The sequence below is a fragment of the Streptomyces sp. NPDC102259 genome (assembly GCF_044766465.1).
Lineage (GTDB): Bacteria > Actinomycetota > Actinomycetes > Streptomycetales > Streptomycetaceae > Streptomyces.
This window is the reverse complement of sequence record NZ_JBIWMA010000001.1, coordinates 476,675-590,364: the sequence shown is the minus strand read 5'-3', so window position 1 is coordinate 590,364 and position 113,690 is coordinate 476,675. Positions and strand designations below refer to the sequence as shown.

General features: G+C 71.5%; 100 protein-coding genes (1 of these 100 cut by a window edge). 40 read left to right on the top strand and 60 right to left on the bottom strand.

The annotated features are described in order from the left end of the window. The 4 genes from dnaG to ACIRPU_RS02665 all read right to left on the bottom strand — a co-directional run. A protein-coding gene (gene dnaG, locus ACIRPU_RS02680) for a DNA primase (protein ID WP_403860665.1) crosses the window boundary here: on the bottom strand, positions 1–1,584 show its 5' portion. Its footprint begins 315 nt before the window's first position; 1,584 of the gene's 1,899 nt are visible here — the first part of the coding sequence; its start codon is at positions 1,582–1,584; its stop codon lies beyond the left edge, outside the window. A 158-nt stretch (positions 1,585–1,742) separates the two neighbouring features. Continuing rightward, positions 1,743–3,008, bottom strand: a complete 1,266-nt coding sequence (locus ACIRPU_RS02675; RefSeq protein ID WP_384114555.1) for an NAD(P)/FAD-dependent oxidoreductase — start codon at positions 3,006–3,008, stop codon at positions 1,743–1,745. Between the two features lie 167 nt (positions 3,009–3,175). Continuing rightward, positions 3,176–4,492, bottom strand: a complete 1,317-nt coding sequence (locus ACIRPU_RS02670) for a deoxyguanosinetriphosphate triphosphohydrolase (RefSeq protein WP_403860662.1) — start codon at positions 4,490–4,492, stop codon at positions 3,176–3,178. Between the two features lie 99 nt (positions 4,493–4,591). Beyond that, positions 4,592–5,470 (bottom strand): sirohydrochlorin chelatase, encoded by an 879-nt coding sequence (locus ACIRPU_RS02665; RefSeq protein WP_403860660.1) that lies wholly within the window; start codon positions 5,468–5,470, stop codon positions 4,592–4,594. 190 nt (positions 5,471–5,660) lie between these two features. Here ACIRPU_RS02665 and ACIRPU_RS02660 point away from each other — a divergent pair, with 190 nt between their 5' ends. Continuing rightward, a complete protein-coding gene (locus tag ACIRPU_RS02660; RefSeq protein WP_403860658.1) occupies positions 5,661–6,338 on the top strand; it encodes a vancomycin high temperature exclusion protein in 678 nt (225 codons plus the stop codon). A gap of 153 nt (positions 6,339–6,491) precedes the next feature. Next, on the top strand, positions 6,492–8,798 hold the full coding sequence (locus ACIRPU_RS02655; RefSeq protein ID WP_403860656.1) for a molybdopterin oxidoreductase family protein: 2,307 nt from the start codon (positions 6,492–6,494) through the stop codon (positions 8,796–8,798). Positions 8,799–8,814: 16 nt separating this feature from the next. Here ACIRPU_RS02655 and ACIRPU_RS02650 read toward each other — a convergent pair whose 3' ends face one another. After that, on the bottom strand, positions 8,815–9,549 hold the full coding sequence (locus ACIRPU_RS02650; protein ID WP_403860653.1) for a TetR/AcrR family transcriptional regulator C-terminal domain-containing protein: 735 nt from the start codon (positions 9,547–9,549) through the stop codon (positions 8,815–8,817). A gap of 206 nt (positions 9,550–9,755) precedes the next feature. Between ACIRPU_RS02650 and ACIRPU_RS02645 the strand changes: the two genes are divergently transcribed. Beyond that, positions 9,756–11,285 carry an MFS transporter gene (locus ACIRPU_RS02645; protein WP_403860650.1) on the top strand — a complete coding sequence of 510 codons (1,530 nt, stop codon included), beginning with the start codon at positions 9,756–9,758 and terminating at the stop codon, positions 11,283–11,285. Between the two features lie 120 nt (positions 11,286–11,405). On the opposite strand, the gene ACIRPU_RS02640 is transcribed toward ACIRPU_RS02645, so the two are convergent. The 3 genes from ACIRPU_RS02640 to ACIRPU_RS02630 form a co-directional block, all read right to left on the bottom strand. Then, positions 11,406–12,122 (bottom strand): DUF6215 domain-containing protein, encoded by a 717-nt coding sequence (locus ACIRPU_RS02640; RefSeq protein WP_403860647.1) that lies wholly within the window; start codon positions 12,120–12,122, stop codon positions 11,406–11,408. Positions 12,123–12,220: 98 nt separating this feature from the next. Then, on the bottom strand, positions 12,221–12,865 hold the full coding sequence (locus ACIRPU_RS02635; protein ID WP_403860644.1) for a hypothetical protein: 645 nt from the start codon (positions 12,863–12,865) through the stop codon (positions 12,221–12,223). Positions 12,866–13,031: 166 nt separating this feature from the next. Beyond that, positions 13,032–14,678, bottom strand: a complete 1,647-nt coding sequence (locus ACIRPU_RS02630; RefSeq protein ID WP_403860641.1) for a M4 family metallopeptidase — start codon at positions 14,676–14,678, stop codon at positions 13,032–13,034. A gap of 177 nt (positions 14,679–14,855) precedes the next feature. On the opposite strand from ACIRPU_RS02630, the gene ACIRPU_RS02625 reads away from it, so the two are divergent. The 7 genes from ACIRPU_RS02625 (at position 14,856) to nirD (ending at position 24,674) form a co-directional block, all read left to right on the top strand. After that, positions 14,856–15,401, top strand: coding sequence for a gamma-glutamylcyclotransferase family protein (locus ACIRPU_RS02625; protein ID WP_403860638.1), 546 nt, complete (start codon positions 14,856–14,858; stop codon positions 15,399–15,401). A 309-nt stretch (positions 15,402–15,710) separates the two neighbouring features. Next, the gene (locus ACIRPU_RS02620) at positions 15,711–16,283 is read left to right on the top strand and encodes a hypothetical protein (RefSeq protein WP_403860635.1); all 573 of its coding nucleotides are present in this window, start codon (positions 15,711–15,713) and stop codon (positions 16,281–16,283) included. 152 nt (positions 16,284–16,435) lie between these two features. After that, positions 16,436–17,062 carry a class F sortase gene (locus ACIRPU_RS02615; protein WP_403860632.1) on the top strand — a complete coding sequence of 209 codons (627 nt, stop codon included), beginning with the start codon at positions 16,436–16,438 and terminating at the stop codon, positions 17,060–17,062. Positions 17,063–17,256: 194 nt separating this feature from the next. Continuing rightward, on the top strand, positions 17,257–20,343 hold the full coding sequence (locus ACIRPU_RS02610) for a DUF4157 domain-containing protein (RefSeq protein WP_403860629.1): 3,087 nt from the start codon (positions 17,257–17,259) through the stop codon (positions 20,341–20,343). A gap of 163 nt (positions 20,344–20,506) precedes the next feature. Then, positions 20,507–21,721 (top strand): FAD-dependent oxidoreductase, encoded by a 1,215-nt coding sequence (locus ACIRPU_RS02605; RefSeq protein ID WP_355705760.1) that lies wholly within the window; start codon positions 20,507–20,509, stop codon positions 21,719–21,721. After that, the gene (gene nirB / locus ACIRPU_RS02600; RefSeq protein ID WP_403860626.1) at positions 21,721–24,327 is read left to right on the top strand and encodes a nitrite reductase large subunit NirB; all 2,607 of its coding nucleotides are present in this window, start codon (positions 21,721–21,723) and stop codon (positions 24,325–24,327) included. The genes ACIRPU_RS02605 and nirB overlap by 1 nt, the downstream gene beginning before the upstream one ends. Further along, positions 24,324–24,674, top strand: a complete 351-nt coding sequence (nirD, locus tag ACIRPU_RS02595; RefSeq protein ID WP_403860623.1) for a nitrite reductase small subunit NirD — start codon at positions 24,324–24,326, stop codon at positions 24,672–24,674. Before nirB ends, nirD begins: the two co-directional genes overlap by 4 nt. 189 nt (positions 24,675–24,863) lie before the next feature. On the opposite strand, the gene ACIRPU_RS02590 is transcribed toward nirD, so the two are convergent. Then, the gene (locus ACIRPU_RS02590; RefSeq protein ID WP_403860620.1) at positions 24,864–25,802 is read right to left on the bottom strand and encodes an oxidoreductase; all 939 of its coding nucleotides are present in this window, start codon (positions 25,800–25,802) and stop codon (positions 24,864–24,866) included. A 196-nt stretch (positions 25,803–25,998) separates the two neighbouring features. Here ACIRPU_RS02590 and ACIRPU_RS02585 point away from each other — a divergent pair, with 196 nt between their 5' ends. Both ACIRPU_RS02585 and ACIRPU_RS02580 read left to right on the top strand, forming a co-directional pair. Next, a complete protein-coding gene (locus tag ACIRPU_RS02585) occupies positions 25,999–27,156 on the top strand; it encodes an alkaline phosphatase PhoX (RefSeq protein ID WP_403860617.1) in 1,158 nt (385 codons plus the stop codon). Between the two features lie 255 nt (positions 27,157–27,411). After that, on the top strand, positions 27,412–28,392 hold the full coding sequence (locus tag ACIRPU_RS02580) for an SMP-30/gluconolactonase/LRE family protein (protein ID WP_403860614.1): 981 nt from the start codon (positions 27,412–27,414) through the stop codon (positions 28,390–28,392). A 117-nt stretch (positions 28,393–28,509) separates the two neighbouring features. Here ACIRPU_RS02580 and ACIRPU_RS02575 read toward each other — a convergent pair whose 3' ends face one another. The 5 genes from ACIRPU_RS02575 to ACIRPU_RS02555 all read right to left on the bottom strand — a co-directional run bounded on the left by ACIRPU_RS02575 (position 28,510) and on the right by ACIRPU_RS02555 (position 36,772). Then, on the bottom strand, positions 28,510–30,804 hold the full coding sequence (locus ACIRPU_RS02575) for an FtsX-like permease family protein (RefSeq protein ID WP_403860611.1): 2,295 nt from the start codon (positions 30,802–30,804) through the stop codon (positions 28,510–28,512). Beyond that, the gene (locus tag ACIRPU_RS02570; RefSeq protein ID WP_403861577.1) at positions 30,801–31,487 is read right to left on the bottom strand and encodes an ABC transporter ATP-binding protein; all 687 of its coding nucleotides are present in this window, start codon (positions 31,485–31,487) and stop codon (positions 30,801–30,803) included. The genes ACIRPU_RS02575 and ACIRPU_RS02570 overlap by 4 nt, the downstream gene beginning before the upstream one ends. A gap of 64 nt (positions 31,488–31,551) precedes the next feature. After that, positions 31,552–31,968: a hypothetical protein gene (locus ACIRPU_RS02565; RefSeq protein WP_403860608.1), complete on the bottom strand. Its 417-nt coding sequence runs from the start codon at positions 31,966–31,968 to the stop codon at positions 31,552–31,554. Positions 31,969–32,228: 260 nt separating this feature from the next. After that, a complete protein-coding gene (ppdK, locus tag ACIRPU_RS02560) occupies positions 32,229–34,976 on the bottom strand; it encodes a pyruvate, phosphate dikinase (RefSeq protein WP_384114600.1) in 2,748 nt (915 codons plus the stop codon). A gap of 566 nt (positions 34,977–35,542) precedes the next feature. Then, entirely contained in the window at positions 35,543–36,772 is a 1,230-nt protein-coding gene (locus tag ACIRPU_RS02555; RefSeq protein WP_403860606.1) for an ROK family protein, read from the bottom strand. 120 nt (positions 36,773–36,892) lie between these two features. Here ACIRPU_RS02555 and ACIRPU_RS02550 point away from each other — a divergent pair, with 120 nt between their 5' ends. The 3 genes from ACIRPU_RS02550 to ACIRPU_RS02540 all read left to right on the top strand — a co-directional run bounded on the left by ACIRPU_RS02550 (position 36,893) and on the right by ACIRPU_RS02540 (position 42,892). Continuing rightward, positions 36,893–38,680, top strand: coding sequence for an MGH1-like glycoside hydrolase domain-containing protein (locus ACIRPU_RS02550; RefSeq protein WP_403860604.1), 1,788 nt, complete (start codon positions 36,893–36,895; stop codon positions 38,678–38,680). After that, positions 38,677–40,626, top strand: coding sequence for a glycogen debranching N-terminal domain-containing protein (locus ACIRPU_RS02545; RefSeq protein ID WP_403860602.1), 1,950 nt, complete (start codon positions 38,677–38,679; stop codon positions 40,624–40,626). The genes ACIRPU_RS02550 and ACIRPU_RS02545 overlap by 4 nt, the downstream gene beginning before the upstream one ends. A gap of 175 nt (positions 40,627–40,801) precedes the next feature. Further along, a complete protein-coding gene (locus tag ACIRPU_RS02540) occupies positions 40,802–42,892 on the top strand; it encodes a CDP-alcohol phosphatidyltransferase (RefSeq protein WP_403860599.1) in 2,091 nt (696 codons plus the stop codon). 109 nt (positions 42,893–43,001) lie between these two features. Here ACIRPU_RS02540 and dusB read toward each other — a convergent pair whose 3' ends face one another. Beyond that, positions 43,002–44,168: a tRNA dihydrouridine synthase DusB gene (gene dusB, locus ACIRPU_RS02535; protein WP_403860596.1), complete on the bottom strand. Its 1,167-nt coding sequence runs from the start codon at positions 44,166–44,168 to the stop codon at positions 43,002–43,004. Positions 44,169–44,282: 114 nt separating this feature from the next. Between dusB and ACIRPU_RS02530 the strand changes: the two genes are divergently transcribed. Next, complete coding sequence (locus ACIRPU_RS02530) at positions 44,283–45,728, top strand: MFS transporter (protein ID WP_403860592.1); 1,446 nt, start codon at positions 44,283–44,285, stop codon at positions 45,726–45,728. Here ACIRPU_RS02530 and ACIRPU_RS02525 read toward each other — a convergent pair. Beyond that, positions 45,718–46,788: a helix-turn-helix transcriptional regulator gene (locus ACIRPU_RS02525; protein WP_403860589.1), complete on the bottom strand. Its 1,071-nt coding sequence runs from the start codon at positions 46,786–46,788 to the stop codon at positions 45,718–45,720. The genes ACIRPU_RS02530 and ACIRPU_RS02525 overlap by 11 nt on opposite strands. 101 nt (positions 46,789–46,889) lie before the next feature. On the opposite strand from ACIRPU_RS02525, the gene ACIRPU_RS02520 reads away from it, so the two are divergent. Then, complete coding sequence (locus ACIRPU_RS02520) at positions 46,890–48,320, top strand: MFS transporter (protein WP_403860586.1); 1,431 nt, start codon at positions 46,890–46,892, stop codon at positions 48,318–48,320. Between the two features lie 114 nt (positions 48,321–48,434). Continuing rightward, complete coding sequence (locus tag ACIRPU_RS02515) at positions 48,435–48,653, top strand: hypothetical protein (protein WP_171397133.1); 219 nt, start codon at positions 48,435–48,437, stop codon at positions 48,651–48,653. Between the two features lie 103 nt (positions 48,654–48,756). On the opposite strand, the gene ACIRPU_RS02510 is transcribed toward ACIRPU_RS02515, so the two are convergent. Further along, positions 48,757–50,223, bottom strand: coding sequence for an MFS transporter (locus ACIRPU_RS02510; protein WP_403860582.1), 1,467 nt, complete (start codon positions 50,221–50,223; stop codon positions 48,757–48,759). Between the two features lie 170 nt (positions 50,224–50,393). On the opposite strand from ACIRPU_RS02510, the gene ACIRPU_RS02505 reads away from it, so the two are divergent. Continuing rightward, complete coding sequence (locus ACIRPU_RS02505) at positions 50,394–51,329, top strand: LysR family transcriptional regulator (protein ID WP_403860579.1); 936 nt, start codon at positions 50,394–50,396, stop codon at positions 51,327–51,329. A gap of 4 nt (positions 51,330–51,333) precedes the next feature. Here the strand turns inward: ACIRPU_RS02505 and ACIRPU_RS02500 are convergent, their stop codons facing one another. The 4 genes from ACIRPU_RS02500 to ACIRPU_RS02485 form a co-directional block, all read right to left on the bottom strand. Beyond that, a complete protein-coding gene (locus tag ACIRPU_RS02500) occupies positions 51,334–52,254 on the bottom strand; it encodes a UTP--glucose-1-phosphate uridylyltransferase (protein ID WP_403860576.1) in 921 nt (306 codons plus the stop codon). Then, positions 52,254–52,850 (bottom strand): TetR family transcriptional regulator, encoded by a 597-nt coding sequence (locus ACIRPU_RS02495; RefSeq protein WP_403860573.1) that lies wholly within the window; start codon positions 52,848–52,850, stop codon positions 52,254–52,256. The genes ACIRPU_RS02500 and ACIRPU_RS02495 overlap by 1 nt, the downstream gene beginning before the upstream one ends. 25 nt (positions 52,851–52,875) lie before the next feature. Beyond that, positions 52,876–53,886, bottom strand: a complete 1,011-nt coding sequence (locus ACIRPU_RS02490; protein WP_403860570.1) for an aldo/keto reductase — start codon at positions 53,884–53,886, stop codon at positions 52,876–52,878. Between the two features lie 74 nt (positions 53,887–53,960). Next, positions 53,961–54,569, bottom strand: coding sequence for a TetR/AcrR family transcriptional regulator (locus tag ACIRPU_RS02485; protein ID WP_403861574.1), 609 nt, complete (start codon positions 54,567–54,569; stop codon positions 53,961–53,963). A 118-nt stretch (positions 54,570–54,687) separates the two neighbouring features. Here ACIRPU_RS02485 and ACIRPU_RS02480 point away from each other — a divergent pair, with 118 nt between their 5' ends. The 3 genes from ACIRPU_RS02480 (at position 54,688) to ACIRPU_RS02470 (ending at position 57,308) form a co-directional block, all read left to right on the top strand. After that, on the top strand, positions 54,688–55,119 hold the full coding sequence (locus tag ACIRPU_RS02480; RefSeq protein WP_403860567.1) for a nuclear transport factor 2 family protein: 432 nt from the start codon (positions 54,688–54,690) through the stop codon (positions 55,117–55,119). Further along, complete coding sequence (locus ACIRPU_RS02475; protein ID WP_403860564.1) at positions 55,119–55,979, top strand: NAD(P)H-binding protein; 861 nt, start codon at positions 55,119–55,121, stop codon at positions 55,977–55,979. The genes ACIRPU_RS02480 and ACIRPU_RS02475 overlap by 1 nt, the downstream gene beginning before the upstream one ends. 216 nt (positions 55,980–56,195) lie before the next feature. Further along, a complete protein-coding gene (locus ACIRPU_RS02470) occupies positions 56,196–57,308 on the top strand; it encodes an endonuclease/exonuclease/phosphatase family protein (protein WP_403860561.1) in 1,113 nt (370 codons plus the stop codon). Here the strand turns inward: ACIRPU_RS02470 and ACIRPU_RS02465 are convergent. Continuing rightward, entirely contained in the window at positions 57,287–57,568 is a 282-nt protein-coding gene (locus ACIRPU_RS02465) for a DUF397 domain-containing protein (protein WP_403860558.1), read from the bottom strand. The two genes, ACIRPU_RS02470 and ACIRPU_RS02465, sit on opposite strands and share 22 nt — an antisense overlap. Next, positions 57,550–58,392, bottom strand: coding sequence for a helix-turn-helix domain-containing protein (locus tag ACIRPU_RS02460; protein WP_403860555.1), 843 nt, complete (start codon positions 58,390–58,392; stop codon positions 57,550–57,552). The genes ACIRPU_RS02465 and ACIRPU_RS02460 overlap by 19 nt, the downstream gene beginning before the upstream one ends. 164 nt (positions 58,393–58,556) lie before the next feature. Here ACIRPU_RS02460 and ACIRPU_RS02455 point away from each other — a divergent pair, with 164 nt between their 5' ends. Then, positions 58,557–59,006 (top strand): hypothetical protein, encoded by a 450-nt coding sequence (locus ACIRPU_RS02455; protein WP_403860551.1) that lies wholly within the window; start codon positions 58,557–58,559, stop codon positions 59,004–59,006. Between the two features lie 2 nt (positions 59,007–59,008). Here ACIRPU_RS02455 and ACIRPU_RS02450 read toward each other — a convergent pair whose 3' ends face one another. Then, complete coding sequence (locus ACIRPU_RS02450) at positions 59,009–60,391, bottom strand: glycine--tRNA ligase (protein WP_403860548.1); 1,383 nt, start codon at positions 60,389–60,391, stop codon at positions 59,009–59,011. 173 nt (positions 60,392–60,564) lie between these two features. On the opposite strand from ACIRPU_RS02450, the gene ACIRPU_RS02445 reads away from it, so the two are divergent. The 4 genes from ACIRPU_RS02445 to ACIRPU_RS02430 are packed head-to-tail and all read left to right on the top strand — an operon-like array spanning position 60,565 to position 63,731. Then, positions 60,565–61,524 carry a metal ABC transporter substrate-binding protein gene (locus ACIRPU_RS02445; protein ID WP_403860545.1) on the top strand — a complete coding sequence of 320 codons (960 nt, stop codon included), beginning with the start codon at positions 60,565–60,567 and terminating at the stop codon, positions 61,522–61,524. 28 nt (positions 61,525–61,552) lie between these two features. Beyond that, the gene (locus ACIRPU_RS02440; RefSeq protein ID WP_403860542.1) at positions 61,553–62,359 is read left to right on the top strand and encodes a metal ABC transporter ATP-binding protein; all 807 of its coding nucleotides are present in this window, start codon (positions 61,553–61,555) and stop codon (positions 62,357–62,359) included. Continuing rightward, positions 62,359–63,261 (top strand): metal ABC transporter permease, encoded by a 903-nt coding sequence (locus ACIRPU_RS02435; protein ID WP_403860539.1) that lies wholly within the window; start codon positions 62,359–62,361, stop codon positions 63,259–63,261. The genes ACIRPU_RS02440 and ACIRPU_RS02435 overlap by 1 nt, the downstream gene beginning before the upstream one ends. A gap of 59 nt (positions 63,262–63,320) precedes the next feature. Further along, complete coding sequence (locus ACIRPU_RS02430; protein WP_327314940.1) at positions 63,321–63,731, top strand: transcriptional repressor; 411 nt, start codon at positions 63,321–63,323, stop codon at positions 63,729–63,731. Between the two features lie 37 nt (positions 63,732–63,768). Here ACIRPU_RS02430 and ACIRPU_RS02425 read toward each other — a convergent pair whose 3' ends face one another. Next, a complete protein-coding gene (locus tag ACIRPU_RS02425) occupies positions 63,769–64,620 on the bottom strand; it encodes an isoprenyl transferase (RefSeq protein WP_351753745.1) in 852 nt (283 codons plus the stop codon). A gap of 53 nt (positions 64,621–64,673) precedes the next feature. Next, positions 64,674–65,423: a DNA repair protein RecO gene (gene recO / locus ACIRPU_RS02420; protein WP_062649449.1), complete on the bottom strand. Its 750-nt coding sequence runs from the start codon at positions 65,421–65,423 to the stop codon at positions 64,674–64,676. Positions 65,424–65,702: 279 nt separating this feature from the next. Between recO and bla the strand changes: the two genes are divergently transcribed. Next, the gene (gene bla / locus ACIRPU_RS02415) at positions 65,703–66,605 is read left to right on the top strand and encodes a class A beta-lactamase (RefSeq protein WP_403861571.1); all 903 of its coding nucleotides are present in this window, start codon (positions 65,703–65,705) and stop codon (positions 66,603–66,605) included. Here bla and ACIRPU_RS02410 read toward each other — a convergent pair. Genes ACIRPU_RS02410 through ACIRPU_RS02385 form a run of 6 tightly spaced genes read right to left on the bottom strand, consistent with a single transcriptional unit; the run spans position 66,602 to position 73,201 of the window. Next, complete coding sequence (locus ACIRPU_RS02410) at positions 66,602–67,570, bottom strand: hypothetical protein (RefSeq protein WP_403860534.1); 969 nt, start codon at positions 67,568–67,570, stop codon at positions 66,602–66,604. The genes bla and ACIRPU_RS02410 overlap by 4 nt on opposite strands. Before the next feature lie 50 nt (positions 67,571–67,620). Further along, the gene (locus tag ACIRPU_RS02405) at positions 67,621–68,586 is read right to left on the bottom strand and encodes an SCO2521 family protein (protein WP_403860531.1); all 966 of its coding nucleotides are present in this window, start codon (positions 68,584–68,586) and stop codon (positions 67,621–67,623) included. Between the two features lies 1 nt (position 68,587). After that, on the bottom strand, positions 68,588–69,586 hold the full coding sequence (locus ACIRPU_RS02400; RefSeq protein ID WP_403860528.1) for an SCO2522 family protein: 999 nt from the start codon (positions 69,584–69,586) through the stop codon (positions 68,588–68,590). Next, positions 69,583–70,503 (bottom strand): SCO2523 family variant P-loop protein, encoded by a 921-nt coding sequence (locus ACIRPU_RS02395; protein WP_403861568.1) that lies wholly within the window; start codon positions 70,501–70,503, stop codon positions 69,583–69,585. Before ACIRPU_RS02395 ends, ACIRPU_RS02400 begins: the two co-directional genes overlap by 4 nt. A 2-nt stretch (positions 70,504–70,505) precedes the next feature. Then, the gene (locus ACIRPU_RS02390; protein ID WP_403860525.1) at positions 70,506–72,365 is read right to left on the bottom strand and encodes an SCO2524 family protein; all 1,860 of its coding nucleotides are present in this window, start codon (positions 72,363–72,365) and stop codon (positions 70,506–70,508) included. Between the two features lie 50 nt (positions 72,366–72,415). Continuing rightward, positions 72,416–73,201, bottom strand: coding sequence for an SCO2525 family SAM-dependent methyltransferase (locus ACIRPU_RS02385; protein WP_403860522.1), 786 nt, complete (start codon positions 73,199–73,201; stop codon positions 72,416–72,418). A gap of 177 nt (positions 73,202–73,378) precedes the next feature. On the opposite strand from ACIRPU_RS02385, the gene ACIRPU_RS02380 reads away from it, so the two are divergent. Then, positions 73,379–73,840: a GNAT family N-acetyltransferase gene (locus ACIRPU_RS02380; RefSeq protein ID WP_403860519.1), complete on the top strand. Its 462-nt coding sequence runs from the start codon at positions 73,379–73,381 to the stop codon at positions 73,838–73,840. Here the strand turns inward: ACIRPU_RS02380 and ACIRPU_RS02375 are convergent. After that, complete coding sequence (locus ACIRPU_RS02375) at positions 73,830–74,282, bottom strand: protein phosphatase (RefSeq protein WP_403860516.1); 453 nt, start codon at positions 74,280–74,282, stop codon at positions 73,830–73,832. The genes ACIRPU_RS02380 and ACIRPU_RS02375 overlap by 11 nt on opposite strands. Before the next feature lie 80 nt (positions 74,283–74,362). Here ACIRPU_RS02375 and ACIRPU_RS02370 point away from each other — a divergent pair, with 80 nt between their 5' ends. Beyond that, positions 74,363–74,965, top strand: a complete 603-nt coding sequence (locus ACIRPU_RS02370; protein WP_403860513.1) for a SigE family RNA polymerase sigma factor — start codon at positions 74,363–74,365, stop codon at positions 74,963–74,965. 17 nt (positions 74,966–74,982) lie between these two features. After that, positions 74,983–75,954 (top strand): hypothetical protein, encoded by a 972-nt coding sequence (locus ACIRPU_RS02365; protein ID WP_403860510.1) that lies wholly within the window; start codon positions 74,983–74,985, stop codon positions 75,952–75,954. 43 nt (positions 75,955–75,997) lie between these two features. Here ACIRPU_RS02365 and ACIRPU_RS02360 read toward each other — a convergent pair whose 3' ends face one another. The 4 genes from ACIRPU_RS02360 to leuA form a co-directional block, all read right to left on the bottom strand. Further along, positions 75,998–76,672, bottom strand: coding sequence for a response regulator (locus tag ACIRPU_RS02360; RefSeq protein ID WP_403860507.1), 675 nt, complete (start codon positions 76,670–76,672; stop codon positions 75,998–76,000). After that, a complete protein-coding gene (locus ACIRPU_RS02355; RefSeq protein WP_403860504.1) occupies positions 76,669–76,854 on the bottom strand; it encodes a hypothetical protein in 186 nt (61 codons plus the stop codon). Before ACIRPU_RS02355 ends, ACIRPU_RS02360 begins: the two co-directional genes overlap by 4 nt. A 339-nt stretch (positions 76,855–77,193) precedes the next feature. Continuing rightward, positions 77,194–77,889: a TerB family tellurite resistance protein gene (locus ACIRPU_RS02350; RefSeq protein ID WP_403860501.1), complete on the bottom strand. Its 696-nt coding sequence runs from the start codon at positions 77,887–77,889 to the stop codon at positions 77,194–77,196. Between the two features lie 186 nt (positions 77,890–78,075). Continuing rightward, positions 78,076–79,797 (bottom strand): 2-isopropylmalate synthase, encoded by a 1,722-nt coding sequence (leuA, locus tag ACIRPU_RS02345; RefSeq protein WP_355701255.1) that lies wholly within the window; start codon positions 79,795–79,797, stop codon positions 78,076–78,078. 366 nt (positions 79,798–80,163) lie between these two features. On the opposite strand from leuA, the gene ACIRPU_RS02340 reads away from it, so the two are divergent. From ACIRPU_RS02340 to ACIRPU_RS02325, 4 genes are all read left to right on the top strand, one after another. Beyond that, positions 80,164–81,234: a M4 family metallopeptidase gene (locus tag ACIRPU_RS02340; protein ID WP_384114684.1), complete on the top strand. Its 1,071-nt coding sequence runs from the start codon at positions 80,164–80,166 to the stop codon at positions 81,232–81,234. Between the two features lie 21 nt (positions 81,235–81,255). After that, complete coding sequence (locus ACIRPU_RS02335; protein WP_403860496.1) at positions 81,256–81,522, top strand: protealysin inhibitor emfourin; 267 nt, start codon at positions 81,256–81,258, stop codon at positions 81,520–81,522. A gap of 92 nt (positions 81,523–81,614) precedes the next feature. Then, a complete protein-coding gene (locus ACIRPU_RS02330; RefSeq protein WP_403860493.1) occupies positions 81,615–82,937 on the top strand; it encodes a GH1 family beta-glucosidase in 1,323 nt (440 codons plus the stop codon). After that, complete coding sequence (locus ACIRPU_RS02325) at positions 82,934–84,211, top strand: MFS transporter (RefSeq protein WP_403860490.1); 1,278 nt, start codon at positions 82,934–82,936, stop codon at positions 84,209–84,211. The genes ACIRPU_RS02330 and ACIRPU_RS02325 overlap by 4 nt, the downstream gene beginning before the upstream one ends. A 28-nt stretch (positions 84,212–84,239) precedes the next feature. Here ACIRPU_RS02325 and ACIRPU_RS02320 read toward each other — a convergent pair whose 3' ends face one another. Then, positions 84,240–85,097, bottom strand: coding sequence for an NAD-dependent epimerase/dehydratase family protein (locus tag ACIRPU_RS02320; RefSeq protein WP_384119436.1), 858 nt, complete (start codon positions 85,095–85,097; stop codon positions 84,240–84,242). Positions 85,098–85,222: 125 nt separating this feature from the next. On the opposite strand from ACIRPU_RS02320, the gene ACIRPU_RS02315 reads away from it, so the two are divergent. Then, positions 85,223–86,089, top strand: a complete 867-nt coding sequence (locus ACIRPU_RS02315) for a helix-turn-helix transcriptional regulator (RefSeq protein ID WP_403860487.1) — start codon at positions 85,223–85,225, stop codon at positions 86,087–86,089. A 12-nt stretch (positions 86,090–86,101) separates the two neighbouring features. Here ACIRPU_RS02315 and era read toward each other — a convergent pair whose 3' ends face one another. Then, positions 86,102–87,055: a GTPase Era gene (era, locus tag ACIRPU_RS02310; protein ID WP_403860484.1), complete on the bottom strand. Its 954-nt coding sequence runs from the start codon at positions 87,053–87,055 to the stop codon at positions 86,102–86,104. Between the two features lie 174 nt (positions 87,056–87,229). Between era and ACIRPU_RS02305 the strand changes: the two genes are divergently transcribed. After that, positions 87,230–88,540: an ammonium transporter gene (locus ACIRPU_RS02305; RefSeq protein ID WP_403860481.1), complete on the top strand. Its 1,311-nt coding sequence runs from the start codon at positions 87,230–87,232 to the stop codon at positions 88,538–88,540. Further along, on the top strand, positions 88,537–88,875 hold the full coding sequence (locus ACIRPU_RS02300) for a P-II family nitrogen regulator (RefSeq protein ID WP_385564613.1): 339 nt from the start codon (positions 88,537–88,539) through the stop codon (positions 88,873–88,875). Before ACIRPU_RS02305 ends, ACIRPU_RS02300 begins: the two co-directional genes overlap by 4 nt. A gap of 2 nt (positions 88,876–88,877) precedes the next feature. Here ACIRPU_RS02300 and ACIRPU_RS02295 read toward each other — a convergent pair whose 3' ends face one another. The 11 genes from ACIRPU_RS02295 to ACIRPU_RS02245 form a co-directional block, all read right to left on the bottom strand. After that, complete coding sequence (locus tag ACIRPU_RS02295; RefSeq protein ID WP_403860477.1) at positions 88,878–89,918, bottom strand: WxL protein peptidoglycan domain-containing protein; 1,041 nt, start codon at positions 89,916–89,918, stop codon at positions 88,878–88,880. Positions 89,919–90,090: 172 nt separating this feature from the next. Continuing rightward, a complete protein-coding gene (locus ACIRPU_RS02290; RefSeq protein ID WP_403860474.1) occupies positions 90,091–91,431 on the bottom strand; it encodes a beta-xylosidase in 1,341 nt (446 codons plus the stop codon). 171 nt (positions 91,432–91,602) lie between these two features. After that, the gene (locus tag ACIRPU_RS02285) at positions 91,603–92,079 is read right to left on the bottom strand and encodes a hypothetical protein (protein WP_355701266.1); all 477 of its coding nucleotides are present in this window, start codon (positions 92,077–92,079) and stop codon (positions 91,603–91,605) included. Positions 92,080–92,359: 280 nt separating this feature from the next. After that, positions 92,360–92,713 carry a cytidine deaminase gene (locus tag ACIRPU_RS02280; protein ID WP_355701267.1) on the bottom strand — a complete coding sequence of 118 codons (354 nt, stop codon included), beginning with the start codon at positions 92,711–92,713 and terminating at the stop codon, positions 92,360–92,362. 142 nt (positions 92,714–92,855) lie between these two features. Beyond that, complete coding sequence (locus ACIRPU_RS02275; protein ID WP_403860470.1) at positions 92,856–93,215, bottom strand: MmcQ/YjbR family DNA-binding protein; 360 nt, start codon at positions 93,213–93,215, stop codon at positions 92,856–92,858. Between the two features lie 108 nt (positions 93,216–93,323). Beyond that, positions 93,324–94,631, bottom strand: a complete 1,308-nt coding sequence (locus tag ACIRPU_RS02270; RefSeq protein ID WP_355701269.1) for a hemolysin family protein — start codon at positions 94,629–94,631, stop codon at positions 93,324–93,326. Next, on the bottom strand, positions 94,628–95,125 hold the full coding sequence (gene ybeY / locus ACIRPU_RS02265) for an rRNA maturation RNase YbeY (RefSeq protein WP_355701270.1): 498 nt from the start codon (positions 95,123–95,125) through the stop codon (positions 94,628–94,630). The genes ACIRPU_RS02270 and ybeY overlap by 4 nt, the downstream gene beginning before the upstream one ends. Positions 95,126–95,138: 13 nt before the next feature. Beyond that, positions 95,139–96,197 (bottom strand): PhoH family protein, encoded by a 1,059-nt coding sequence (locus ACIRPU_RS02260; RefSeq protein ID WP_403860465.1) that lies wholly within the window; start codon positions 96,195–96,197, stop codon positions 95,139–95,141. A 145-nt stretch (positions 96,198–96,342) separates the two neighbouring features. Next, the gene (locus ACIRPU_RS02255) at positions 96,343–97,503 is read right to left on the bottom strand and encodes a carbohydrate kinase family protein (RefSeq protein ID WP_403861565.1); all 1,161 of its coding nucleotides are present in this window, start codon (positions 97,501–97,503) and stop codon (positions 96,343–96,345) included. A 248-nt stretch (positions 97,504–97,751) separates the two neighbouring features. Then, on the bottom strand, positions 97,752–99,041 hold the full coding sequence (locus tag ACIRPU_RS02250; protein WP_403860462.1) for a glucarate dehydratase family protein: 1,290 nt from the start codon (positions 99,039–99,041) through the stop codon (positions 97,752–97,754). Continuing rightward, positions 99,038–99,997, bottom strand: a complete 960-nt coding sequence (locus ACIRPU_RS02245) for a 5-dehydro-4-deoxyglucarate dehydratase (RefSeq protein WP_403861562.1) — start codon at positions 99,995–99,997, stop codon at positions 99,038–99,040. Before ACIRPU_RS02245 ends, ACIRPU_RS02250 begins: the two co-directional genes overlap by 4 nt. Before the next feature lie 205 nt (positions 99,998–100,202). Here ACIRPU_RS02245 and ACIRPU_RS02240 point away from each other — a divergent pair, with 205 nt between their 5' ends. Both ACIRPU_RS02240 and ACIRPU_RS02235 read left to right on the top strand, forming a co-directional pair. Further along, the gene (locus ACIRPU_RS02240; RefSeq protein WP_403860459.1) at positions 100,203–100,985 is read left to right on the top strand and encodes an IclR family transcriptional regulator; all 783 of its coding nucleotides are present in this window, start codon (positions 100,203–100,205) and stop codon (positions 100,983–100,985) included. A gap of 224 nt (positions 100,986–101,209) precedes the next feature. Further along, complete coding sequence (locus ACIRPU_RS02235; RefSeq protein ID WP_403860456.1) at positions 101,210–102,490, top strand: MFS transporter; 1,281 nt, start codon at positions 101,210–101,212, stop codon at positions 102,488–102,490. Between the two features lie 219 nt (positions 102,491–102,709). Here the strand turns inward: ACIRPU_RS02235 and ACIRPU_RS02230 are convergent, their stop codons facing one another. The 10 genes from ACIRPU_RS02230 to hrcA all read right to left on the bottom strand — a co-directional run bounded on the left by ACIRPU_RS02230 (position 102,710) and on the right by hrcA (position 113,662). Beyond that, positions 102,710–103,699 (bottom strand): adenosine deaminase, encoded by a 990-nt coding sequence (locus ACIRPU_RS02230; RefSeq protein WP_384119400.1) that lies wholly within the window; start codon positions 103,697–103,699, stop codon positions 102,710–102,712. A gap of 20 nt (positions 103,700–103,719) precedes the next feature. After that, the gene (locus ACIRPU_RS02225; RefSeq protein ID WP_403860453.1) at positions 103,720–104,625 is read right to left on the bottom strand and encodes a ribonuclease Z; all 906 of its coding nucleotides are present in this window, start codon (positions 104,623–104,625) and stop codon (positions 103,720–103,722) included. Positions 104,626–104,631: 6 nt separating this feature from the next. Continuing rightward, positions 104,632–104,985, bottom strand: a complete 354-nt coding sequence (locus tag ACIRPU_RS02220) for a histidine triad nucleotide-binding protein (protein WP_355701277.1) — start codon at positions 104,983–104,985, stop codon at positions 104,632–104,634. Between the two features lie 162 nt (positions 104,986–105,147). Beyond that, the gene (locus ACIRPU_RS02215; RefSeq protein ID WP_403860449.1) at positions 105,148–108,384 is read right to left on the bottom strand and encodes a S41 family peptidase; all 3,237 of its coding nucleotides are present in this window, start codon (positions 108,382–108,384) and stop codon (positions 105,148–105,150) included. 45 nt (positions 108,385–108,429) lie between these two features. Further along, positions 108,430–108,927: a hypothetical protein gene (locus ACIRPU_RS02210; RefSeq protein WP_403860446.1), complete on the bottom strand. Its 498-nt coding sequence runs from the start codon at positions 108,925–108,927 to the stop codon at positions 108,430–108,432. A 118-nt stretch (positions 108,928–109,045) separates the two neighbouring features. Then, complete coding sequence (locus ACIRPU_RS02205) at positions 109,046–109,438, bottom strand: VOC family protein (protein ID WP_384119393.1); 393 nt, start codon at positions 109,436–109,438, stop codon at positions 109,046–109,048. Between the two features lie 25 nt (positions 109,439–109,463). Beyond that, the gene (locus ACIRPU_RS02200; protein WP_403860443.1) at positions 109,464–110,210 is read right to left on the bottom strand and encodes a 16S rRNA (uracil(1498)-N(3))-methyltransferase; all 747 of its coding nucleotides are present in this window, start codon (positions 110,208–110,210) and stop codon (positions 109,464–109,466) included. Then, positions 110,207–111,295, bottom strand: a complete 1,089-nt coding sequence (locus ACIRPU_RS02195) for a nitronate monooxygenase (protein ID WP_384119389.1) — start codon at positions 111,293–111,295, stop codon at positions 110,207–110,209. Before ACIRPU_RS02195 ends, ACIRPU_RS02200 begins: the two co-directional genes overlap by 4 nt. Positions 111,296–111,508: 213 nt before the next feature. After that, positions 111,509–112,645, bottom strand: a complete 1,137-nt coding sequence (gene dnaJ, locus ACIRPU_RS02190; RefSeq protein WP_355701283.1) for a molecular chaperone DnaJ — start codon at positions 112,643–112,645, stop codon at positions 111,509–111,511. Beyond that, a complete protein-coding gene (gene hrcA / locus ACIRPU_RS02185; protein ID WP_355701284.1) occupies positions 112,646–113,662 on the bottom strand; it encodes a heat-inducible transcriptional repressor HrcA in 1,017 nt (338 codons plus the stop codon). Positions 113,663–113,690: the final 28 nt, after the last annotated feature.

Below are 113,690 nucleotides of genomic sequence, written 5' to 3'. Positions count from 1 at the left end.
GGCGCCGCCCGCGTCCTGGATCGCCTGGCGTACGGCGGCGTAGGGGGCGGCGGTGAACTCGTCGATCCCGTACGCGTCGAAGGCCGGGGAGACCAGTTCGGGGCGTTGGAGGGCGAGCTTCAGCAACTCGCGCTCGGTGGCGTAGACGGCGTTGCGGAGATTGAGGGCGGGGCCGCCCGCGGTGGGCCGGGCGGCGGACTCGTACGGCTGGGGGCCACGGCCGGCCGGCGCCGGGCCCTTGCCGCCCCGGTCGCGGGCCCAACGGGCCAGCTGGGCGACCCTCTTGACGACGAACTGGGTGTCCAGGATGCCGAGCATGCCGGCCAGCTGGACGGCGACCTCGTGCTGGGCGCCGCTGTTCTTGATACGGGCGACGATGGGCGCGGCCTCGTCGAGGGCGGCGGCGCGGCCCGCCGGGGTGTCGAGGTCGTAGCGGACGACGATCTGGCGGAGCGCGAACTCGAAGAGCGGCGTGCGTGGTTCGACCAGGTCGGCGACCGCCTCGTCGCCCTTCGCGAGGCGCAGGTCGCAGGGGTCCATGTTGTCCGGCGCGATGGCGATGTACGTCTCGGCGGCGAACTTCTGGTCGTCCTCGAAGGCGCGCAGGGCCGCCTTCTGGCCGGCCGCGTCGCCGTCGAAGGTGAAGATGACACGGGCGCTGCCGTTGTCCATGAGGAGCCGGCGGAGGATCTTGATGTGGTCGCCGCCGAAGGCCGTGCCGCAGGTCGCGATGGCGGTGGTGACGCCGGCCAGGTGACAGGCCATGACGTCGGTGTACCCCTCGACGACGACCGCGCGGCTGGACTTGGCGATGTCCTTCTTCGCGAGGTCGATGCCGTAGAGGACCTGGGACTTCTTGTAGATCGCCGTGTCGGGCGTGTTGAGGTACTTGGGCCCGTTGTCCGCCTCGTAGAGCTTGCGTGCGCCGAAGCCGACGACCTCTCCGCCGATGTCGCGGATGGGCCACATCAGGCGGCCCCGGAAGCGGTCGATGGGCCCGCGGCGCCCCTCCTGGGCAAGCCCGGAGAGAAGCAGCTCCTTGTCGGTGAAGCCCTTGCCGCGCAGGTAGCGGGTGAGGTGGTCCCAGCCCTGGGGGCTGTAGCCGACGCCGAAGTGGACGGCCGCGGCCTGGTCGAAGCCGCGCTCGGCGAGGAAGATCCGGCCGGTGTCGGCCTCGGGCCCGGTGGCGAGCTGCTCCGCGTACCACTCGGCGGCGACCTTGTGCGCCTCGACCAGCCGGATGCGTTCGCCGCGCTGGTGGGCGGGGTTGTAGCCGCCCTCCTCGTAACGCAGGGTGATGCCGGCCTGGGCGGCGAGCCGCTCGACCACCTCGGAGAAGGTGAGGTGGTCGACCTTCATCACGAACGTGATGGTGTCGCCGCCCTCCTGGCAGCCGAAGCAGTGGAACAGCCCCTTGCTCGGGCTGACCTGGAAGGACGGCGACTTCTCGTCGTGGAACGGGCAGAGGCCCTTGAGGTTGCCGCCGCCCGCGTTGCGCAGCTGGAGGTACTCGGACACCACGGCGTCGATCGGGACCGCGTCCCGTACCGCCTTCACGTCCTCGTCGTTGATCCGTCCTGCCACGAGGTGATTCTACGGGGGCGCGGTGACATCTCCGGCGGCCCGCGGTGCCCTTGGGGTGCGCGGGGCTGTGTCGGGTGCGGCTCGCCCGCGGGGGCGCGGCCGGCCGCACCCGACCCTCGTCCGTCGGTCCACAGCCCCGCGGGCGACCGGAACCCGGCCTAGGCGCCGAGATCCTCCAGCGGCACCCGGGGGTCCGCCAGCGCCTCCGTGTCGATCCGCTCGCGCGAGCGGATCAGCTTCTGGATCGGCTCTGTGACGTCCCACACGTTCACATTCATCCCGGCGAGGAGGCGGCCCTCCTTCAGCCAGAACGCGACGAACTCCCGCTTGCCCGCGTCGCCGCGGATCACCACCTCGTCGTACGTCCCCGGCGGGGCCCAGCCGCTGTACTCCATGCCCAGGTCGTACTGGTCGGAGAAGAAGTAGGGCACGCGGTCGTAGGAGACGTCCTGGCCGAGCATCGCGCGGGCGGCCGCCGGGCCGCCGTTCAGGGCGTTGGCCCAGTGCTCGACGCGCAGCCGGGTGTCGAAGAGGCCGTGCGGGAAGGACGCGACGTCGCCGGCCGCGTGGATGTCGGGGTCGGAGGTGCGCAGCCGGGCGTCGACCGCGATCCCGCCGCCGTGCGCGCGGTCGGCGAGGGTGAGGCCCGCCGTCTCCGCGAGGCCCGTGCGGGGGGCCGCGCCGATCGCCGCGAGGACGTCGTGCGCCGGGTGTTCCTCGCCGTCGTCGGTGCGGACGGCGAGCACCATGCCGTCCTGGCCGACGATCTCGGTGAGACGGACGCCGAAGTGGAAGCGGACGCCGTGCTCGCGGTGCAGATCGGCGAAGACGCTCCCGAGCTCCGGGCCGAGGACGCCGTGCAGCGGGGTGGGCTCCGGTTCGACGACGGTGACCTCGGCGCCGTACTCCCGGGCCGCCGCCGCGATCTCCAGCCCGATCCAGCCGCCGCCCGCGATCACGATGTGGCCGTTGTCCCGGCCGAGGGCGGCCAGCACGCCCTTGAGGCGCTCGGCGTGCGAGAGCCGGCGCAGATGGTGCACGCCCGCGAGGTCGGTGCCGGGGATGTCCAGCCGGCGGGGCTCCGCGCCGGTGGCGAGGAGCAGCTTGTCGTAGTGGGCGAGCGTGCCGTCGTCTCCGAAGCGGACCGTCTTCGCGGTGCGGTCGATCGCGTCGACGGTCTGGCCGAGGTGGAGCTCGATGTCGTTCTGCGCGTACCAGGCGGGCTCGTGCACGAAGACGCTCTCCCGCGCCTCCTTGCCGAGCAGGAAGCCCTTCGAGAGCGGCGGCCGCTCGTAGGGGTGGTCGCGTTCGTCGCAGATCAGTATCACGCGGCCGGTGAAGCCCTCCGCCCTCAGCGTCTCGGCCGCCTTGGCGCCGGCCAGGCCTCCTCCGACGATGACAAATGTCTGATCCGCGTCGACCACGTGATGCCTCCTACCGGGGGGTCCGGGGGTTGTCCCCCAGATCACACTGTGCGTGCCGCCACATGCGAGCGTCCCGCACGCAGCGTGATGGGGGAAGGGGGACGTGCCCGATCAGGGCACGCTGGGTCACGTTCCGGGCCCGTTCGGGCGCACCCGGTCCGCACTTGTCAGGATCTCGTCCGCCCCGCGTGTCGGCTGTGGAGCGAGCGGGCCGAGGCGTCGGTGAGGGAGGCGATCTGGTCGACGACGACCCGCTTGCGGGCGCGGTCGTCGGGCGCCTGGTCGAACAGGGCGCGGAACTGGGGGTCGAGACCGTCGGGGGCGCGGGCGGTGAGCGCCTCGGCGAGCTCGGTGATGACCACGCGCTGATCGGCGCGCAGGATCTCCTGTTCGGCGCGCTGCATGACGTACCGGTCGGCGACCGCCTTGAGGACCGCGCACTCCAGGCGCGCCTCCTCGGGTACGACGAGCTCGGCGCCGTAACGGGTGAGGCTCCCGGTTCCTCCCCCAGTGCCTGGACGGCCTGGGTGGTACCCCCATCGCTCGCGGGTGGCGCCCTCGGCGGCCAGGCAGAAGCGGCCGATGAGCTGACTGGTGGCGTCCTTCAGGCGGGCCTGGGCGGCCGCCGTGCCGTCGTAGCCGTGCGGCCACCAGTCCTGGTCCTGGAGTCGGTCGAGGGCGGCGGCGAGCGCGGCCGGATCGGTGCCGGCGGGGACGTAGCGGCCGACGGCGACCCGGAAGATCTCCTGGCGCTCCGGTTCGGCGTGCAGGCAGTCGGGGTCGATGTGCCCCGCGTGCAGGCCGTCCTCCACGTCGTGCACCGAGTACGCCACGTCGTCGGCCCAGTCCATGACCTGCGCCTCGAAGCAGGTACGCGTGCCGGGGGACGCTTCACGGACCCAGTCGAAGACGGGCCGGTCGTCGTCGTAGACGCCGAACTTGGGGGACGCCGGGTCAACGGGGTGGCCGCCCCTGGGCCAGGGGTACTTGGTGGCGGCGTCGAGGGTGGCCCGGGTGAGGTTGAGGCCCACGGAGCCCTCGGCGGTGAAGCGTTTGGGCTCGATGCGGGTGAGGAGCCGCAGCGACTGGGCATTGCCCTCGAAGCCGCCGCAGTCCCGCGCGAACTCGTTCAGCGCCTGTTCGCCGTTGTGCCCGAACGGGGGATGCCCGAGGTCGTGGGAGAGGCAGGCCGCCTCGACCAGGTCGGGGTCGCAGCCGAGCGCGGCGCCGAGCTCGCGGCCCACCTGGGCGCACTCCAGGGAGTGGGTGAGACGGGTGCGGGGAGTGGCGTCCCAGGCGTCGGTGCGGGTGCCCGGCGTGACCACCTGGGTCTTGCCGGAGAGCCTTCTCAGCGCGGAGGAGTGCAGAACGCGGGCGCGGTCTCGTTGGAAGGCGGTCCGGCCGGGGCGTTTGTCCGGCTCGTGGGCCCAGCGGGCGACTGACGTCAGGTCATAGGCGGTGTCGAGGTGTGCGGTGCCTTCCATGTCTCGACAGTAAGCGGCGGGGGTGACAATCGGGTGGTACCGGGCGCCCGCCCGGCTGTCGGGTCCCGCGCGTCGGCGGGTCCGGGCCGATCGGGGCTCTCAGGCCGACGCCAGTTCGGGGGCCGTGCTCGCCGGGGTCGCCCGCGCCTGGTCGTAGCGGTGCAGGAGCAGGCTCGCCATCGCCGGATGGGTGCCCAGCGGGGCGGACGCGATCCAGGGGGCCGCCCGCGCGGACTCGGTCGCGAAGCGGCCGGGGGCCGTGAAGTAGGAGGCGACCGCCACCCGGTCGCGGCCTCGCGCGGCCAGGGCGCGCAGCGCCGTCGGGACGGTCGGGGTCGCCGTGGAGGCGTACGCGGGAACCACCGGAACGCCCAGACGGCGCGCCAGGAGACGGGCCGTACGGCGGGTGTCGACGGCCGAGTCGGGGTCGCGGGAGCCCGCCGCCGCCAGGACGACCGCGCTCGTCCGGCGCTCCTCCTGCGTCATGTCCGGGCGCCAGCCCGCCTCGACCAGGCGGGTGTACAGGGTCTCCACGAGGAACGGGTGCGGGCCGAGCGGTGCGGCCACGCGCGTGTGCACCCGTGCCTTCGCGGCCATCTCGGGGATGTCCCGCTTGACGTGGTAGCCGCGGGCCAGGAGGAGCGGGACCAGGACGGCGTCCTGCGTGCCATGGGCGTCGAGGTCGGCGAGGGTGTCCGTCAACAGCGGCTCGTTGAGCTCGATGTGGCCGAGGCGCACCGGCAGGCCGGGGCGCTGCTCGCGGACGCGGTCCAGCAGCGTGCGGACGGTGTTCAGCGCGCGCGGGTCGCGGCTGCCGTGGGCGACGACGACCAGCGCGGGCGGGCCGGGACGCCGGCGGCCGTCGAGCTGGACGAGGTTGAGCTGGCTGGCGAGCTGGGAGCTGATCCGGTTCATGATGTGCGCCGTACTGTCGAGGTGGACTTCGGACTCGTCGTACTGAGCGGGCGACGCCTTCATGAACAGATCCTGACGGCTCGAGGTTGCACCCCCGTTGCCTGACCGTCACGAGTGTTTTCGGGTCGTTCACGTCGAGCCCGGGGGCGGTGTGAGATGTGGCTCGCGGCGCGGGGGCGAACCGGATCACCGTCGGCTGCGTCTTCCCTGGCCGAAGGGGCTTTCGAGCTGTTCGACCTGGGGGGAACACCGTATGGACGTCCGTCGACCGCGACTGCCGCGCACTCGTGCCGGCCGGCGGCGGCTGGTGCAGGCGGTGATGGCCGGGTGCGTGCTCGCGCTGCTGCCGGCCACCTGGCTGTACGTGTCCACGGCCGGCCGGCTCGGTACGACCGCCGACGCGCCGCGCACCGAGGTCGCCGTCGTGTTCGGCGCCGGCCTGTGGGACGGCGAGCCCTCGCCGTATCTCGCGCACCGGCTGGACGCGGCGGCGAAGCTGTACCGGGAGGGCCGTATCGAGGTCGTGCTCGTGACGGGGGACAACAGCCGCGAGGACTACGACGAGCCCGATGCCATGCGCACCTATCTGACCGGGCACGGGGTGCCCGACGCGCGGATCGTCAGCGACTACGCCGGTTTCGACACCTGGGACTCCTGCGTCCGCGCCAAGAAGATCTTCGGCGTCGACCGGGCCGTGCTGATCAGCCAGGACTTCCACATCCGGCGGGCCGTCGCCCTGTGCGAGGCGGCGGGGGTGGACTCGTACGGCGTCGGGGTCGCCGCCAAGCACGACGTGACCTGGTACTACGGGGGCGCCCGGGAGATCCTCGCGGCCGGCAAGGCGGCCCTGGACGTGGTGTTCGAGCCGGACCCCAGGTTCCTCGGACCGAAGGAAGCGGGAGTGACGAGGGCCCTCGCCGACGACCGGTGAGGCGGGGGACGCGGCGGCGGGACGGCGGCGGATGCGGCGGTCCCGCCCCGGCGGGCGCCTCACGGCGGGCCCGGTCCGGTGAGGAGGGCACCACCACACCGCCGTAACAGGAGACCGCACGGCGCGTAACACGGCCGAAGCACGCTGGAGCGTATGCCGACCACTTCGACGCCCACCCACTGCCCGTACTGCGCCCTGCAGTGCGGGATGGCCCTGTCGCCCCTGCCCACGGGGGGCGTCGAGGTGGTCGAGCGCCCGGACTTCCCGGTGAACCGGGGCGCGCTGTGCGGCAAGGGCCGTACGGCGCCCGCCGTGCTCTCCTCCCGGGTGCGGCTGACCTCCCCGTTGGTGCGGTCCGGCGGCTCGCTCGTGCCGGCCACCTGGGAGGAGGCGCTCGACCGGATCGCCGGGGAGTTCCGCAGGGTGCGCACCGAGCACGGGGCCGACGCGCTCGGCGTGTTCGGCGGCGGCGGGCTGACGAACGAGAAGGCGTACACGCTCGGCAAGTTCGCGCGGGTCGTGCTCGGCACCTCGCAGATCGACTACAACGGCCGTTTCTGCATGTCGTCCGCGGCGGCGGCCGGCATCAAGGCCTTCGGGCTCGACCGGGGGCTTCCCTTCCCGCTGGAGGACATCCCGAGGACGGGATGCGTGATCCTGGTCGGCTCCAACCTCGCGGAGACCATGCCGCCCGCGCTGCGGTTCTTCAACGAGCTGCGGGAGAACGGCGGCACGCTGATCGTGATCGACCCGCGCCGCACGAAGACCGCCGAGCAGGCCGACCTGCACCTCGCGCCCCGGCCCGGGACGGATCTCGCGCTGGCGCTGGGTCTGCTGCACCTGATCGTCGCCGAGGGGCGGGTCGACGAGGAGTACGTGCGGGAACGGACCACCGGCTGGGAGGACGCGCGGGCGGCCGCCATGGCGCACTGGCCGGAGTACGTGGAGCGGATCACGGGGGTGTCCGTTCCACAACTCCGGGAGACCGTAAGGCTGTTCTGCGAGCCCGAGGCCGCGATGGTGCTCACCGCGCGCGGACCCGAGCAGCAGTCCAAGGGCACCGACACGGTCGGCGCGTGGATCAACCTCTGCCTGGCGACCGGGCGGGCCGGGCGGCCGCTCAGCGGCTACGGCTGTCTGACCGGGCAGGGCAACGGACAGGGCGGCCGCGAGCACGGCCAGAAGGCCGACCAGCTGCCCGGCTACCGCAAGCTGGACGACCCGGCGGCCCGGCGGCACGTCGCCGAGGTCTGGGGCGTGGACCCCGACTCGCTGCCCGGGCCCGGGCGCAGCGCGTACGAACTGCTCGACGCGCTGGGGTCCGACATCCGGTCGCTGCTCCTGATGGGGTCGAACCCGGTGGTGTCGGCGCCGCACGCCGCGCACATCGAGGAGCGCATCAAGTCCCTCGAGTTCCTCGCCGTCTGCGATGTCGTCCTGTCGGAGACGGCTGCCCTCGCGGACGTCGTCCTGCCGGTCACCCAGTGGGCGGAGGAGACGGGGACGACGACCAACCTGGAGGGACGGGTCCTGCTGCGACGCCAGGCGATCACCGCCCCGGAAGGGGTACGCAGCGACCTGGAGGTAATGCACGAGCTGGCCGCACGCCTGGGCGTCGAGAAGGGCTTCCCGACCGACCCCGAGGAGGTCTTCGAGGAACTCCGACGAGCCAGCGCGGGCGGCGTCGCGGACTACTCCGGCATCACCTACGCGCGCCTGACGGAGGACGCCGGCGCCGGGCTGTTCTGGCCCTGCCCGGCGGAGCGGGAGGGCGAGGCGGGGGCCGGGAGCGGTGGGGCGTCCGGGGGGAGTGCGGCGACCGGAGGCGATGCCGAGGTCGCGCGTGACGCGAAGGGCGACCGGCCGGGCGGCGCGGGGGCCGGGAGCGGTGCGGGGGCCCAAGATCGTGCGGCGGCCGAGGGCGGTGCCGAGGGCGGTGCCGGGGGCGGTGCCGGGGGCGGTGCCGGCGCCGAGGGGGGCGAGCAGGGGCGCCGGCGGGCGGCCGGTACGCCTCGGCTCTTTCTCGACCGGTTCGCCACGGAGGACGGGCGGGCGCGCTTCGTGCCGGTCTCGCACCGGCCCAACGCCGAGGAACCGGACGACGAATACCCCGTCCTGCTCACCACCGGGCGGGTCGTGGCGCAGTACCAGTCCGGCGCCCAGACCCGCCGCGTGGACGAGCTGAACGCCGCCGCGCCCGGCCCGTTCGTGGAGCTGCACCCCCGGCTGGCCGCGCGGCTCGGAGCGGCCGAGGGCGACCCGCTGGCCGTGGTGTCGCGGCGCGGACGGGCGGTGGCCCCGGCCCGGATCACCACCGGGATCCGCCCCGACACCGTCTTCATGCCGTTCCACTGGCCGGGCGAGGGCCGCGCCAACACCCTGACCAACCCGGCGCTGGACCCGACCTCGCGCATGCCGGAGTTCAAGGTGTGCGCGGTGCGGGTGGAGATCGCCGGGTGACCGGCCGCCGGGCCGCCTAGCCGGGCAGGCGCAGGGCGAGGCCGTCCAGGACGACCTCCAGGCCGTACCGGAACTTGTCGTCGCGCAGCGCGACGGGGTCGGCGGTCGTCGCGGCGGCGTCCGCGTACCCGCCGGCGAGGTGCTCGTGTCCGGCCGCGGCCTGCCGGGCGGCGGGCATGAGGCGGGCGACGAAGTCGGCCTCGCTCTCGCCCGATCGGGCGACGGTGGTGAGCCAGGCGGCCTCCGTGGTGCTCATGCCGATCACGTAGGACAGGACGGTGTCGATGGCGCGGCCCGGCTCCGGAAAGCCCGCGACCGTGAACAGCGCGGCCAGGCGCTCGGAGAAGGTCATGAGGTTGGGCCCGAGGTAGGCGAGGCCTGCCTGGCCGAGGACCGACGACAGCCAGGGGTGGCGCAGGCTCGTCGCGCGGAAGGCCGCTGCGGCCTCGGTGACGGCCGCCTTCCAGTCGGGGGCGCCCGCGTCCGGGACGTGGATCTCGGCGGCGACCTCGTCGACGGCCAGCTCCATCAGCTCGTCCTTGGTGGCGACGTGCCGGTACAGGGAGGTCGCGCCGGCGTTCAGCCGGGCGCCCAGCTTGCGCATGCTGAGCGCCTCGATGCCCTCGGCGTCCAGCATGGCGATCGCCTCGCGGACGATCGAGTCCCGGCTGAGCGTCGGCTGGTCGGGCTCACGGCGCTGCCGGGTCCACACGGACGGCACGGGGTGCGGGTTCTTCGTCCTGGCGGCCACGGGCCCTCCCATTCCTCGGCGCGGACTGCTCATGCGCAGCACTCGTCGCGTACATCGTGCGCCTTTAGCGTACAGAGTTCGAGGCTTGCGCACACCGTTCCGTAGTGCGTACAGTGTTCGCAACGGACGGAACGCCGTACGCCCTAGCCGGAACAGTGTGCGCAGCCGAGAACGATGTGCGCACGACGAAAGAAGAGGAAGCCTCCATGGAGAACCCGGTGAGAACCCGCGACCCCCGCCGCTGGTGGATCCTCGTCGTGCTGTGTCTGAGCACGGTGGTCCTGACCATCGACAGCATGGCGCTGACCGTCGCGGTCCCCTCGATGACCGAGGACATCGGCGCGAGCGCCCAGGACACCCAGTGGATCCTGGACTCCTACATCCTCGTCTTCGCCGGCCTCCTGCTGACCTCCGGCAGCCTCGGCGACCGCTTCGGCCGCCGCAAGGTGATGCTGCTGGGCCTGCTGCTCTTCGGGGCGGCCTCACTGGCCGCGACGCTGTGCGCCAACCCCGGCGAGGTGATCGCCGTACGCACCGCGATGGGCGTCGGCGGGGCGCTGATCATGCCGTCCACCCTCTCGATCCTCATCACCGTCTTCGACGACGAGGAGCGCGGCAGGGCGATGGCGGCGTGGGGTTCGGTGTCGATGCTGGGGCTGGTCGGCAGCCCGGTCCTGGGAGGCGTCCTGATCGACCACTTCTCCTGGCACTCGATCTTCCTGATCAACGTCCCGGTCGTCGCACTGGCCGTCGTCGCCGCCGTGGTCCTGATGCCTGAGTCCAAGGCGCCCTGGCAGAAGCCCGACCCGCTGGGCGCGGTGCTCTCCGCGGTCGGTATGACCGCTCTGGTCTGGTGGATCATCGAGCTCCCGCAGCACGGAGCGTTCGGCGGCCGTTCGACGCTGTCGCTGGCGGTCGCGGTGGTCGGCCTGGCCGGCTTCGTGATCTGGGAGAACGTCACGTCCGCCCCGATGGTCCCCCTGGTCCTCTTCAAGCACCGCAACTTCAGCGGCGGTTCGCTCTCACTGGCCCTGGTCCAGATCGGCAACGGCGGTCTGCTGCTGGTCCTCACCCAGTACCTCCAGTTCGTCCTCGGCTACTCCCCCGTGAAGGCGGGCCTCGCCTTCCTGCCCCTCGCCGTCGCCGCGCTGATCGGCAACGGCATGGGCGTGAAGGCGGCCGAGAAGATCGGCAACCGGTTCGTGATCCTGTCCGGGATGCTGGTGATGACCGCCTGCTTCGCCCTGCTGACGACGGTGGACGCCGACTCGGGCTTCACCGTCCCCGCCATCGCCCTCGGACTGCTCGGCCTCGGCGCGGGCCTGGCGATGCCGGCCGCCGTCGGCGCGCTGATGGGCACCATCCCCGAGGACAAGGCAGGCGTCGGTTCAGCCCTCAACGACACCATCCAGCAGGCCGGCACCGCCCTCGGCATCGCGATCCTCGGCTCGCTGCTGACCAGCGGCTACGCAGCCGAGATGCCGACCGACGCGCCCGAGGCGGCCCGGGAGTCGATCGGCGGGGCGCTGGCGGTGGCCGGCCGGGACGCGGGGCTGGTCCGGGAGGCCCGGGAGGCTTTCACCACCTCGATGACGACGACCTTCACGGTCAGCGCGATCGGCGTCCTGGCGGCGGCGATCCTGGCGACCCTGGTGATGCGGGAGGACAAGCCGGAGCGGCCCGCGACCGAGGCCCAGGTGGCGGAGCCGGAGCCGGAGCCGGAGCCGGCCGCCTGAGCGACACGGCTTCCGTTCCGACTGGGCCGGCACCCCACAGGGTGCCGGCCTTCCGCGTGGTCGGCGGCGTGCGAGGCGGCGGGGCCGCCGCCGGTCGGCCGCTACCGCCGGTCGACGCCGTCAGCCCGCGGCCGTCCAGCCCGGGATCGCGGGCAGGACCTTCTGCGCGATGCTCAGCAGGGCCGCGTCGTCCGGTCGCACGTTGTCCTGGCGCCAGACGGCGAGTTCGTAGGAGCCGCCGCCGTCCTTGGTGTCCGGGGCGACCATGAGCACGCGGGCGGTACCGCCGGGGGCGGTGTCGGACTTGCCGCCGCCGAGGTCGAAGCTGAAGGCGATCGTCTGGCTCGAGTAGAGCACCGCGGGGTGGCTCACGACCGTCTTCGCCTCCGCTTCGTTCAGCAGGTCCTCCATCCCCGCGATCGGGAGGTCGTCGTAGGACCGCGAGAGCTGCACGGTGTACGTGTCCAGTCGGACGGTCCCCTCGGGGGTGGGAATCTCGGGGCCGCTCGCCATCTTGACCGAGCTGTCACTTCCGTAGGCCGTCTGCGCGTGCTCCTGCGGAGTGCCGAGAAGCGCCGGCAGATCCGCGCGGTTCAGCGCGGTGCACAGCTCCGTCCCGGAGATGCGGTGCGCCGCGTGCGCCTTCTCTGCGGCCTTCTTGTCGTCGTCGTCGGAGCGGCAGACCGCCGGCTTGTCGGCGTCCACGGCGGCGTTCTGCGCGTCGTTCTTCTGGATCACGTACAGCCCGCCCCCGAGCGCCCCGACCACCACCAGCGCCGCGATGGCTTGAGCCCATGCGTTCGGGCCCTTCTCGGGCGCGGCAACTATCTCCGCCATGTCCCCCATTACCCCCATTACCCCCGGTACCCCCTGCTCGCGCCGGATGCGCGCTGAGGGAGCGTAACGGGTGATCCAGCCACGGGGAAGCGAGTTCCTCACCAGTGAGTAACATCGAGCACTCGCGCGCAGTGCGGATCCCCGTCGTCCGCCGCCATCTGCTCGACCTCCCCCCGAACCAGCGAGGGGAGCGCGGCGATCAGTGCCGTGAGCGCCCCGGTCGTCCGGACGTCGGCGGCGGTCACCCCCGGGAGTCCTTCGGCCCGGAAGTACAGCCGCACCCGTTCCTGGTCCAGGAAGAGAAAGCCGTGCAGGAGGGGCTCCGTCGAGTGGTCCTCGTCGAAGCAGGTGGCCCGGGCCAGGGTCCGCACCAACCGCAGCCCCCGATCGGCGGCCGTCTCGTCGGCCCGGGGCACGACCGCCGGGTCCACGGGAACGAGCGGCATCCCCATCACGGTCCCGGTCCCGGCCGGCCGGCCGCCCGCACCGCACAGGGTGCGCAGCATCCCGATGACGTCGTACGCGGTCACACAGTCCTCGCCGACGAGGAGCGGAACTTCGTAGAGCGTCAACTCATCCGCGCTCACCGCGCTTACGGGCCCGACGGCGACCCGCACGGCATCGACGCCACCGGGGGCGGGCAGCACCCCGCGCACGTACGTCGTCCCGACGAGCGGAGCGTGAAGATGCTGAAGCACAAGGGGGATCAGGTCCGCCTGATCACGCACGGTCTCTTCGTCCACGGGGGCATTGTCGCGGCCTGCGGGCGAGGTAGGGCACGGTGAGCGACCGTGTCGGGACTCCTACCGGGGCTGCCGCCTGTCCGAGGAGCGGTGGTGAACCGACGTCGGCCGCCCCGGGCCGGTGGTTTCGGGTGCGGGGCGGCCGTGTCATGCCGTGCGGAACAGGTCAGTTCACGTTGACCGCGGTCCAGGTCGCCGCCACCGCGTTGTACTCCGTGCTGCCGTTGCCGTAGAGGTCCTTCGCCGCGTTCAGGGTGGCTGTTCTCGCCGCCGCGTAGTTCGTCGAGGACGTCATGTAGACGGTCAGGGCGCGGTACCAGATCGCGCCGAGCTTGTCGCGGCCGATGCCGGTGAGCGTCGAGCCGTTGTACGTCGGGGAGTTGTAGGTGACGCCGTTGACGGTCTTGGTGCCGCTGCCCTCCGCGAGGAGGTAGGCGAAGTGGTTGGCGACCCCGGAGGAGTAGTGGACGTCGAGGTTGCCGACCGAACTGCTCCAGTAGTCGGCGGAGTTGCCGTCCTTGCTCGGCTTGTCCATGTAGCGCAGGGCGTCCCGGCCGAAGCCGGAGCGGACGATCTTCTCGCCGATGAGGTAGTCGCCGGCGTCCGAGGAGTTTCCGGCGTAGAACTCGACCAGGCTGCCGAAGATGTCGGACGTGGCCTCGTTCAGGCCGCCCGACTCGCCCGAGTAGGTGAGCTTGGCCGTCTTGGAGGTCACGCCGTGGGACATCTCGTGGCCGGCCACGTCCAGCGCGACCAGCGGGCCGAGCTGGGTGCCGTCACCGTCGCCGTAGGTCATGCAGAAGCAACTGTCGTCCCAGAAGGCGTTGTTGTAGCTGTTGCCGTAGTGGACGCGGTTGTAGGAACCCTTGCCGTCGTTGCCGATGCCGTTGCGGCCGTGCACGTTCTTGTAGTAGTCCCAGGTCACGTCGGTGCCGTACTGGGCGTCGACGGCCGCCGTGGAACGGTCCGCCGTGGCGCCGGTGCCCCAGTGGTTGTCGGCGTCCGTGAAGAGGGTCGCGGGGGCGCGGCTGATGCAGATGCCGAAGATGCACAGGTCGGTCTTGTTGGCCGCGTCGCCGGTGTACGTGTTGCCGCGGGTCGGGTCCTTGAGCTGGTACGTCGATCCCGAGAGGGTCGTCTCCAGCGGGACCGTGCCGCCGTACAGGGACTTGCCGTCGCCCGTGGCGGTCTCGATGGTGTCCCAGGCGTCGATCTGGGCGCCGGTGCGCGCGTCGGTCAGTACCGCGCGGGCGACCGGGTTGCCGAGCGAGTCCAGGGCGACGACGTCGGTCCGCCAGGCCAGCTTCGGGGCGCCGTGCAGCGCGTCGACGACCAGCTGCGGCTTGGCCTTCACCTGCTTCAACGTCTCGCCGAGGTTGGCCGCGCGCAGGGCGTTCACGGCGACGTCGGCGGCCTTGGGGGCGGACACCTTCGGGGTGATGCTCGACAGCGAGATCGCCGCCCTCGTCGCCCGGTTCGCGCTGCGGTACGCGCCGTCGGGGGCCAGGTGGACGACGAAGTCCCCGCCCAGGACGGGGAGTTGGCGGTAGGTGCGGTCGTAGCGGACGTGCTGGGCGCCGTCCTTGTCGACGACCACGTCACGGACGGAGGTGCCCTGTACGGAGGTGAGGCCGAGGGTCGCCGCGTGGTCGGCGAGGACCGCCGCCGCGTTGTCGAGCGCCGTCGCCCGGGTCGGCCTGTCGGCCGCGTCGGCGACCGGGGAGAGCACGGCGGCCAGGAGCGTGGCCGTGGTGGCGGCGATACCGGCGGTGGCGAGACGGGAACCTCGGACGTGCTGCCGTATCCGACTCATCAGTGTCTTCGGTCTCCTCGAGAAGGCGCCGTGGGGGCGCGTGTGGGGGTGGCCTGTGGGTGGCCTGTGGAGGTGGCGCTGATGTCGTCCTGGCATTTAAGAGGGCATGACATGTCATGTCCATAGCGCCTACGCGATGGACCGGTGAGGGGGCGGTGAGGGGAGAGAATCGTTTCCGTGAGCGCCCCGGAACTCCCCTTCTTCGTCTACGGCACCCTCCGCCCCGGCGAGGTCAACCACGACCTCCTCCTGCGCGGCCGCACCCTCCGCGAGGAACCGGCCCGACTGTCGGGAGCCGTGCTCTACCAGGGCCCCGGTTACCCCTACGCGGTGGAGGAGCCGGGTGGGACGGTGGCCGGTGAACTCGTCACCCCCCTCCCGCGGGCGTACGCGCGACTGCTCGCCGAGCTCGACCGGCTCGAGGAGTACGTGCCGGGCGACCCGCGCAACCTGTACGAGCGGGTCGAGCGCGAGGTGGCCGTGACCGGGGACGGGGACGGGGACGGGGATGAGGATCAGGACGGGGATGAGGATCAGGACGGGGATGAGGATCGGGACGGGAGTGAGGATCGGGACGGGAGTGAGGATGGGGATGGGGCGGTCCTCCGGGGCGGGGTTCGTCCCGTGCGCGCCTGGGTGTACGTCGCCGCACCCGCCGTCGCCGACCGTCTGCGGGCCCGGGGCAAGCTGATCGAGAGCGGGGACTGGCACACACGGCGGTGACCTCACCCCGTCCCGACGGTGACTCACCCCGGCCCGGCGGCCAGGTCACCCCGGCCCGACGCCGACTCACCCCGGCCCGACGGTCAGGTCAGCGTCGGCGGTCACCCGTTCACCCGCCCTGTGGGCGGTTTTCCGTGCTGGGCCGTCCGCACGCCGGTGACCTGGTGAAACCCATGCACGGGCCACTCTCCCGCGCGCACATCTGACACCCATTCATCCCATTCCTGACGCTCCCTCAGGAAGCGCGCTCGCCGCGCTGCGACTTACCTCGGAAGGGCAGGGAGACTCGAAGAGCTCGAAGGAGCACCGATGCGACGCACCGCCCGTCGTACCGCACGTCGTGCCGCACATGTGCTGACCGGTACCGCGCTGGCCGTCATCGCCACGGCCGGATTCGCCGCGCCCGCCCACGGCACGGTGGCCGGCGCAGGAACCCGTGCCGGAAGCCTGGAGGTGCGTCCCTCCACCGCGGTGCCGGGCGGGACCGTCTCGGTGAACACGGCGGCGTGCGGGGACGGCGGAGCGGCGACGGGCGACGCCGGGGCGGTGGGCGCCGGTCGCTTCCCGCTGGCGCCCGGCGCGCACGAGGGCGAGGCGGTCGGACGGTTCCGGGTGCCGCCGAGCGCGCAGCCGGGGACGTACGAGATCGTCGCGGAGTGCGCCGCGGGCGGGCGGCGCGTCACCGGGGACCTGGTGGTCGTGCTGGCCTCGGACCGGCAGCTCATGCAGCCGGTGCAGCCGCGAGGAAGTGTGAAGACGGGGGTCGGCGGCGCACTGGGCCCCGACCCCGTACAGACCGCGGCCGGTGTGGCGGCTCTCGCCGTCGCCGCCGCGGGCGGTACCTGGCTCCTGCATCGCCGGGCGAGAGGCGACGGGATCTGACGGACACCCTCCGCTGTCCGTCCGCCGGTACCGCATGTCCCCTCCCCCTCCGGGTCCGACGCCCCTCGCGGCCCGGAGGGGGAACGGGGTTCCCCCGACCAGGAGATGCACGGAAGGCGTTCGCGCGAAGAGTCACGGAGAAGGGTCCTGGGATGCGCAGGGTCGGCAACATCGCCATAGCGGCCGTCACCGTGATCGCACTCGGCAGCGGCGCCTGGCTGCTGCACAGCGGCGCGGAGACACACGCCCCGCCCCAGCCGTCCGCGGCCGAGGCCCGCTCGGCCGGCCCGGACGCACGGGCCCGCTCCGCGCCGGCGCTGCCGCCCTCCCCGCCCGACCGGGTCCGCATCCCCTCGATCCAGGTGGACGCCCCGCTGACGGGCCTCGCCCTCACCCCGTCCGGCAGCCTCGACGTCCCGCCCGCCGAGAAGAAGAACCTGGCCGGCTGGTACGAGGCCGGCACCACGCCCGGCGAGACGGGCACCGCGATCGTCGCCGGCCATGTCGACAACGCCGACGGCCCGGCCGTCTTCTACGACCTGGGGGCCCTGCGCAAGGGCAGTGACATCGAGGTGGACCGGCGTGACGGAAGCGTGGCCGTGTTCACCGTGGACGCCGTCGAGGTCTACCAGGCCCGCGACTTCCCCGACGAGAAGGTGTACGGGGCGGCCAGCAGGCCGGAGCTGCGGGTGATCACCTGCGGCGGGGGCTACACGAAGTCGACCGGCTATCAGGGGAACGTCGTCGTGTTCGCCCATCTCACGTCCTCCCACACCTGACCGGGCACCGGAGACGGGGCGGGTACTGGAGACAGGCCTGGAGCCGGAGGCTGGGCCGGCGGCCGCAGCCAGGCCTGACACCGGGGACAGGGCGTCACAGACCGACCGCCCGCGCAGCGCCTCCGTTTGCTTCCGGCTTGTCGCAGATCGGTTAACTCCCCCCGTTCTCCCGGCGGATGACCGAGGATCGGGGTATGCGTTCAGAGGATCAGCAGAACTCCACCGCTCGACCCGCCCGGGTGACGCCCGTCACGGCGCGATCGACCGACGCCGCCGTGAGCGCCGTCGCCCCGGTCCTGTCCGGTGACGTGCTGTCCGGTGACGTGCTGTCCAGTGGTCTTCTGTCGGGTGTCGGACTTTCGGGCGGCGGACCGTCGGGTGGCGGGCCGGCCGGCGGCACGCCGTCCGCGGGGCAGGTGCTGGCGTTGCAGCGGACGGCCGGTAACGCCGCCGTCGTGCGGGCGTTGGAGCAACAGCGGCAGGCCCAGCGCCATGCGCACGGGCCCTCGTGCGGCCACGCCGGTCTCGCCCCGGTGCAGCGTCATGTGCACGGCTCCTCCTGCGGCCACGACGAGTCGGGCCGCGACGAGGCCGCTGCGGTGCAGCGTTCGTCCGTGCCGGACGTGTTGCGCGCCGCCGGTCAGCCGCTGGACGGGGCGGTCCGCGCGGACATGGAGTCCCGGCTGGGCGCCGACTTCTCCGACGTGCGTCTGCACACCGGGCCCACCGCACAGCGCTCGGCGGCCGAGGTGGGCGCCCGCGCCTACACCTCCGGCAGCAATGTCGTCATCGGCGCGGGCGGTGCGGACCGGCACACCCTGGCCCATGAGCTGACGCACGTCATCCAGCAGCGCCAGGGGCCGGTCGCGGGCACCGACAACGGCTCGGGGCTGAGCATCTCGGATCCCTCCGACCGCTTCGAACGCGCGGCGGAGGAGAACGCCCGCCGGGTGCTGTCCGGCCCCGCGCCGACCGCCGAGGCGCCCGTGCAGCGGACGGCGGCCGCGCCGGCCCAGTCCCAGACTCCGTCCCAGACTCCGTCCCAGACCCAGACCCAGACCCCGTCCCCTTCGCACGCCCACGCCCCCGCCCCCGCCCACGCCCCCGCCCATAGCCACGCGGGCGGGGAGGTCGCCGTCCAGCGCATGGTGAGCGGCGAGGCCCCCTTCGACCACGCCCAGTACTACGCGAAGACGGGCTGGCAGGCGGCGGCCGAAGGGTTCGAGCAGCGGCTGGGCGCGTACACCTTCGGGCATCCGAGGGCGCTCGGCGCCGCCCGCAAGAGCGTGAACCGGCTCAAGCAGCTGCTCATCGCCTACGCCCGCACGGAGCACAAGGACGTGGCCCTCGCCAACAAGTCGTTCTTCAAGGACGACAAGACGAGCGGCGGCCAGGTGGGCGTGGACATGACCACGGCCCAGATCAACGAGTTCTTCGCCCGTGACGGCAACGTCCGAGAGCTGATGACCGCCCTGTACAACGCGGCCTACTACAACACGGCGGCGGAGCTCTCGCTCAAGCAGATCCTGAACGCGATCATCGGACCCAAGCCGCAGCTCGCGTCGACCCTCCACATGAACGAGGAGGAGCTGAAGAAGCACTCCGCGTTCCTCAACGGCTGGTCCCGGCCGCCCCTGTGGGCGGCGGCGAGCCTGAAGGGCAAGGGCTACAACTACGAGAAGGACCCGTACGCGCTGGGCAACCTGCTGTGGCAGTCGGACCCGGAGACCGTCGTCGGCGACACCCTCGAAATGATCAACAGCCAGGGGCCGCGGAAGGAACGCAGCGAGGCCGACAAGGAGGCCAACCGCAAGACCCCTCGCGACTACGCGGACCGCGGCGCCCCGCTCAGCGACCGCGAGCTGGCGTTCGCGGGCAAGCCCGGCATGGACGAGAAACTGCCCTGGAACGAGGGCGCCGCCTACTGGGAGATCCAGCAGAACGAGTCCTGGCCGAAGTCGAACGCCGCGCGCGGCATCCCGGTCGTCGCCGGCATGTCGGGCACCACGACCCGGATGCTCAAGACCTTCCAGTGGATCAAGGTGTCCGGGGTGGACGTCTTCGACTACCGGATGGCCGTGATGGGCTGGATGCTGCCGTCCTGGGACCACTCGCTCTACGAGATCCTGCGCGGTTCCTGGGCGGCCGGGGTCAAGGGCCCCAAGGAGTCCGCGCTCAAGGCCGACAAGGGCGCGGCGCTGATGTACCAGAACATCGCGCCCTTCACGGAGGAGGAACTGCGGCAGAACGTCTGCGTCGACGGCCAGTTCCCGCACGAGCTGATGTATCTCGCCGAGGCGAACAAGCCCCGGCAGGTCGACCCCGCGGCGAGCGGCTTCATGGAGCCCGGCCAGCCCGCCGCGAGCACCGTGGCGGGCAAGTACAACGCCTTCGCGCAGGGCGACACCGCGCCCACCCCGCGCATCGCCCAGTGGAAGGCGGACAACGGGGGCGCCTCCACCGCGGCCGTCACCGAGAAGTTCAAGCCCGCCCACGCGACCGCGCTGATGGCGTACACCGGCGGCGCGCACCAGATGATCAACTCGGTGGTGCGCAGCAGGCTGCTGCCCGAGGGGTACGCGCCCTACGGCACCGGCGCCCTGGCCACCGCCGGCGCCGAGGCCCTCTCCCTGCGGCAGATCAAGAGCGGGCTGAGGTGGGCCGCCCAGAACGACAGTCCCCAGCAGGAGTGGGTGCCCACGATCAACGAGGATCCGGTGATCCAGCCGCAGATCGCGGCCGCCCGGGGCACGGACCCGGTGGCCAAGAAGGCGGCGATGGCCGTCATCGACGCGCGGATCGAGATCCTCGCCCCCGTGCTCTTCGAGGAGTTGAAGGCGCACGCCGACATGACGATGGAGGCGCTGACCCGGCTGCCTCCGGTCACCGGCACGGTCTTCCGCGGCGACTGGAACGCGGGCGGCGACGAGTCGGTCTACCGGCTCGGCAAGCAGGCCGCGCTGAACTACCGGCCGGGCGCCATCTTCACGTCCTCCTTCGACAGCACCAGCCGGGAGAAGTCCGTGGGGCTGGGCTTCATGCGCGGCCAGAAGGTGACCGGCACGAAGACGCACCGGATCCTCCTGGAGCTGACGCTCACCGGGAAGTACGGCCGTGACATCGACCCGTTCCACCAGTACCAGGGCACCGAGGCGGAGGTCCTGCTGATGCCGGGCGCCCATTTCAAGGTGGACAAGAGCGAGTGGGAGCAGGACCCGGGTCACGACCCGGCAAACGGCGGCAGCGACTGGTACGAGCACGTCTGGGCGACGGAGGCGTGACGACACGGCCGGTCGGGCGCCCCGCCGAACGGGGCGGGCCGCCGGACCGGCGGGCGCGGGGCGCAACCCTCACACCCCCGCCCCGGCCCCGCTGAGGGCAGCGTTCCTCGCGGGAAACAACCGTGATGCGGTCGGGTAACGTCGGCAACGCACGCTCCTGGACATGACCTCGAATTCGCGTGTGGTGGTGATCGGCGCCGGCCTCGCGGGCGTACGACTCGCCCGCCGGCTCGGCGAGCTGGGGACGCCCGCGCTGCTGATCGGCGAGGAGGAGCACCGGCCCTACAACCGGGTCCTGCTCGCCGAGGTGCTGGCCGGCCGGTACGCCCCCGAGGTGATCGCGCTGCCCGCGCCCGCCGGACTGGTCCGGGGCCAGGTCACCGGCATCGACCGCGACCGACGCACCGTGGCCTGCGCGGACGGCTCGGAGATCGCATACGGCACCCTGGTCCTGGCCACCGGCTCCAACCCGGTGCTGCCGCCCCTGCGCGGTCTCTTCACCCCGGACCACGTCCTGCCGGAGGGCGTCCACGCCTTCCGCACCATGGACGACTGCCTCGGCCTGTCGAAGGCGGTGCGGCCGGGCGTGCGGGCGGTCGTCATCGGCGGTGGGCTCCTCGGGGTCTCCGCGGCCCGCGCGCTCGCCGTACGCGGCGCACAGGTCGTCCTCGCGCAGCAGGGCGAGCGGCTCATGGAGCGCCAGCTCGACCCGAACGCGTCCAAGCTGGTGCTGCGGCACCTGAAGGACCTCGGCGTCGAGGTCCACACCGAGTGCCGGGTCCGCGACGTGCGCTGCGTCGGCGGCGCCGTCCGCTCGGTCGAGATGGCCGACGGCTACGCCCTCGACGCCGACCTGGTGGTGCTGGCCTGCGGGGTCTCCCCGCGCGCCGGACTCGCCAAGGCGTCGGGGATCGCCGTGCACAAGGGAATCCTGGTCGACGACGAACTCCGCACGTCCGACCCGCACATCCGGGCGATCGGCGACTGCGCACAGCACGACGGGAACGTGTACGGGCTGGCCGCACCCGCGCTGGAACAGGCGGACGTCCTCGCCGAGTCGCTCGCCGGAGACGCGGACTCCCGGTACGGCGGCACCCGCGCCCTCACCCGGCTCACCCTCGCCGGGCACAGCGCCTTCGACCTCGCCGCGTTCGGCGAGACGGAACCGCGCCCCGGCGACGACGTCGTACAGCTCGCCGACGCCACCCGGGGCACCTACCGCAAGGTCGTCGTCCGCGACGACCGCCTGGTCGGCGGGGTCCTCGTCGGCGAACTCGGCACCGTCGGCGCGCTGGCGCGCGCCTGGGAGGGAGCAGAGCCGCTCCCCTCCGACGGCGGACCCCTGCTCCACCTGCTCACCAACGACGGAGGCTCCTGATGACCGCCACCCCCGGGGGCACCCCCACGATCGTGCTCGTCGGCCACGGCATGGTCGGCCAGCGCTTCCTCGAAGCGCTCGCCGAGCGCGGCCTGACCGCCACGCACCGCGTGGTCGTGCTGTGCGAGGAGCCGCGTCCCGCGTACGACCGCGTGCAGCTCACCTCGTACTTCTCGGGCCGGACGCCCGAGGAACTGTCCATGACGGACATGGCGTTCATCGCCGACCACGGGATCGAGCTGTACGTCGGCGACCCCGCGGAGACCATCGACCGCGAGGCCCGCAAGGTGACGGCCCGCTCGGGACTGGCGGTCGACTACGACATCCTCGTCCTGGCCACCGGCTCCTACCCCTTCGTGCCGCCCGTCCCGAACAAGGACGCCGAGGGCTGCTTCGTCTACCGCACGATCGAGGACCTGTTCGCGATCGAGGCGTACGCGAAGTCCCGTGCCACCACCGGCGCGGTGGTCGGCGGCGGGCTGCTGGGCCTGGAGGCCGCGGGCGCGCTGAAGGGCCTCGGACTCACCTCCCACATCGTGGAGTTCGCACCGCGCCTGATGCCCGTCCAGGTCGACGACGGCGGCGGCGCGGCCCTGCTGCGCACCATCGAGGACATGGGTCTGAGCGTCCACACCGGTGTGGGCACCCAGGAGATCGTCGTCGGCGAGGACGGCGCGGTCACCGGGATGAAGCTCTCCGACGGCTCCGAGCTCGCCACCGACCTGGTGGTGTTCAGCGCCGGTGTCCGCCCCCGCGACCAGCTGGCCCGTGAGTCCGGCCTGACGGTCGGCGAGCGCGGCGGCATCGCCGTCGACGAGCAGTGCCGCACGGTGAACGACCCGCACGTGTTCGCGATCGGCGAGTGCGCGCTGGCCGCCGACGGCCGCGTGTACGGCCTGGTGGCCCCGGGCTACGAGCAGGCCGTCACGGTCGCCGCGACCATCGCCGACGACGAGTCCGAGCAGCTGTCCTTCACCGGCGCCGACCTCTCCACCAAGCTGAAGCTGCTCGGCGTGGACGTGGCGTCCTTCGGCGACGCGCACGGCACCGCCGAGGACTGCCTCGACGTCGTCTACTCCGACTCCCGCTCGGGCCTGTACAAGAAGCTGGTCATCGGCCGCGACGGCACGCTGCTCGGCGGCATCCTGGTCGGCGACGCGGAGGCGTACGGCACCCTGCGCGCGTTCACGGGGTCCGTGCCGCCCGTCTCCCCCGAGTCGCTGGTCCTGCCGGCCGGCGCCGGGGACTCCGTCCAGCTCGGCCCGTCCGCGCTGCCGGACGAGGCGATCGTCTGCTCCTGCCACAACGTGTCGAAGGGCACGATCCGCGGCGCGGTGACGGAGCACTCCTGCACGACCGTGCCCGAGGTGAAGAAGTGCACCAAGGCCGGCACCGGCTGCGGCAGCTGCGTCAAGGTGCTCGGCCAGCTGGTCACCGCCGAGCTGGAGGCGAGCGGCGTCGAGGTCGACAAGGGCCTGTGCGGCTGCTTCTCGCAGACCCGCGAGGAGCTGTACGAGATCGTCCTCGCCCTGCGCGTCAACACCTACCAGGACCTCCTCGACCGCTACGGCCGGGACGGCGCCCGGGGCGGCGACGGCTGCGAGGTCTGCAAGCCGACCGTCGGCTCGATCATCGCCTCCCTCGCCCCGACGATCGGCGCGAGCGGCTACGTCCTGGACGGCGAGCAGGCGGCCCTTCAGGACAGCAACGACCACTTCCTCGCCAACCTCCAGAAGAACGGCTCCTACTCGGTCGTCCCGCGCATCCCCGGCGGTGAGATCACCCCCGAGGGGCTGATCGTGATCGGTGAGATCGCCCGCGACTTCGGCCTCTACACGAAGATCACCGGCGGCCAGCGCATCGACATGTTCGGCGCCCGGGTGGAGCAGCTCCCGCTGATCTGGACCAGGCTGGTGGACGCCGGCTTCGAGTCCGGCCACGCCTACGGCAAGTCGCTGCGCACCGTGAAGTCCTGCGTCGGCCAGACCTGGTGCCGCTACGGCGTCCAGGACTCGGTCCGCATGGCGATCGACCTGGAGCTGCGCTACCGGGGGCTGCGCTCCCCGCACAAGCTCAAGTCCGCGGTGTCGGGCTGCGCCCGCGAGTGCGCCGAGGCCCAGTCGAAGGACTTCGGCATCATCGCCACCTCCAACGGCTGGAACCTCTACGTCGGCGGCAACGGCGGCGCCACCCCGCGCCACGCCGACCTGCTCGCCCAGGACCTCACCGACACCGAACTGGTCCGCCTCATCGACCGGTTCCTGATGTTCTACATCCGCACCGCCGACCGCCTGGAGCGCACCTCGACCTGGCTGGACCGCATCCCCGGCGGCCTGGACCATGTACGGGACGTCGTGGTGGAGGACTCCCTCGGCATCTGCGAGGAGCTGGAGTCCCTGATGACCGACCACGTGGCGCACTACGCCGACGAGTGGGCGACCACCATCAACGACCCGGAGAAGCTCGCCCGGTTCGTGTCCTTCGTCAACGCCCCCGACACCCCCGACCCGGTCGTCGGGTTCGTGCCGGAGCGCGACCAGATCAAGCCCGACCTGCCGTTGCTGTCCATCGGCCACCGTCCCCTGGAAGGGAGCGCCCAGCGATGACCCTGGCACTCGAGACGACCGACCTCAAGGTCCAACTGCGATTGCAGGACCAGTGGTTCACGGTCTGCGACCTCAGCCAGCTGATCCCCGGCCGAGGGGTGGCCGCCCTGCTGCCCGACGGCCGCCAGGTCGCCCTGTTCCGAGACCGGGCGGGTGAGCTGTACGCCGTCGACAACCGCGACCCGTTCGGCGGCGCGGCCGTCCTCTCCCGCGGCCTGACCGGTACCCACGAGGGCCGCACGTTCGTCGCCTCCCCGCTCCTCAAGCAGCGCTTCGACCTGCTGACCGGGCAGTGCCTGGACGACGACTCGGTGCGCATCGTCACCTACGAGGTACGCACGGCCTGACGGCCGCCTGTCCCGCCGCCCCGGTGTCGCGGACCGGAGACGTCCGACCGGACGCTGGGGCGGGATGCCGACACTCCTCGTGCGGGCGGTGCGGGCGGTGCACCCTGGCCCGCCGGTACGGCCGGCGCGCCCTGGCCCGCAGGTGAGCGGCGAAGCGGCCGGGGCTCAGCGGCTCGGCGGCTCGGCGGCTCAGACCTTGAGGGCGTCGTAGGACACCCCTGTCAGCTGTTCGGAGGCGGCCCACAGCCGCTCCCCCGCCCGGTCGTCGAGGGTCCAGGGTGCTCGCCGCGACGGCGCGGGCGCCCCACGCCACATCGCGAGGGACGGCCCGGTGAACGAGTCCGGGCGGACCCCGGGCGCGGTCGCCGCGTACAGGGCGGGCAGCGCGCCGGCCTCGGCGGGCTGGGCGAAGATCCGGTTGCCCAGCGCCATCAGCCGCTCGGCGACCGGGCGTCCCTCCGCGCGCGGCCCCGCCGTCTGGAGGTTGGTCGCCGCGTACCCCGGATGCGCGGCCGCCGCGACGGCTTCGGCCCCGGCCGCCGTGAGTCTGCGCGCCAGCTCGTGCGTGAAGAGCAGGTTGGCGGTCTTGGTACGGCCGTAGGCGATCCAACGGCGGTATCGGCGCTCGGAGTTGAGGTCGTCCGGGTCGATGTTGCCGAGCAGGTGGGCCATGCTGGAGACGGTCACGATCCGCGCCTCGGGCGAGCGGCCCCGCGTGGCGAGCAGCGCGGGCAGCAGCAGCCCGGTGAGGGCGAAGTGCCCCAGGTGATTCACCCCGAACTGGGTCTCGAACCCGTCGGCGGTGGTGCCGTAGGGCATCGCCATCACGCCCGCGTTGTTGACGAGCAGGTCGAGCCGGTCGTACGGCAGCGCGTCCGCGAACTCCAGTACGGAGGCGAGGTCCCCGAGATCGAGCCGCCGCAACTCCGCCTCCGCGCCCGGCACTTCGTCGCGCAGTCGCCGGACGGCCTCCCGCCCCCGCGTCTCGCTCCGGCAGGCGAGCACCACGCGTGCCCCCTTGCGGGCGAGCTCGCGCGCGGTGACGTATCCGAGCCCGCTGTTGGCCCCGGTGACGACGGCGGTGCGACCGCTCTGGTCAGGGATGTCGTGCGCGCTCCAGCCGGACATGGCCGTACTCCCTCCGCGGTGTGTGCACGGGCAGCCTACGGCGCTGCCGGTCACCCATCCCGCATCTCCCCGTTACGACATGTCCACGACATAGCTACCCTGCCCTTCTAGCGTTCGGCAGCGCACGACCCCTGAACGACCCCGTCGCCGGGACCGGCGCACGGGCCGGTTCACCACACCACCCCCGGGAGTGAGCGTGGAACGTCGTACCTTCCTGCGTGCGGCCGCGATCGGCGGCTCCTCCGCCGTACTCGGCGGAACCCTCTGGCGCGGCGCCGCCTACGCCGCCCCGGCCCAGCCCGGCACAGGCCCGTACGGGGCACTCGGCGCGGCCGACGCCAACGGCATCCGGCTCCCCAGCGGCTTCACCAGCCGGGTGATCGCCCGCTCCGGCCAGACGGTGACCGGGACGTCGTACGCCTGGCACAACGCCCCCGACGGCGGAGCCTGTTACGCGGACGGCACGGGCTGGATCTACGTCTCCAACTCGGAGATCAACCCGTCGGGCGGCGCGAGCGCGGTGAAGTTCTCGGCAGCGGGGACGATCACGGCCGCGTACCGCGTCCTGTCCTCCACCCGCCAGAACTGCGCGGGCGGCAAGACCCCGTGGAACACCTGGCTGTCCTGCGAGGAGGTCGACCGCGGGTACGTCTACGAGACCGACCCCTGGGGCACGAAGGCGGCGGTCCGCCGGGACGCGATGGGCCGCTTCAAGCACGAGGCGGCGGCCGCCGACCCGGTCCGCAAGGTGATCTACCTGACCGAGGACGTCACCGACGGCTGCTTCTACCGTTTCCGGCCGACGAGCTGGGGCGACCTGTCCTCGGGAACGCTGGAGGTCCTGGTGGCCGGCTCGGCCACGAGCGGCCCGGTGACCTGGTCGCCGGTGCCCGACCCGACCGGCGCCACCGCCACCCGCAACCAGGTCTCGGGCGCCAAGCACTTCAACGGCGGCGAAGGCTGCCACTACGCGAACGACACCTGCTGGTTCACAACGAAGGGCGACAACCGGGTCTGGCAGTACGACGCGGCCGCCCAGACGATCGAACTCGCCTACGACGACTCGCTGGTGACGTCCGGCACGGCTCCCCTCACCGGGGTGGACAACGTCACGGGCTCCGCCTCCGGCGACCTGTTCGTGGCCGAGGACGGCGGCAACCTGGAGATCTGCCTCATCACCCCCGACGACGTGGTCGCGCCCTTCCTACGCGTCGACGGCCAGTCGGCCTCCGAGATCACGGGCCCGGCCTTCTCCCCCGACGGCACCAGGCTGTACTTCTCCAGCCAGCGCGGCACGAGCGGCAGTTCGTCGGGCGGGATCACCTACGAGGTGAAGGGCCCGTTCCGAACGTAGGTCGCCTGGACAGGCACTTCGAGATTGACAGGAACTCGACAGCAGATCGGAGGAACGCGGTCGGGCGGCGGCTCGTTACTCGCCAACGAAGTCGAAGCGAAGTGAGACCACACACCCGGCGTGGCCCCAGTTCGCCGTGTCACGCGGTTCACAGAGTCACACGACTCGCCGTGTCACGCGACTTTCAGAATCACGCCATTCGCAGAGTTGTTACGACGTTCGCCGCCCGCACCCCACCCACGGAGGCACGTGACCATGACCCCCACGCCCACGCCCGCCCCCACCCCGTCCCGCCGCACCGTACTCGGCGGCGCGGCCCTGGCCGCCCTCGCCGTGACGGCCACGGCGGCCACGGCGGCCCCCGCCGCGACCGCGGCTACCAAGTCCCGTCCCAGCGAGGTGAGTTGGCCGACCGAGTACGCCCTCCCCGACGGCTGGCTCCCGGAGGGCATCGCCATCGGCAGCAAGCCGTACGCCTACCAGGGCTCCCGCGCCAACGGCGGTATCCTCCGCACCGACCTGCGCACCGGCGAGAGCACGGTCCTGTACGCGGGCGGCACCGGCCAGGTGTCGGTCGGCCTGAAGCTCGACCACGACGGCCTGCTGTACGTGGCGGGCAGCACGGGAGTGGCACGCATGGTCGACTCCCGCACCGGCGCACTGGTGACGACCCACCAACTCGTCCCGGCAGCAGGCCACTTCATCAACGACGTGACCCTGCTGGGCAACCGGGCCTGGTTCACCGACTCCCGGGACGCCGTACTGTACGGCGTCCCGCGCGGCCGGACCGACGGCGAGATCCGCGCCCTGCCGCTCACCGGTGACTGGGTCCAGCTCCCCGACGTGAACAACGCCAACGGGATCGTCGGCACACCGGACGGCCGGGGTCTGATCGTCGTCAAGAGCACACCGGGCGAGCTGTACAACGTGAACCTCAGGACGGGCCACGCCACGAGGATCACGCTGGTCGGCGCGTCGGACGTGGTCAACGGCGACGGCCTCTACCGCATCGGCCGCACGCTGTACGTGGTCCAGAACCGCCTGAACCTGATCAGCGTCTGGTCCCTGGACCGCACGGCGACCACCGCCACACTCACCCGCACGATCACCGACCCCCGCTTCGACGTCCCCACCACGGCCGCCCGCTACGGCGACCGCCTCTACCTGGTCAACGCGCGCTTCACCAGCCCGCAACTCCCGGAGACGACATTCACAGCGGTGTCGGTGCCGATCTGACCAACCCCTCCTGACCACCTGGCTGTCCACCCTCCCCACCTGACACCCACCGCCACAGACACCAGAGGCGGCACCCCACCCACGGGTGCCGCCCCACTCACGTCCGATCACGGCCCCTCAGTCACGCCGAATCAACTCCGGATCAATACGCCGACCGACCAGCGGCAGCGCGCCGAGCGCGGCGACGACCACGACGCCGAGCGCGGAGGCGACCAGCAACGGCAGCCCGGCCCCGTCCCAGAAGACCTCGCCACCGCCGGTGACCAGATAGCTGGACTCGGCGGCCTTCCCGGCAACGACCGCCAACACCAGGCCCACCGCCAACGGCAATACAACTTGCGCCACCTGCACGGCCCGCAACGTACGGGGCCTGGCACCGAGCAGTGACAGCGCGGTCACCTGTGGCCGACGTTCGACCGCACGGTCGGTGGCAGCCACAACGTATGCGGCTACACCGATGACGAGCCCTAGAACCATGCCCATGCCGAGGATCGTCTTGACGACGGTGATCTGTTGAAGGGCGGTGACCACTACGCCGGGGGTCATCACGCTGGCGGTCGGATCGACGCCGCCGATGCCGTCAAGTACGGCACGAACGGTACCGGGTGCTGAACTGCTTACAAGGGTGAGGCTGGCCCCCTCAGGTCGGAAACCGTCAGGCATAAAGGACGGCGGGACGACGACGTCCCCACTACTCAACGCAGAGAGTCCCGGTTCATCCCCGAAAGCCACCTGTTGCGTCGGTACTTGAACCGCAATCACGCGCCGCTCGCCTCTGTCATTCCTGAGGTGGAAAGGGAAGCTTGCACCAGGCTTGCTTTCTTCGTCATAGGTCTCGTGAGGGTTCACCACTCGAAAGGGCCGCCCATCCGTGCAACGCCCGATGTCAGGCACCATCCCGCGAAGTTGACTGCACGTGGCAATCACAGCATTGATCGTCGGTGGAAACTCGGCTTCCCGATCCCTCCACGAACGCGCCTCCATGCCATGGCCACGAACACCCGTCACCGCCTCGAAGGCCCGTTGGCGATCCTGGGTGACTCCGTCAAGAGACAGCGTGTACGACTGCACAGGCGACGTGTTCTTGGAGACTTGGTCCAGCTCGATGAGCACTCCTTGCGCAAGCGACGCCGCATAAACGAGAAGCACCAGCCCGGTCGCGACACGCAGAGCTCCTCCCGGTTCCACCTCGTTGCGTCTCATAGCCAATCCGAGTGGCAGGGATCGGCTTGTGCGTGCGATCGCCCGAGACAGGATCCGAGAGAGGATAGGCAGCGAAAGAACGAGCCCGACGCCAACGAGAACGGCGGCGAGCGGCATCAGGATCGATGAGAGCGACGTGTCCCGAGGCGCATGCCCCGTTGCGCCCGCCACGCAGTACCCGGCAACAATGCCCAATCCAGGGAGAAGCGGCAGCAACCCCCACTTCGCAGGCGGCTTCTCAACCGCACTACGCCTCACAGCCAAGGGGTTCGCCGCAGCCTTCCTGGCTCCGACCGCCCCGGCGAACCAGGCGAGCGCGGGACAACCGATCAAACAGACGAAGGTGGCGGTCAGAGACAGCGATCCGTCAGACGGATACCACCGGAAGCCGGGAAGCCCAACACGGGAGATGAGCTGGTTGGCTACCGCATACACACCCAGGCCGAGTACCGCACCAAGCAGTGCCGCAGCTACCGTCTCAGCCGCATTGACGCGCTGAACGCCCTTCTTGCTCAGCCCCACAAGTCTCAGTGCGGCAAGCCGTCGCGCCCGCGCTGCGGCCGACAGCCGCGCACACACGGACAGATAGACGATCAACGGAAGGAGAACGACGCCAGAAAGCGTGAACCGCACGATGTCCAGCGTGGAAGGCTCCACCGTTTCGTCGTTCGCATAGGTCCACCCGTAAAACGTCACGGGGTTTCCGCTTTGCAACTGCTGCCGGGGAACGCCGATATAGGCGTACAGCTCGTCGGGGTGGGCCAACCCTTGAGCCCCGATGATTCCTCTTTCCCGGCCCGGTACGAGCTGAGCGAGACCCGGCTCCTTCCTTAGTTCCTCGTGCAGTTGCGGCGACACGAACACCTCGCCTGGAGCGGGCAATTCACTCAGACCCGGAGGAGGGGCGATGGCGAAGGCGCCCGGTGCATGGAAGACGCGGGTCATCGGACGGGAGCCGTACGGGTCCGTCAGACTGAGTTCAAGAGGTGCCTCGTCGGCACTGACACCGGATGGGCGATCGCCGGCGCAGCAATCCGCCGAACGTGCAGCCTTGCGTCCGTCCTGCGCTGCCAGGATCCCGGGAATCGCAAGCACCATAGCCAGGCAACAGACACCGACGGCACTACCCCCGGCCATGAGGAGGAATCTCACTCGATTGCCCCGCCCACTGCCCAACAACAGCCGCAGACCCAGGAGAAGTTCTCTCATGTCGTCTCCCATGTCAGGGCCGAAAGGACACCGTCGCGCATCACATACTGACTGTCGGCTCGGGAGGCCACCTGGGCATCGTGCGTGACGAGCACCACGGCGGTCCCCTGGGACCGCGCTAGAGAAAGGAATTCTTCCAGCACCGCTGTGGCATTGGCGCTGTCGAGTGATCCAGTCGGTTCATCGGCGAACACAACAGCGGGCCGGTGCACCAATGCTCGAGCTACAGCGATGCGTTGGCTCTGCCCTCCGGAAACCTGCGAAGGCCGTCGCTGTCGCAATTCGGAAAGGCCCAGTCGGCCGAGAACTTCGCCGGCAGCGGCCAGCGCCTCCGCCTTGCGCTGCCCAGCCAGACGCAGCGGAAGAGCGGCATTCTCCTCAACGGTCAACTCAGGCAGCAGTTCGCCGTATTGGAAGACAAAACCGAAGCGCTCGCGACGCAACGCACTGAGTTCTTCGTCGTCGAGCTCACCGAGGACGCGATTTTCAAAACGAACTTCACCGCATGCCACGGCTAGGACCCCAGCGAGACAGTACAGCAACGAGGACTTACCGGAGCCGCTCTGTCCGGTGATCGCCGCAATTTCGCCACGGTGAAGACTGATGTCAGCACCTCTGACAGCGGGCGTGTCACCGTAGAAAAGATCTACACCCGTGGCGGACAGGACTTCTGGCGTGTTGATGACGCTCCCCTATGACGAAAGGAGCCCAGATGCGGGCATCTGGGCCATGAAGTAGAGAGGACTTCTAGCGACCGCTCGAGTAGCGTTTGGTGTGCGAGCAGTTGTCCGGGTGCAGACTGCCGCGGTCGCGGCACGCCTTGATCTCCGCGTCGTCGGTGTAGCGCTGCGCGCCGTCCCAGTTCGAGTGGTGCAGAGGGACGGTCTTCCGCTGCTTGCCGTTGTAACGCACCCAGCCGTGGCTCTCCACACGTACCAACACGTAGACGTTGTGGCCGTCTTCCGGGGCAGCGTCCTTCAGGCGCCCCTTCCACTCGAAGGCACCGTGGTTCTCCCCCGCCGCATTGAAGCGATGTTCACCGCCCAGGAAGTCAACGCCCGACGAATGCAGGTTGGGCATGTCGCGCCAACCCTCCGCGCCCAGCGCTGTCCCAGCCCCCGCCAGAAACGCCGCCGCCATGACGCCAGCCAGTGCCTTCTTCATCCCACACCTTCCTGAAGCCGAAGACTCGACAGCCTCCGCAGGTAACAGAAGGTAATGGATCACTTACAAGCTGAAACCTTCAGTCACTCACTCACCATCACATCAGGTGATCGACTTCCAGCCACGCCAAGTCGTCGCCGCCCCCGCACAACGCAAGAGGACGGCACCCCCGCACAGGGTGCCGTCCTCCTTGGTGCGCCGGGGCCGTCGCCGATCGGTGAGGGTCGGGGACCGGCGGCGGCTCCGGGGCTATCGGGGTGTCACCGGTGGTCGCTGCCCGCCGACTGCGAGGCCGCCCGGCCCGCCTCGAGCCGGGCCACCGGGATCCGGAACGGCGAGCAGGAGACGTAGTCGAGTCCCACCTCGTGGAAGAAGTGGACGGACTCGGGGTCGCCGCCGTGCTCGCCGCAGACGCCGAGCTTCAGGTCGGGGCGGGTGGCGCGGCCGGCCTCCACCGCCAGCTTCACCAGGGAGCCGACGCCGTCCCGGTCGATCGTCTCGAACGGGCTGACGCCGAAGATGCCCTTCTCCAGGTAGGCCGTGAAGAACGAGGCCTCGACGTCGTCGCGGCTGAAGCCCCACACCGTCTGGGTCAGGTCGTTCGTGCCGAAGGAGAAGAACTGTGCCGCTTCGGCGATCTGACCGGCGGTCAGCGCGGCGCGCGGCAGCTCGATCATCGTGCCGATCGAGAGCTTCAGCTGGACGCCGGTCGCCGCCTCCACCTCCGCGATGACCTGGTCGGCCTCCTCGCGGACGATCTCCAGCTCCTGGACCGTGCCGACGAGCGGGATCATGATCTCCGGGCGCGGGTCGCCCTTGGCCGTCTTGCGCTCGGCCGCGGCCTCGGCGATCGCCCGTACCTGCATGGTGAACAGGCCGGGGATGACCAGGCCGAGACGCACGCCGCGCAGACCCAGCATCGGGTTCTGCTCGTGCAGTCGGTGGACGGCCTGGAGGAGGCGGAGTTCGTTCTCGTGGGGCTCCTGACGGGACTCCGCCAGCGCGACGCGGACCGACAGCTCGGTGATGTCGGGCAGGAACTCGTGCAGGGGCGGGTCCAGGAGCCGGACCGTGACCGGGAGGCCGTCCATCGCCGAGAACAGTTCCACGAAGTCCTGCTTCTGGAGCGGCAGGAGCGCCTTCAGCGACTCCTCGCGCTCGGCCTCGGTGTCCGCGAGGATCAGGCGCTCGACCAGCTCACGACGGTCGCCGAGGAACATGTGCTCCGTACGGCACAGGCCGATGCCCTGGGCGCCGAAGCGGCGGGCGCGCAGCGCGTCCTCGGCGTTGTCCGCGTTGGCGCGCACCCACAGGCGCCGCTTGCGGTCGGCGAACGCCATGATCCGGTGCACGGCCTCGACGAGTTCGTCGGCGTCGTTGGCGCCCGCGTGCATCCGGCCCTCGAAGTACTCCACGACGGGGGACGGGACCACCGGGACTTCACCGAGGTAGACCTTGCCGCTCGAGCCGTCGATGGAGATCAGGTCGCCTTCCTCGACGACATGACCGCCGGGCACCGTCATCCGGCGGCGCTTGGTGTCGACCTCGAGCTCCTCCGCGCCGCAGACGCAGGTCTTGCCCATGCCCCGGGCGACGACGGCCGCGTGCGAGGTCTTGCCGCCGCGTGAGGTGAGGATGCCCTCGGCCGCGATCATGCCGTCCAGGTCGTCGGGGTTGGTCTCGCGGCGGACCAGGATGACCTTCTCGCCCGAGCGGGACCACTTGACGGCCGTGTAGGAGTCGAAGACGGCCTTGCCGACCGCGGCGCCGGGCGAGGCCGCGATGCCCCGGCCGACCTTCTCCACCTTCGCGTTCTCGTCGAAGCGGGGGAACATCAGCTGGGCGAGCTGGGCGCCGGTCACCCGCTGGAGCGCCTCGGCCTCGTCGATCAGGCCCTGGTCGACGAGCTGGGTGGCGATGCGGAAGGCCGCGCCCGCCGTGCGCTTGCCGACGCGGGTCTGGAGCATCCACAGCTGACCGCGCTCGATGGTGAACTCGATGTCGCAGAGGTCCTTGTAGTGGTTCTCCAGCGTCTCCATGATCTGCATCAGCTGGTCGTACGACTTCTTGTCGATCGACTCCAGCTCGGCGAGCGGGACGGTGTTGCGGATGCCCGCCACCACGTCCTCGCCCTGGGCGTTCTGGAGGTAGTCGCCGTACACGCCCTGGTGGCCGGAGGCGGGGTCGCGGGTGAACGCCACGCCGGTGCCCGAGTCGGGGCCCAGGTTGCCGAAGACCATCGAACAGACGTTGACGGCCGTGCCCAGGTCTCCCGGGATGCGCTCCTGGCGGCGGTAGAGCTTCGCGCGGTCGGTGTTCCAGGAGTCGAAGACCGCGTGGATGGCGAGGTCCATCTGTTCGCGCGGGTCCTGCGGGAAGTCGCGGCCGGCCTCGGTCTTGACGATCTTCTTGAAACGGGTGACCAGCTTCTTCAGGTCCGCGGCCTCGAGCTCGGTGTCGACCGTGACCTTCTTGGCCGTCTTCGCGGCCTCCAGCGCGTCCTCGAAGAGCTCGCCCTCGACGCCGAGGACGGTCTTGCCGAACATCTGGATCAGGCGGCGGTAGGAGTCCCAGGCGAAGCGGTCGTCGCCGGACTGCTTGGCGAGGCCCTGGACCGACTTGTCGGAGAGGCCGATGTTGAGGACCGTGTCCATCATTCCGGGCATCGAGAACTTGGCGCCGGAGCGGACCGAGACCAGCAGCGGGTCGTCGGCCTGGCCGAGCTTCTTGCCCATGCGCTGCTCCAGCGCGTCGAGGTGCGCACTCACCTCGTCACGCAGTGCCGCCGGCTCCTCGCCGCTGTCGAGGTAGACCTTGCAGGCGTCGGTGGTGATGGTGAAGCCCGGAGGGACGGGAAGGCCCAGGTTGGTCATCTCGGCGAGGTTCGCGCCCTTGCCGCCGAGGAGGTCCTTGAGCTCCTTGTTGCCCTCGGTGAAGTCATAGACGAACTTCACGCCCTCAACGGTCGCGGCCTGCTCGGCTACCTGGAGATCTTTGTTTTCCGACACGGGTCTCGACTCCTCGAGGACGCGGTGGCTGCCCTGACGGCCAGGAACATACCCAGATCGAAGGCTCCTGGGTACGTCCACTCGCGCGTCATGTGCCCGTAACCAACCGTCCGCCAGCGGATCGAAAGTCAAGGCTTGGCAAGCGCACGGCCGCCGATGTTTTCACTTCTTGAACGCAAGCACCTCCCGACCGCCTCTCACATGCCCCATATTACGCTCAGATGAGCACTGTGCGGCACGATTGATTTCGATCGATGAACGATCAAGGGGTGGCACTGAGTGCCACTCCTTGGAGAAGTGCAGTCGCTCTTGAATCGCTCATCTGAGCACTACCCCCCTCAGGGGTGGCGAGAATCACGCCGGAATCAGCCTTGCGTGGGCGCCTCGATTTCACGATGCGGACGCACCCGAGGACACGCCCACGGACGGAAACCTGCTCGTCACACGAGGGTCTGGAGGATCCCGGGACTCCTGGGGATCCCGAAGTCCCAGGAGTCCCAGGAGTCCCGGGAGTCCTGGGAGGGCCCGGGAGGGCCCCGGAGTCCCGTCACACACACGAGCGTCCCTCACACCCCGAGCGCCAGCAACCGCTCCTCGGCCCGCTCCGGCGCGTACAGGTGCTCCACGACCAGCGCACCCGCTCCGACCAGGCCCGCCCGCTCCCCCAGCCGCGAGGTCACCACGTCCAGGTGGGCCGTGGAGCGGGGCAGCGCCCGCTGATAGAGCAACTCGCGCACGCCGGTCAGGAAGGCGGTTCCGGCCAGATCTCCGGCGATCATCAGAACCCCGGGGTTGAGCAGTGTCACGACGGTCGCCAGGACGTCTCCGACCCGGCGCCCCGCCTCACGGGCCAGGGCGGCCGCCTCCGGGTGGCCGGCCGCGAGCAGGTCGCGCACATCCGATCCCGAGGACGCCCGAACACCCGACTCCGCCAGCCTGCGCGCCACGGCGCCGCCACTGGCGACCGCCGCGAGACAGCCGTAGGAACCGCAGCGGCACAGCGCCTCCGCGCCCACCCGGATGTGCCCGATGTCGCCGGCCCCGCCGTCGATGCCCCGGAAGATCGAGCCGCCGACCACGACCCCCGCGCCTATACCTGTCGACACCTTGACCAGCACGAACGCCGAGCAGTCGGCGTATCCCGTGCGCTGCTCGCCGTACGCCATGAGGTTCGCGTCGTTGTCGACGAGGACGGGGACCGCCACCGCCGGGCCGCCGTCCGCGTCCCCGCCCGTGCCCGCCGCCGTCCGTTCGGTGAAGGCGCGGGACAGGCGACCCCTTATGTCGTAGCCGTCCCAGCCGGGCATGATCGGCGGCTGGACGACCCGGCCCGTCTCGCTGTCGACCGGGCCGGGCACGGCGAGGCCGATGCCGCACACCTCGTCCGGCCGGTGGCCCGCCTTCTCCAGCAGCTCGGCGAACCAGCCGCCCAGTTCGCCGAGCACCGCGTCCGGCCCGTCCTCGATGACCAGCGTGCCACCGTGCTCGGCCAGGATCTCCCCGGTGAGCGTCAGTACGGCCGCCCGCGCGTGCCGTGTGTCCAGGTCCGCCGCCAGGACGACGGCGTGGGCGTCGTCGAACTCCAGGGTGATCGAGGGGCGGCCGCCCAGCGGGGAGTCGACCGGGCCGCCGGCGCCCTCGCGCAGCCAGCCGGCCCGGAAGAGCCGGTCCAGGCGCTGGCCGACGGTCGCGCGGGAGAGGCCGGTGGCCTGCTGGAGGGCACCACGTGTCGTCGCCCGTCCCCTGCGCACCAGTTCGAGCAGATCCCCGGAGCTGGCCTGGCCGCGTCCCGTCATGCGCACCCCCTTGTGTTTCTCAAGCCTGCATTACATATTGAGTTTTGCGTGTTAAATAGACGTAACTCTATGGTAGCCACAGCCGAACCGGTCGGCCTTGTCGTCTTCGGGGAGCCCCGAGTGGATCGCACCGCCCAGCTCATCGCCCGCCCGGCGGAGTACGCCGTTGCATACGATCCGGCGGCTCCGCCGGGTCCGCCGCACCTCGGGGCTCCGGCACCCGGGACTCCGCACCTCGCGGCCCTGCGTCGCCGGGCGGCGCACGTGCTGGCCGGCAACTGGACGGGAACCTCGACGGTTCCCTCGCCCGGTCTGTACCCGCACCAGTGGTCCTGGGACTCGGCCTTCATCGCCATCGGCCTGCGGCACGTCTCGCCGCGCCGGGCGCAGACGGAGCTGGAGACGCTGCTGGACGCCCAGTGGGGCGACGGGCGCATCCCGCACATCGTCTTCAACCCCTCCGTGCCGCTCGACGCGTACTTCCCGAGCCCCGACTTCTGGCGCTCCTCGACCGCGGGGCGCGCTGCGGGCGCCCCGCGCACCGTACAGACCTCCGGCATCGTGCAGCCACCGGTGCACGCGCTCGCGGCCTGGCTGGTGCACTGCGCCGACCCGGGGCTCTCGCGCGCCCGCGGTTTCCTCACCCGGGTCTACCCCCGGCTGGCCGCCTGGCACCGCTATCTGCTGCACCGGCGCGACCTGGGCGGGGGCGGGCTGGTGTCCGTCGTCCATCCGTGGGAGCAGGGCATGGACAACGCGCCGAGCTGGGACGCGCCGCTCGCCCGGGTCACCCCGGCCCCGGCCCGCTCCTTCCGGCGCGCCGACCTCGACCACGGGGCGCCCGAGGACCGTCCGACGGACCTGGACTACGGGCGCTACGTACGGCTGGCCGCGGAGTACCGGGACGGCGGATACCGCGACCACGGAGTGCGGGAAGACGGCGTGCGGGAAGACGGCGTGCGGGACGGCGCGAACCACGGCATCCGAGCGCGGGACGGCGCACACCGCGACGGCGCACACCGCGACACGCGGGACAGCGGACACCGGGACGGCAGGAAGCCGGACGCCCGGACACAGGACGCCCGGGCACAGGACGGCAGGAGGCAGGACGACAGGACGCAGGGTGTCCGGCATGAGGGCAGGCCTGGTGGGGGTGGCGATGACGCCGGGGGCCGCCGGGCCGGGGGTGCGGAGTTCGCCGTCGAGGATCCCGCCTTCAACGCGCTGCTCATCGCCTCCGAGCACGCCCTCGCCCGCATCGCGACCGAGCTGGGCGCGACCGGCACGGCCCGGCACGCGCGTGCGGAGCGGCTGACGGCGGCGCTCGTCGAGCGGCTGTGGGACCCGACGGAGGGCATGTTCTTCTGCCGTGACCTGCGCGGCGGGGATCCGGACCCGGGCCGGCGCCCGCTCACCGGCGCCCTCGTCCCGGAGCGGGGCGTCTCCGGTCTCGTCCCCCTTCTGCTGCCCGGCCTGCCGCGCGAGGTGGCCGCCGCTCTCATCCGCACCCTGCGCGGCCCGCACTTCGGTCTGGGCGCCGCCACCCGCCTCGCGCCCAGCTACGACCTGCTCGGCGAGGCCTTCGACCCGCACCGCTACTGGCGCGGCCCGGCCTGGTTCAACACCAGCTGGCTGCTCGAGCGGGGCCTCAGGCTGCACGGCGACCAGCGCGACGCGGACGCGCTGCGCCGGGCCGTGCTGGACATCGCGGACACCTCCGACTTCGCCGAGTACGTCGACCCGTACACCGGCGAGGCCTGCGGCGCGACCGGCTTCAGCTGGACCGCCGCGCTCACGCTCGACCTGCTGCACGACGACACCACGTCAGGCACGGGTGTCATGGCCGGCCCGGGAATCCCGGCGTCCGGCACGGATATCACGGCTCTCAAGGGAGGGGACCGGGGATGACGGACCGGCATCATCTGCTCGTGTACGGCGGGACGTTCGCCGCCGTGGGCGACCGCGGGGACATCAGCGGCGTACGGGGCTCCGGGGTGGCCGCCGGATCCCCCGAGGGGTTATTCGTCCGGGACGCCAGGCATCTCAGCCGCTGGCAGCTGACGGTCGACGGCGCCGTGCCGGAGGTGCTCTCGCCGGTCGCGGACGGGGACACCACGCGGTGCGTGCTCGTCCCGCGCGGCGGCCGCAACGAGCCGCCGTCCTGCACGCTCTTCCGTGAACAGGCCGTCGGTGACAGCTCGTTCGTGGAGACGCTGCGGGTCGTCAGCAACCGCCCGGTGCCGACGACGGTCCGCCTCGCGGTCACCGCCGACGCCGACTTCAGCGACCAGTTCGAACTGCGCTCCGACCACCGTACGTACGCGAAGACCGGTGTCGTCCGCCGACGCCAGATCCTCGACGACGGCGTGGAGTTCACCTACCGGCGCGGCGAGTGGAAGTCCTGTACGACGGTGACGGCCGAGCCCGTGCCGGACGGCGTCGAGGAGACCGGCACCGGCGCGCGCCGGCTGGTGTGGAAGCTGGAGCTCGAGCCGCACGGCTCCGCCGAGCTGACCCTGCGGGTGATGGCCCGGCCGCACGGTGAGAAGCGGACCCTGCGGGTGCCCCGCTCACCGGCCTCGGTCACCGGGCAACTCCTCGCGCAGGAAGGCGAGTTCGTCGAGGGCGTGGCCTTCCCGACCGGCTGGCCCGAGCTGGCCGCGGCCTGTGCGCGCGGTCTCGCGGACCTGGCCGCGCTCCAGGTCCAGGCGACCGGCCCGGACGGCGAGGAGCTGCGCGTCCCGGCGGCCGGCGCCCCCTGGTTCCTGACCCTGCTGGGCCGCGACGCCCTGCTCACCTCGCTCTTCGCCCTCCCCTACCGCTCCCGCCCGGCCGCCGCCACGCTGCTCGCGCTCGCCGCGGCCCAGGCCACCGAGACCGGCCCGCAGGCGGTGTCCCAGCCCGGCAAGATCGTGCACGAGGTGCGGCACGGCGAGCTCGCCCACTTCGGGCAGGTGCCGTACGGCCGCTACTACGGTTCGGTGGACGCGACCCCGCTGTTCCTCGTCCTCCTCGGCGCCTATGTCGAGCAGACCCGTGACCAGGCGCTGGCCCGCCGGCTGGAGCCGCACGCCCGCGCGGCGATCGGCTGGATGCTGGACCACGGCGGGCTCACCTCCCGCGGCTATCTGGTGTACCGGGCCGACCAGGGCGGTCTGGCCAACCAGAACTGGAAGGACTCCCCCGGCGCCATCTGCTCCGCGGACGGCACCCGCGCGACCGGAGCGGTGCTGGCGGCGGGGGCCCAGGGCTACGCGTACGACGCGCTGCGCCGCACGGCGTGGGTGTCGCGCACGGTGTGGGAGGACGAGAAGTACGCGGCCCTGCTGGAACAGGCGGCCGCCGATCTGCGGGACCGGTTCCAGCGGGACTTCTGGATGCGGGACCGGTCCTTCCCGGCGCTCGCCCTGGACGGCGAGGGCCGCCAGGTCGACGCGCTCGCCTCGGACGCCGGGCATCTGCTCTGGTCGGGCCTGCTGGACAAGGAGTACGGGGAGGTCGTCGGCCGACGGCTGCTCGAGCCGGACTTCTTCTCCGGCTGGGGCGTGCGCACCCTGGCGTCCGGGCAGCCGGCCTACCACCCGCTCTCCTACCACCGCGGTTCGGTCTGGCCGCACGACAACGCGCTGATCACGCTGGGCCTCGCCCGCTACGGCCTGCACGAGGAGGCCCGTACGGTCGCCCACGCGCTGGTCGACGCGGCGACCGCGACCGGGCACCGCCTCCCCGAGGTCCTCGCGGGCTACGGCCGCGACACCCACGCGGAGCCGGTACCGTACCCGCACGCGTGTGTACGGGAGTCCCGTTCGGCGGCGGCCCCGTTGGCGCTGCTCACGGCGGTCGGGGGCGCGTAGGCTCCCCCGGTCCGGCCCCGGTCCGGCTGCTTGGCGTGCCGTTTGCGCGGTGTTTGCCGAGCGCTGGCCGAGGGGGGTTGAACGCGAGCCGAAGGCAGGCCGTACGAAACTGTGGCGGATCCGGCCCCATGCCGGATCCGCCGAACCGCCGGGCTTCGTACGGAAGGACCCTCGGGTGCCTGTCACCACTCACTCATCCCAGCTGCCCACACCGCAGGACCCCGAGGACGACACCCCGGCCCCCGCCGCGACGGCCCATCCGGAGCCTCCGTCGCCGGAATCTCCGACGACGGAATCTCCGACGACGGAGAGCCCGTCACCTGAGCCCCCGGCCACCGAAGCCCCGGCCGCCGAGACCCCGTCGGCGCAATCCTCACCGGCCGAGAGCCCGACCGCTGAAAGCCCGACTGCTCAAAGCCCGACCGCCGAGGCCCCGTCGGCTGCAAGCCCGTCGACGAAGGCCCTGGCCGCTGAGGGCGAGCCCGCCGCGTCCAGCGAGCCCAGCGAGTCCGCCGACTCCACCGAACCCGCCCCCGCCAGCCCCGCCGAGTCCGCCGACTCCGCCGGGTCCAAGCCTCGTGGTTTTCGGGCGCGGGTCTCGTACTGGCGGGGCTGGCGGGGGCTGTATCCGGGGGTCGCTCGGGTGGTGTGGTGGACGGCGACCGTCGTGTCCCTGGTACTCGTGTTCGGGGCGCTGTCGCTGCCGAATCGTCTCTTCGCGCTGCACCTGAGCCGCTTCGTACGGCTGCCGGGTGAGGCGATCATCGGCGCGGCCGTGCTGCTGGCGTTGCCGCGTCGGCCCCGGGTGGCGGTGGCGGCGCTGGCCGGCGCGGCTCTCGGCGCGCTGACGATAGTGAACCTGCTCGACATGCAGTTCGTGGAGTACCTGGGCCGTCCCTTCGACCTTGTCCTGGACTGGACCCTGCTGGACGACGCGCAGTCGTACGTGGCGGACTCGATGGGCGGGACCGTCGCGCTGGCCGCGTCGATCGGACTCGTCCTGCTCGTCGTACTGATCATGGCCGTCATGGCGCTGGCGACGGTCCGGCTGAGCGGCATCCTGGTGCGCGACACCCGGCGGGCGACCCGGGGCACGCTGATCGCGGGCACCGTCTGGATCACCTGCTCCGTCCTCGGTGTCCAGTACGCCGCGCTGCCGGTCGCCTCCGACCAGGTCGTGAACACGCTCACCTCAGAGGCCAGGCGGGTGCGGGCGACCATCCAGGACGAGGCGACGTTCGGGAAGGTGGCCCGCAGCGACACGTTCGGGGCCACCCCGGCCGCCCAGCTCGTGCCGGACCTGCGCGGCAAGGACGTCATCTTCACCTTCATCGAGAGCTACGGCCGCAGCGCCATCGAGGATCCGGGCATGGCGCCGGGCGTCGACGAGACCCTGGACACCAGCACCGCGGCCCTGACGAAGGCCGGCTTCAGCGCGAAGAGCGGCTGGCTGACCTCGGCGACGTACGGCGGCAGCAGCTGGCTCGGTCACTCCACCACCCTGTCCGGCCTGTGGGTCGACACCCAGCAGCGGTACCGCACGGTGATGGCCAGCGACCACCTGTCCCTGACGAAGGTGTTCCAGAAGACCGGCGCCTGGGACACGGTCGGCATCATGCCGGGCGTGCAGAAGGGCTGGCCGGAGCAGAAGTTCTACGGTCTGGACAAGGTCTACAACGCCTTCCAGATGGGCTACCAGGGACCGAAGTTCAGCTGGTCGACCATGCCCGACCAGTACGCCCTGGAGGCTTTCCAGCGGCTGGAGCACGGCCGTACCGACCGCGACAAGCCGCTGATGTCGGAGATCATCCTGACCTCCAGCCACCAGCCCTGGGCGCCGATTCCGAAGATGGTCGGCTGGGACGAGCTCGGCGACGGCTCGGTCTTCGACAGCATCGAGGCGGCCGGCGAGAAGGCGTCCGACGTCATCGCCGACTCCGCCAAGTCGAAGAAGGAGTACGGCAAGTCCATCCAGTACTCGGTGACGGCCCTGACCCAGTGGCTGGAGCGCTACGGCACCGACGACACCGTTCTGGTGTTCCTCGGCGACCACCAGCCCATCAGCCGGGTGAGCGGCAACAACGCCAGCCGGGACGTGCCGGTCTCGATCGTCGCCAAGGACCCGAAGGTCCTCGACAAGATCGCCACCTGGAACTGGACGGACGGTCTGAAGCCGGCCCACGACGCCCCGGTGTGGAAGATGAGTTCCTTCCGCGACAGGTTCCTGAAGGCGTACGGCTCGACCCCGCATCCGTCGACGGGCTGAGCGCCGACAGCGCTGAGAGCCGACAGGGCTGAACGCCGACCGGGCTGAACGCCGACCGGGCTGAACGCCGACCGGGCTGAGCGCCGACAGCCGGTCGGCTCAGGGGAGTTCAGCCGCCGGAGGTGTCCAGTTCCGCGTCCTCGCTGATGCCCGCGCAGTCGTACGGGTCCTTCAGCCAGCCGTCCGGCAGCACGACCCTGTTGTTGCCGGAGGTGCGGCCCCGGGGGCCGTCGGCGCCGGTGGGCCAGGGCTGGTCGAGGTCCAGCTCGTCGAGGCCGGCCCGGAGTTCGGCGAGGGACGAGGTGATGGCCAGCCGCTTGCGCATCTCGGAGCCGACCGCGAAGCCCTTGAGGTACCAGGCGACGTGCTTGCGGAAGTCGATGACCCCGCGCGGCTCGTCGCCGATCCACTCGCCGAGCAGGGTGGCGTGCCGGACCATCACGTCGGCGACCTCACGCAGGGACGGGCGCGCGATGTCGTCGGTGCGTCCCTCGAAGGCGGCCACGAGGTCGGCGAACAGCCACGGCCGGCCGAGGCAGCCGCGTCCGACGACCACGCCGTCGCAGCCGGTCTCGCGCACCATGCGCAGGGCGTCCTCGGCCGACCAGATGTCGCCGTTGCCGAGGACGGGGATCTCCGGGACGTGTTCCTTCAGGCGGGCGATCGCCTCCCAGTCGGCGGTGCCGCCGTAGTGCTGGGCGGCGGTGCGTCCGTGCAGCGCGATCGCGGTGACGCCCTCGTCGACGGCGATCCGGCCGGCGTCGAGGTAGGTGATGTGGTCGTCGTCGATGCCCTTGCGCATCTTCATCGTCACCGGGAGGTCGCCGGCCCCGCTCACCGCCTCCCGCAGGATCGCCCGCAGCAGGTGGCGCTTGTAGGGGAGGGCGGAACCGCCGCCCTTGCGGGTGACCTTGGGGACCGGGCAGCCGAAGTTCAGGTCGATGTGGTCGGCGAGGCCCTCCTCCGCGATCATGCGGACGGCCTTGCCGACGGTCGCCGGGTCGACGCCGTACAGCTGGATCGAGCGCGGCTTCTCGGTCGCGTCGAAGTGGATCAGCTGCATGGTCTTCTCGTTGCGTTCGACCAGCGCCCGGGTCGTGATCATCTCGCTCACGAACAGCCCCTTGCCGCCGCTGAACTCCCGGCACAGGGTCCGGAAGGGGGCGTTGGTGATCCCGGCCATGGGGGCCAGGACGACCGGCGGGGTGACGGCGTGCGGGCCGATCCGGAGGGCTGTGTTCGGGGTCGCGTTCTGCGTGGGCGCGGTCGTGGGCATCCACCCATTGTCACGCATCGGACGGCGTGCCCGGCCGCACGTTCTCTGACCGCCCACAGATCATGTATGAACCATTAGTTAGGCGCACTATCGATATCGGCTACGATGGGGCGCATGCCCGAGCTCAGCCCTCGGCGACGCCTCCTGGTCCTCGCGATCTGCTGCATGAGCCTGCTGATCGTGAGCCTCGACGTCACCGTCCTCAATGTCGCCCTGCCCGCGATGCAGCGCGATCTGCACGCCTCCACCGCCGGCCTCCAGTGGACGATCGACGCGTACACGCTGGTGCTCGCCGTGCTGCTGATGCTCGCGGGATCGACCGCCGACCGGATCGGCCGCAAGAAGGTCTTCATGGCCGGGCTGGTCGTGTTCACGATCGGCTCGCTGCTGTGCTCGCTCGCCCCGAACCTGGAGCTGCTGGTCGCGGCCCGGATGGTGCAGGCGGTCGGCGGCTCGATGCTGAACCCGGTCGCCATGTCGATCATCACCAACACCTTCACCGACCCCCGTGAACGGGCCCGCGCGATCGGGGTCTGGGGTGCGGTCGTGGGCATCTCGATGGCCGCGGGCCCGCTGCTGGGCGGGCTCCTGGTGGAGTCGGTCGGCTGGCGGTCGATCTTCTGGCTCAACCTGCCGATCGGCCTGGTCGCCCTGCTGGCGACCCTGCGGTACGTCCCCGAGTCCCGCGCGCCCAAGGCCCGCCGCCCCGACCCGGTCGGTCAGCTGCTGGTCATCGCCCTGTTCGGCCCCCTCACCTACGCGATCATCGAGGCGCCGGAGGCGGGCCTGTCGACCAGCGGTCCCTTCGCGGCGGTGGCGCTGGTCGCGCTGATCGGCCTGCTCCGGTACGAGCCGCGGCGCGCCGAACCCCTCGTCGACCTGCGCTTCTTCCGGTCGGTCCCGTTCAGCGGGGCGACCGTGGTCGCGGTCGGCGCGTTCGCCGCGCTGGGTGGCTTCCTGTTCCTGTCCACGCTGTACCTCCAGAACGTCCGGGGCCTCGACGCCCTGCACGCAGGGCTGTGGATGCTGCCCATGGCCGTGCCGATGTTCCTGTGCGCCCCGCTGTCCGGACGGCTGGTCGGCAGCCGGGGACCGCGGCTGCCGCTGCTGATCTCGGGCGCCGCCATCACGACGAGCGGGCTGCTGTTCGCCGTCTTCGAGGCGGAGACGTCCGACACGACCCTGTTCCTCGGGTACGTGCTGTTCGGGGTGGGCTTCGGGTTCGTGAACGCGCCGATCACGAACACGGCGGTGTCGGGCATGCCCCGCGGTCAGGCGGGGGTCGCGGCGGCGGTCGCCTCCACCAGCCGCCAGCTGGGCCAGACACTGGGCGTCGCGGTGATCGGCGCGGTACTGGCGGCGGGCGTGAGCACCTCGGCGTACCGCGACACCTTCGTCTCCGCGGCCGTGCCCGGCTGGTGGATCGTCACCGGCTGTGGTGTCGTCGTCCTCGTCCTGGGCGCCGTGACCACCGGAGCCTGGGCCCGGCGGACGGCGGAGCGGACCGCGCGGCGACTGGAGTCGCCGGAGGTCCGGGAGGCGGCGAGCCTCAGCGCCTGACCCCGCTCCCGGCGCTCCCAGCGGTCTCGACTGTCTCAGCGGTCTCGGCTGTCTCGGCGGAGGGCGCCTGCGCGAACGCGTACAGCTTCTCCAGCCGCTCCCGCGTCGCCTCGTCCGCCGGTGCGTACGTCACCAGGCGCGCCCCGAGTTCCGGGCTCAGCCAGAGGTCGGTGTGGGTGAGGTCGAGGAGGCCGACGTGCGGGTTGCGGAACTGTTTGGTCTTGCTGCGGGTCGCGATGACCTCGTAGCGCTCCCAGTTCTCGCGGAACTCCGGTGACTCCGACTGGAGTCGCTTGACCAGCATCTTCCAGGCGGGCTCGGTGAGATGGCCGGCCATGGAGGCGCGGAGCTTCGCGGCCATCAGACGCATGGTCTCGTCGAGGTGGACGATCGACTCGCGCCACTGCGGGTGGGTGTGGACGAGGACCATGCAGTTGCGGTCCTCGGGCGGGATCGCGTCGAGGTCGCAGAGCAGATGGGCGTAGGTGCGGTTGTAGGCCAGGATGTCGTAGCGGCTGTTCTGGACGCAGGCGGGCAGCGGGTCGAGCTGGTCGAGGACCTCGCGTACGGCGTCGGTGACGCCGGTGCACGAGGAGGCGGGGGTCGGGTCGGTCGCGGCGGCCAGCTGGAAGAGGTGCGCCCGTTCGCTCGGGTCGAGCAGCAGGGTGCGGGCCAGGGCGTCGAGGACCTGGACCGAGACCTGGATGTCCCTGGACTGTTCGAGCCAGGTGTACCAGGTGACGCCCACCGCCGAGAGGTGGGCGACCTCCTCGCGGCGCAGCCCCGGCGTACGGCGGCGCGCCCCGCGCGGGAGGCCCACCTGCTCGGGCGTGATCCGCTCGCGGCGGCTGCGCAGGAAGGCGGCCAGCTCGTGGCGCCGGATCTCCGAGCCCCCCGCCCCGGGCGACTCACGGGCGTTCTGGACCTCGCGGGCCGCCTCCGCCGCACGGGCCTCCTGCGACTCCTGGGCCTCCTGCGCCTCCCGGGCCTCGCGAGTCCCCTGCGCCCGGCGGATCGCCTGGGTCTCGCGCGCGCGTGTTTCCTGGGCCATCGTCGTCATGCCTCCAGCGTGCGCCCGCCCGGACACTGTTGCCAGGTGCTCCTTCTACCAGGATAAGGAGACTCTGGTACCCGTCTGAGCGGCGGCGCAGGCTCGGGACCGTGACTGAAACCATCACCACCCCAGCTACCGCACGGACGGTCGCGGCGCCCCGCGCGCTCGGCTCGCTCGGGCTGTTCACCGTGCTGCTCGGCGCGGCACTTCCTCTGATCGACTTCTTCATCGTCAACGTCGCCCTGCCGACCATGGGCCGGGATCTCGCCGCGAGCGAGTCCGTCCTCGAACTCGTCGTCTCCGGGTACGGGCTCGCGTACGCCGTCCTGCTCGTGCTGGGCGGCCGGCTCGGCGACCTGTTCGGTCGGCGCCGGCTCTTCCTGGGCGGCATGGTCGCCTTCGGCCTGACCTCTCTGGCCTGCGGACTGGCGCCCGACGCGTGGTTCCTGGTCGCGGCGCGGGTCGCGCAGGGCGCGTCGGCCGCCGCGATGGTTCCGCAGGTGCTGGCCACCATCCAGTCGTCCACCGAGGGTCCGCGTCGCGCCAAGGCGATGAGCCTGTACGGCGCGACCGCCGGGCTGTCCATGGTCGCGGGCCAGATCCTGGGCGGCGTACTGGTCGCCGCGGACCTCGCCGGCAGCGGCTGGCGGTCCGTGTTCCTCGTGAACGTCCCCGTCGTGGTCGTGGGGCTCGTCCTCGCCGTCCGTACCGTCCCGGAGACGCGCTCACCGCGCCCCGAGCCCGTGGACGGACCCGGCACCGTGCTCCTCGCCGCCGCCCTGCTGACGCTGCTCGCCCCGCTCACCGAGGGCCGGGCGGCGGGCTGGCCGCTGTGGACGTGGCTGTCACTGGCCGCGTTCCCGCTGGTCACGGGCGCGTTCCTCGCGGTGGAGCGGCGGGCCGACCGGCAGGGCCGTACCCCGCTGGTGCCGCCGAGCCTGTTCGCGCTCACCACGCTGCGGCGCGGCCTGACGATCATGGTGCCGTTCGCGATCGGCTTCAGCGGGTTCATGTTCGTCGTCGCCGTGGCGCTGCAGAGCGGGGCGGGACTGGGTCCGGTGCCGGCCGGTCTCGCGCTCGCGCCGATGGCTCTGGCGTTCTTCCTCGTCTCGCTGGCCGGGCCACGGCTGGTGGCGCGGTTCGGGGCCCGGGTGGTCACGGCGGGCTCGGTGGTCCAGGGCGTGGGTGTCGTCCTCATCCTGCTGGCGGTGCGCGCCGACTGGCCGGACGTGGGCTTCGTCGCGCTGCTGCCGGGCGCGGCGGTCGCCGGTGCGGGGCAGGCGCTCCAACTGCCCGTCGTCATGCGGATCGTGATGTCCGAGGTGCCTTCGGTCCGCGCGGGCGTCGGCAGCGGGGTGATGGTGACCACCCAACAGGCCTCGCTGGCACTGGGTGTGGCCACCCTCGGCACCCTGTTCCTCTCCCTGGTCCCGGGGATGGGCATGCGGGACGCCCTGGTCGTCACGCTGGCCGTGCAGTTGGGCGGGGTCGTCGTGACGGGGCTGCTGAGCCTGCGGCTGCCGCGCAAGGTGGGGTGACTCACACGCCCCGGACCGGGCTCGGGAACGGCTTGGCCAACTCGACGGGCCGAAACCCCTGTTGATGTTGGTATTGCTGCACACTCCTTGCTGGCCGAGATTCAGGGAGGCGTGGTGCTGGAGATCAACACGAGCAAGGTGAGCCGCTGGGACCAGCATGGACGGGAGCATGTCGTCCGAGTGCGGCGAGCGGGAGTGCAGCGCACGATCAGATGTGACACGTGCGGCTGGCGCAAAGGGGCGCAGTTCCTGCCCTGGCTGAAGGCCGAGGAACATCTCGCCGAGGCGCATCAGGCGACGGTGGACCCCGCGGAGGGCCGCGAGCCGCGATGACTCCCGGCCGCCCCGGGAGTCATCGGGGCGAAGCGAGGCCATCGCACCGGAAGGCCGGATTTCCTTCGGGCGGACAGCCTCTGAGCGTCGACGTGGCGGCCAGTCAGGACCGGTTCGGCGCCGACTCCGGCTCCGGCTCCGGCTCGGACTCCAGCCCCGGCTCAAGCTCCGGCCCGGGCTCGGACTCCAGCCCCGGCTCAAGCTCCGGCCCGGGCTCGGACTCCAGCCCCGGCTCAAGCTCCGGCTCCGGTTCCGGCTCGGGGCGGCGCGCTGTCGTGCGGCGGGGCAGCAGCAGCGGGGTGGCCAGCAGGAACACGCCGGCCAGGCCGATGGCCGTACGCGGACCGAGCAGGCTGCCCAGCACACCCCAGACGGCCGTCAGGAGCGCGGTCGCCGCCTTGGTCGTCACCGCCCAGGCGGACAGGGTGCGGGTGACCCGGCCGGTCGGGGTGCGCTCCAGGCGGTAGGTGGCCTGGACGGGGTTGAAGACCCCGCAGCAGAAGATGAGCCCGAGCTCGACGCCCACCACCAGCAGCAGCCCGCCGGCGCCCGGCCCGAGGAAGGCCAGGCCGACGGGCCAGATCGCACGCAGCGCCCCCGATCCGACCAGTACCCGGTGCTGCCCGAACCGGGTGACGAGCGGTCGGGCCAGCCGCGAGCCGAGCAGCCCGCCGATCGCGGGCGCGGCGAAGGCGAGGCCGTACTGCCACGGTGCGAAGCCGAGTCGGCCGAGCATCAGGACGGCCAGCAGCGGCTGGGCGGCCATCACCAGGCCGTTGAACAAGGCCGTGTTGAAGAACAGGGGACGCAGCGTCGCGTCGGCGAGGATGTACCGCCAGCCGTCGAGCAGGTCCCCGGCCCGCAGGCGCGCGGCCTCCCGGGGCGCGGGCCGCTGCTCGTGCCCGCCCATCGCACGGATGCCCAGGGCCGAGAGCAGGTAGCTGACCGCGTCGGCCACCACCGTCGCCACCGGGCCGAGAAGCCCGATCGCCGCGCCGCCCAGCGGTGGTCCGATGATCGTGGTCGTCCAGGCCGTGGACTCGAACCGGGCGTTGGCGACGAGCAGGTCCTCGGCCGGCAGCAGTGTCTTCAGGTACGCGCCGGAGGCGGCGCGGAAGGTGATGTCGGCCGCCGCGACGACGACCGAGACCAGCAGGAGCTGAAGGAAGGTGAGGACGCCGAGCGCGAACGCGGCGGGGACGGTCAGCAGCGCCGCGCACCGCACCAGGTCCATCGTGATCAGCACCGGCCGCTTGCGGCGGAACTCCACCCACGGGCCGAGCGGCACCGCCACGACCGCGCCCACCGCGGCCCCCACGCAGGAGAGCGCGGCGACCTCGGCCGGTCCGGCGTGCAGCACCTGGATGGCGATCAGCGGGAACGCGCCGAAGGCGAGCCAGGTCCCGAGCGCGCTGGTTCCGTACGCTCCCCAGAGCCACCCGAACCGCCGGCCCAGCCGATGCCCGCGCCGCTGACCGGGAAGCTGTCCGGGCCGCTGTCCGGGCCGCTGTCCGGGCCGACGTACGAGCCGCTGACCGAGCAGCCGTCCCAGCCGGTCCCCGCTCCTCATGCCCGCCCGCCCCTCGCCACTCGCCGATCGCCACTCGCCACTCGCCACTCGCCGATCACCCGTACAACCGATCCGCGTTCGCAAGCATCAAAGCGAGCACCGCGCCCGGGGATCAAACAACCGTGGGGCCTCCTGGCCACAACCACCGGTTGTGTCCCTAGGGTGTCGCCATGGACCTAGAGACCGTCCGGACGTTCGTCGCCGCCGCCGACGCGGGGCAGTTCCAGGAGGCCGCCGCCGAGCTGGCGGTCACCCAGCAGGCCGTCTCCAAGCGCATCGCCGCGCTGGAGCGCACCCTCGGGGTACGGCTGTTCACCCGCACCCCGCGCGGCGCCGAACTCACCATCGACGGGCAGGCGTTCCTGCCCCACGCGCGCGAGCTGCTGCGCGTCACCGAGCGCGCGGTCGCATCCGTGCGCACCGGCCACCGTCCGCTGCGCGTCGACGTGATCGCCTCACGCGGCGCGGCGACGGGCCTGATGCGCGACTTCCACCGCGCACACCCCGAGATCGACCTCGACGTGGTGATGCTGTTCGAGATCGAGACGGCCGTCGCCGCCCTGCGGTCCGGTGCGATCGACGCGTCCTTCCGCGCCGTCGCCGCGCCCGGCCGGCCGCTGCCCGAGGACATCGAGTCCGTCCGGGTGCTCGACGAGCCGCTCCAGCTCCTCACGGGCTCCGCCCACGCGCTGGCGGGCGCCCGGTCGGTGCCCCTCGCTCAGCTGGCCGGGCACCGGATCTGGATGCCCGGCCTCGCCCCCGGAACCGAGTGGACCGCCTACTACGACGATCTCGTCGCCGAGTTCGGCCTCACCATCGAGGCGACCGGCCCCAACTTCGGCTCCGACGCCCTCCTCGACACCATCGCCGACACGCCGGCCCTGGCCACCTTCATGGGCGGGCGGACCCGCCTCGTCTGGCCCGCGGGACACGGCCTGCGTCTCATCCCGGTGACCGACCCGACGCCCGTCTACCCGCACTCGCTCCTCTGGCACCGCGACAACCCCCACCCGGCGCTGGCCGCCCTCCGCGCCCACCTCGACGCCACGGCGGCCGGCTCCGACGCCGCCGGGACCTGGGCGCCGGGCTGGGTGATTCCGCGCTGAACGGTCAGTGTGAGCCAGGCGCCCGGTCGCCGCGGGCGTCGAGGTCGCTGACCAGGCCCCGGAGCACCGGCCCGTACTCGGGGTGGGCCAGGGCGTGGGCCAGCTGGGCGACGAGGTAGTCGGACGGGTTGCCGGTGTCGTACCAGCGGCCCTGGATGACCTGGCCGTAGACCGCACGGCCGCGGGCGTAGGCGTTGATCGCGTCGGTCAGGTAGATCTCACCGGTCCGGTGCTCGTACCAGCGGCGGGTCTGCTCGCGCAGTTCGTCGATGATGCCGGGGGTGATGACGTAGCCGCCGATGGCCGCGTACGCCGACGGCGCCCGCGCGGGGTCGGGTTTCTCGACGAGGCCGGTGATGCGCAGGGTCCCCTCGCCGAGGTCTTCCTTGACGACGGGGACGCCGTAGCGCTGGGAGTCGGCGGGGTCCATCGGCAGCAGGGCCAGCACCGGGCAGCCGGTCTGCTCGTAGGCGCGGATCAGCTGCTGGGCGCGGGGGGTCTCGGCGACGAAGACGTCGTCGGGCCACAGGACCAGGACCGGCTCGTCGCCGAAGGAACGGGCGGCGTTCAGCACCGGGGTGCCGTTGCCGTACGGGCCGCGCTGGTCGAGGTAGGTGATGTGGCCCCTGCGGGCCAGCTCGGCCACCTCCTCGACCGCGTCCGCGTAGGCCGTCTTGCCGTCGGCGCGAAGCTGCTCGACGAGGGCCGGGTTGGGGCGGAAGTGGTCCTGGATCAGGCTCTTGCCGCCGGAGACGACGATGGTGATGTCGGTGATGCCCGAGTCCACCAGCTCCCGCACGGTGTGCTCGATCACCGGCTTGTCGCCGACCGGGAGCATCTCCTTCGGGATCGCCTTCGTGAGGGGCAGCAGCCGGGAGCCCAGCCCGGCGGCGGGGATCACGGCCCGGCGGATCGTGGGGGCCATCAGACCGCTCCCCGCAGCCCGCGCAGCAGCAGGTCCACCAGCGCCGTGAAGTCCTCCTGCGCGCCCGGCCGCTCCCACACCCGGTGGTAGCCGGGGTCGTGGAAGCGGCCGGTGGCCTGGAAGACGGCAGCGGCGGAGGTCCTCGGGTCGGGGACCGTGAAGTCGCCGGACGCGACCCCCGCCTCGATGATCTCGGTCAGCTGGCCGGTCAGGTCGGCGAGGTGCTCGTCGACCACCTCGCCGGTCTCCCCGGTCAGCACCATGTACGTGGCGAACAGCTCGGGATCGTCGCCCGCCTTGCGCCGCTTGGCCTCGAAGAGCGCCGCGAGCCAGTCGCGCAGCCGGGTCTCCGGGGCGCGGGTCTCGTCGGCGGTGATGGCGGACAGGGTCTCCGACGTACGGTCCAGCCACCGCTTCGTGACCGCCGCGCGCAGCGCCGCCTTCGTCCGGAAGTGCCGGTAGACGCTGCCATGGCTGACCCCGAGCGCGCGGGCCACGTCGACCACGGTGGCCTTGGCCGGGCCGTGGCGGCGCAGCACTTCCTCGGTCGCCTCGAGGATGCGCTCGGCGGTCAGGGTCTCGGTGGTCGGTGACATGCTCAGACCGTACCCGGAGTGCGGGTCAGCGCTCGCTGTCGAGGTGGGCCATCGCGGCGGCCGAGTAGCGGTCACCGGCGGCCGCGTCGGCCGGGACGGCGCCCTCGATCGCGGCGAGGTCGGCGGCGTCCAGGACGACGTCCAGCGCGCCCAGCGACTCCGCCAGCCGCTCCCTGGTCCGGGCGCCGATCAGCGGCACGATGTCCTCGCCCTGGGCCAGCACCCAGGCGATCGCGATCTGTGCGACGGAGACGCCCTTCTGCTCGGCGACCTTCCGCAGCGCCTCCACCAGGTCCAGGTTGTGCTGGAGGTTGTCGCCCTGGAAGCGGGGCGAGTAGGCCCGGAAGTCGTTCGCGGCGAGCTTGCGGTCGGCGGTGAAGTGCCCGGAGATCAGCCCGCGCGACAGCACGCCGTACGCCGTGATGGAGATCCCCAGCTCACGGGTGACCGGCAGGATCGAATTCTCGATGCCTCGCGAGATCAGCGCGTACTCGATCTGGAGGTCGGCGATCGGCGCGGTGGCGGCGGCCTTGCGGATGGTCTCGGCGCCGACCTCGCTGAGGCCGATGTGCCGGACGTACCCCTTCTCGACCAGCTCGGCGATCGCGCCGACCGTCTCCTCGATCGGTACGTCGGGGTCGAGCCGGGCGATGCGGTAGACGTCGATGTGGTCGACGCCCAGGCGCTGGAGGGAGTAGGCGGCGAAGTTCTTCACGGCTCCCGGACGGCCGTCGTAGCCGCTCCAGCCGCCGTCGGGGTCGCGCAGGGCGCCGAACTTCACGCTGATCTGCGCCTGTTCGCGGCGGGCGGCGGGAGCGGTGCGCAGGGCTTCGCCGATCAGCAGCTCGTTGTGGCCCATGCCGTAGAAGTCGCCGGTGTCCAGCAGTGTCACGCCGGCCTCGAGGGCGGCGTGGATCGTCGCGATCCCCTCGGCCCGGTCCGCTTCGCCGTACAGCGCGGACATGCCCATGCAGCCGAGGCCGAGGGCGGAGACCTGGGGACCGGTGGTACCGAGGGAACGGGTTCGCATCGTCATGTACCCCAGCATGGCATGACGACTGACAGATTTCAATATCTGTCACCTGTCAGCTGTCACCCGCCGGGCCTCTGTCAGCTGTCACCCGCCAGGACCCTGGCAGTGAAGGCCGCCAGGTCCGCCCGCACCCGCTCTCGAGGCACGCGCCTCTCGTCCACGAGGTGGTCGACGAGGTCGGCACGGACGGCGGCGAGCAACGCGTGCGCGGCGAAGTCGCCGTCCGAGGGCCCGAAGCCGGGGATCCGCTCCAGCGCGGCCCGGAGCGTGGAGTGCCACCACTCGTAGTGACCCGCCCCGTAGGGGCTGCCGCTGCCGGCCTCCTCCAGGGCCAGGGCGAGGTGGCGGTTGTCGAGCTTGAAGCAGAGAAGGGCGTCGAGCAGGGCGGGCGCGCGCAGCGATGGCGGAGTGGCGGGCCCCAGCGGTGCCGGGCCCGCTTCGACGGCGGCCCTGACCGGCTCCAGCCGCGCCGCGTACAGCGCCTGGATCAGGCCGGTGCGGTCGCCGAAACCGCGGAAGAGCGTCGCCTTGCCGACGCCGGCCGCCGCCGCGATGTCGGCCATGGTGACGGCCTCGGGACTCTCGCAGCGGGCGAAGAGGTCGTCGGCGGCCGCCAGGACCGCCTCCCGATTGCGGGCCGCGTCCTTGCGCGGCCTGCGTTCGGCGGCGGCCGCCACGGATTCCATGGGTTCCACGGGTTCCCTCTCGCCCACCATCCGGCCCTCCTTTACAAAGCGGACCACGGGTCCGTATCGTTGGGCCCAGAAGCGGACCCCGGGTCCGTATCTTATGGACGGAGTGCCCATGCCCACCACCACGGCGCCTACGGATCTGTACCGCCACGGCCTTCAGCTGCTGCTGGACAAGAACATCTCCGCCTGGGTCGACCTCTGGGACGACGACGGAGTCCTCGAGTTCCCGTTCGCCCCCGACGGCTGGCCCAAGCGACTGGAGGGCAAGGCCGCGATCGCCGACTACATGCGCGGCTACCCGGACCACATCGACGTCCACGACTTCCCGTCCGTGCGGATCCACCGGACCACCGACGCGGGGACCATCGTGGTCGAGATGCGCGGCGTGGGGCGTCTGGTGGAGACCGGCAGCCCCTTCGACATGACCTACATCGCCGTGGTCACCGTCGAGAACGGCCTCATCACCGGCTACCGCGACTACTGGAACCCGCTCGCGGTCCTCCAGGACCCCGCGACCGACTTCACGGGGACGAGGACGAAGTGATGACGACCATCGGCACCACCCTGGTCATCGGGGCGACCGGCACCACCGGCAGCCGCGTCGTCTCCCGGCTCGCCGCGCGCGGGCACGACGTCAAGGCCGCGAGCCGACGCGCCAACGCCGTGGACGACTCCCGGTCCGTCCGGTCCGTCCGCTTCGACTGGGACGACCCCACGACCTTCGACGACGCCCTGACCGGCGTCGACCGGGCCTACCTCATCCCACCGCTGGGCTCCACGGAACCGGCCGCCATCATGCTGCCCTTCCTCGAAGAGGCCCGCGCGGTCGGGGTGCGGCGCGCGGTACTGCTCAGCTCCTCGGCGATCCCCGCCGGCGGCCCGTCCACGGGGCAGGTCCACCAGGCCCTGCCCGGCCTGTTCGACGAGTGGGCGGTCCTGCGGCCCTCGTGGTTCATGCAGAACCTCACCGGAGACACCCCGCACGCCCGGAGCATCGCGGCGGACGGCACCATCCTGACGGCCACGGGTGAAGGCCGGGTCGGGTTCGTCGACGCCGACGACATCGCCGCCGTCGCCGTACACGCGCTGACCGATGCACAGGCCCCCAACACCGACCTCGTCATCACGGGCCCGGAGGCACTGAGTTACGCCGACATCGCCGCCGTCCTCACCCGGCTCACGGGCCGGCCGGTCACCCACCACCCGCTGACCTACGAGCAGTTGCGCGACCGTCTCGCCGCCGCGATACCCGCCGAGTACGCGGCGCTGCTCGCCGGCCTCGACCGCGCCATCGCGGACGGCGCGGAGGACCGGACCACCGACACCGTCCAGCGCCTCACCGGCCGGCCACCACGCGCCTTCCGCGCTTTCGCGGAACGGGAGTTGACCCGGTCGGCCGGCTGAGCGCCCCGTACGGCCGCGTCGGCATGCGCATCACCCTGACATGACAGCCGACACGACGGCCGACACGACAGCTGACAGATGTGAACATCTGTCGGCTGTCATCTGTCCGGTCGACGGGGCGGGCAGCGCGAGGACAATAGGAGGTGTCGGTGCGCGGTCACCCCGGCGGCGCCTGCCGCCGACCGAGCGGCCCTTCGCGCCGCCATGGAGGCTGCCATGAGCATCCGCATCGCCACCTTCAACATGGAGAACCTCTTCCGCCGGCCCACGGCCTTCCGCGTCGAGGACCCGGCGAAGCGCGAGGAGATCCTCGACGACTTCGCCACGCTGGTCGCTCTCCTGGACCTGCCCGTGTACACGGACGACGACAAGACGAAGATCGCCGGCCTGATCGAGAAGCACCGGGCGTACGAGATCGACCCGAAGGACCCGCCGCCGATCTATGTGAACCAGTCACGTCCGGGCAAGGAGTCCGGACTGTTCAAGCCGCCCGAGCCGGGAAAGAACCCCCACATCGTGGTCACCGCCAAGGGCCGTGCCGCGTGGGCCGGTTGGGCCGAACTGGGACAGGACGACTTCGAGATGAACGTGGTGCGCAACACCGGCCGCGTGGTCTCGGAGGTCGACGCCGACATCCTGCTCACCGTCGAGGTCGAGGACCGTCTCACCCTGGAACGCTTCAACACGCAGGTGCTGGCCGGGGCGCTCGGCCGACGGCCGTACCCCTACGCCCTGCTGATCGACGGCAACGATCCCCGGGGCATCGACATCGGGATCCTCAGCCGGCACCCGATCACGTCCGTGCGGTCCCACCTCTTCGACACCAGCCCCGAGCGTCCCGACCTGCGCCTCTTCAGCCGCGACTGCCCCGAGTTCGAGATCCAGCTCAACGGCACGCCCCTGGTGATCCTCGGCAACCACCTGAAGAGCAAGTTCCAGGACAACCCCAAGCTGCGCCTTGCCCAGGCGAAGCGGGTCGCGGAGATCTACCGGGCCGCGCTGGAGCGCACCCCGCACGTCATCGTCGCCGGAGACCTCAACGACGACCCGGACAGCGACCCGGCCACGGCCCTACGGGACACCGGGCTGCGGGACGTGATGAGTCACCGCGCCTATCATGGCCTGCCCGGCACACACGGGGACTGCAAGAGCGAGGGGAACAAGCTCGACTATCTGCTGCTCTCCCCCGAGCTGTGGCCGGAGGTCCAGCACGTCGGCCTGGAGACCCGTGGCATCTTCGCGGACGACATCAAGTCCTTCGACACGGTGACCTCGAAGGGCACGGCGGCCTCCGACCACGCGGCGCTCTACGTGGACGTCGACCTGTAGGCACGCACGAAGTGACCCCAGGCCACCGGCCCGAACGTCAGCACACCCCGCCCGGGGTCCTTGCTGTCCCGGACGGGGACGAGGGCGGTCACGTCGTCGGCGACTTCGAGGCACTGGCCGCCGTCAGAGTTGCTGTAGCTGCTCTTGCGCCAGACGGCGGCGCTGAGGAGATCGTCGGAGACCTCAACACAGTTGCCGCCATCGGTGTTGCTGTAGGAACTCTTGCGCCACGTCACGCTGCTCAAGTCGATGGCTCGCATGGCATTTCCTCCAGCACTCGCAAGATGAACGTCCGTGACTCGGCAGGGCTCAGCGCCATGTCACGTACCGCATCATATGTGCGGTGCAGGCGCTCAACCTTGCCTGTTTCCTCGACCAGTTCACCCCGTACATCGTTCTCCGTATAGGCCACGGTTCGGCCGTCCAGGAGCCGCAGGAACATCGTGTCCGTATTCATCAGGCCGTGCGGGCCGGTGCCGAACGGCAGCACGTGCAGGGTGACGTTCGAGTATTCCGACGCCTCCACCAGGTGCCCCAACTGCCCTTTCCACTCTGCGCGGTTGCGCAGCGAATTGCGGAGAACGGCTTCGGAGAGGATCGCCCGGAACGGAGGAGCCTCCTCCCCCTCCAGCAGCTTCCGTCGACTCGTGCGCGCCTCAACCTGTTGGTTCAACTCCTCCCCTTTGAGACCGCCCGCCACGAGTGCTTCGAGCGCGTAGCCGTCCGTCTGAAGCAGTCCCGGCGGCGCACTCACCGAGTACTGCCACAGCCCGATCGCCTCAGCCTCCAGCAACATGTACCGCCGATACTGCTCCTTGAACTGCGATGGATCCGCCACCGCCAGTTCCCACAGCGTGAGCAGCATCGGGGTCGTCCCGTAGTGCTGGTCCAGCGCCTCGACGATCTCCGGGCTGCCCAGGCTCTGGCCGCCCTCCATCTTCCCGAACGTCGACGCGTTCCAGCCCAGCACCACCTCCAACTGCCGCAGGCTGTCCCCCTTCTCGGTCCGCAGGAGGCGCAGCTCCTCCGCGAAGCGTCGCCGGGGCTCCTGGCTACGGCCCGTGATCACCCGCCTGGACGGCATCCAACCCTCCGGAATTTGTGGAATATGCGCTGTCCGACGACGCCCAGCCCCACGTCAGCGGCGTGCCGATGCCGGTCGAAGGCCATCCTGACGACAACCCCCACTACCCAGAGTAGCCCAACTGTCGCATTTAGTATGTAAGTTGGGTGAAAGGAGCGAAAGACATGCACGACACGCGGCATGAGCCGGGAGCCCTGCTCTACGACCCGGCGACGGACAGGGTCGGCGAGTACCAGGACCGGTCCGGCCCCTACGCGATGCTGCGGCCGGTCGGCGGCGGCCGGGAGTGGCAGGCCGACCCGGCGGCGCTGCGGCCGGCGACCGCCGAGGAGCGGCTGAGCGCGGGCGTGCGGGCGGCGAACCGGCGGGCCCGGACGGACGGGCCGTTCCTCGTCGGCATCGGCACGCCCCGGCCACCGGTGCCGGAGCCGGACTGCGTCGGGTGCGAGGACCTGGCGGCAGGGCGGGAGATCGCCCGCGCCGCGCACGACTACAGCGCGGAGACGGACGCCAACGTGCTGCTGCGCGACCATGTGCGGCGGGAGCACGCGAACGACGAGTGCCGGGCCCCCGAAAGGGACCCGGCACTCGTGGGCGACGACGAGGAAAGCTGAGGTCAGCAGCCGATCAGGCGACCCGCGAGGTAGCTCTCGATCTGGTCGAGGGACACGCGCTCCTGCTTCATCGAGTCACGCTCGCGGACGGTGACCGCGTTGTCGTCGAGGGTGTCGAAGTCGACGGTCACGCAGTACGGCGTGCCGATCTCGTCCTGGCGGCGGTAGCGGCGGCCGATGGCGCCCGCGTCGTCGAACTCGATGTTCCAGTTCTGGCGCAGCGCGGCGGCGAGGCCCTTGGCCTTGGGCGACAGCTCCGGGTTGCGGGACAGCGGCAGGACCGCGACCTTCACCGGGGCCAGGCGGTGGTCGAGGCGAAGAACGGTCCGCTTCTCCAGCTTGCCCTTGGCGTTGGGCGCCTCGTCCTCGATGTAGGCGTCGAGGAGGAAGGCGAGCATCGCGCGGCCGACACCGGCGGCGGGCTCGATGACGTAGGGGGTCCAGCGCTCCTGGGCCTCCTGGTCGAAGTAGGAGAGGTCCTGGCCGGAGGCCTTGGCGTGGGCGGAGAGGTCGTAGTCGGTGCGGTTGGCGACGCCCTCCAGCTCGCCCCACTCGTTGCCGCCGAACTGGAAGCGGTACTCGATGTCAGCGGTGCGCTTGGAGTAGTGGGAGAGCTTCTCCTTGGGGTGGTCGTACCACCGCATGTTCTCCTCGCGCAGGCCCAGGCCGGTGTACCAGTTCCAGCGCTGCTCCATCCAGTACTCCTGCCACGTCTCGTCCTCGCCCGGCTTGACGAAGAACTCCATCTCCATCTGCTCGAACTCGCGGGTGCGGAAGATGAAGTTGCCGGGCGTGATCTCGTTGCGGAAGGACTTGCCCATCTGCGCGATGCCGAACGGCGGCTTGCGGCGCGAAGTGGTCTGCACCTGGGCGAAGTTGGTGAAGATGCCCTGGGCGGTCTCGGGGCGCAGGTAGGCGATGGAGCCGGTGTCCTGCGTGGGGCCGAGGTGGGTGGAGAGCAGGCCCGAGAACTGCTTGGGCTCGGTGAACTGGCCCTTGTTGCCGCAGTTGGGGCAGTTCACGTCCGCCAGGCCGTTCTCCGGCAGGCGGTGGTGCTTGGCCTCGTACGCCTCTTCCAGGTGGTCCGCGCGGAACCGCTTGTGGCAGGAGGTGCACTCGGTCAGCGGGTCGGAGAAAGTGGCGACGTGGCCGGAGGCCACCCAGACCTCGGGGGCCAGGATGACGGACGAGTCGATGCCGACCACGTCCTCGCGCGACGTCACCATGTAGCGCCACCACTGGCGCTTCAGGTTCTCCTTGAGCTCGACACCCAGCGGTCCGTAGTCCCAGGCGGCCTTCTGGCCGCCGTAGATCTCACTGCACGGGAATACGAAGCCACGGCGCTTGCTCAGGCTGACGATGGTGTCGATCTTGTCGGCGGCCACGGTGCTCTCTTCATAACGACGACGGGCGACGAAGCGAGATGCGCTTCCAGAGAAGACTTCAGGGTACCGGCGGGGACTCCCCCTCGACCAAATCGGATCCCTACCCAGACCCTTACCCAGCCGTTACCAGGCCTTGTTGACAACGGTTTCCATATTTGTTGAAAATGACTGTCATGAACGTACGACGACGACTCATATCCGGCACCGCGGTCGCGGCGGCCACCGCCCTCGGCCTCTGCACCCTCTCCGCCTGCTCCTCCGACAGCGCGGCCGCGGCCAATACGGACAAGTTCGACGTCGTCGCGTCGTTCTACCCGATGGCCTTCCTCGCCGAGCAGATAGGCGGGGACCATGTGAACGTCAGCAGCCTCACCGAGCCCGGCCAGGAGCCGCACGACCTGGAGATCAGCGCCAAGCAGACCGCCGCGCTCCAGGAATCCGACGCGGTGCTCTACCTCAAGGATCTCCAGCCCTCCGTCGACTCCGCGGTGGCCCAGTCCGAGATCAAGACCAAGATCGACGCCGCCTCCCTCACCACGCTGGAGAAGCACGGCAACGAGGTCGGCGGCCACGCGGCCGAGCACGACGACCACGCGAACGAGGAGCTGTCCGGCCTCGACCCGCACATCTGGCTCGACCCGGTGCGCTACGCCCAGGTCGCCGAGGGCGTCGGCAAGGCCTTCGAGAAGGCCGACCCGGACCACGCGGCCGACTACAAGACCAACACCGCGGCCCTCGTGAAGAAGCTCGACGCCCTGAACACGCGGTTCGAGGACGGGCTGGCGAACACGAAGACCAAGGTCTTCGTCACCACCCACGCCGCCTTCGGCTACCTCGCCGAGCGCTACGGCCTGACCGAGGAGGCCATCAACGGCCTCGACCCCGAGTCGGAGCCCAGCGCCGCCCGCGTGAAGGAGCTTGAGAAGATGGCGAAGGCCGACGGCGTCACGACCGTGTTCTACGAGACGCTCGTCAGCGACAAGACCGCGAAGACCATCGCCTCCGACGCGAACCTCAGGACCGACGTCCTCGACCCGATCGAGGGCATCACGAAGAAGTCCCGGGGCACGGACTACTTCTCGGTCCAGGAAGCGAACCTCGAGGCGCTGAAGACAGCCCTGGGAACGAAGTGAATCTCCAGTGATCTCTACGGAGGGCGTCATGGACGCGAGTGTCACCGACGCGAAGGCCGAGCCCGTGGTCGCGCCGCCCGTCATCTCCCTGCGCGGCGCCCGCGCGGAACTGGGCTCGCGCCCGGTCCTGCGCGGCATCGACCTCACCGTGCGGCGCGGTGAGGTCGTCGCCCTGCTCGGCGCGAACGGCTCGGGCAAGTCCACCGCCGTACGCACCGTGATCGGCCAGGTCCCGGTCAGCGCCGGAGAGGTCGAGCTGTTCGGCACCCCGCAGCGCCGGTTCCGGGACTGGGCGCGGATCGGATACGTGCCGCAGCGCACGACGGCCGCCGGCGGGGTCCCGGCCACGGTGACGGAGATCGTCTCCTCGGGCCGGCTCTCCCGCACCCGCTTCGGCTTCTTCCGCAAGGCCGACCGGGAGGCCGTCCGGCGCGCCCTGGACCTCGTGGGCATGGCCGACCGGGCCGGGGACAACGTCGACGCCCTCTCCGGCGGCCAGCACCAGCGCGTCCTCATCGCCCGCGCACTGGCCGCGGAACCCGAACTGCTGATCATGGACGAGCCGATGGCGGGCGTCGACCTGGCCAGCCAGGAGGTCCTGGCGCGCACCCTGAAGGACCAGGTCGCGGCCGGTACGACGGTCCTGCTCGTCCTGCACGAACTGGGCCCCCTGGAGCCCCTGATCGACCGGGCGGTCGTCCTGCGCGACGGCTGCGTCCTGCACGACGGCCCGCCCACCCCGGCCGTCGGCCAGCACGCGCTGCCCGGCCACGACCACGTGCACCCGCACGCACCCGCGGGCGCCGAACCGATCCGCACGGGACTGCTGAGCTGATGGACTTCCTGAACTACGCCTTCATGCAGCGGGCGCTGCTGGCCGCCGTCCTGGTCGGCATCACGGCCCCCGCCGTCGGCATCTACCTCGTCCAGCGCCGCCAGGCCCTCATGGGCGACGGCATCGGCCATGTCGCGATGACCGGCGTCGGCCTGGGCTTCCTGCTCTCCTGGTCCCCGGTGTGGATGGCCACCGCCGTCTCGGTGCTGGGCGCGGTGACCATGGAACTGATCCGCTGGTACGGCAGGACCCGCGGCGACATCGCCCTCGCCATGCTCTTCTACGGCGGTATGGCCGGCGGCGTGATGTTCATCAACCTCGCGCCCGGCGGCTCGAACGCCAACCTGACGTCGTACCTGTTCGGGTCGCTGTCGACCGTCTCCGAGTCGGACGTCACGGCGATCTGCCTGCTCGCGGCCTTCGTGGTCGTCGTCACCCTCGGCCTGCGCCGCCAGCTCTTCGCGGTCAGCCAGGACGAGGAGTTCGCCCGGGTCACCGGCCTGCCGGTCCGCGCGCTGAACCTGCTCACGGCGATCACGGCGGCGGTCACCGTGACGGTGGCGATGCGGGTCGTGGGCCTGCTGCTGGTGTCGGCCCTGATGGTGGTCCCGGTGGCCGCGGCCCAGCAGCTCAGCCGCAGCTTCGCCGCCACCTTCGCGATCGCGGTGGCGATCGGCGTGACGGTGACCATCGGCGGCACGGTCACCTCGTACTACCAGGACGTCCCGCCCGGTGCGACGATCGTGCTGCTGACCATCGCCGCGTTCATCGCGCTGAGCGTGCTGGCCGCTCCGCTGGCCCGCCGCCGCGCCCGTGCGCTGGCGTCGGCGCAACCCGCCGGCGATCCGGCGGAGTGTGCCATTCCGGCCACCCGGGCGGCCGGCGACGAGATCGGCGTCTGACCGCGCACAGCCGGTGCTGGCACAATGGCCCGGCAAGCCGCAGACGTGAGGAGGCAACGGTGACAACCGCTGGACCGCCCGTGAAGGGCCGTTCCACCCGGCAGCGTGCCGCTGTCGCGGCGGCGCTCGACGAGGTCGACGAGTTCCGCAGCGCCCAGGATCTGCACGACATGCTCAAGCACAAGGGCGACTCGGTGGGCCTGACCACGGTCTACCGCACCCTCCAGTCCCTCGCCGACGCGGGCGAGGTCGACGTCCTGCGCACCTCGGACGGCGAGTCGGTGTACCGCCGGTGCTCCACCGGCGAGCACCACCACCACCTCGTCTGCCGCGTCTGCGGCAAGGCCGTGGAGGTGGAGGGCCCGGCGGTGGAGAAGTGGGCCGAGGCCATCGCCGCGGAACACGGCTACGTCAACGTGGCCCACACGGTGGAGATCTTCGGCACGTGCGCGGACTGCTCCGCGGGTTGAGCGGTTGTACGGTGCGGGCCGGGCGAACGCGCGGAGGCTACGAGGTGACCTCCTGGTCCGGAGTCTTCCCCTCCATGGCCAAGAGTTCCTCGTTCGTGATCGCGCCGCCGAACCGGCGGTCCCTGGACGCGAACTCGACGCACGCCCGCCACAGGTCACGGCGGTCGAAGTCGGGCCACAGGACGTCCTGGAAGACCAGCTCCGCGTACGCGCTCTGCCAGAGCAGGTAGTTGGAGGTGCGCTGCTCGCCGCTCGGCCGCAGGAACAGGTCGACGTCCGGCATGTCCGGGTAGTACAGGTACTTCGCGAGGGTCTTCTCGTTGACCTTCGACGGGTCGAGACGGCCCGCCTTCACATCCTCGGCGAGCGCCTGCGCCGCGTCCGCGATCTCCGCCCGGCCGCCGTAGTTCATGCAGAAGTACAGGGTGAGACGGTCGTTGTCCTTGGTCTGCTCCTGGGCGACCTGGAGCTCCTTGGCGACCGACTTCCACAGCTTGGGCATCCGGCCCACCCAGCGCACCCGGATGCCGAGCTCGTCGAGCTGGTCGCGGGTCTTGCGGATGAAGTCGCGGTTGAAGTTCATCAGGAAGCGGACCTCGTCGGGCGAGCGCTTCCAGTTCTCGGTGGAGAAGGCGTACAGCGAGATGTTGCGCACACCCATCTCGACCGCGCCCTGGAGCACGTCGAGGACCTGCTCGGCGCCGACCTTGTGCCCCTCGGTGCGCGGCAGCCCGCGCTCCTTGGCCCAGCGGCCGTTGCCGTCCATGACGATCGCCACATGCTCGGGGACCAGCTCGCCCGGAAGCTTCGGCGGGCGCGCGCCGGACGGGTGCGGCTCCGGCGTCCTGTACTCCCGACGCTGCCGCCCCAGGAACCCGCGTACGACCATGTGCCTCTCGTCTCCTCTGACTTTCGCTTGCTTGTCTCTCCGCGTACGACTGGCTATTTCTCCACGTACCTGAGCGAGCGCAGCCCGCGCTCCAGGTGCCAGTGCAGATAGGCGGACACCAGCCCGCTGCCCTCCCGGACATGGCGCGCCTCGCACGCGTCCGCCGTCTCCCAGTCTCCCGTGAGCAGCGCGCCCAGCAGGACCAGGGTCTGCGGAGAGGGTACGACGCTGCCGGCCACCCGGCAGTCGACGCAGACGGAGCCGCCGGCCGCGACGGAGAAGAACCGGTTGGGTCCCGGCATTCCGCACTTGGCGCAGTCGCCGAAGCTGGGGGCGTACCCGTTGACGGCCAGCGACCGCAGCAGGAACGCGTCGAGGACGAGGTGCGGGGCGTGCTCCCCGCGCGCCAGGGTGCGCAGCGCCCCGACGAGCAGCAGGTACTGCTGGACAGCGGGTTCGCCCTCGTGGTCGGTGAACCGCTCGGCGGTCTCGAGCATGGCGGTCCCGGCGGTGTAGCGGGCGTAGTCGGTCACGATGCCGCCACCGTAGGGAGCGATGATCTCGCTCTGCGTGCACAGCGGCAGCCCGCGTCCGACCAGTTCGCTGCTGCCCCGCGCGAAGAACTGCACGTCGACGTGGGAGAAGGGTTCGAGGCGGGCGCCGAACTTGGACTTCGTCCGCCGCACCCCCCGCGCCACGGCCCGCACCCGCCCGTGCCCGCGCGTCAGCAGCGTGATGATGCGGTCGGCCTCGCCGAGCTTCTGGGTCCGCAGGACGATGCCGTCGTCGCGGAAGAGACTCATCGGGCACCGCCCGGGGCGGCCTGCCGGGTGCGCGGCAGGCCGCGGTCCGCCGCACCCGGCTGCCGGGTGCGGGCCACGCTGCCGTCGTCGCGGAACAGGCTCATGCGTCCATTCTCGCCTACGCCGGAGGGGCGGTGTGCCCGCCCGTCACGATCCCTCGGCCGGTGCGGCGGGCGTGGGGCGCGGCCTCGGGTGGCTGACCAGGGGCGGCGCAACCGACGGGAGCGGAGAGACGTCCGTGACAGAGGAGACCATGATCCTCGACGGACGGAGAGAACGATCTCAAGCTCGCACCTTTCCCCCAGGCCCTCCCGCCGCACCCTGCTGACGGCCGGCGCGGCCACCTCGGCCGTCCTGCTCGCCGCGGGCCCCGCCGCAGCCGCCACCGACCCCGGCGCCGACCCCGTCACCGCCCGCCTGCGCGACCTCGAAGCCGGGCACGGCGCCCGCCTCGGCGTGTTCGGGTACAACGTCCGCACCGGGCGTTCGGTCCGCTACCGCGCCGACGAACGCTTCCCGGTCTGTTCCCTGTTCAAGACCCTGGCGGTGGCGGCCGTCCTGCGGGACCTGCCCGAGGTCACGCTGGACCGCCGCCTGTACTGGACGGCGGCGGACGTGGTGGAGAACTCCCCCGTCACCCAGGAGCATGTGGCCGACGGCCTGACGATCGCCGAGTTGTCCGCCGCGGCCATCCAGCGCAGCGACAACACGGCCGGCAATCTGCTGCTGCGCGAGATCGGCGGCCCCGCCGGACTCACCCGCTTCGCCCGCTCCGTCGGCGACCGCGTCACCCGCCTCGACCGCTGGGAGCCGGACCTCAACTCGGCCGAGCCGGACCGGATCACGGACACCACCAGCCCGGCCGCGATCGGCCGCACCTACGCCCGTCTCGTCCTCGGCAGGGCGCTGGCCCCGGCGGACCGCCGTCGCCTGACCGACTGGATGCTCTCCACCGTCACCAGCGCCAACCGCTTCCGCGCCGGACTCCCCCCGACCTGGACGGTCGCCGACAAGACCGGCGGCGGCTGGTACGGCGCCAACAACGACGCCGGAGTCGCCTGGACCCCGGACGGCGCCCCCGTCGTCCTGGTGGTCCAGCTCACCAAGCCGGCCCGGGACGCGGCCTACGACCACGAACTGATCGTGGACACGGCGAAGGTACTGGCGGAGACGCTGGGCTAGGACCTGTCGGGCCTCAGCCGTACGCTGTCGGGGACGCCGTTCGGGGAGTTGCCCGGGGCGGCGGCCTCCCACAGCTGGTCGAACCGGCGGATCAGGGGCTGGACCTCGTCGGCCCGGGCGTTCACCGTCGTCGAGGTGTTCACGCTCAGCTGGTCCGCGTGGATCTCGTACGACAGCACCCCGTCGAAGACGATGCAGTCGATCATCTTGCCGCGGCGCAGGAACAGCGGGAGTTCCTCCAGGGCCACCACCTGGACCTGGATGCCCATCTCCCGCTGCTCCGCGCAGATCGGTTCCAGGGCGGCCAGTTCCTCGGGCCGCTTCACGATGAACAGGCGCCGGACCGAGATGTGCCGTTCGAGGATCGCCTCGCGCTGGGCGGTCAGATAGCGTCCCGCCGGCTCGGTGTTCCAGAACCCGTCGTCGACGACGGTGGTGCTGATGGCGTCGATGCTGGACCTCGCGCACTTGGTGAGGGTCAGCAGCCAGTCGTGGTTCTCGCCCGCGCACTCGGCGCTGAGGTTGGTGAAGTCCTCCATCTGCGCGGCGAGCCGGTCGATCTCCGAGTGCGCGAACTCGCGCAGGATGTCGGGCCCCATGGACACGACCTTGGTGGCGTGCTCGGCGAGCCGGGGCACCCCGTCGCCGCGCAGCTTCTCCACCTCGGTGAAGAGCTTCGTCGCCTCGCCTATGTCGGCGAACCGCTTGTCCACCGACTCCCTGAGATCGCCCAGCTGGCTCACGAAGGACGCCAGGAACTGCACGATCAGCACGATGCCGCCGCACAGCACGGACAGCACGAGCTGCCAGGGACCGTCCTGCTCGGACGGTCCGACGACATTGGTGAGCAGATAGACGCCGCCACCCGCCACCACGGTGATCAGGATCTTCTGCGTCACATGCCGGGCGCCCTCGCCGTCTCGGATCCGGTCGCCCCGCACATTCGGATTCGTCGGTGCCTGCATCTCTCTTTCTCCCCCCGTCGGGATGCTGCGCGAGCAGATGTCGTGTTGCGTCAGGACAGGGCCGGCACCTCGCCCCGGACGAGGTTCTGCAGTGCCAGCTGGTCCCGGATGCGCTGTGCCATGGTGTTCCACTGTCTACTGAACCCCGGGTGCCGCTCCAGCTCCTCCCAGGGCGGGCTCAAGGCACGGTCCAGGCGTGCTCGAGGCATCCACAGGTGCAGCAGGTGCTCGACGAGCGGACGCAGCACCTTCATCGTGGCCGTCTGGTTCTCGGAGCCGGGCGGCAGGCCGTCGAGCTTGTCCCCCACGGTCGTCAGCAGCCAGTCGTGCAGGGCGAGGTCCTCGCACAGCGTGGCCGCCGCCACGGGCGTGGTCCCTCGCGGCAGCCGCAGTTCGACGATCCGCAGACCTGAGCCGAGTTCGGTGAAGAGCGCCGACGTCGGCTCGCCGTCGTCGGCCGGTGAGGCGGTCCAGCGCAGGCTGGTGTCGGTCGTGGTGAGCGGAGCGTCGTGGTCCAGGAGGTCGTGCCGGCGGGAGATCCTCGCCAGCAGGCTCTCGGCGATCGAGCCGACGTCCAGCTGGTCCTGCTGATGCCCGGTCAGGAAGCCCTCGGTGACGGACTTCCCGGGCAGCCTGCCGACCGGGACCAGGGACCCGGGCCGGACCAGGTAGTACCCCCAGGGCCGGCGCCGGTCGGGCCCGGTGGCCGGGGCCGAGAAGTACGCCGTCGACTGGAGGACGCGGCCCTCGACGAGCCCCGCGTGCGCCGCCACGGTGCCGACGGCGCGGATCTTGGCCCCGGTGGCGGTGGGCAGCCGGCAGTCGACGCCGGTGAGGACGTCCGGGGAGAGGGCGTGCCGGTTGGGGCGCCGCGAGGTCCGGACGGGTTCGTCGGCGCGCAGCCGCAGCAGCCGCACGGCCGTCCGCTCGTCCACCGCCCTGCGGGTGGGCAGCAGACAGGTCCGCACCTCGCCGCAGACGAGGACGGGACCGGCGGTCGTGCCCAGGCCGCTCATGTCACAGCCCCGCCGGGAACACGTAGGACGTGCGGTCCACGACCCCCGCGGGCACCGTGAAGCCCTCGGCGGCGGACCGTTCGGCGACCTGGTCGAGCGCCTCGGCCTCGACGTGGACCTGGTCGAGGATGACGCGTACGGCGTGCTCGACGGGCAGGAACCGGCTCGGCAGGACGCTGCACGTGCCGTAGGCGGTGAAGGGCGTCGCGGAGGGGTTGAGCTGGAGGACGGGCGCCAGCGCGTCCCACTCGGCCGGGAACTCCTCGCCCTGCCACCGGGTGGGGGTCAGCACGGCCGCGCCGTTGTCCCGCAGCAGCCCGAGCCGGACCAGTTGCCAGACCGAGGCCAGGAAGGCGCAGGACCAGGTGCGCGCGTCCTCGGGCCCGTTCCACAGTTCGACGTCCAGGAACACGGAGTGGCCGCGTGCCTCGGTCTCGCTCGGCGGCTGCCAGACGCCGGTGGAGTCCAGGGCGGCCGAGGTCCGCTGGGAGGGGGCGCGGCGGCCGTTGGTGAGCCAGCCGGCCCGGCCGACGGGCGGGCGGAAGCCGTTGCTGCCTGGCGGCGGTGACTCCACCAGCCGGTGCAGTACGGACTCGGCGAGCGCGGCCCGGTCGCGGTGGGCGGAGCCGCCGGGGGCGAGGGCGGGGCCGGCGCACCCCGACTCGCGGGCCAGGTAGTCGATGGTCAGCCCGGCCTCGGCCGCCGCCTCCAGCAGGGGCGGGATCAGCTCGGCGGGGGTGGAGAGCCGGGAGAAGTAGTCGTCGATCAGGAAACAGGTGCTGATCCGGGGCCGGCGGCCGGGCGGCAGCGGGCCGAGCCCCGCCCGGGCGGCGTCCACCCAGGGACGTACGCCGGCGAAGTGGCGGCGCAGCCGGGCGGCCCCCTCGGCGAAGTCCTCCATGTACAAGTGGCCTAATTCCAGGGAGAGATGGGAGAAGGGCACGGATTCGGTGCGCGGGTCGGCGCTGCTCTCCCGGAAAACGGTGCCCGGCCCGTTCACAACTGCCCCCAGAACTTGTCGTCGGTCAGTCGTTGCGCGAGATCTCCGATGGCCTGCCAGGTCTCGTTGTTGGCGATCCGGCGGTCGTGCACGTCCTCGTCGGTGATGAGGCGTTCCTGCCACTGGAGGACGGGTTCCAGGGGAATGGACGCCAGCACCCTGGTTCGGCCGATGCCCCGGCCGGCCGCGAGTTCCTCGAGTTCCTTGTCGCACTGCCGCATCCACGCGTACTGCGCGGGCGACACCTGGGACCACAACGGCGACTCCAGATCGGGCACCGCGGCGCGCACGAACCTGATGGCGCCGCCCAGCACGTCCGGGTCGTGGCCGATGGCCGTACCGGCTTGCACAATGCCCTGTCTACCGAATACGAGTTCGGCCGCCGCCATGACGTGCTGGCGGGTCCAGCGGTGATAGACGAGCCAGCGGTTCTTGAGACGGCCGAGCCCGCCCCGGGGCGAAGTGGCGGCGAGTGCCAGGTCCATCGCATAACTGCGGCCGGCGCTCAGGTCGATGATGATGACGTCGAATTCGCGTTTCAGCCTCAGGACGAGGTCCACGCAGCGGTGCAGGTTCTCCTCGTCGGTGACGAATTCACCGGCCGTGCGGTCGCCGGGCAGCAGCACCAGCCGTCCGGACCCGCCGGGCCTGCCGCGCAGCACGGGGTGTTCGGTGCGCGCCCAGACGTCGACCCGCAGCGGCTCGCCCGTCTTGCCCTTCAGATAGGAGTGCAGGCCGCGCCCCTCGGCCTCGGAGAGGACGTCGGGCAGGTCGAACACGGCGGCGGCGGTGGGCGAGCCGAAGTCGAAGTCCAGGTAGCAGACGTCGTCCCCGTCCAGCGCGCGGTGGTACGCGAGGTTGGCGCTGGTGACGGAACGGCCGGTGCCTCCCTTGTCGGAGGCGGCGAAGACGAGCACCTTCACACCCCCCGGGCGTCGGCGCCCCGGGCGCGGGCCAGCGCGTAGAGCCGGGCGAGGACGCCGAGGGCGAGCGAGTGGGCGGTGCCGGGCTGTTTGTCGACGAGCTGACGGGCGCGGCGCAGGTCGGCCTCGATGCCCTTGATCTCTTCTCCCTGAGGGCTCTTGGGGGCGGGGGCGGGCTGCTCCAGCTGCTCCTTGCCGAACAGGTGGGCGGCCTCGCTGAGCGCCGCCTGGGCGAGGGCGGTCATCTCGGAACTGCGGATGGGGTCCTGCGTGTAGAGGGCGTGCGCGGCGACCATGCACTCGGTGACGCGCTCGGTCATGCTCCAGGACAACGGTCCGGTGCGGACCGGTGATTCGGGGTACACGGCGTGCACGTTGTCCCAGAGGCCGACGCCCTCGCCGTCGCTGACGCGACGTGCCCAGAGGTGGTCGAGGATGCTCTCGGCGAGCGTGAGCAAACGGTCCTGCGAGCTGATGTTCCGGGACAGCGCGCACAGTTGGACGGTCCGCTTGAGCAACTGCGCGGAGAAGTCGCCCATCGTCCACTTCATGGCCGGGCCGATCTCCTCACTGCCCAGCAGCGGGAGGGTGACTCCGGGGTTGTGCAGACCGATCGCCGGGTCCTCGCGGGCCGTGCGGCTGGTGATGCGACCGCGCTCGGCGAGGCGTTCCATGACGGCGACGGTGCGGGTGAGGTCGTCGTCGGTGGCACGGCGGCGCACCAGGTCGTGGACGAGGATCGAGGCCACGGACAGGGAGAAGTACTCGGACTCCAGCTGCTGGAGCGTGGTGCGCCAGGGGATCTCCTCCAGCGGCCAGGTGGCGGCGTCGAAGCGGGCGATGCCCGACCAGTACTGCTGGGTGATCTCCCAGCGCAACCGCAGCGCGTCGGCCAGCTTCTGCTGTTCCGCGGTGAGCAGGCCGAGGACGAGGGTGCGCTCGGAGGAGAGGTCGGGGATGCCGTCGAGGGCGACGACGGTGAAGTACAGGTACGGCACCGCGTGAGCCACGCCCTGGGGCTGCTTGCCGATCTCCTGGGCGGTCTGCGCCTCCACCTCGACCTCGGGGGCGCCCTTCACCAGGCTCCAGGCCCAGCCGCACTCGAACAGCCGGTTCTCGTTGCGGAGTTGATCGGCGACATCGGTGTCCAGGCCGAGGGTGACGCTCTCGCTGATGAGGGCGCGCAGCGACTTGAACCGGTCCTGGAAGCGTTGCAGGACCTGGCGGTCGGACAGCCGGCCCCGGCCGAGCAGCCGGGCGAGCGCCTGCCCCTGGTCGGAGGCGATGTCGACGACGTTGACGGTGAAGGAGCGCAGCAGGCTCACCATGGCCGCGGTCAGGCGGGCGCTGGTCGCCTCCCTCAGCTTGTCGATGCGGGCGAGGGTGCTCGCCCGCTGGGTCTTGCCCCGGTACACCTTGAGGAAGCCGAGGGTGGCCAGGCAGAGGGTGATCGACATGGAGTAGGAGTCGACGACTCCCACTTCCCCCTGCTCCTTGGAGAGTTCCTGCTCCGGGTCCTCCGGGGCGAAGTAGTAGCCGCCGGCGAAGGTGGGGCTCTCCTCCCCGCGGTGGTTCTCCATGAAGTCGCCGAGGATCTCCACGAGGTTCATGGGGATCTCGCTGGAGTCACCCGCGTTCCTGAGGGCCCGCTCCACGTCCAGCTGTGTGGTGTCGGGGTCGTCCAGGCGGAACGGTTCGATTTCGGTGGCGGGGTACAGAAGGCAGAGCAGACGCTCCGCGTCGGCCACGCTGCTACGACCGCCCCATTCGCCCCATTCCCATTCTCCGTTGTCGAAGGAATGGCGGGCGATGGCCTGCCACACCTCGAGCAGGTTCTGTCTCGGCTTGATCTGCATGCCCATTCCCCTCGCACAGGCCCGTCACCATGTATAAGAACTCCGGCAGCTCATTCGTCGCGTCGCTCTTTACGTTGCCCGCAGGCCAGGATCATACCCGTGTAGCCGTCCCGTACAAGCTGCTTCGGATTGGCTGTGCGGTGAATCTCCACATGGTCCGCGTAACCGCCGAGAACCGCCCGCACTTCGGATTCGTCGATATCACTGGCGGGAAATGTATGGGAACCGACACGGTATCCTTCGGAATGCTCCATGAAGGCGGCGGCGAAAGGCGCACCGGAATTCAGGACGTTCATGAAGCATCCCACCCCTCGCCGGAATTCAGCGAGCGAGGTGGTGATGGATTCGGCGACGAAGAACATCGTGCCGAGGTCCCAGCGGCGCCGATCGGCGCAGAGATCGAAGAGACTGCCCGACTCGGGCTGCTGGACGGCCTCCTTGAACCGGACCCTGGGCGTCATGTCGAGCGTGGCATATGCCTCGTCCTTGCACAGGACGTTCCAGAACTGATCCCAGTGGGGGGCGTAGTCGGGGCACTGCCCCCGGAGATAGTCCAGATTCCGGGCGGACCGCTCCAGAAGCGTGATCCGGTCGCACCAGGGAAGCATGGCCAGAGCGGGATAGAGATTGGGCCCCGCGCCTACGTCGATACCGGAAGCCGCCCGCCCGCGACCTCGGAAGTGATCACTGAAGTGATCGCGCACATGGGAGAGGATCTCCTCGTCCACGGCCTGCATCTCGAGGTAATTGTGGCTGATGTACACGCCGGGATCGAAGTCGTCCCAGGGTGCGTCACCATTCAGCTTTTGGTCAGCGGCGGGCGGTACCGAGGTCATGATTCAGCGTAGCAGGACGCATGGGTCTTGAAGGAGTGGGTGCACGGAGCAATGATGGAGATCAGGTACGCAAATCGCACTGGCTGCAATTCGATTTGTCGACATTCACAAGGGGACGGTATGACTCCTCTTCCCGGAGATCGTTTTCCGTCGGGCACCGGTTCGATAATGAGCCAGATGTCCGGAGAAAGACCCTTACGGATCAGAGCGGTCACCGAGGCGGATCTACCCCATATCGTGCGCCTCGATGCCGATGCCTTCCCCCACGGCCCCTACCCCTACTTCGTCCTGCGCCAACTCCTCGCCGCCTGCGCCGACCTCGTGTACGTCGTGGACGACGGAACGGACCTCTACGGATACGTGCTCGGGACCTCGCCGAACGACGCGCAGAGCTGGGTTCTCAGCCTCGCCATCACCCCTGGGCTGCGCGGAAAGGGATTCGGCCGGCAACTGCTGACGAAACTGCTCGGTCAGCTACGGGCGAAGGGCGCGCATTCCGTCCGGCTCTCCGTGGAGCCGCGCAACGACTCGGCCATCGCCCTGTACCGCTCCCTCGGCTTCGTCCCCGACCCCGGCGGGCCCCGCACGGACTACTTCGGCCCCGACGAGGACCGCCTCCTCATGACGCTCACTCTGTGAGCCCCCCGAACCCCCGCACATACCTGCGCTGCCAGGGCGTCTCCACCGCGCGCCGGTCGTAGTGACGGCGGACGTACTCCACCGCCTCGCCCGGCGGCACGCCGTCCAGGACCGCGAGACACGCCAGGGCCGTTCCGGTGCGGCCACGGCCGCCGGCGCAGGCTATCTCCACGCGTTCTTCGGCCGCGCGACGCCATGCCTCGGCGAGGGTCGCCCGGGCCTGCGCGCGGTCCCTGGGCAGGCGGAAGTCGGGCCAGCGGAGCCAGCGTGACTCCCAGGGCGGGTGCGGGGGCCGCGCGCCGAGGAGGTAGACGCCGTACGCGGGTGTGGGGGCCGTGGGGTCGAGCGGGCGGCGCAGACCGCGGCCGCGGACCAGTCGGCCGGACGGCAGCGGGAGCACCCCGGGCTCACCCTCACGCCAGGCCCATGCGTCGCTTCTCATCACCCCATTCGAACGTGGTCACGCGGGACGGGCAACCGATTCGGCGCAACCGGTGGTCTGGAGGTCGAGGAGGGTGCTTGATGCAGGCCGAACAAGAGGACCGGTTCCAGGAGTTCGTCAGAGCCCGGTGGTCCCGGCTCGTACGGACCGCGTATCTGCTCACGGGGGACGTCCACCACGCGGAGGACCTGACGCAGACCGCGCTGGCCAAGGCGTACCGGTCGTGGCGGCGGATCTCGCGCAGCGACAACCCGGAGGCCTATGTGCGGCGGATGCTGGTCAGTTGCAACAGTGACCGGTTCCGCAAGCGGCGGGTCACCGAGGCGCTGACCGCGGCGCCGCCGGAGCGGGCGGGGCGCGACGAGGGCGCGGGGCGGGTGGAGGAGCGTGGCTCCCTGCTGGCCGGACTCGCCCAACTGCCACCGAAACAAAGGGCGGTGGTGGTCCTGAGGTACTGGGAGGACCTGTCCGAGGCGGAGGTGGCCGACGTGCTCGGCTGCTCGCCCGGCACGGTCAAGAGCCAGGCGTCGAAGGGGCTCGCGAAGTTGCGCGTGTACCCGGGCCTGGCCGCCGACCGCACGGCGCCCGGTGGCCGGGGTCAGGAGCGGGGGCAGGAGCAGGGGCAGAGGCAGGGGCACAGCCAGGTTCGGATTCAGGGTCGGGTTCAGGGAGGCAGCAGGTGAACGGGGCGGGAGAGCAGGTGAACCAGGGAGACTCCGGCTTCGAGGAGCGGATGCGTGAGCTGCTCGCCGAGGACGCGTACACCATCCAGCCCTCGTCGGCGCCGTATCCGGCGATCCGGCGGCGTGGACTGGCCGAGCGGCGGCGGCGCGTGGCGATGACCGGGGCGGCGCTGATGGCGTTGGCCGCGGTGCCGGTGGGCGCGTATGCCGTGGCCGGGGGGAACGGGGAGCGGGACGCCGACACGGCGGCGCCGATGCCGTCGGTGAGTGCCCCGCACAGCCCGGCCGGGAGCACGGCGGGAAGCACGGCGGGAAGCACGGGTGGAAGCACCGGCGGATCCCCGTCCGCGACCTCGGCGGGCACCGCGGGCGGACCCGGACGGCCCGCCACGGACGGCCAGCTGCTCGACGGGATCACCTTCGCGCAGGCGGCGGACGGGCTGAAGGAGTGTCTGGCCGCCGAGGGCGGGCCGCCCGGCGGCGCCGGCGACCTCGGCGAGGCCGACGACTACCGGATCATCCTGGCGATCAAGAGCACCGGCGACTCCAACGCCCCCGGCGACGGCATCTACGTCACCGCGGTGCGGGAGCGGCCCGCGGGCCGTTGGGTGATCTGCTCCCTCAAGGACGGTGTGGCCTCGGGCATCAGCGTCGGCGCGATCGACGCCGGGGCGCCGGGCGCGGGCCCGGTGACGGTCGACGGCAACGGCGAGCAGCTGTACCAGCAGTCGTTCATGGACAAGGGCAAGTGGAAACTGCCGTTCCGGTGGGGGGTCATCGGCGCCGTCGAGACGTCGGTGGCCAAGGTGACCGTCTCCTACGGCGACGGCGGCCCCGTGGCCGCGACCCTGGACCACGGCTGGTTCGTCGCCGCCGGCCTGCTGAACCAGCAGGTCACGCTGGCCCCGCACATCAAGGGCTACGACGACTCCGGCAAGCTGGTCTACGACTCCGACGAGGACGAGACGTACGCGCGGACGCTGCCCTAGGACCTGCCGTGGCCGACAGCCGACAGCGGTCAGCCGACAGCCGTCAGGGAGCGCTCGGTCCCGGGGTCACCAGCCCCGACTCGTAGGCCACGATGACCAGTTGGGCCCGGTCCCGGGCGCCCAGCTTGCCCATGATCCGGCTGACGTGGGTCTTCGCGGTGAGCGGGCTGAGGCCCAGCTCCGCGCCGATCTGGGTGTTGGTCAGGCCCCTCGCGGCCAGGGACAGCACCTCGCGCTCCCGTTCGGAGAGGCACTCCGGGCCGCCCGCCGTGGGCGGCCCGGGGTGACCGCGCAGGAACTGGGCGATCAGCCGCGCGGTGGGCCCCGGCGACAGCAGCGCCTCGCCCGCGGCGAGCGTGCGGATGGCCTCGAGGAGGTCGGCGGGCCGGGTGTCCTTCACCAGGAAGCCGGCCGCCCCCGCGCGCAGCGCCTCGACGATGTTCTCGTCGGTGTCGTACGTGGTCAGGACGAGGACGCGCACCCCGGCCAGCTCCTCGTCGGCGGCGATCAGCCGGGTCGCCTCGATGCCGTCGAGGTCGGGCATCCGGATGTCCATCACCACGAGGTCGGGGCGTTGGCCGCGGGCCAGTGCCACCGCCTCCCGGCCGGTCCCGGCCTGTCCGACCACCCGCATGTCCGGCGCCGACTCGACGAGCATCGCGAACGCCTCCCGTACGAGGGTCTGGTCGTCGGCGAGCAGCACTCTGAGCGGCTTCATCGGTCCTTCCCGTGCGGCAGTACGGCGCTCACTTCGAAGCCCTTCCCGTCGTCGCGCGGTCCGGCCTCCAGCGAGCCGCCGACGCTGCGCGCCCGCTCCCGCATCCCGACGATCCCGAAACCGGGCGCACGACCGCCTTCCGCCGTACGGCCGCCTCCCTCCCCGCCGCCGTCCCTCCCCACACCGCCGTTCCTCCCCACGCCGCCGTCTCCCCCCGTTGCCGGGGAGCGAGCCCCGGGCGTCCGGTGCGCCGAGGTCGCGCAACACCTCCAGCGTCGTGCGGAGTTCGCCGCGGGCGCTGCGGCAGGTCCCGGCGATGTCGTCGAGGGCCTTGGCGACGGCCGCGCGGTCGAGGCGGTCGGGGTCGGCGGCCAGGACGTGCGCGGCGACGGAGGTCTGCACGACTGTCTGGTTGCGCTCTCCAGACTTCCGGCACGCAGGGGGCGGATCGTCGCGCGCGAGGGCGAGTTCGGTTGTACTGCCGGGGGTGACCGGGCGGGGGGACTACTCCCTGGGGAGTATCAGGACGGCGTCCGGGCCGCGACCAGCAACCGGGTCACGTCTTCCGCGCGGATCGTCAGGGCCGCGCCCACCGTCGTGAGGACCTCGCGTTCGGCCGGGGTGTACGGGCCGTCCGCGAGGGCGATGCGGGCGCCCTGGAGCAGGATCGATTCGCGGCCGATCGCGGCGAGGTGCGGGGCGAGCGGGTCGAGGGCCTCGTGGAGCTCTATGGCCAGTCCCGGGCCGTACGGTCCGCCGTAGTTGTGGCCGGTGTCGGAGGCGAGGGCGGCGACGAGCGCGGCGAGCTGTTCCTCCGTGCAGTCGGTGAAGCCGGCCGCGCGCACCGCGCCCGCCGCCGTCTCCAGGGACGTACGGGCGCAGACGCCGCCCGCGGACAGGACCGCGAGGGCGACGGTGTGGACGGCGTCGCGGAGCATCGCCGAGAAGCGGATGGTGGTGGGGTGGTCGAGGACGTCGGTGCCGAAATGGCGGCGGCAGGCCGCGCACTCGACGACCGGGCCGGTCTCGCCGCGTGGCACGACCGGCAGGCCGAGGAGGGTGAAGCGGCGCTGGCCGGTCAGCCGCTGGTAGTTGCGGTCGCCGCCGCAGCCCGGGCAGAAGAACTCGCCGTCGCCCGCGGGCGTCCACGCGGTGCGGGTGCCCAGGATGCGGGCAAGGCCGGTGACACGGCCGTCACGTCCCCGGTCTGGCAGCACGTCGCACCTCCGTAACCCCGCGGCAACATCGCCGCACGCCTCCGTGATGTTAGCCACATCCATGAGGTGTAGTCAGCACCCAGGACGAGACCTTCCCGTGACCTCCACAGCGGTATGGCCGATATACGACGGGGCCCCGACCGCCGTATACAGCGGTCAGGGCCCCGAAAGTCCCGGTCAGGCCAGTCAGCGGGTCGCGCGGTTGACGGCGGAGACGACTGCCTTCAGCGACGCACGCGTCGTGTTCGCGTCGATGCCGATCCCCCACAGGATCTTGTCGTCGATCGCGCATTCGATGTAGGAGGCGGCCTGCGCGGAGGCTCCCTCGCTCATCGTGTGCTCCTGGTAGTCCAGCAGGCGTACGTCGACGCCGACGGACTCCAGGGCGTTGAAGAAGGCCGAGATCGGACCGTTGCCGGAGCCGGTCAGGACGGTGTCCTCGCCGTCGACCGTGGCCTCGACGGTCAGGGTGTCGACGCCGTCGGTGTCGGTCGTGGACTGACCGTTGCGGACCTGGATGCGGCCCCAGGGGTTCTCCGGGTTCGGCAGGTACTCGTCCTGGAAGACCGACCAGATGGCGCCGCCGGTGACCTCGCCGCCCTCGGCGTCCGTCTTCGCCTGGATGAGCTTGGAGAACTCGATCTGCATCCGGCGGGGCAGGTCCAGCTTGTGGTCGTTCTTCAGGACGTACGCGATACCGCCCTTGCCGGACTGCGAGTTGACCCGGATGACGGCCTCGTAGGAGCGGCCGACGTCCTTGGGGTCGATCGGCAGGTACGGGACCGCCCACTCGATGTCGTCGACGGTGACGCCCTTGGCGGCCGCGTCGGCCTCCATCGCGTCGAAGCCCTTCTTGATGGCGTCCTGGTGGGAGCCGGAGAAGGACGTGTAGACCAGGTCGCCCACGTACGGGTGGCGCGGGTGGACCTCCATCTGGTTGCAGTACTCCCACGTACGACGGATCTCGTCGATGTCGGAGAAGTCGATCTGCGGGTCGACGCCCTGGGAGAACAGGTTCATGCCCAGGGTGACCAGGTCGACGTTGCCGGTGCGCTCGCCCTGCCCGAACAGACAGCCCTCGACGCGGTCGGCGCCGGCCATCAGCGCCAGCTCGGCGGCGGCGACGGCCGTACCGCGGTCGTTGTGCGGGTGGACGGAGACGCAGACGTGCTCGCGGCGGGAGAGGTTGCGGCTCATCCACTCGAAGCGGTCGGCGTGGGTGGAGGGCGTGGAGCGCTCGACGGTGGCCGGCAGGTTCAGGATGATCTCGCGGCCCGGGCCGGGCTGCCAGACGTCCATCACGGCCTCGCAGACCTCCAGCGCGAAGTCCAGCTCGGTGTCGGTGAAGATCTCGGGACTGTACTGGTAGCCGAACTCCGTCTCGGGGCCCAGCAGCTTCTCCGCGTACTCGACGACCAGGCGGGTGCCGTCGACGGCGATCTGCTTGATGTCGTCCTTGGAGCCGCGGAAGACGACCCGGCGGAACACGGGAGCCGTGGCGTTGTACAGGTGGACGGTCGCCCGCTTGGCGCCCTTCAGGGACTCGACGGTCCGCTCGATCAGGTCCTCGCGGGCCTGGGTCAGTACGGAGATCGTCACGTCGTCCGGGATCGCGCCCTCTTCCTCGACGATCGAGCGCACGAAGTCGAAGTCGGTCTGGCCGGAGGCGGGGAAGCCGACCTCGATCTCCTTGTAGCCCATCTTGACCAGCTGGTCGAACATCCGGCGCTTGCGCTCGGGCGACATGGGGTCGATCAGGGCCTGGTTGCCGTCACGCAGGTCGGTGGAGAGCCAGCGGGGGGCGACGGTGATCCGGTTGCCGGGCCAGGTGCGGTCGGGGATGTCGACCTGGTCGTACTGTCCGTACTTGTGGATCGGCATGTGGCTGGGCTGCTGGCGGTTCGCCATGATGCGGTGGCTCCTCGGGGTGACCGGAGAATGTCCGGACGGAAGGACGGCCGACGCGCAACACCAAGCACCGCGGGGAGGGGGTCGGCCTCGACTACAGGCCCTCGCCGCGGCAGCTAAGGAGAAGCAGCCCGAAACGCATAGTGCTCCGCAGCCTAGCCGAGCCGCTTCCGTCGCGCGGGACCGTTCCAGTATGCGGGACCGGAGGGAGGAACCATAGGAAAAGGTGCAGAACGTGCGCCACGCCACTCGCCACCCCTGCGCCATAGCACCCGGCGCTACGGATCACGCCCCTTTGTCACCGTATTTCACCAATCATGGTTGCCGGTGGTGACAGCGGAATGACGCAGTGCAAGGGTGCCGGGCATGACGACTCACGGGGGCTTCGAGCCCGTCTTCTGCACCGTCGTACCGCCGCACGTCCTCGACCGGCTTGCGCGCAACGACGACCCCGCTCTCTCCGGACCCGCCCGGCGCACCATCCTGCGCGACAGCGAGCTGCGCGCACTGCGCCAGGTGAACACCGAGTACGGCCTCCTGGCCGCCCCGACGGTGAAAGCCCCGTCGGACCAGCCGCTGCGCACCCTCTACGACGCCGAGCACGGCACCTCCCTGCCCGGCACCAAGGTCCGCGCCGAGGGCCAGGACCCCGGACAGGACGCCACCGTCAACCGCGCCTACTCCGGGCTCGGCGCCACCTTCGACCTCTACCTGAAGGCCTACCAGCGCCACTCGATCGACGGCGACGGCCTGCCCCTCGACGCCACCGTCCACTACGACGAGGGCTACAACAACGCCTTCTGGAACGGCGAGCAGATGGTGTTCGGCGACGGCGACGGCGAGATCTTCGTCGACTTCACCAACTCCATCGACGTCATCGGGCACGAGCTCACCCACGGCGTCACGCAGTACACGGCGAACCTGACCTACAACGGCCAGCCGGGCGCCCTCAACGAGTCGATGTCCGACGTCTTCGGCTCGCTCATCAAGCAGTACTCGCTCGGCCAGACCGCCGCCGAGGCCGACTGGCTGATCGGCGCGGGCCTGCTCGCCCCGAGCGTCACCGGCACCGCGCTGCGCTCCATGAAGGCGCCGGGCACCGCGTACGACGACGACGTCCTCGGCAAGGACCCGCAGCCCGCGACGATGGACGAGTACGTCCGCACCGGCCGCGACAACGGCGGCGTCCACATCAACTCCGGCATCCCCAACCACGCGTTCTACCTGGCCGCCACCGCCCTCGGCGGCTACGCCTGGGAGAAGGCGGGCCAGCTCTGGTACGACGTCCTGACCGGCGGCGAGCTCTCCGAGCGGGCCTTCTTCACCGACTTCGCCAAGCTGACGGTGAAGGCCGCGCGCGAGCGCTTCGGCAGCGGCGGGGAGGAGCTCCAGGCCGTGGAGAAGGCGTGGGAGCAGGTGGGGGTGCGGATTCTCTGAGTCCGTAATAGACAGGGACCCATGCGTATTCAGGTGAGTCGCACGGGCGGGTTCGCGGGCATCGAGCGCCGTGCCGAGGTCGACACCTCGGGACGGCCCGACGCCCCCGAGTGGCACGCCCTGGCCGAGCGGGCGGTCGCCGCCGGCCGGGGCGTGCCTTCGGCCGGCGTGCCGGACGGCTTCAGCTACGAGATCACCGTGGACGGCAGGACGGTGCACGCCGCCGATCCCCGGCTCACGGAGGAACAGCGCGAACTGATCTCCCGGGTACTGAAGGAAGGCGCCTGAGGGGGCCTGCGGGGGGCTTGCGGCAGGGGCATAACTGGCAGTTCACGCCGGGACGTTGACTTCCTTACCCAGCGGTAAGGATGATCCCGCCCATGGCGAACGATCCGCGCGACGCGGCGAACCCGATGCCCCGCTTCCCGGCAGACTTCCTGTGGGGCGTGTCCACCTCCGCGCATCAGATCGAGGGCGCGGTGGAGACGCGCGACCCTTCGGTGTGGGACACCTTCACCGCCGAGCCCGGACGGGTGAAGGACGGCTCCACGGCGGCGGTGGCCTGCGACCACTACCACCGCTACCCCGAGGACGTGGCGCTCCTGTCGGGCCTGGGCGTGGACGCCTACCGCTTCTCGATCTCGTGGCCGAGGGTGAACTCCCCCGGCGGTCTCGACTTCTACGACCGGCTCGTCGACGAGCTGTGCGCGGCCGGCGTCCGCCCGGTCCCCACCCTCTTCCACTGGGACCTGCCCGCCCGGCTCGACTGGCTGGAGCGGGACACCGCCGCCCGGTTCGCCGAGTACGTGTCGGTGGTGGCCGCACGCCTCGGTGACCGCGTCCAGAAATGGATCACCGTCAACGAGCCCGCCGAGCACACCCTGCTGGGGCACGCCCTCGGCACCCACGCGCCCGGCAAGCAGCTGCTGTTCGACGCGCTCCCGGCCGCCCACCACCAGCTGCTGGGGCACGGCCTCGCCGTCCAGGCGCTGCGCGCGGCCGGCGCCACGGACATCGGCATCGCCAACTCCCACGGCCCGACCTGGCCGGCCTCCGAGGAACCCGCCGACGTGGAGGCGGCAGCCTTCTACGACGTCCTGCTGAACAGGCTGTTCGCGGAGCCGATCCTGCTGGGCGCCTACCCGGAAGGCCTCGGCGAGTTGATGCCGGGGGACGTACAGGCCGACCTCAAGGTGATCTCGGAGCCGCTCGACTGGTACGGGATCAACTACTACGCCCCGACGAAGGTGGGCGCCCCGCAGGGCACGGAGATCGAGTTCGGCGGCATCCGCATGCCGGCCGAACTGCCCTTCTCCGTCCAGCAGATAGAAGACGTCCCGGTGACCGACTTCGGCTGGCCGGTCGTCCCGGAGGGCCTGACGGAACTCCTGACCACCTTCCGCGACCGCTACGGCGACCGGCTCCCCCCGGTCGTCATCACGGAGAACGGATGCAGTTACGAGGGCGTGGACGACCAGGAGCGCATCGCCTACCTGGACGGTCATCTCCGGGCCCTGCACCGCGCGGTGGAGGCGGGCGTCGACGTGCGCGGCTACTTCGTGTGGTCGCTGCTGGACAACTTCGAGTGGGCGGAGGGGTACGAGCGCCGCTTCGGCCTGGTCCACGTGGACTTCGAGACCCAGGCCCGAACCCCCAAGGCGTCGTACGCCTGGCTGCGGGACGTCCTGCGGGCGCAGAGATGACGACGGCGGACAGCGCGCCGGCCGACAGTGATCCGGCGGCCGCGGCCCTCGCCGAGCCCGTGGAGCGGGTGGGCCGGGGCTGGACGTCGGCCCTCTCCCTCGCCAACGGGGCGATCTGGGTGGGCTGGTACGGCCCCCTCCAGATCCTGCTGGCCTCCCAGGCCGAGGACTTCGCCCCCGGCTCGGGCATGTCGAAGGAGACCATGCTGGCCTGGGTGACGGGCGTGGGCGCGGTGGCGTCCCTGGCCGCGAACCCCCTCTTCGGCGCGCTGTCGGACCGCACGACCTCCCGCCGGGGCCGCCGCACGCCGTGGATCGTGGCGGGGACGGCGGGCGGCGCCCTCTCGCTGCTGCTGCTCGCGGGAGCGGACGGGGTCTGGACCATGGCGGCGGGCTGGTGCCTGGTCCAGCTCACCCTGAACGCGGCCTTCGCGGCGGTGACGGCCGCCGTCCCCGACCGGGTTCCCCGGCTCCAACGGGGCTCGGTGGGCGGCTGGCTGGGCGCCGCGCAGATCCTCGGCGTGGTCGGCGGCACCGGGCTCGCGACGGCCGCCGGGGGCGTCGGCGCGGGATATGTGGCGTGCGCGGTGTTCACCACGCTCGGCGTGCTGCCGTACGTGCTCCGGTACGAGGATCTGCGGCTGGCGGTGCGGGACCGGCCGGCGTGGACCTGGCGGGGCTTCGCGGCCGGGTTCTGGCTGAGCCCGCGCGCCTACCCCGACCTGGGCTGGGCGTGGCTGACCCGCTTCCTGATGAACCTGAGCAACGCGCTCGTGCTGCTGTACCTCCTCTACTACCTGCGCGACCGTCTGCACCACTCCGACCCCGAGCAGGGCGTGCTGATCCTGACGGCGGTGAACGGGCTGACGCTGCTCGCCACGGTGGTCGTCGGGGGCGCCTGGTCGGACCGGGTCGGCAGGCGCAAGCCGTTCGTCATCTGGTCGGGCGTGCTGATGGCGGTGGCGACGGCGGGACTGGCGCTCTGGCAGACCTGGCCGGGGGCGATCGTCGCGGCGGCGGTGCTGGGCATCGGCTTCGGCGTGTTCACGTCGGTCGACTTCGCTCTGATGACGGACGTGCTGCCGAAGGCCGGGGACCGGGGCAAGGACCTGGGCGTCATCAACGTGGCCAACGCCCTGCCCCAGGTCGCGGCCCCCGCCCTCGCCGCGCCGATCGTGACCTATCTGGGCGGCTACCGGGTGTTGTACCTGGTGGCGGCGGTGATCGGGCTGGCGGGGGCGGTGCTGGTGGGCCGGATCAGGGGGGTGGACTGACCCCTCGGACGGATCCCGGCGGGGCTGCCTACAGGGCGCCGGCGTCCCGGGCCGCGTAGACGCTGGGGTACAGCGGGCGGAAACCGAGTTCACGGCGGATGCGTTCGGTGGACGTCAGCTGGAAGAACGGGTCCGGGTCGGTGCGCTCGTAGAGCTCGGCGGGCACGTCGACCCCGTTGAGCTGATGCAGTTCGACCGCCGTGACGGGGGCGTCGTCGGCGATGTTGTAGGCCCGCCCCGCGGCTCCGGGCGCGTGCAGCAGACGCAGCAGTCCCTGGGCGACGTCCACGTGATGGACCATGTGCAGCCGCTGGGCCGCCGCCCAGTCGCCGGCCCACATCAGCGACTGGGCGAGGTGCGGATCGCCCTCGCCGTAGACGAAGGCGAGGCGGCCGACGCGCACGTCCAGGCCGTCCAGCGCGAACAGCTCCCGCTCGGCCACCCCCTTCGCCTCGGGGTACGCCCCCCACATCGCGCCGCCGCCGGGCCGGACCTCGTCGTCCTCGACCAGCGGGCGGCCCCGCCCGAGGCCGTACACCAGTCCCGTGCTGACCTGCACGAAGCGCCGCACACCCGAGGCCAGCGCGGCGCGGCCCAGTTCCACCGCCGCGTCCCGGTTGACGGCCCACGCCTCCTCGTCCGGCACCCCGCGGAAGGAGGCCGCGACGTTCACGACCGCGTCCACCCCGGCCACCGCCTTGCCGAGCGCCTCCGCGTCCCGAAGATCCCCGAGCACGACCTCCGCGCCCAGCTCCGCGAACCGCTCCCCCCGTGCCGCGTCCCGCACCAGGACCCGCACCTTCTCCCCCGCCGCGGCCTGCGCCAGCAGCCTCGGCACAAAGCGCCGGCCGACCTGTCCCGTCGTACCCGTCACCAGTGTCAACATCGTCATTCACTCCTCTTGGTCGGTGCCACCAGCCTCGGACGGAGCGGGGACGACCGGGAGAGACCCGTCGATCAGGGGATCAGCAGTCCCTGGATAAGGCGGGCGGGATGCCGCAGCCTGGAGAGGTGAACCGAGCCGAACTCGCCGACTTCCTACGCCGTGGCCGGGCCCGTCTGACCCCGTCGGACGTGGGTCTGACCCCGGGGGCCCGCCGCCGTACGCCCGGACTGCGCCGCGAGGAGGTGGCCCAGCTCGCGGGCATGTCGGTCGACTACTACACGCGCCTGGAGCAGTCCCGCGGCCCGCGCCCGTCCCGCCAGATGCTGACGGCGCTGGCCCGCGCCCTGCGCCTCACCGCCGACGAGCGTGACCACCTGTTCCACCTGGCCGACGAGGAGCCGCCGCGCCGGGAGACCGCGTCGGCGCACGTCCCGCCCGGCCTGATGCTGATCCTGGACCGCCTGCACGACACCCCGGCGCAGGTGGTCACCGACTGCGGCGAGGTGCTGGCCCAGAACGCGATGGGCAGGGCACTGACCCACGATGTGATGTCCCGCCCCCCGCGCGAGCGCAACCTGCTCCGCCTCTACTTCCTGGACCCGGCCGCGCGCACCCTGTTCCCGGAGGAGGACCGCGCGGAGCACGCCCGCGTCCACGTGGCCAATCTGCGCGCGGTGGCCGCCGCCCGCCCCGACGACCCGGAACCGGCCGCGCTGGTCGCCGAACTCCGGGCGTCGAGCGAGGAGTTCGCCCGCCTGTGGGAGGAACACGAGGTGTCCCTGCGCCACCGGGCGACGAAACGCTTCCAGCACCCCCTGGTGGGCCTGCTGGAACTGGACTGCGAGGTCCTCCTCAGCCACGAGCACCACCAGCTCCTCGTCATCCACACAGCCCGCCCGGGCACGGAGGCCTACGAGCGGCTGGAGTTGCTGAGGGTGGTGGGGCTCCAGGACATGTCCCCACAGGGAACGATCCCTCGACGGAGGGGTTAGAACCCCGGACGGTCAGAACCCCAGCTTGCGCAGCTGCTTCGGGTCGCGCTGCCAGTCCTTCGCGACCTTCACGTGCAGGTCGAGGAAGACCGGCGTGCCCAGCAGCGCCTCGATCTGCTTGCGGGACTTGATGCCCACGTCCTTCAGGCGCTTGCCCTTGGGGCCGATGATGATGCCCTTCTGGCTGGGGCGCTCGATGTAGATGTTCGCGTGGATGTCGAGCAGCGGCTTCTCCGCCGGACGGTCCTCGCGCGGGAGCATCTCCTCGACGACGACCGCGATGGAGTGCGGGAGCTCGTCCCGTACGCCCTCCAGCGCCGCCTCGCGGATCAGCTCGGCGACCATCACCTGCTCGGGCTCGTCCGTCAGGTCGCCCTCGGGGTAGAGCGGCGGGCTCTCCGGGAGCATCGGGGCGAGCAGGTCCGCCAGCAGCCCGACCTGCTGGTCGCCGACCGCCGAGACCGGCACGATCTCCGCCCACTCGAACCCCAGCTCCTTGCCGAGCTGGTCGATCGCGATGAGCTGCTCGGCGAGCGTCTTGGAGTCCACGAGGTCGGTCTTCGTCACGACCGCGACCTTCGGGGTCCGCTTGATCCCGGCCAGCTCCTTGGCGATGAAGCGGTCGCCGGGGCCCAGCTTCTCGTTGGCCGGCAGGCAGAAGCCGATGACGTCGACCTCGGCCCAGGTGGCGCGCACGACGTCGTTGAGCCGCTCGCCGAGCAGGGTGCGCGGCTTGTGCAGGCCCGGGGTGTCGACCAGGATCAACTGGGCGTCCGGGCGGTGCACGATGCCCCGTACGGTGTGCCGGGTGGTCTGGGGACGGTTCGAGGTGATCGCCACCTTCTTCCCGACCAGAGCGTTCGTGAGGGTGGACTTGCCCGCGTTGGGACGGCCCACGAAGCAGGCGAAGCCGGCGCGGTGGAGGGCCTCGGCGGACTGCTCGGATGACTGGTTACGAACGCTCATGGCCCCCATTCTCCCTGATCCACGGAGCCCCGCCGCACACACGAGCGGCAGTGCCCTCCCGCGTGAGCTCCCGGAAACCTCCACGCAACGAAACGTCACGGAAACACACCTGTACGCGACCGGAAACCGGAAGCGGTGAACCTCTGACGAGCCCCCGCATCGTTGGAGACCCACGTGACCCTGGCCGCCGCCCATGCGAACACCGGCGACACCGCCTGGCTGCTCGCCGCCACCGCCCTCGTCCTGCTGATGACCCCGGGTCTGGCCCTCTTCTACGGCGGCATGGTCCGCACGAAGAGCGTGCTCAACATGCTCATGATGAGCTTCGTGTCGATCGCGCTGGTCACGGTCGTCTGGCTGGCGGCCGGCTACTCGCTCGCGTTCGGTGAAGACGCCGGGGGCGGACTGATCGGCGGCCTGGAACATGCCGGGATGGCGGACCTCGGCCCGGACAGCGTGCAGGGCACGGTCCCCACCCTCCTGTTCGCCACCTTCCAGCTCACCTTCGCGATCATCACGGCCGCCCTGATCAGCGGCGCGATCGCGGACCGGGCGAACTTCGGCGCGTGGCTGGTCTTCGTACCGGTCTGGGCGCTCCTCGTATACGTTCCCGTCGCGCACTGGGTGTGGGGCCCCGGTGGCTGGATCCTCGACCGCCTCGGCGCCCTGGACTTCGCCGGCGGTCTCCCCGTCGAGATCACCTCGGGCGCCTCGGGGCTGGCGTTGTGCCTGGTCCTGGGCCCGCGCCTGGGCTTCAAGAAGGACGCGATGCGTCCCCACAACCTCCCCATGGTGATGCTGGGCGCGGGTCTGCTCTGGTTCGGCTGGTTCGGTTTCAACGCGGGCTCCGCACTCGGCGCGAACGGTCTGGCGGCCGCCGCCTTCCTCAACACCCTGGCCGCCGGCTGCACCGGTCTGCTCGGCTGGCTCTTCGTCGAACAGAAGCGCGACGGCCACCCGACGACGCTGGGCGCGGCGTCCGGCGCGGTCGCGGGCCTGGTGGCCATCACGCCCTCCTGCGGCTCGGTCTCCCTGCTCGGCGCCCTGGTCGTCGGCCTCGCGGCCGGTGTCGTCTGCTCCTACGCCGTGGGCTGGAAGTTCAAGCTGAACTACGACGACTCCCTCGACGTGGTCGGCGTCCACCTGGTCGGCGGGATCATCGGCACGCTCCTCATCGGCGTCTTCGCGGTGGACACCATGACCGGCGGCGCCGAGGGCCTCCTCTACGGCGGCGGGCTCACCCAGCTCGGCAGGCAGCTGGTCGCCGTGATCGTCGTGGGGGCGTACGCCTTCACCGTCACGTACGGCATCGGCAAGGTCCTCGACAAGACGATCGGCCTGCGCGCGCACGAGGACCACGAGCACACCGGCCTGGACCTTACGGTGCACGCCGAGACCGCATACGATCACGGCGTCCTGGGCCACGGCGCCCCGGTCGGCTCGCACTCCGTCCTCTCCCCCCAGAAGGTCAAGCCACAGGAATGAAGCTCATCACCGCGATCGTCAAGCCCTACCGCCTCGACGAGGTCAAGACGGCCCTCCAGGAGCTCGGCGTACATGGCCTGACCGTGACCGAGGCCAGCGGCTACGGCCGGCAGCGTGGCCACACCGAGGTGTACCGGGGCGCCGAGTACCAGGTCGACCTCGTGCCCAAGGTGCGCATCGAGGTCGTCGTCGAGGACGCGGTCTCCGACGCCGTGATCGACGCGGTGGTGCTGGCCGCACGGACCGGGAAGATCGGGGACGGGAAGGTCTGGGCCCTGCCGGTCGAGACCGTCGTGCGGGTGCGGACCGGTGAGCGGGGGCCCGACGCGCTGTAGCGTCAGCCTCCGGCGGGTTGGCCGACTTTCGTCCGCGGGTCCGCCGCGGCTGGTCGCGCCCCGCGGCGGAGCCGCAGAAGGCCAGCGCCCCGCGCCCCTGGGCGGCTGGGCCCCGCGGGCCCTCGCCGCCTTCTGATCAGCAGCCACACCCCTGCCGCGATCCCCGTCGTCAGCAAGGCCACCACCAGCCACGGCACCGCCACGAAGGACGCTGTCGCCGACTCCTTCGTGTCCTTGGCGGTCGCCGTCAGCCGGACGTCGGTCCAGTCGAGCTGGGGTGCGTCGGCCCAGCGTTCGGTGAGGCGGACGCGCTGGCCCGGGAGGAGCTGGGACGGGATCTTCTTCAGGTCCCGGGTCAGGAGCGTACGGCCGAACAGGCCGCTCGCCTTCAGCTCCACCTTCGGCGCGAGAGTGACGTTGCCGGTGTTGTGCAGGGTGTAGGAGATCGTCGCCGTGCTGTCGCCGAGACCGGGGATCAGCGGCTGGCCGTGGCTGATCTCGACGTTCTCGACGGCGAGGGCGGGCAGCGTGGGCCCGCCGACCTGGAGGTAGACCCGGGCGCCGACGGCCCGCTGGACGCCCAGCGCGACCCCGCCGTCACCCTGTTCGACCCGTTCGTCGAGGGCGACGATCGCCCCCGGATGGTCGCCGGGCTCGGCGCCCTCGGGCACCCGCACGGTGAACGGCACGGTGACCGTCGCGCGGCCGGGCACGGTGACCCGGTCCTTCGGCAGCTCGGCCCACGCGCCCACGCCCCGCATCTTCTCGCCGAGCGACTTCACGGCGAAACCGCCGTCGCGCGCGGTGTTGTAGGCGTCGGCCGCGTACAGCCGGAAGGTGAGGGGCTCGTCCGTCTTGTTGGCGACGACGACCTTGTCCTCGATCGTCTGCCCGGGATCGGCGGAGACATAGAAGTAGGGCCGCGCGGCGACGGCCGAGGAGACGGGATAGACCGACCAGCTGCCGTTGTCGGCGGCGCGGGCGGGGGTCGCGAGCGTCAGGAACAACAGCAGCGGCAGGAGGAGGACGTACGGCTTGCGCATGGGTGCGGACCCCCCAGCGAACGGGCCCCGGCTGACGGGCCCCGACGAACGGGCTTCGACGATGGGACTTCGACCGTCGGGCTGCGGCGCTTGGGCTTCGACGGTCGGGTGGACGGGCGGGTGCGGACCTGTGGGGCGGGCGCCCGGCCACCGGTGGACGTGATGCCTACGCTCAGGTGAGCGTGAGGGTCAGGACGCCGGCGTAGCTGCCCGGAGGCGTGAACGACGGTACGTCGAGGGACAGTTGGGCGTCGGTGGTGAACTCGCCACCGGTGGCCGTGCCGTCGGGCGTGGACGCCAGGGTCGCCCCCGCGGCGCCGACCGAGCCCGCCGAACCGGCCTGACAGACGCTCGGGCTGCCCGCCTTGGTGGTGCACGCGGGCGTCCAGCTCAGCTTGCCGGCGTCGATCTTGGCGCCGGGGCCGCTGAAGTCGGTGACCTTGCCGGTCAGGGACCAGCCCGCGGGCCCGCCGCGGAAGTCCTTGACGGTCACGGTCTGGAGCGCGCCGGTCGAGGCCCCGCCCTGGCCGAAGTCGACCGCGGACAGCTGGACGGCGTCCCCGGCCTGGGACATCGACAGCGTGCCCGCCCGGACCGTGGTGGTCACCTTCTGGCTGCCCTCCGGTACGGGCTGGTCGTCGATGACGACATACGCGACCGGTCCGGCGCCGAGGTCCGAGCTCCACGCGCCGCCCTCGTACGCCACGACACCGGTCGTGGTGAGGTCGCTGACGACGAGCGAGCCCGAGATGCCGCCCTGCGCGTCCGCGGTCACGGTCGCCGTGTCCGCGGTCTGGGCGGACGCGGAGCGCCCGGCCAGCGTGACGGTCGCGCCCGCGGTGAAGCCGCTGCCGGTGACGGCGACGGCCGCGCCCGGACTCCCGGAGGCCGAACCCAGCGAGATCGCACGGGTGTTGGCCGGCGGGTTGTCCGCGGCGGTGACGGTCTCCGACACCGGGGCGGGCGGGTTGGTCACCGTGCAGGGGGTGTCCAGCTCCAGGATGTAGCTGGTGTGGATGTTGTAGTCACCGGGCGAGAGGGTGATCGCGCCGGGCGTGGTGACCGTGAAGGTGCCGGTCATGGAGAACGACGGGAAGGCTCCCTTGCCGGGCACCGGGTCGTTCTTCTTCGGCCCCGTGACCGTGACGCTGCCGGTCTGCGCGCCGCCGAGGGTGACCTTGCCCGTCGGCGTCATGATGTCGGCCGGCAGGGCCAGGTCGGTGGGGTTGCTCGCGGCGGGCGTGACCACCGTGTACGTGACGGTGACGGTGTCGCCGACCGCGGGACTGGTGTTGTCCGCCGTGATCTTCGCGGTGGTGGTGCCGTCGATCGGCGGGAGGCCCGCGATCGCCGGCGGGATGCAGTGCGTGTCGAAGTCTACGTTGGACGCGGCGCCGGCCGGGGCCGCCAGCGCCCCGCCGGCGGTGACCGCGAGCGCGGTCGCCCCGAGCAGCGACGCCCAGCGCCGTCTTCGGGAACCTCGGGTGCTTCCGGAACTTCGGGGTGAACCCATGTTGCCCCCTCCTCCAGGGTGCGGGCGCAGCGGCTCTTCTGCGCCGACAGGGGGCATTGAGATGCGGATCGCGCGAGAAGTCAATGGACATCACGCGGTGAACTGATGGGCCGTCAGTTTCCTGGTCTCGCCAGGGAACTGACGGCCTGTAGGCTCAGTTTCCAACCGCTATCAGCTGAACACGAACGGGCCGGGCGCCTGCGCCGCGCTCGCCGTACAGGTGACGGTGATCCCGAAGACGACCATCTTCAGGGAGCCGCCGTAGAAGTTCAGGCTGTCACCGGAGGCCACGGTCCCGTTGAGCGGACCGACCGTGATCGAGGAGCCGGCCGGCATGGCGGGGTTCACGGTGCCGGAGAAGACCCTCGCGGCGCCGGTCGAGTTCGCCATCGTGAGCGTGGAACTGATGCTGTTCGCACCGATCGCGATCGGCGTGGTGATCGCGGTGGACGTCAGCTTGAGGGTGGCGGCCGTGCCCGTCTGGGTGGCCGTGAGGGTGGCTGCGCCGCCTCCGAAGAGACCGCAGTTGGCCGTGACGGTCGCCGTCAGCGGGGTGACGGCGACAGCCGAGGGCGCGAGGGCCAGTCCGGTGACCGCGAGGGCCCCGACCAGCATTGCCGCACCTGATCCGATTCGCTTGCCTCTCATGGGATCCGCTCCCTTCCCGAGTACGGGAATCCATGTGGGGGGTGGATGGACGGGAGATGCCGACGGACCACCGCCCGGGAGGGATGGGTGCGGACACCCTGCCCGGGTGAAGATCGGACGCCCGGATCGGACGCCCGGATCGGACGCCCAGATCAGACGCCCAGATCTGACGGTCCGTCGGAACTTGCGGTTCCATTGATGCGCGAGCGATACGAGAACGGCAAGGTTGAAAACCGGCCTACCTCCGGCCGGCCCCCCGGTGAGCCGCCTCCGGCTCCCCTCAGCCCGCGGACACGGTGAGCCGGACGGTCCCGTCCGGCGAGGCCACCAGCACCGGCGTCCCCGCCCCGCCGAGATCCCGTACGGCGGCCAGGTCGGCCTCGGCGGCCGCCTCCGACGAGGTCACCACCGCCGCCGCCTCCAGCGACTCCGCCCCCGAGGCCACCGCCATGGCCACCGCCGTCTGGAGCGCGCTCAACCGCAGCGACGGCAGATCCACCGTCCCCGCGACATACGTACGTCCGGTCTCGTCCCGTACGGCGGCCCCCTCGGGCACACCGTTGCGGGCCCGCGCGGAGCGGGCCAGGGTGACGATCTTGCGGTCCTCGGGGTCGAGCGCGTTGCTGTCGGTCATGCCCCGAGCATACGAAGAAACGATCCGCACACCGCGTCTGCCCTGCTCGTCCGCGTGACGCGTGGTGCCGCCACCACCGGTAGGGGCGACTGCCAGGCCGTTCCGATGGCCGGAAGGGCTCGGGCCGGACGTCCGCGGGGGCTCAGGGCCGGTCGAGCCGCAGCCGCTCGGCCCGCGGCAGACCGGCGACCACCAGGTCGTAGGAGTCCTCGACGAGTTCCCGCACCAGCCGGTCCGGGAGCGTCCCGTCGACCGTCACCGTGTTCCAGTGCCGCTTGTTCATGTGCCACCCGGGGACGATCAGCCCCTCGTGCTCACCGCGCAGGCGCACCGCGTCGTCCGGGTCGCACTTGAGGTTCACCGTCAGGGGCCGCGCGTCCAGGGTCGTCAGGGCGAACAGCTTGCCGCCGACCTTGAAGACCGAGGTCTCCGGCCGGAAGGGGAAGTCCTCCACCGCCTCATTGAAGGAGAGACACAAGTCGCGCAGTTCCTGAGGTGTCACTCCGTCACTCCTTCACTCCGCCAGTCCGTCATCACGCCAGGCCGTCGAGCCGTCGAGCCGTCAGTGAGCCATGCCGTCGCTCGGTACCGTGGCTCAGGCCGGGCCCCGTCATTCGGGTTTCGTCTCGTCCTCCGGCCGGTCCGCCGGTTTCACCGGCTCCACCAGCACCGTGACGATCTTGTTCCGGCGGCCGGCCGCTGTCTCCGCCGTCAGTCGCAGCGCGCGCCCGTCCGGCAGGTCGACCACGCTCGACGCCCCGGCGATGGGCACCCGGCCCAGGGCCTTGGCGAGCAGCCCGCCGACGGTCTCCACGTCCTCGTCGTCGTACTCCTCGATGCCGTACAGCTCGCCGAGGTCGGTGATGTCGAGGCGGGCGGTGACCCGGTGGCGGTCGTCGCCGAGCTCCTCCACCGGCGGGAGTTCACGGTCGTACTCGTCGGTGATCTCGCCGACGATCTCCTCGAGGATGTCCTCGATGGTGACGATGCCGGCCGTGCCGCCGTACTCGTCGATGACGACGGCGACGTGGTTGCGGTCCTGCTGCATCTCCCGCAGCAGGTCACCGGCGTTCTTGGTGTCGGGGACGAAGGCGGCGGGCCGCATCGCCGTCGACACCAGTTCGCCCTCGGCGTCCCGGTTGATGTGCGTCTTGCGGACCAGGTCCTTCAGGTACACGATGCCGACGATGTCGTCCTCGTTCTCCCCGGTCACCGGTATGCGGGAGAAACCGGAGCGCAGGGCGAGGGTCAGCGCCTGGCGGATGGTCTTGTACCGCTCGATGACGACGAGGTCGGTCCTCGGGACCATGACCTCGCGTACGAGGGTGTCGCCGAGCTCGAAGACGGAGTGCACCATGCGGCGCTCGTCGTCCTCGATCAGGGACTCCTTCTCGGCGAGGTCGACCAGCGCGCGCAGCTCCGCCTCGGAGGCGAAGGGGCCCCGGCGGAAGCCCTTGCCGGGGGTGAGCGCGTTGCCGATGAGGATCAGGAGCGACGGGATCGGGCCCATGATCCGCGCCAGCGGGAGCAGCACGTACGCGGCGGCCGTCGCGGTGTTCAGCGGGTGCTGGCGGCCGATGGTGCGCGGGGACACGCCCACGGCGACGTACGACACGAGGACCATCACGCCGATCGCCGCGAACAGGGCCGCGGTCGTGCCGTCGATCTGCTGGAGGCAGGCGTAGGTGACCAGCGCGGCGGCCGCCATCTCGCAGGCGACGCGGACCAGCAGCGCCACGTTCAGATAGCGGGTGGGGTCGGCGGCGATCTGCGCCAGCTTGGCGCTGCCCCGCCGGCCGGACCGTACGGCCTCCTCGGCGCGGAAGCTGGAGACGCGCGCGAGGCCCGCCTCCGCGCAGGCGGCGAGCCAGGCGACGACGACCAGGGCGATCGCGCCGGCGATGAGGGTGGGACTCATGAGACGGTCGGGGCCGGGGACGGGCCGGTCAGGCCCTTCTCCGCACGCCAGCCGTCGACGATCGCGGCCTGGAGACCGAACATCTCGGCCTTCTCGTCGGCCTCCTCGTGGTCGTAGCCCAGCAGGTGCAGCACCCCGTGGACGGTGAGCAGTTGGAGCTCCTCGTCCATGGAGTGCTGCGTCGGCGCCTCCGTGCCCTGCCGGGCGGCGACCTCGGGGCACAGCACGATGTCGCCGAGGAGGCCCTGCGGGGGCTCGTCGTCGTCCTTCGACGGCGGACGCAGCTCGTCCATCGGGAAGGACATGACGTCCGTCGGCCCCGGCAGGTCCATCCACTGGATGTGCAACTGCTCCATGGCGTTCTCGTCCACGACGATCACCGAGAGCTCGGAGAGCGGGTGGATGCGCATCCGCGCGAGCGCGTAGCGGGCGATGTCGAGGATCGCCTGCTCGTCGACCTCGGTTCCGGACTCGTTGTTGACGTCGATCGACATGGTGCTGACTTGTCTACTTCCGCTTGTTACGGCCGCCCTTGTGGGTGCCGTTCTCCGTACCGTTCTCGTTGTCGTACTGCTCGTACGCGTCGACGATACGGCCGACCAGCTTGTGCCGGACGACGTCCTGGGACGACAGGCGGGAGAAATGGACGTCGTCCAGCCCCTCCAGGATGTCCTGGACCTGGCGCAGACCCGACTTCGTGCCGTTCGGCAGGTCGACCTGGGTCACGTCACCCGTGATCACGATCTTCGATTCGAAGCCGAGCCGGGTGAGGAACATCTTCATCTGCTCGGGGCTCGTGTTCTGAGCCTCGTCCAGAATGATGAAGGCGTCGTTCAGGGTCCGTCCCCGCATGTACGCCAGCGGGGCCACCTCGATCGTCCCCGAGGCCATCAGCTTGGGGATCGAGTCCGGGTCCAGCATGTCGTGCAGGGCGTCGTACAGCGGGCGCAGGTACGGGTCGATCTTCTCGTACAGCGTGCCCGGGAGGAAGCCGAGCCGCTCCCCCGCCTCGACCGCCGGGCGGGTCAGGATGATGCGGTTGACCTGCTTGGACTGGAGGGCCTGGACCGCCTTGGCCATGGCCAGATAAGTCTTGCCGGTACCGGCCGGGCCGATGCCGAAGACGATCGTGTGCTTGTCGATCGCGTCGACGTACCGCTTCTGGTTGAGGGTCTTGGGTCTGATGGTGCGACCGCGCGAGGACAGGATGTTCTGCGTCAGAACCTCGGCCGGGGTCTCCTGGCCGTCACTCGTCCCGTTCTCACTCGCCCGCAACATGGCGATCGAGCGTTCCACTGCGTCCTCCGTCATCGGCTGCCCGGTGCGGAGCACCAGCATCATCTCGTCGAACAGGCGCTGGACGAGAGCGACTTCCCGTGGGTCGCCGACCGCGCTGATCTCATTGCCCCGGACGTGGATGTCAGCCGCCGGGAAGGCCGTCTCTATCACGCGCAGGAGGGAGTCTCCGGATCCCAGCACCGCCACCATGGGGTGCTGGGCGGGAACGGTGAACTGTGCTCTCGCCTTGCCCTGCGCGGGCGTGTGAGCTGTGGGTGTCTGAGTCATAGGCCGGCCCGAAGGCCTCTACGTCCTCCCGGATGCGTCTCGCCTGCCACAAGGGCGGCCTGGCGAGTTCAAGGGTACGCCAGGGGACTGACAACGCCGTAGGGCTTTTACGGGTCCGACGACGGTCCGGTGCCGGGTCCGGCGCCTATGCCGAGCGGCCGAAACCGATCGTCGGCACCGCTCTGCGCAGCGGCCAGGGGGTGGCCTCCTCCGCCGCCGTGAGCAGGGCCGGGAGCAGGCTGTCCAGGAAGGCGTAACGCCGCAGCGCCTCGGGGTCCTGGCTCTCGACCGACTGGACCCTGCGCCACCAGGCCGCGATCTCGGACCAGCCCGGGGCGGAGAGCGAGCCGCCGAACTCCTGCACGGAGAGGGCCGCCGTCAGGCCGGCGAAGGCGAGTCGGTCGGCGAGCGGCCAGTCGGCCAGCGTGCCGGTGACGAAGCCGGCCACGAAGACGTCCCCCGCGCCGGTCGGGTCGAGGGCCTCGACGGCGATGGCCGGGACCTCGGCGGACTCGCCGGTGCGCCGGTCCACGGCGTAGGCGCCGTCCGCACCGAGCGTCACGACCGCGAGCGGTACGTGCTCGGTGAGGGCGTGGGCGGCGGCGCGGGGACAGGTGGCGCCGGTGTAGCGCATGGCCTCCTCGGCGTTCGGCAGGAAGGCCTCGCAGTGCGCCAGGTCGGTGAGGCCGGCCAGGTCCCAGGCGCCGGTGTCGTCCCAGCCGACGTCGGCGAAGATGCGGGTGCCGCGACCGGCGGCCCGCTCGATCCAGGGGTCGCGCCTGCCCGGGGTGAGGGAGGCGACGGCGGCGCGGGCGTGCGGCGGGTGCTCCGGGGCGCCCTCTTCGACCAGCACGGCTTCCAGCGGCGGTTCGTGTCCGTGGGAGACCATGGTCCGCTCGCCCTCGTAGGCCATGGAGACGGTGACGGGCGAGTGCCAGCCGGGGACGGAGCGCGAGGTGCTGAGGTCGATGCCCTCGCCCTGTTCGAGGGCGTCCCAGCAGTACTCGCCGTAGTGGTCGTCCCCGAAGGCCGCCGCGAGGGAGGTGCGCAGGCCGAGCCGGGCGAGGGCGGTGGCCATGTTGGCGACGCCGCCCGGGCTCGAGCCCATGCCGCGCGCCCAGGACTCGGTCCCGCGCACCGGGGCGGAGTCGAGTCCGGTGAAGATGATGTCGAGGAAGACGGTGCCGGTGAGGTAGACGTCCCACGGTGGGTCGTCGGGGGCGCGCCGGGCGGCCAGGGGGTCGACCCGGGCGGCCTGGCAGATCTGGCCGGCCTTGCCCGCCTTGCCTGCCTTGGCGCCGGTCATGCCGCCGCTCTTGCCGGCCTTGGCGGTCTGGCGGTGGCGTCCCTCTCCGGTGGACGCGTTGGACGCGGTCACGGTGCGCTCCCTGACGTGGTGCCGATCTGGCCAGTGTGCACCACGCCACCGACAACGCGCCGTCCGTCACACGCGGGCCGGGAGCACCTACCGCTCGGTACGGCGCCGGTCCCGGGCGGGCCGGGCTCGAGGAGGCCGGGGCCCGGCATCCGCCGTCTCCCCGGGTCGGCGCCGCGTCACCAGCGGGGGACGGACGGGGTGACCCAGTCGGGGTCGGCCAGCCGCATGGCCGCCGCGTCGTCGCGCTCGCGCAGGGCGCCGTCGTCGTCGAGCCAGCGCCGGTGCAGGAACCGGAGCCTGTCCCGGTCGAGTTCGACGCCCAGGCCGGGCGCGTCCGACACGGTGACCCTGCCGTCGTCGAAGGTGAGGCGTTCGGTGAGGACGTCCTCCGACTGCCAGGGGTAGTGGGAGTCGCAGGCGTGGTGGAGGTTCGGGACGGTGGACGCCACATGGGTCATGGCGGCCAGCGAGATGCCCAGGTGGGTGTTGGAGTGCATGGAGATCGCGACGCCGAACGTCCGGCAGATCTCGGCGAGTTGCCGGGTGTTGCGCAGTCCGCCCCAGTAGTGGTGGTCGGAGAGGACGACCTGGACGGCGTCGCGGGTGAACGCCTCCTTGATCTCGGCGAACGTCGTCACGCACATGTTGGTGGCGAGCGGCACGTCGGTCCGCGCGGCCACCTCGGCCATGGCCGGGGTGCCGAGGGCCGGGTCCTCCAGGTACTCGAGGATGCCGCCGATCTCGTCGGCCACCTTCAGCGAGGTAGCCACGGACCAGGCGCCGTTGGGGTCGAGGCGCAGCGGGTGGCCGGGGAACGCCTCGGCCAGCGCCCGTACGGCGGCGATCTCCTCGTCCGGCGGGAAGACGCCGCCCTTGAGCTTGAAGGAGGTGAAGCCGTAGCGCTCCTTGAAGCGTCGGGCCTGCTCGACGACCCCGGCCGGGTCGACGGCGGCGCCCCAGTCGTCCCGCTCCGCGGGGACGCCCTCGGGGTGGTCGGCCCACTTGTAGAAGAGGTAGGCGCTGTATTCGACCGTGTCGCGCACCTTGCCGCCGAGCAGTGTGTGCACGGGCAGGCCGAGCGTCTTGCCGAGGGCGTCGAGGCAGGCGACCTCGAAGGCGGAGACGACGGAAAGCCGCAGCTTGTCGGCGGTCTGGACGCCGCGCAGCCCGCCGACGTCGACCTGTCCGGAGACGCGGGAGCTGTCGACGGCGACCTCGTCGGCGAGGGTGAACAGGCCGTTCAGGTCGCTCACCGGTCGGCCGTGCAGCTTCTCGGCGAACGGGCGGGCCAGTTCCAGGTACTTGGTGTCGCCGTAGGTCTCACCGACGCCCGTGACCCCGTCCGCCGTCTCGACCTCCACGATCAGCCGGGGCGTGTACGGCTGGTGCACGCCCTGTGTGTTGAGCAGGGGCGGGTCGGCGACCAGGATCGGGGTCAGGCGGACGTCGGTGATCGTGAGGTTCACAGCGCGGCTCCTACGAGGTCGAGGCCGGTGTTCAGGAGGGTTCGCAGGTCGGCGAGGTCGGTGGGCGAGGGGTCGGTGAGCGGGGCGCGGACCGGGCCGACGGGTAGGCCGCGCAGTCGGGCCGCCGCCTTGACCAGGGACACGGCGTATCCGGGTACCCGGTCGCGGAGTTCGACGAGCGGGACGTAGAAGTCGCGCAGCAGCCGGTCCACCGTCTTGTCGCCCCTGTCGCCCCTGTCGCCCCTGTCGCCCCTGTCGCCTCTGTCACCTGTGTCGCCCGTGTCGCCTCGGTCGCGCAGCGCGGTGAAGAAGGCGTTCGCGATCTCCGGGGCGAAGGCGTGGACGGCGGAGGAGTAGGCGGGGACGCCCACGGTGGCGTAGGCGCGGGCCTGGATCTCGGCGGTGGCGGCGCCGTTGAAGAAGAGGAAGCCGTCGGGGGCGGCGAGGGTGAGCCGCTGGAGGCGGTCGAGGTCGCTGTGGCCGTCCTTGAGGCCGATGACGCCCGGGATCGCGGCGACGCGCCGCAACGAGGCGGCGGTGAAGGCGACCTGGCCGCGCTGGTAGGCGATGAGGGGCAGCCGGGTGCGGGCGGCGAGCTGTTCCAGCTGGGCGACGAGGCCGTCCTGCGGGGCGGCGACGAGGTAGTGCGGCAGGACGAGGAGGGCGTCGGCGCCGGCCTCTTCGGCGATGCGCGCGAACCGGGCGGCCTGGGCCCAACCGTAGCCGACCCCGGCGACGACGGGCAGGCGGCCGCCCGCCTCCTCGACGGCGATCGTGACCACCTGCCGGTACTCGTCCTCGTCGAGGGAGAAGAACTCGCCGGTGCCGCAGGCGGGGAAGACGGCGCCGGGTGCGGTCGCGATCCGCTCCGCGACATGCGTGCGGAAGCCGTCGGGGTCGAGGGAGCCGTCGTCGTGGAAGCTCGTGAGCGGGAACGACAGCACCCCCTGTGTCATGCCGTCCCGCAGGCGTCGGACGGTTTCCCTGTCGAGGTCCCTGTCGAGGCTCACCCTCGGCCATCTCCCTATGTAGACGTAATCCATGTATGAAGATGGAGATTAGATACGCGAACGCCGACCGTCAATGGGCGCGCCTGGCCCTGCGCTGCGGCGCCCCGACCAGGCGGGCACCCCTCGACCCGCACACCCTTACGATCGGCACATGTCGGAGACAGGCGGCGTCCGCGAGGTGAAGTCCGCGGCGCGCACGGTCGAGCTGCTGGAACTGCTCGCGGCGCGCGGCGACCGGCCGGCGCGCCTCCAGGAGCTGGCGGACGAGCTGGGGGTGCCGCGCAGCTCGATGTACGCGCTGCTCCAGACCCTGATCAGCCGGGGCTGGGTGCGCACGGACGTGACCGGCTCCCTGTACGGCATCGGCATCCACGCCCTGCTGACCGGCACGAGCTATCTCGACTCCGACCCGCGCGTGCGGCTGGCGCGGCCCTACCTCGACGAGGCGTCCGAGGCGCTGGGCGAGACGATCCACCTGGGGCGGCTGGACGGCCGCGGCGTGGCGTACCTGGCGACGCGCGAGTCGCACGAGTACCTGCGCACGATCAGCCGGGTCGGGCGACGGCTCCCGGCGCACGTCGGCGCGCTCGGCAAGGCGCTGCTGGCGCAACGGCCGGACGACGAGCTGCCCGAGGGGCCGTACGAGGCGTTCACCCCGCACTCCCGCACGAGCCGTCAGGCGCTGCTCGCCGACCTCGCCGGGGTACGGGCGCGGGGGTACTCCGTGGACCGCGAGGAGGGCGTCCTCGGCATCGTCGGTTTCGGGTTCGCGCTGCGCTACGACACCCCCGCGCAGGACGCGGTCAGCTGCTCGGTGCCGGTGGCCCGGCTGACGCCGGAGCACGAGGAGCGGATCGTCGCGGTGATGCGGGAGATCAGGGCGAAGATCGAGGCGACGGCGCCGGGTTCGAGCGGCGCCCCCAACTGGCGCTAGCGCACGCCCCGTTCACCCGCGCTTTCACGGCGTCAACCGGCAGGGAAGGGCGCTGCGAATACCCCTCTCCCTCCACCCCAAACACAAAGTGATCCACATCACCCACCCCGCGCTTTTTCTCACACCGCGTGCTTGATACAAATTGCCCGCGCGTTCCTGTCCGTCGACGGTCGGCGCCCCACCCCTCTTCCTGAGCCGTCCCTTTCGCATGCCCTGGAACGCCCGTGTTCGCCCCACGCCCCACCCTGCCCTGGCCCGTCGTCGCCCTGTTCACGGCCGGGTACCTCGCCCCCTACCTGCTGCCGACCGTGGTCGGCCGACTGGACGCCGGGCTGCCGCTGTCCGCCACCGAGGCCGGAGCCGTCGGCAGTGCGCTGCTGCTCGGTTCGGCCGCCGCCGGATTCCTGCTCGCCTCCCGCGTGGAGCGGATCGGGGCGCGGACCCTCGCCCGGATCGGACTGACGCTCGCCGTGCTCGGCTACGGCGGTGCCGCCCTCGCCGGTGAGGTGAGCGCCGTCATCGCGGGCGCGGTCCTCGGCGGCTTCGGCTCCGGCACGGTCACCACGGTCGCCGCCACCCGGATCGCCGCCCATCCCGACCCGCACCGCGTCTCCACGGCGGGTCTGCTCGGGGTCTCCGCGCTCGCGGGTGCCGTCTATCTGACGGTGCCGCACCTGGGCGCGGGGCACGGGCAGCCGCTGGCCGCCATCGCCCTCACCGCGCTCGCGGTCTGGCCGCTGACGGGGCGTCTGCCCGGCCGGACGGCGCCCGCCCGGACCCGCCGCGAGGACCGACCGCGGCTGCCCCGGCTGCGTGCCGGACTCGTCCTGGCCGCCGCCATGCCCTGCTGGTCGCTGGTCCAGAACTCGCTCTGGGGCGTGAGCGGGCGCATCGGCCTGACCCAGGCGCACCTCAGCGAGGCCGGCGTCGGCGTCGTCTTCGCGGTGGCGCTGGGAGCCGGGCTCACCGGAGTGCTGGGCGCGGGGGCGCTCGGGGCGCGGCTCGGGCGGGCGGTGCCCATCGGCGCCGGGACCGTTCTGATCGCCGGCTGTGTCGTCGCCAGCGCCCGCGCGACCGGGCCGGTGAGTTTCGCGGCCGGCGAGATCGCCTGGAACACGCTCTACCCGATCGTGCTGTCGTACCTGATCGGACTGGCCGCCTCGCTCGACCCGCGGGGCCGCTGGGCGGTGCTCGTCGGGTCGGCGGGCTCGCTGGGGACGGCGGCGGGGCCGCTGACCGGGAGCGTGCTGTCGGCCTGGGCCGGGTTCCCGGTGATGGGGCTGGTGCTGGGGGCCGGGCTGCTCGTCGTCGCGGTGCCGATGACCGCCGTCGCCCTGCGCACGGGCGGCGGCCCGCGGTTCGCGGGCGCGGTCCGACGGCGGGGCGGCGCCCTGGAACCGCAGGTGGTGGAGATCCCGGTGGAGGGCTCGGCGGTACCCGTCCGGGAGGCGTACGGCACGGCCGGACCCCGGCGGGCGGGCGCCGCGCCGGGGTCCGGTGACTGAGGCCGCCCGACCGGCCTGTCGTCGCCCGCTCCTCGGCTCGCGCCGCCCTTGCCCGCCGGTGGACGTACCGGCCCGCCGCGGTGAGCGGCAGCGCCGGGCCCGCCGACGTGCCGGTGCCGCCGGTCGTGCCGGAGCCGGTGCCCGTCGTGCCGCCGGACGCGCCCGACCAGGACAGATCGGCCAGGACAGATGGGCCAGGACAGACCGACCGGGACAGGTCTAGAACGTGTAGGCGTCGACCTCCGCGAGGTACCGCGCCCGCCGCTCCTCGTCGTCCTCCAGGAAGGAGGCGACGAAGGAGTTGCGGGCCAGCTCGCGCAGCCGCTCCTCGCCCAGGCCCAGGGCGGCGCCCACGGCGTCGAAGTTGTCGCCGGCGTAGCCGCCGAAGTAGGCGGGGTCGTCGGAGTTGACCGTGCACAGCAGCCCGGCGTCGAGCATGGCGGGCAGCGGGTGGTCGGCGAGGACGTCGACGGTGCGCAGCCGCACGTTGGACAGCGGGCACAGCGTCAGCGGGATCCGCTCCCGCACCAGCCGCGCCACGAGCGCCGGGTCCTCCATGCACCGGAGCCCGTGGTCGACGCGCTCCACGCCGAGCACGTCCAGGGCCTCGGTGATGTACTCCGGCGGCCCCTCCTCACCGGCGTGCGCGACGCGCCGCAGCCCGAGAGCGGCCGCCGCCTCGTACACCTCGCGGAACTTCACCGGCGGATGCCCGACCTCGGCGGAGTCCAGACCGACACCGATGATCCGGTCGAGGTGGGGCCGCGCCGCCTCCAGGGTCTCCAGCGCCGACTCGGCGGACTCGTCGCGCAGGAAGCACATGATCAGACGCGTCGAGATGCCGTGCTCGGCCTCGCTGTCGCCCAGCGCGCGCCACAGCCCGTCCACGACCGTGCTCATGCCGATCCCGCGGGCGAGGTGGGCCTGCGGGTCGAAGAAGATCTCCGCGTGCCGCACGCCCTGCGCGGCGGCCCGCGCGAGGTAGGCGTTCGCGAGGTCCTCGAAGTCGCGCTCGGTGCGCAGGACCGCCATGAGCTCGTAGTACAGGTTCAGGAACGACTGGAGGTCCTCGAACTGGTACGCCTTGCGGAGCTCGTCCGTGTCGGCGTACGGCAGCGCGACCCCGTTGCGGGCGGCCAGCTCGAAAGCCAGCTCCGGCTCCAGGGTTCCTTCGATGTGCAGGTGCAGTTCAGCTTTGGGGAGGGGCATCAAAGCATCGTACGACCGTTTTACCGGCGTTTCGGAACCGGCACCCGCAGCAGGTCATGCGCCACGGTCAGCTCGCCCTCGAACCCGGCCGCCCGCGCCTGCCGCTCGAATTCCTCCGGCTCGGAGTAACGCTGGCTGAAGTGGGTGAGGACCAGATGCCGCACCCCGGCGTCACGGGCCACCCGCGCGGCCTGACCGGCGGTCAGATGACCGTGGTCGGTGGCGAGTTGCTCGTCCTCGTCGAGGAAGGTCGACTCGATGACGAGCAGATCGGCGCCGTCCGCGAGCGTGTGCACCCCCTCGCACAGCCGGGTGTCCATGACGAACGCGAACCGCTGCCCGCCGCGCACCTCGCTGACGTCGTCCAGCGACACCCCGTCGATCGAACCCTCCCGCTGGATCCGGCCGACGTCCGGCCCCTTGATGCCGTGCGCGGCCAGCCGCTCGGGCAGCATGCGGCGGCCGTCGGGCTCGACGAGCCGGTAGCCGTAGGACTCGACGGGGTGCGAGAGCCTGGCGGCTTCGAGACGGTAGGACGCGGCGGTGTCGAGGACTCCGTCCGCGTCGACCGGGGCCTCGGTGATGCCGACGGTCTCGCGGTAGGCGGTGGAGTAGCGCAGCCGGTCGAAGAAGCGCTGCCCGGAGCGCGGGTAGTGCGCGGTGACCGGGTGCGGGACCTTGTCCAGGTTGATGCGCTGGATGACACCGGCGAGGCCGAGGGAGTGGTCGCCGTGGAAGTGCGTGACGCAGATCCGGTTGAGGTCGTGCGCGGCGACCCCGGCGCGCAGCATCTGCCGCTGGGTGCCCTCGCCCGGGTCGAAGAGGATGCCCTCGCCGTCCCAGCGCAGCAGGTAGCCGTTGTGGTTGCGATGCCGGGTCGGGACCTGGCTGGCGGTGCCGAGGACCACCAGTTCACGTACGGACACCGCGGCCTATCCGGGGGGCCAGTGCAGGCCTCGGCCGCCGACGACGTGCGCGTGGGCGTGCCAGACGGTCTGGCCGGCTCCGGCGCCGGTGTTGAAGACGACGCGGTAGCTCTCCAGCTTGTCCTCGTCCGCGACCGCCTGCGTCTCGCGCAGCACGTCGGCGGCGAGCTCCGGCGCGCCGGCGGCCAGGGCCGCGGCGTCCCGGTAGTGCGCCTTCGGGATCACCAGGACGTGGGTGGGCGCCTGCGGGTTGATGTCCCGGAAGGCGATGGTCGTCTCGGTCTCCCGCACGATCGTCGCCGGGATCTTCCCCGCGACGATCTTGCAGAACAGACAGTCGTCCTGCGGTTCCCCTGCCATGCGGGCTCCTCCTCAGACGGTTGATCAGTACGGGTGCATGGTAGCGGGGGGCTGCCGCCCCCCCGGGTTGCTCGCTCTTCTCCCCACCGAGTCGGGTGGTGGGTGGGCATAGGCCGGGGGTCCAGGGGGCGGAGCCCCCTGGGACGGCGACCGCGACCCCGGTCACGGCAGGACGGGCGGCACCTTCGCCGGGGTCTCCTGGAGGGCGGCGAGGGCCAGCGAGATCGCCTCGTCCAGCTGGACGTCCCGCTCCGCCGCGTAGTCCTGGGGCCGGGTGACCACCTCGACGTCGGGATCGACGCCGTGGTTCTCCACGCCCCACTCGTACCCCTCCAGCCAGAACGCGTACTTGGGCTGCGTGACGAGCGTCCCGTCCACCAACCGGTACCGGCTGTCGATCCCGATCGTCCCGCCCCAGGTGCGCGTGCCCACCACCGGCCCGATTCCGAGCGCCTTGATCGCCGCGTTGACGATGTCCCCGTCGGACCCGGAGAACTCGTTGGCGACGGCGACGACGGGCCCTCGGGGCGCGTCCTCCGGATAGCTGGACGCCCGCATCCCGCGCGGCAGGTCCCAGCCGACGATGCGCCGGGCGAGCTTCTCGACGACCAGCTGCGAGGTGTGCCCGCCCCGGTTCTCCCGGACGTCCACGATCAGCCCCTCCCGCGCGACCTCCACCCGCAGGTCACGGTGGATCTGGGCCCACCCGGGCGCCTGCATGTCGGGCACGTGCAGATACCCGAGCCGCCCGCCGGAGGCCTCGTGCACGTACGCCCGCCGGTCCGAGACCCACGCGTGGTAGCGCAGCGCCTCCTCGTCCGCGACGGGGACGACGACGGCGTGCCTCGGCTCGCCCCCGCCGGACGGCGAGATCGTCAGCTCGACGACCCTGCCCGCGGTGCCGACGAGCAGCGGTCCGGGCCCGGTGACCGGGTCCACCGGCTGGCCGCCGACGGCGACGACGGCGTCACCGGCCCGCACCGCGACGCCGGGTGCGGCGAGCGGGGACCGCGCGTCGGGGTCGGAGGTCTCCGAGGGCAGGACCCGGTCGATGCGCCAACTGCCGTCCGGGTGAAGGGAGATGTCGGCGCCCAGCAGACCCTGTCGGGCGCCGCCGCCACGGCCGCCGCGCGGCGTGACGTAGGCGTGCGAGGTGCCGAGTTCGCCGTGCACCTCCCACAGCAGGTCGACGAGGTCGTCGTGGGTGGCGACCCGTTCCAGCACGGGCCGGTAGCGGTCGAGGACGCCGTCCCAGTCGACGCCGCCCAGATCCGGCCGCCAGAAGTTGTCCCGCATGATCCGGCCGGTCTCGTCGTACATCTGCCGCCACTCGGCGGCCGGGTCGACGGTGCGGCGGATCCGGCCGAGGTCGACGGTGATGTTGCTGTCGCTGTCCTCGTCGCCGGAGGCGCGCCGGTCGCTCGGGACGACCTTGAGCTTGCCGTCCGCCCACAGCAGCAGCCGCTTGCCATCGCCGCTGACCTCGAAGCCGTCGGCGTCGGCGGCGAGGTGCTCGATGCGCTGCTGGGCGAGGTCGTAGCGCTCCAGCTCGGTGTGCGGGTCGGGGTCGTCCGGGGTGGCCCGGGAGGCGCCGAGGACCCCGCGCACCGGGTGCCGCAGCCACAGCACGCCGTCCTTCGCCGCGGCGAGGCCGGAGTACCGGCCGGCCTCCACGGGGAAGGGGACTATCCGGTCGGCGAGGCCTTCGAGGTCGATCCGGGTGGTCGGGGTGCCCTCGCTGTCGGGCGTCTCGTCCTTGTCGGGCGCCTCGAAGGGCCTGCCGTGCCGCTGCGGGCCGAACGGGGACGGGGTCGTCGCCGCGAGGGTGATGAGGTGCGGGCGGGCCCCGGCCACGAAGGACAGGTCGAAGACGTGCTCGTCGTAGACCGGGTCGAAGGCGCGCGTGGAGAGGAACGCGAGGTGCTTGCCGTCGAGGGTGAAGGCGGGCGCGTAGTCCCGGAAGCGCAGCGGGGTCGCCTCGGTGACCGACAGGTCGGTGACGCCTGCGAGCTTGAGCTGGCTGAGCGGGCGCGGCCCGGGGTGCGACCAGGCCAGCCATGCCGAGTCGGGCGAGAAGACCAGGTCGGACACCTCGCCGTCGGTGCTGCTGTCGACCTCGCGGACCTCGCCGGTCTCCCGCTCCACGAGCAGCAGCCGTCCGTCGTGCGCGGCGACGGCGGCCCGGCTGCCGTCGGGCGCCATGGCGAGCTCCAGGACCCGCCCGAGCCGTCCGGCGGCGAGCCGGCGCGGAGTGGCGCCGGGGGCCGTCCCGGTGGCCGGGGCGAACTCCAGCGCGTCCTCGCCCTCCGCGTCCGTCACCCACACGACCCACTCCTCGCCCTCCGTGCGGAAGGTGCGCGGCAGCCGGGCCCGGACGCCGGGTTCGGTGGCGAGCGCGCGGGCGGGGCCGTTGCGGTGGGTCACCCAGTGCACGGCGCCGCGCACCTCCACGGCGCTGCCCCGCGCGGTGTGGTCGGGCGCGGCCCCGCCCAGCCACCGGGAGGCGGCCACGGGGTAGGGGCGGCGGTCGTTGCGCTGCCCGCCGAGCCGGATGTCGAGGCGGCGCGGTTCGGCGCCGTCCAGGTCGTCCAGCAGCCACAGCTCGCCGGCGGACATGTACACGACCCGGGTGCCGTCACCGGCGGCGTGCCGGGCGTAGAACCCTCCCCCGCTCTCGGCTTCGCTCGAGCGGGAGGTGCCCCCATGCGGGGTGTGCCGCCGCAGGTCGGACCCGTCGGCGAGGGACGAGTACAGCGCCCCGGTGCCCTCGTGATCGGAGAGGAACGCGATCCGGTCGCCCGCCCAGACCGGGTACTCGATGTTCCCGTCGAGCTCCTCGTGCAGCCGGACGAACTCCCCGTCGCCCTCCCGGTCGATCCACAACTTGCCCGCCGTACCGCCCCGGTAGCGCTTCCAGTGGGCGGCCTCGCGTCCCATCGGCGCGGACAGCACCACGGTGTGCGGGCCGTGCGCGACCGTGCCGACCGGCCCGTACGGCAGGGTCGTCGCCGGTCCGCCGTCGACGGGGACGGCGCGGGCCCAACTGCGGCGCAGGGTCGCCTGGTCGTGGGTGCTGACGGCGAGGACCCGGCCGTCCGGGGTCCAGCCCCGCACCCGGGTCTGCCAGCTCCCCCAGTACGTCAGCCGGGTCGACGGGCCGCCGTCGACGGGGGCGATGTGCACCTCGGGGGCGCCGTCGCGGGTGGAGGTCCAGGCCACGGTGGTGCCGTCGGGAGAGATGCGCGGCAGGGTGACCGGCACGTTGTCGGCGCTGACCCGCCAGGCGCGGCCGCCGTCGAGGGGAGCCAGCCACACGTCGTCCTCGGCGGCGAAGGCCACCGACTCGCCGTGCAGGTGGGGGTATCGGAGGTATGCGGCAGGCGTCGCGGACTGTGTCACCGAATCACTGTATGCAACGGCTGGACCGCAGGTCAGGGGTTTCGATCACTTCTTTCCGCCACCCCCGCCCCCGCCCCCGCTCACGGTCTCGGTGACGGTGACGGTCACGGTGACCGTCGGCCGGCCGCCGGGCCGGTCGGAACCGGACGGCGCGACCGGCGACGGCGTCGCGGACGCGCAGTCACCGAGCCCGCTCACCCGGAACAACTGCTTCTTGCCGACGACGGCGGTGAGGTCCCCCCGCACACAGGCGCCGTCGACCGCCCGCGCGACCTGGCCCTCGACCGTGATGTCCCGCCCGTCGGCGGTCTTCCCCTGGCAGTCCACGGAGGCGACGGTCCCCGCCTTCTCCTGGTCCTCGTACTGAGCCGTGCAGGTCAGCCAGCGCACGTCCACGTCCCGCCGCTGGATCTCGGCCGTCGCGGCCTCGTCGGTGGTGTACGCCACGGACATGCTGCTCAGTCCGCCCGGCTCGCACCCGACCGCGCCGACCGTCGCCACGGCCGCCAACGGAAGAAGCCAAATCCGTCTCAATGCCCCCATGGACGGCAGCGTGCCACTCGGGCCGTCGGTGCGGTAGCCCGTATGCGGTCACGTTCCGCGCGGGTCCCGCGTGGACGCCGGAAGCGTGGACGCGCGGCTGAGCGCACCGCCGTCGCGGTCAGCCGCGCAGCAGCAGCCACTCCTGAAGTTCCACCAGATTGCCCTCCGGGTCCTTCAGATGGGCCACGCGCATCCGGTCGCCCATCGGGGCGGGGCCGTGGATCAGGGTGGCGCCGCGGGCGGTGATCCGCGCGCACATGGCGTCCAGGTCGTCGACGCGCAGGGCCACCAGGGAGCGGTGCCCGTTCGCCGTGCCGCCCAGTTCGCCGAGCACCTCCGCCATCATCGCGCGGTCCTGGATGGCTATCCCCGTCGAACCGGTGGCGGGCGAGAACTTCTCGTACGGTCCCCGCTCCGCGCCCGACTGCGGCTTGAGGCCGAGGACCTCGGCGTAGAAGCGGTAGCAGGCGGCGAAGTCGGTGACCAGCAGCCTTACCTGGACGAATTCCACAATGTCCTCCGGGAGAGCGGGCGGGTCAGGACCAGCGGCCGGTCCTGCCCAGGATGAGGGACGCGGCCGCCGTGCCGGCGGTCGAGGTGCGCAGGACGCTCCGCCCGAGCCGGTACGCCTTCGCGCCCGCCTCCGCGAAGAGCGCCAACTCGTCCGGGGATACGCCCCCTTCGGGTCCCACGACGAGCACGATCTCGCCCGTGGCGGGCAGGGCGGCGGTGGCCAGGGGCTCGCTGCCGTAGTCACGGTCCTCGTGCAGGACGGCGGCGAAGTCGGCGCGGGCGAGGACCTCCGCCACCTGCCGGGACGTCGACACGTCGGCGACCTCGGGGAAGCGGACCCGACGGGACTGCTTGCCGGCCTCGCGGGCGGTGGCCCGCCACTTGGCGAGCGCCTTCGCGCCGCGCTCGCCCTTCCACTGGGTGATGCAGCGCGCGGCGGCCCACGGCACGATCGCGTCGACGCCGGTCTCGGTCATCGTCTCGACGGCCAGCTCGCCCCGGTCGCCCTTCGGCAGCGCCTGGACGACGGTGATCCGGGGCTCCTCGGCGGGCTCCTCGATCACCTCGCCCAGGCTGACCACCAGCCGGTCCTTGCCCTCGGCGGCGACGACGGCGCCGCGCGCCCAGCGTCCGGCGCCGTCGGTGAGGACGACCTCCTCACCGGTCCGCAGCCGCTTCACGGAGACGGCGTGCCGGCCCTCGGGACCGTCCAGCACGAACTCGGAGCGGGAGGACGGGAGTTCGTCGACGACGAAGACGGGCGCCGTCATACGGCACCGCCCTCACCGGCCGGGAACCCCGACAACGCTGTCCGCGCGTCGGCGAGTTCGGACACCAGGACCTCCACCAGCTGCCCGGCGGGCAGCTCGCGGGCCAGCCGGTGGCCCTGTCCCGCCCACAGCGCCATGCCCTGCGCGTCGCCCGCCTTGGCGGCCGCCTTGCGCAGCGGCGAGGTGAGGTGGTGGACCTCCGGGTAGGCGGCCGGCGCGTACGGGCCGTGCTCGCGCAGGAAGCGGTTGACCAGGCCGCGGGCCGGGCGGCCGGAGAAGGCGCGGGTCAGCTCGGTCCGCACGAAGAGGGGGTTGGTCAGCGCCTGCTTGTGCACGGCGTGCGCGCCCGACTCGGGCGTGACGAGGAACGCGGTCCCCAGCTGGGCCGCGTCCGCGCCGGCCGCGAGGACCGCGGCGATCTGGCTGCCGCGCATGAGCCCGCCCGCGGCGACGATCGGCAGGTTCACGGACTCGCGGACCTGGGCGATCAGCGCGAGCAGCCCGATGCCGGAGCGGTCGTTCTCCGGGTTGTCCCGGTGGGTGCCCTGGTGGCCGCCTGCCTCCACACCCTGCACGATCACCGCGTCCGCGCCGGCCCGCTCCACCGCGCGGGCCTCCTCGGCGGTGGTCACGGTGACCAGGGTGACCGTTCCCGCGCGCCGCAGGGAGTCCAGGACCTCGCCGCCCGGGATGCCGAAGTGGAACGACACCACCGGCACCGGGTTGTCCAGCAGCACCGAGAGCTTGGCGTCGTAGCCGTCGTCATGGCCGCTGTCCGGATCGCCCAGCTCGGTCTCGTACCAGGCGGCCTCACCGGCCAGCTGGTGGGCGTAGACCTCGATGGCGCCGGTCTCCGCGTGGTCCGGCTGCGGCATGAACAGGTTCACGCCGAAGGGACGGGCGGTGAGGCTCCGCAGCTGCTTGATCTCCTGGTACATGCCGTCGGCCGTCTTGTACCCGGCGGCGAGGAACCCGAGCCCACCGGCCTCGCACACGGCGGCCGCGAGCCGCGGGAGGGAGACACCGCCCGCCATGGGGGCCTGCACGATCGGATACGGGAAGAGATCGGTCAGTGCGGAGGACATGACGGCATGTTGTCACGTCCTCCGAACAAGTCCGAATCGACCCTTCCCATGGGCACATGCCAACGCTTTCGGCCACCGGCACGCACCACTCGGCCCGTCCGGCGCTTGAGGACGAGGCCCGTTCAGGGCCGGTACGGGGGTCCGGGGGCGCGGCCCCCGGGGACGGGAAAGGGAAGGGGCGGTGGGGGCGGCGAAACCCCCGCACACCCACCGTCACCGCCCGTTGAACGCGTCCTTCAGCCGGGAGAACAGCCCCTGCTGCCCGGGCTGGAACTGCCCGACGGGCCGCTCCTCACCCCGCATCTTGGCCAGCTCCCGCAGCACCCGCTCCTGCTCGGGATCGAGCTTGCTCGGCGTCTGGACCTCGACGTGCACGATGAGGTCACCACGCCCTCCGCCCCGCAGATGCGTGACGCCCCGGCCGTGCAACGGGATCGACTGGCCGGACTGGGTGCCGGGCCGGATGTCGACCTCCTCCAGCCCGTCCAGCGTCTCCAACGGCACCTTGGTGCCGAGCGCCGCCGCCGTCATCGGCAGCGTCACCGTGCAGTGCAGGTCGTCACCGCGCCGCTGGAACATCGCGTGCGGCAACTCGTGGATCTCGACGTACAGGTCACCGGCGGGGCCGCCGCCGGGGCCGACCTCGCCCTCGCCCGCGAGCTGGATCCGGGTGCCGTTGTCGACACCGGCCGGGATCTTCACGGTCAGCGTGCGGCGCGAGCGCACCCGTCCGTCGCCCGCGCACTCCGGGCACGGGGTCGGCACGACGGTGCCGAAGCCCTGGCACTGCGGGCACGGCCGCGAGGTCATGACCTGGCCGAGGAAGGAGCGCGTCACCTGCGACACCTCGCCGCGCCCGCGGCACATGTCACACGTCTGGGCCGTGGTGCCGGGCGCGGCACCCTCGCCGCTGCACGTGGTGCAGACGATCGCCGTGTCGACCTGGAGGTCCTTGGTCGTGCCGAAGGCCGCCTCCTCGAGGTCGATCTCCAGCCGGATCATCGCGTCCTGGCCGCGCCGGGTGCGCGAGCGCGGTCCGCGCTGCGACGCCGTACCGAAGAACGCGTCCATGATGTCCGAGAAGTTCCCGAAGCCGCCGGCGCCGAAGCCGCCCGCGCCACCGCCGCCCGACTGCGACAGCGGGTCGCCGCCGAGGTCGTAGACCTGCTTCTTCTGCGGGTCCGACAACACCTCGTAGGCGGCGTTGATCTCCTTGAACCGCTCCTGGGTCTTCGGGTCCGGATTGACGTCCGGGTGCAGCTCGCGAGCGAGCCGCCGGAAGGCCTTCTTGATCTCTTCCTGCGACGCATCGCGGCGCACGCCGAGAACGGCGTAGTAGTCCGTGGCCACTTACGACTCCGCCAGGATCTGTCCGACGTACCGTGCCACCGCTCGTACCGCTCCCATCGTTCCCGGGTAATCCATGCGGGTCGGTCCGACCACGCCCAGCTTGGCGACTGCTTCGCCGCCCGAACCGTAGCCGACCGACACCACTGAAGTGGAGTTGAGCCCCTCATAGGCGTTCTCGTGACCGATGCGTACGGTCATGCCCGAATCGCCTGCCTCGCCAAGGAGCTTGAGGAGCACGACCTGCTCCTCCAGTGCTTCCAGGACGGGCCGGATGGTGAGGGGAAAGTCATGTCCGAAGCGGGTGAGATTGGCGGTACCGCCGATCATCAGCCGCTCCTCGTTCTCTTCGACGAGCGTCTCCAGCAGGGTGGAGAGCACCGTCGTGACCGTGCCGCGGTCCTCGGCCTCGAAGGCCTCCGGCAGATCCTCCACCAGCTGCGGCACGTCCGCGAAGCGGCGCCCCGCGACCCGGCTGTTGAGCCGCGCGCGTAGATCCGCCAGAGAGGTCTCCCCGAAGGGCGCCGCGCAGTCCACCATCCGCTGCTCGACCCGCCCGGTGTCCGTGATCAGCACGAGCATCAGGCGTGCGGGCGCGAGCGAGAGGAGCTCCACGTGCCGCACGGTCGAGCGGGTCAGCGACGGATACTGCACGACGGCGACCTGCCGGGTGAGCTGCGCGAGCAGCCGTACGGTCCGGGCCACCACGTCGTCGAGGTCGACGGCGCCGTCCAGGAAGTTCTGGATGGCCCGCCGCTCGGGACCGGTCATCGGCTTGACGCCGGCCAGCTTGTCGACGAACAGCCGGTAGCCCTTGTCCGTGGGGATCCGCCCGGCACTGGTGTGCGGCTGGGCGATGTACCCCTCGTCCTCCAGGGCGGCCATGTCGTTGCGGACCGTCGCCGGGGACACGCCGAGGCTGTGCCGCTCGGTGAGCGCCTTCGACCCCACGGGTTCCTCGGTGCCGACGTAGTCCTGGACGATGGCGCGCAGCACCTGGAGCCTGCGTTCACTCAGCATCGCGCGCACACCTCCAGCAGTCGTCCCC

Bases quoted from the DNA above. Each gene is read 5' to 3' on its own strand.
- ACIRPU_RS02530 (WP_403860592.1), top strand. From the start codon at position 44,283: ATGCCCGAGCTCAGCCCTCGGCGACGCCTCCTGGTCCTCGCGATCTGC.
- ACIRPU_RS02435 (WP_403860539.1), top strand. From the start codon at position 62,359: ATGGACTTCCTGAACTACGCCTTCATGCAGCGGGCGCTGCTGGCCGCC.
- ACIRPU_RS02245 (WP_403861562.1), bottom strand. From the start codon at position 99,997: ATGACACAGGGGGTGCTGTCGTTCCCGCTCACGAGCTTCCACGACGAC.
- ACIRPU_RS02375 (WP_403860516.1), bottom strand. From the start codon at position 74,282: ATGAGAAGCGACGCATGGGCCTGGCGTGAGGGTGAGCCCGGGGTGCTC.
- ACIRPU_RS02240 (WP_403860459.1), top strand. From the start codon at position 100,203: ATGTCGGAGACAGGCGGCGTCCGCGAGGTGAAGTCCGCGGCGCGCACG.
- ACIRPU_RS02220 (WP_355701277.1), bottom strand. From the start codon at position 104,985: ATGGCAGGGGAACCGCAGGACGACTGTCTGTTCTGCAAGATCGTCGCG.
- recO (WP_062649449.1), bottom strand. From the start codon at position 65,423: ATGAGTCTCTTCCGCGACGACGGCATCGTCCTGCGGACCCAGAAGCTC.
- ACIRPU_RS02440 (WP_403860542.1), top strand. From the start codon at position 61,553: ATGGACGCGAGTGTCACCGACGCGAAGGCCGAGCCCGTGGTCGCGCCG.
- ACIRPU_RS02230 (WP_384119400.1), bottom strand. From the start codon at position 103,699: ATGCCCCTCCCCAAAGCTGAACTGCACCTGCACATCGAAGGAACCCTG.
- ACIRPU_RS02660 (WP_403860658.1), top strand. From the start codon at position 5,661: ATGGACGTCCGTCGACCGCGACTGCCGCGCACTCGTGCCGGCCGGCGG.
- ACIRPU_RS02480 (WP_403860567.1), top strand. From the start codon at position 54,688: ATGCCCACCACCACGGCGCCTACGGATCTGTACCGCCACGGCCTTCAG.
- ACIRPU_RS02255 (WP_403861565.1), bottom strand. From the start codon at position 97,503: ATGACCGGCGCCAAGGCAGGCAAGGCGGGCAAGGCCGGCCAGATCTGC.
- ybeY (WP_355701270.1), bottom strand. From the start codon at position 95,125: ATGTCGATCGACGTCAACAACGAGTCCGGAACCGAGGTCGACGAGCAG.
- ACIRPU_RS02565 (WP_403860608.1), bottom strand. From the start codon at position 31,968: ATGAAGAAGGCACTGGCTGGCGTCATGGCGGCGGCGTTTCTGGCGGGG.
- ACIRPU_RS02510 (WP_403860582.1), bottom strand. From the start codon at position 50,223: ATGAGGAGCGGGGACCGGCTGGGACGGCTGCTCGGTCAGCGGCTCGTA.
- ACIRPU_RS02410 (WP_403860534.1), bottom strand. From the start codon at position 67,570: ATGCAGGCACCGACGAATCCGAATGTGCGGGGCGACCGGATCCGAGAC.
- ACIRPU_RS02615 (WP_403860632.1), top strand. From the start codon at position 16,436: ATGCGCAGGGTCGGCAACATCGCCATAGCGGCCGTCACCGTGATCGCA.
- ACIRPU_RS02505 (WP_403860579.1), top strand. From the start codon at position 50,394: ATGGACCTAGAGACCGTCCGGACGTTCGTCGCCGCCGCCGACGCGGGG.
- ACIRPU_RS02500 (WP_403860576.1), bottom strand. From the start codon at position 52,254: ATGGCCCCCACGATCCGCCGGGCCGTGATCCCCGCCGCCGGGCTGGGC.
- dusB (WP_403860596.1), bottom strand. From the start codon at position 44,168: ATGCCCACGACCGCGCCCACGCAGAACGCGACCCCGAACACAGCCCTC.
- leuA (WP_355701255.1), bottom strand. From the start codon at position 79,797: ATGGCGAACCGCCAGCAGCCCAGCCACATGCCGATCCACAAGTACGGA.
- ACIRPU_RS02360 (WP_403860507.1), bottom strand. From the start codon at position 76,672: ATGAAGCCGCTCAGAGTGCTGCTCGCCGACGACCAGACCCTCGTACGG.
- ACIRPU_RS02620 (WP_403860635.1), top strand. From the start codon at position 15,711: ATGCGACGCACCGCCCGTCGTACCGCACGTCGTGCCGCACATGTGCTG.
- hrcA (WP_355701284.1), bottom strand. From the start codon at position 113,662: ATGCTGAGTGAACGCAGGCTCCAGGTGCTGCGCGCCATCGTCCAGGAC.
- nirD (WP_403860623.1), top strand. From the start codon at position 24,324: ATGACCCTGGCACTCGAGACGACCGACCTCAAGGTCCAACTGCGATTG.
- ACIRPU_RS02555 (WP_403860606.1), bottom strand. From the start codon at position 36,772: ATGACGGGACGCGGCCAGGCCAGCTCCGGGGATCTGCTCGAACTGGTG.
- ACIRPU_RS02645 (WP_403860650.1), top strand. From the start codon at position 9,756: ATGGAGAACCCGGTGAGAACCCGCGACCCCCGCCGCTGGTGGATCCTC.
- ACIRPU_RS02590 (WP_403860620.1), bottom strand. From the start codon at position 25,802: ATGTCCGGCTGGAGCGCGCACGACATCCCTGACCAGAGCGGTCGCACC.
- ACIRPU_RS02200 (WP_403860443.1), bottom strand. From the start codon at position 110,210: ATGACGGCGCCCGTCTTCGTCGTCGACGAACTCCCGTCCTCCCGCTCC.
- ACIRPU_RS02575 (WP_403860611.1), bottom strand. From the start codon at position 30,804: ATGAGAGAACTTCTCCTGGGTCTGCGGCTGTTGTTGGGCAGTGGGCGG.
- ACIRPU_RS02300 (WP_385564613.1), top strand. From the start codon at position 88,537: ATGAAGCTCATCACCGCGATCGTCAAGCCCTACCGCCTCGACGAGGTC.
- ACIRPU_RS02670 (WP_403860662.1), bottom strand. From the start codon at position 4,492: ATGGAAGGCACCGCACACCTCGACACCGCCTATGACCTGACGTCAGTC.
- ACIRPU_RS02640 (WP_403860647.1), bottom strand. From the start codon at position 12,122: ATGGCGGAGATAGTTGCCGCGCCCGAGAAGGGCCCGAACGCATGGGCT.
- ACIRPU_RS02325 (WP_403860490.1), top strand. From the start codon at position 82,934: ATGACGACGGCGGACAGCGCGCCGGCCGACAGTGATCCGGCGGCCGCG.
- ACIRPU_RS02525 (WP_403860589.1), bottom strand. From the start codon at position 46,788: ATGACGACGATGGCCCAGGAAACACGCGCGCGCGAGACCCAGGCGATC.
- ACIRPU_RS02460 (WP_403860555.1), bottom strand. From the start codon at position 58,392: ATGCCGTCCAGGCGGGTGATCACGGGCCGTAGCCAGGAGCCCCGGCGA.
- ACIRPU_RS02270 (WP_355701269.1), bottom strand. From the start codon at position 94,631: ATGAGTCCCACCCTCATCGCCGGCGCGATCGCCCTGGTCGTCGTCGCC.
- ACIRPU_RS02210 (WP_403860446.1), bottom strand. From the start codon at position 108,927: ATGGGGGCATTGAGACGGATTTGGCTTCTTCCGTTGGCGGCCGTGGCG.
- ACIRPU_RS02470 (WP_403860561.1), top strand. From the start codon at position 56,196: ATGAGCATCCGCATCGCCACCTTCAACATGGAGAACCTCTTCCGCCGG.
- ACIRPU_RS02630 (WP_403860641.1), bottom strand. From the start codon at position 14,678: ATGAGTCGGATACGGCAGCACGTCCGAGGTTCCCGTCTCGCCACCGCC.
- ACIRPU_RS02580 (WP_403860614.1), top strand. From the start codon at position 27,412: ATGACCCCCACGCCCACGCCCGCCCCCACCCCGTCCCGCCGCACCGTA.
- ACIRPU_RS02445 (WP_403860545.1), top strand. From the start codon at position 60,565: ATGAACGTACGACGACGACTCATATCCGGCACCGCGGTCGCGGCGGCC.
- ACIRPU_RS02385 (WP_403860522.1), bottom strand. From the start codon at position 73,201: ATGACCTCGGTACCGCCCGCCGCTGACCAAAAGCTGAATGGTGACGCA.
- ACIRPU_RS02605 (WP_355705760.1), top strand. From the start codon at position 20,507: ATGACCTCGAATTCGCGTGTGGTGGTGATCGGCGCCGGCCTCGCGGGC.
- ACIRPU_RS02370 (WP_403860513.1), top strand. From the start codon at position 74,363: ATGCAGGCCGAACAAGAGGACCGGTTCCAGGAGTTCGTCAGAGCCCGG.
- ACIRPU_RS02495 (WP_403860573.1), bottom strand. From the start codon at position 52,850: ATGTCACCGACCACCGAGACCCTGACCGCCGAGCGCATCCTCGAGGCG.
- ACIRPU_RS02655 (WP_403860656.1), top strand. From the start codon at position 6,492: ATGCCGACCACTTCGACGCCCACCCACTGCCCGTACTGCGCCCTGCAG.
- ACIRPU_RS02380 (WP_403860519.1), top strand. From the start codon at position 73,379: ATGTCCGGAGAAAGACCCTTACGGATCAGAGCGGTCACCGAGGCGGAT.
- ACIRPU_RS02280 (WP_355701267.1), bottom strand. From the start codon at position 92,713: ATGACCGACAGCAACGCGCTCGACCCCGAGGACCGCAAGATCGTCACC.
- ACIRPU_RS02260 (WP_403860465.1), bottom strand. From the start codon at position 96,197: ATGACTCAGACACCCACAGCTCACACGCCCGCGCAGGGCAAGGCGAGA.
- ACIRPU_RS02390 (WP_403860525.1), bottom strand. From the start codon at position 72,365: ATGCAGATCAAGCCGAGACAGAACCTGCTCGAGGTGTGGCAGGCCATC.
- ACIRPU_RS02330 (WP_403860493.1), top strand. From the start codon at position 81,615: ATGGCGAACGATCCGCGCGACGCGGCGAACCCGATGCCCCGCTTCCCG.
- era (WP_403860484.1), bottom strand. From the start codon at position 87,055: ATGAGCGTTCGTAACCAGTCATCCGAGCAGTCCGCCGAGGCCCTCCAC.
- ACIRPU_RS02320 (WP_384119436.1), bottom strand. From the start codon at position 85,097: ATGTTGACACTGGTGACGGGTACGACGGGACAGGTCGGCCGGCGCTTT.
- ACIRPU_RS02335 (WP_403860496.1), top strand. From the start codon at position 81,256: ATGCGTATTCAGGTGAGTCGCACGGGCGGGTTCGCGGGCATCGAGCGC.
- ACIRPU_RS02465 (WP_403860558.1), bottom strand. From the start codon at position 57,568: ATGCGAGCCATCGACTTGAGCAGCGTGACGTGGCGCAAGAGTTCCTAC.
- ACIRPU_RS02290 (WP_403860474.1), bottom strand. From the start codon at position 91,431: ATGGGTTCACCCCGAAGTTCCGGAAGCACCCGAGGTTCCCGAAGACGG.
- ACIRPU_RS02455 (WP_403860551.1), top strand. From the start codon at position 58,557: ATGCACGACACGCGGCATGAGCCGGGAGCCCTGCTCTACGACCCGGCG.
- ACIRPU_RS02285 (WP_355701266.1), bottom strand. From the start codon at position 92,079: ATGAGAGGCAAGCGAATCGGATCAGGTGCGGCAATGCTGGTCGGGGCC.
- ACIRPU_RS02295 (WP_403860477.1), bottom strand. From the start codon at position 89,918: ATGCGCAAGCCGTACGTCCTCCTCCTGCCGCTGCTGTTGTTCCTGACG.
- ACIRPU_RS02490 (WP_403860570.1), bottom strand. From the start codon at position 53,886: ATGACGATGCGAACCCGTTCCCTCGGTACCACCGGTCCCCAGGTCTCC.
- ACIRPU_RS02485 (WP_403861574.1), bottom strand. From the start codon at position 54,569: ATGGAATCCGTGGCGGCCGCCGCCGAACGCAGGCCGCGCAAGGACGCG.
- ACIRPU_RS02475 (WP_403860564.1), top strand. From the start codon at position 55,119: ATGACGACCATCGGCACCACCCTGGTCATCGGGGCGACCGGCACCACC.
- nirB (WP_403860626.1), top strand. From the start codon at position 21,721: ATGACCGCCACCCCCGGGGGCACCCCCACGATCGTGCTCGTCGGCCAC.
- ACIRPU_RS02665 (WP_403860660.1), bottom strand. From the start codon at position 5,470: ATGAAGGCGTCGCCCGCTCAGTACGACGAGTCCGAAGTCCACCTCGAC.
- ACIRPU_RS02405 (WP_403860531.1), bottom strand. From the start codon at position 68,586: ATGAGCGGCCTGGGCACGACCGCCGGTCCCGTCCTCGTCTGCGGCGAG.
- ACIRPU_RS02340 (WP_384114684.1), top strand. From the start codon at position 80,164: ATGACGACTCACGGGGGCTTCGAGCCCGTCTTCTGCACCGTCGTACCG.
- ACIRPU_RS02195 (WP_384119389.1), bottom strand. From the start codon at position 111,295: ATGTCCTCCGCACTGACCGATCTCTTCCCGTATCCGATCGTGCAGGCC.
- ACIRPU_RS02610 (WP_403860629.1), top strand. From the start codon at position 17,257: ATGCGTTCAGAGGATCAGCAGAACTCCACCGCTCGACCCGCCCGGGTG.
- ACIRPU_RS02425 (WP_351753745.1), bottom strand. From the start codon at position 64,620: ATGGTCGTACGCGGGTTCCTGGGGCGGCAGCGTCGGGAGTACAGGACG.
- ACIRPU_RS02545 (WP_403860602.1), top strand. From the start codon at position 38,677: ATGACGGACCGGCATCATCTGCTCGTGTACGGCGGGACGTTCGCCGCC.